The sequence below is a fragment of the Brucella sp. NBRC 113783 genome, assembly GCF_040372265.1.
GTDB classification, from domain to species: domain Bacteria; phylum Pseudomonadota; class Alphaproteobacteria; order Rhizobiales; family Rhizobiaceae; genus Brucella; species Brucella teleogrylli.
Genome location: NZ_BAABRX010000007.1, coordinates 115,343 through 230,685, shown reverse-complemented (window position 1 = coordinate 230,685; position 115,343 = coordinate 115,343). Strand labels below are relative to the sequence as shown.

The window sequence follows — 115,343 nt, the reverse complement described above, 5'->3', positions numbered from 1 at the left end:
GTACCAGCGGAAGCCCCCAACCGTGCTGCGAGAAATAGAAATTCACAACGCGGCGGATATTTCCTGGCAAGGGATCGGGTGCCGTGGCGGCAAACGAGGCCATGTAATCCACGCGAATGCCTTTTTTCTCAAGGACTTCGGCGATGGAAATAATGGCATTGGCACCCAATGAATGGCCGACGAGAATGACCGGCTGCGGGCCATATTTCTGCCGGTCGGCAATAATCCGGTTGGCGACGAGCCGCCAGGCGGCGTTGCCATCGACATGCGCATCTACACCTGCGGCCTGCAATTCTGCACCGATTTCATCGATGCCGGCGGAAAAGATATTGGCGAAACCGCGCAGGAGATAGACGTCGGGGCGTCCCGGCTGGGCGGCGTTTCCCGTCTTGTCATTCGTAGCGGGCACCTGTCCGGCAGGTTTCGCCGATTTGGCGTGTGCTGCGACCGGCATCGCGGCCAGCACAAGGCCAGAAAGCAGCAGAAAGCGGCGGCTGATGAAATTTTTCGCCGAATTGCCTGATTTGTTCGTCATGTAAAAATACCGGGGTTATGGCCAAGGTCTCGGAATAATACGTCCGGTGCGCCTGGCATATTCGTCATATGAAGCGCCGAATGCGTTGCGCATCATCGCTTCTTCATGGCCTACGCGGTAAAAATAGAGAATGCCGACACCAACAATGCCCGCCAGTCCGGCGAACCAGTTGGGGAGCAGGCAAAACTGCGCTATCGCCCAAAGCCAGAACGATAAATACATCGGATGGCGGACATATTTATAGAGCCCATCCGTCACGAGTTTGTGTTCCTTGCGGATTTCCAGCGACACCGACCAGTTCTTGCCGAGTTGGCGATGACTTGCATGAAACAGCCATAGAAAGGCGAGTTCCACGACAAGGCCGATCCAGCCGAGCCACGGCTGAAAGGTATAATCAGCAAATGCTGGAAAGCCCGTTGCAACATAGATAATCGGGATCAGCGACAGGCCGACGGTCGCGGCAGCCAGCGCCGCCCGGTCGGGCAGTGTCTTGGCATTGGTCGTAACTTTGATCTTGCGGGCGCGCCGCTGGTGCGGCACCCGGATGACCACCCACGCAACGAGGCCAATGGCCCAAACGATCATTGCCAAGGTGGGCGTCATTCGGAAATATCCTTTTCTGGCGACGAGCCGCCCACAATATGGTCACGCACACGGTCTGCGAGGAAAATCGGGCCGCAGCAGACCTGAAAGAAATCGTACCAATAGGGCTTCGTATTGCCGAATACATATTGATAATGCACGCGAAAGAGATTGCGCCTCACCCGCGTGTAAGTCTCGGCCAGCAGCATATCCTTGATGCGCACCTGACGCACGAACGGAAACCTTCTGCCCTCCGCACGCTTGAGCTTCATTTCCGCCACCGGGTCGGTTTTATAGAAGTTGATAGCGTCGGTGAGGCACTGGATTTCCACCCACTCAAGCTTACCATCATCGGTAAGTCTTTGCACGTCTTCACGAAATCTCTTGGCTGCCGGATGGTAGCCCGCCTTGAGCGCCGTGGAACCAAGCGTCAGAATGGTAACCTTCGGCGCGCGCGTTGAAAAGGCTTGGTCTATGGCCAGACAACGGGCGGCGACATCCAGCATCAGCATGCCGCCGGTGCTGTGGCCGATCAGGATGACCTCGTCATATCTGCCCGCTCTGACGCGCTGGACAATGCTTTCCGCAAAACGCTGCATCAGCGCTTCGGCATCCGGTCGCCTGCCGCGAAAGAAGCTCAACGAGAAGGACCAGAGATCCATCAGATGATTGGTGGACCAGCGTTTGCCCAGCACCATCAATGCGAACGAGAACACGGCAAGCCCGATGATCCAGCCAAGTGCGCCAAGCCAATGCGCCGTGAGACGAACGGCGGCATATCCCAACAGCGCGAACAGGACGATTGCGAGGAAAGGATAGAGGAAATAAAGCCCGAAGCGCCAAGCTTTGGCAAAGAATTGGAAAGCCGTGCCGGAAAAGACGAAGTCGGCAAAAGCGCGCAGATATTTGCCGAGCCGAACAGGCAGGGGCCGGGCGAAATCTGCCAATACGATGCTGTCGAGTGCGAGAAAATTGAAATCGGTCGTCGTTGACCAATCTTCGTGCGCAGCACGGGTTTCGATGGTTGCAAGCCCGATCTCGTGATCGGGTGCCTGATCCACGGAAGAGACCGCTGACTGGTAGCCCCACAGCGTGTCGAAACGAGCAATTTCCTTACGCAGCCGCTTGAAAAACGCGTCTGGCGTTTTCGGATCATACCCGCCAATAAAGAATACGGCACGCCGCTGGACCGACTGATTCATGCCGAAAGCGTAATTTGCATCTTATGCATTGTCGAGATTAAACCGCATCGCATAATATTGAAATTCTTTGGCCTTTCTTTCTCAAGCATGAGCTTTCAGCGAGAAAAAATTTCCGGTCCATTTCAGCAATTTTGCATGATGGCTTTATGACGGAAGCTTTGTCGAAACAAATGGATAGCAGGGCTTTTGCTGTTTGGCGCAACAGCCTGCGCGCCTTCTGGCTTGGTGCGACGGACGCTTTGCAACTGGCGAAAACGTGATATGGCGAGAGCGGCGCGATCCGGGGAGGACGCTGTCAGATTCTTGCAAGTTCTGGATCGCATATTATGAGCCGCACTATTCTCTGCCTGGGCGCCCTTACGCTCGACACAATCCTCCGCCTTGACGCATTGCCGGAAAAAGCCGGGAAATATCTGCCCAGAGAAGCGGTGCAGATCGCAGCCGGTATGGCATCGAGTGCCGCAGCCGCCATCGCCCGTCTTGGGGGCGATGTGGCGCTTTGGGCATCGACCGGCGACGACGCCACCGGCGAGCGGGTGATTGCTGAATTGCGGGCCGAAGGCATCGACTGCTCTCATATTCGCAGGCTTCCAGGCGCGCGCACCGCGTTTTCGTCGATTCTGGTTGATCCGTCCGGCGAGCGCGTGATCGTGCCGTTCTATGATCCGCAACTGGGTAGCCCGGCTTCAAGCGTGCCGCCTGTCGAAACAGGTGCATTTGCAGCGGTCATGGCCGATGTCCGTTGGGCTTGGGCCGCAGAAACCGGCCTCAAGGCCGCGCGTCGCGCCGGTATACCCGCCATTCTTGATGCAGACACGGCCCCGGTCGAACGCCTTGAACGACTGTTGCCGCTTGCAACGCATATTGTCGCGTCAGAACCCGCCGCTATCAGCCTGACGGGAACGGCGAATTTGAGCGAATGCGTCGCGATACTGGCCAGCCGCTATGATGTTTTCACAGCCGTTACCGCTGGCGCGCAGGGGTGCTACTGGACTGAACGGGCCGGGCATTCGGTGCAGCATGTCGCCGGGTTTCCCGTAAAGGCGGTCGACACGCTCGCTGCGGGCGATGTCTTCCATGGCGCCTTCGCGCTCGGTTTGGTCGAAGGCGGCGCGATGCATGACATCATCCGCTTTGCCAATGCCGCCGCCGCCATCAAATGCGCACGGTTCGGCGGACGTTCCGGTTCACCAAGCCGGGCAGAAGTGCAGGCATTTATGGAAAGCGGACTGTTTCCGGTTTAAATCTCCAATCCCCAAAATTTACATAAATGCACAGTGAACTCGAATTGACTATTTACTAACATGTTAGTATGTGCCAACTTACAGTTCAATCTTGGGAGGAGACGGCTTTGCCAACAGATTCTGGGCCCCAAAACAATTCTGGGCAGAAGCGCTTCGGGCTTTCTGCAGCGCTCACAACGCCATTCGATGCGGATGGCAAGATCGACGTCAAGCGTGCGCTGGCGCATGCCAAGGCGCGTCTGGATAGCGGCTGTTCCAGCGTCACGCTGTTCGGCACCACCGGCGAAGGATCTTCGGTTGGCGATGCGGAGCGCGCAGCGCTTCTCGACGCATTCATCGCGCAGGGATTTCCAGCAGCCAATATCGTTGTCGGCGTGATGGAGAACTCCATTGCCGATGCGGTGCTTCAGTCGGGCGATGCGCTGCGTCGCGGCTGCAAGGCCATTCTTCTGGCGCCGCCGTCCTATTTCAAGAACCTTTCCGACGATGGCCTTTTCAACTGGTTCTCCGCCGTGCTGAAGGGTCTCGGTTCGGATGCGCGCGATATCATCCTTTACAACATCCCTTCGGTGACGGCGGTTGAACTTTCGGTCGATCTGGTCGGTCGTCTGCGAGTTGCTTTCGGCGCGATTATCTCTGGCGTGAAGGATTCATCGGGCAACTGGGCTTATACCGAGAAGCTTCTGGCTGCGCATAAGGACATTGCAATCCTGATCGGCGACGAGCGCGATCTCGCCGCCGGTGTTCGTCTCGGCGGGCAGGGCGCGATTTCCGGCATGGCCAATCTGTTCCCGGACCGCCTGCTGCGCATGATCAATGACGGGCAGGACGATGCCGAACTGGTCGATGCTGTGCGCAAGCTTCTCAACTATCCGGTGACGCCTGCGGTGAAGGCGCTGGTGGCGCGGCATACCGGCGATCAGGAATGGCGCCGTGTCCGTGCACCGCTGGTTGCGCTGAACGATGCGGATTTCGATGCAATTGGCAGTGTATTTGCCGGATTGCATATGGCAAAGGCGGCCTGAGCCGGGCATAAGCGTTGCAGACATGCTGCGGAAATGTGGGAGACGTTTCCGCAGTATAACCAAAGCGGTTGGGGGAGGACAAAGCCTTGGCGGAAGATCAGAACGAGCCGGTGAAGTTGCGGGACAAAGCCTATCAGAGCTTTACCCAGCATTTGCTGGCGCGCGATTTCCATCCGGGCCAGTTCGTCTCGCAGCGCCAGCTCGTGACCATGACCGGCCTGCCGCTTGGCGCAATCCGCGAACTGATCCCCCGGCTTGAGGCGGAAGGTCTGATCAAGACCGTGCCGCAGCGCGGACTTCAGATCGCACATATTGATCTCAATCTCATTCGTGAGGCTTTCCAGTTTCGCTTGTTCATCGAGAAAGAGTCGGTTGCCATTTTCTGCCAGTCGGCATCGGATGAATTGCTGCGTTCGCTGCGGGCCGAGCATGAAGACACGCTGAACCGCGCCATGAGCGAAGGCGAAACGCTGGAGCTTGAGGAGCGGGCGCAGAATATCGACTGGAGCCTGCACGACACCATTGTCGCTTCGCTCGACAATGAAATCATCTGGCGCGCTTACCAGACGAATACGATCAAGATGCGCCTGATCAATCAGGAGCGTTTCCGGATCACCGGGCGCGTCATTCCGGTCATGCAGGAACATCTGGCGGTCCTGACGGCGATTGAAACCCGCCACCCGCAAATCGCCATGGATGCCATCGCCGTTCATATCAACAATGCGCGGAAGCTGGCTTTACACATCTAGATCAAACAAAGGCCCAGCAAGAGGAGTTGCCGGGTTTGAAACATAGGGGAGGAGCAGAATGAAACTATTTCATCCGACACGTCGCCAGTTTCTGGCGGGTTCAGCGGCCATCGCCGCATCCGGCGTGACAGGCATCAGCCCGTCTTTCGCCGCTTCCACGGTTGACTGGAAGAAATATGCGGGCACCACGCTTGAGGTGAATCTCATCAAGAGCCCGCGCGGCGAAATCCTTCAGAAGCATCAGAAGGAATTCGAAGAGCTGACGGGCATCAAGGTTCATTCCGAACAGATGCCGGAACAGCAGCAGCGTCAGAAGGCGGTCATCGAACTGACCTCCGGTCGCCCGAGCTTCGACGTCATTCACATCAGCTATCACGTGCAGAAGCGCCAGTTCGAAAAGGGCGGCTGGCTTGCCGATCTCAACCCGTTCCTGAAAGACCCGACGCTGACCGATGCGTCGCTGACGGAAAACGATTTCGCAAGCGCTGGTCTGACCTTCGCCAAGGACGCCAATGGCCGCTTCGGCGCATTGCCGTTCTCGGTCGATTACTGGATCATCTACTGGAACAAGGACCTGTTCGCAGCCAAGGGTATCGAATATCCGAAGACCTTCGAAGAACTGGTGAAGGCTGCGGAAGCGCTGACCGATCCGTCTTCGAACACCTACGGCTTCGTGGCCCGCGGCATGAAGAACGCCAATGTTCCGGTCTGGACGAGCCTGATGCTCGGCTATGGCCAGAGCTCGGTCGATGCCGACGGCAATCTGAAGACGGATTCGGCAGAAGCCATCGAAGCCGCCAAGCTCTATCAGCGCCTGATGACCAAAGCGGCACCTCCCGGTGTTGCCGGTTTCAACTGGGCCGAATGCCAGTCGAGCTTCCTGCAAGGCAAAGTCGGCATGTGGCTCGACGGTATCGGCTTTGCGCCGCCGCTCGAAGATCCGAACAAGTCGCGCGTTGTCGGCAAGGTCGGCTATGGCGTCATCCCGGCTGGACCGAAGGCCCAGGCTGCACCGACCACCGGCGACGGCATCGGCGTGACCGAAGCTTCTACCAAGAAGGAAGCCGCCTATCTCTACTGCCAGTGGGCCATTTCGAAAGAAATGGGCGCTCGTCTGCTGCAGACGGGTTCGGGCGTTCCGTTCCGCAAGTCGATCATCGACGATGCGGAAGTGCGCAAGGGCGTGACCATGCCGGAAGGCTGGGTCGAAGCCCTGTCGAAATCCGCACCAATCAGCCAGCTCTGCCTGCCGGTTATCGTCCCGGTCACGGAATTCCGCGACATCATGGGCGTTGGCCTCACCAATCTTCTGAATGGTGCCGAAGCAGAAGCTGAAATGAAGCGCGCGACGGAAGAATTCCGTCCGGTCCTCGCACGGAGCGAAGGAAAATGACATCTGCCGCCCCGACAGGAGCAACAAAGAGCATGAATGGGGAGGCCGCCACAAAGGCGGCTTCCACAACCAGAACCGGTAGCAAGTCTGGCAAAAGCCATCTGAAACCGAGTTACTGGCCGTTTGTGCTTCCCGCCTTGATCACCGTCGGGGCGGTGATCGTCTTCCCTTGGCTGTTCACCCTCTGGATGAGTGCCAATCAATGGCAGCTCGGCGGAGGCATCAGCTTCGTCGGCTTCGACAATTATATCCGTCTGGCAGCCGATGCGCGCTTCTGGGATTCCATGTGGCACACGGCGGTCTATACGGTGCTGTCCGTGGTGGCGCCCATGGTGCTGGGCACGATTGCCGCTCTGATCTTCGACAGCAAGCTGCCGATGCGGGGCCTGTTGCGCGGTATCTTCGTCATGCCGATGATGGCGACACCTGTTGCCGTCGCTCTGGTCTGGACGATGATGTATCACCCGCAGCTCGGTGTGCTGAATTATCTCCTGTCGCTGGTCGGGATCGGTCCGCAGGAATGGATTTTCAATCAGAACACGGTTATTCCGTCGCTGGTCGCGGTCGAGACCTGGCAATGGACACCGCTGGTCATGCTGATCGTGCTCGGTGGCCTTGCCTCCATGCCGCGCGATCCGTTTGAAAGCGCTGAAATCGACGGCGCGAATGGCTGGCAGAAATTCCGCTACATCACGCTTCCGATGATCCTGCCTTTCATCATGGTGGCCGTCATCATCCGCTCGATCGATGCGCTGAAAAGCTTCGACATCATCTATGCGATGACGCAGGGCGGCCCGGGCACGGCATCGGAAACCATCAACATCTATCTCTATAACGTGGCGTTTTCGTATTACGACATCGGATATGCTTCGGCGATTGCCGTGGTGTTCTTCATCGTGATCATCGCCATGTCCATGATCCTGCTGGCGCTTCGCCAGCGGACCAAATGGAACGCTTGAGGACCGGCTCATGGCACGCAAGTCAATTCTGTCGAAGCTCGGCACTGCGCTTCTTGTTTTCGTTATCGTTTCGCCGGCGCTTTTCTTTTTCATCTGGATGCTGTCGCTTTCGCTCAAATACGAAATCGACAACGGTGCCTATCCGCCGATCCTGATCCCGGAACGTTTCGCCTGGTCGAACTATACGCAGATTTTCGAAGCCAATGATTTTCTGCTCTATTTCTGGAACAGCCTTCTGGTGACCGGCATGGCGACACTGCTCGCCCTTCTGGTCGGGGTTCCAGCGGGCTACGGCATCGCGCGACTCAAGGCGCATAAATCGGCGATTGTCATCATGATCGCCCGCATGACGCCGGGTCTGTCCTATCTGATCCCGCTGTTCCTTCTGTTCCAGACACTGAGTCTGCTTGGCACGCTCTGGCCGCAGATCATCATCCATCTGGTCGTCACTGTTCCAATCGTGATCTGGATCATGATCGGTTATTTCGAAACGACGCCGATGGAACTGGAAGAGGCGGCGATAATCGACGGCGCGTCCTCGTTGCAGGTGTTTCTCAAAGTAGCGCTGCCCATTGCCAAGCCCGGCATCGTGGTGTCGCTTATTCTTGCAGTGATCTTCTCCTGGAACAATTTCGTGTTCGGGATCGTGCTCGCAAGCCGCGAAACGCGCACGCTGCCGGTCGCTGTCTATAACATGCTTTCCTTCGAACAGGTGAGCTGGGGGCCGCTCGCTGCCGCAGCACTTGTGGTCACTCTGCCTGTTCTGTTGCTTACCGTCTTCGCACAGCGCCAGATCGTTGCAGGTCTGACCGCAGGCGCCGTCAAATAAGAGTTGAGGTTCAAGATGGCATCTGTATCCATCCGTAATGCAGTCAAGAAATATGGCAATGTCGGTGTTCTGCACGGCGTGTCAGTCAGCATCGAGGACGGCGAGTTCGTCGTGCTCGTCGGCCCTTCGGGCTGTGGAAAGTCCACGCTTCTGCGTATGATCGCAGGGCTTGAGGAAATCAGCGACGGCGAAATCGCCATCGGTCCGCGCGTGGTAAACGACCTGCGCGCCAAGGAACGCGACATCGCCATGGTATTCCAGAACTATGCGCTTTATCCGCATATGACGGTTGCCGACAATATGGGCTTCGCGCTCATGCTCAAGAACGCGCCCAAGGAAGAGCGCGACAACCGCGTTGCGCGTGCAGCCGAAATTCTCGGCCTCAACAAGCTGCTCGACCGCTTTCCGCGCCAGCTTTCCGGAGGTCAGCGCCAGCGCGTGGCCATGGGCCGCGCCATTGTGCGCGATCCGCAGGTGTTCCTGTTCGACGAACCGCTCTCCAACCTTGATGCCAAGCTGCGCGTGCAGATGCGCGGCGAGATCAAGGGCCTGCATCAGCGCCTGAAGACCACCACCATCTATGTGACCCACGACCAGATCGAAGCCATGACCATGGCCGACAAGATTGTGGTGATGCGCGATGGTCTGGTCGAGCAGATCGGCGCGCCGCTCGACCTTTATGATCGCCCGGCCAATATGTTCGTTGCGGGCTTCATCGGCTCGCCGTCGATGAATTTCATCAATGGCAAGATCGAGGAAGGTTCGTTCGTGGCTGAGGGCGGTTTCCGCCTGTCGCTGCCGCAAGGTGACTATTCCAGCCTTTCGGCCAAGGCCGTCTATGGCGTACGCCCCGAGCATATGAAGATCGCAGAAGGCGGCGTTCCGGTTACGGCGGAAATCGTCGAGCCGACCGGTTCGGAAATCATGGTCATGGGCAAGCTCGGCACGCAGCCGATCACCTGCCTGTTCCGTGAGCGTTTGACCGTGCGTCCAGGCGATGTGCTGCCAATCGCCATTGATCCGGCAACGAGCCACGTCTTCGAGCCGGAAAAGGGGATGCGTGTCAGCGCCTGACCATTTCCATTGAACGGCGAACTCCTTTAATACTCAGACTCTCGGTAATGTGAGAGTCTGGAGAATTCTATGCAGCCAATCTGGGCCGTGGGTCTGATGACCGGCACCGTTCTCGATGGAAATATCGACGTCGCGCTTTTGAAAACGGATGGCGAGACGGTCGATATATTCGGCACCTATGCGCTGAAGCCTTATCCGGACGGTATTCTGGAACTGTTGCAGCAGGCGCAGGCCGAAGCCCGCGTTTGGAATTTTGAAGGCCCGGAACCGGCGATTTTTGCCGAGGCGGAAGATGCCCTGACCCGAGCGCAATCGGCTGCCGTGCGCGCGCTGGTTGAAGAAAGCGGGCTGATTATGGCCGATATCGGCGTTGTCGGTTTTCATGGCCAAACCGTGTTGCATCGTGCGCCACAGCCGGGACGGCTTGGCGATACGCGCCAGCTTGGCGACGGTGCGCTGATGAGCGAGTTGCTGGGCACAAAGGTTGTCTATGATTTCCGCACCGCCGACATTCGTGCAGGCGGACAGGGTGCGCCCCTGGCTGCAATCTATCACGCGGCTTTGCTGCGCAGTGCCGATGCCAGCGGCGATACGGCGATTCTCAATCTCGGCGGTGTCGGCAATATTACTTGGTGGGATGGCGGCGACACGCTGGTCGCCTTCGATACCGGCCCGGCCAATGCGCCGATCAATGATTTCATGAAAGCGCGTGGTTTGGGCGAGATGGACCGCGACGGCGCGCTGGCGGCGCAAGGCGAGGTTGACGAAGCGCGCCTCGCCAAACTGCTTGAACATCCTTATATGACCGCGCCTTTTCCGAAATCGCTGGACCGCTTTGACTTTACAGCTGCTATGGCTGATGGCCTCAGCGATGAAGACGGGGCTGCAACGCTCACCGCTTTCACCACATCGGCGGTGGCAAAGGCGCTCGATATTCTGCCACAGCGCCCGAACCGGCTGGCGGTCTCCGGTGGCGGGCGTCACAACCCGACGATGATGCGTATGCTGGTCGAGCGTGCTGGCGTCGAGCTTGTGCCGGTCGAGACCTTGGGCTGGCGGGGCGATGCGGTTGAGGCTGAGTGCTTCGCGTTTCTCGCCGTGCGCGCCTTGCGTGGCTTGCCGATCAGTTTTCCAAGCACAACAGGCGTACCTGCGCCCATGACAGGCGGAAAGATCGCGGGCTGAAAGGTCCGCATCAAGGATTTATCTTTTTAAGGGAAATCTGGATAGCAAAACGCCCGCAGCAATTTGGGAGGAGGAGAGTTGCTGCGGGCGGATTGGTAAAGCGCGATTGGGAGGAGGAGTATCGCGCTTCAGGTTCGGTTTTTGGGAGGAGGAGTAAAACCGAACAACTGCAAAATAGAGCCGTGAGCCGGGCCTTACAACAACCGATCCTGCAACCGAGATATGCGTATTTTGCAAGGCGTTAAAACGCGCCCCAAAACGAAACCGCCCCAGCCGCGAATAAACGCGCTAGGGCGGTGAATCTCCGCCAAAGCCCCCAATGGCGAGATGCAAGATTAATAGCACGAGTCGCGCCCTGGTAAACGTTGTCAAGGGCCTTCGATGACAAAAAGAAGCGCACTATGTCAAAACGGCAACAATTCCGGTGCGCAGTGCGCATCGGCCTATCTCCTTGGAAAGTGCGGGCTATTTAATGCAGCTTTTCGGCATCCAGTTTGGGCATCATGGCGAGAACCTCTGGCAGTTCGCGCACCTCACAGGCGGGGCTGAAATACCAGCCCTGCAAATGATCGCATTTCATGTCACTCAAAAGGTCGATCTGTTTGATGGTTTCGACGCCTTCGGCGGTCACCGTCTTGCCGAGACTATGGGCGATCTGAATGACGCCGCGCACGATGGCCCGATCTTCCGGTGAAGCCGCGATATTGGCCACAAAGCTGCGGTCGATCTTAAGGCGATCAATCGGCAGGCGGCGCAAATGCGTGAGCGAGGCGAAGCCGGTTCCAAAATCATCAAGGGCGACTTCCACGCCTGCCATGTGAAGCCGTTTGAGACCCTGTTCGACGCGCTTTTGCGCAAGGCCGAGCAACATGCCTTCCGTCATCTCCGCGCTGAAGCTCTCCGGTCCGATACCGGTTTCGGCGCATAATTCAAAGAAGCGGTCGAGAAAGATATCCGAGCGGAAATCGGAATTGGTCAGATTCATCGCAATGCGATGCAAGGGCGCTTCCGCCTGACGCAGCGATTGAGCATCCGCAAAAATCCGCTCCAGCATGAACATGCCGAGCGCCGCCCGTATGGCCGGGTCTTCAAAGCCTTCGCCGAAATAGGCAGGCGTGAGCAATCCCCGTTCGGGATGACGCCAGCGCATCAGCGCTTCCAACGAAATTGCCTGACCGGAAAGCAGCGGAATGATCGGCTGATAATGCAGTTCGAATTCGCCATGTTCCAGCCCGCCCTCGATCTCTTCATAGAGCGCGGATTTGCGCCGGGCGACTTCGCGCAGCTGCGGCTGGAACACTTCCACGCGGTCCCGTCCCAGAGCCTTGGCTTTGTAGAGCGCGAGATCTGCCGCCTTGAACAGATTGCCGACATCCTTGCCATCGCGCGGAAAGCGCGCAATGCCGAGGCTGGACGATATGCGCCGTGGAGTCGTGCCAATCACCATGGGCTGACGAATGGCTTCGAGAATTTCTTCGAAAAGCTCATCGGCTTCGCAGTCCGTCGCGCCGACGAGAATGAGGCTGAACTCGTCGCCGCCCATGCGCGACATGAACAACTGACTGTCCTCGAAGGACCGCAGACGCTTGCCGATATTCTGGAGCAGAACATCGCCTGCGTGATGCCCGAACGTGTCATTGACCTCCTTGAAGGAGTCCACATCGAGCAGCGCCAGATGGAATATGCCGTTGGACCTTTCGTGGTCCTGCACCTGCATTTCCAGATATTCCTGAAAACGACGGCGGTTCGGTAGTCCGGTCAGCGGGTCGAGATTGGCCAGCCGGTCGAGATGTTCCTTGCTGGTCCGCAAGGCGCTTTCAAGTTTCTTGCGGTCGGAAATATCAAAGCGGATGGCCGTGTAGCTATCCACCTTTCCAGCAGGTGACAAATGCGGGACGATGGTTGTATCGACCCAGTAATGCGAGCCGTCCTTGCGCCGATTGCAGATTTCGCCGTGCCAGATTTTGCCATGGGCGATCTCGCGATACATGTCGCGAAAGAAGTCCTTGCTGTGGACGCCCGAATGCAGGATGCGGTGGTTCGCGCCGATCAGTTCGCGCGCCGTATAGCCGCTGATCTCACAGAACTTGCGATTGACATAGGTGATGATGCCGCGCACATCCGTGTGAGCGACAATCGCAGCGCTGTCGAGCGCATAGCGAATGAAGTCGTCTTCAAGATCGGGCTGCAAGGGCTTTTGCAGCTTCCGCGCAATCTCTTCAACAGCGTCGGTAAAAGACGATGTCTGCTGGTCCAGAGCGTGCTTCTTTTCCGGCGCCGCTTTTTTCTCTGTCATGCGGTATGTCTCAGCATGGGGGATGTTGCTGCTTAATCATATCAAATTTTATCCGTACTTTCCAGAATATAGTATTATTGTTTAGAAATATACAATCTAGTGAATAATTTGAAAATTACATAAGTATCCTCGTTTTATTTAAACTCAGCTTCAACCTACGGTAATCAATTGTATTTCCGGGTTGCTTCTAGGTATGGTTGTTTATGTGCTGGCGTCCAGTCGAGCCTATTTCCGCAGACGTTCGGCAATACGGGCTCTGTTGATCGCCATTGCTTCGTCGGAAGGTTCCCAGTCGCAACACCATTCAGGCGGGATGCCGATCGGCAATTCATGGGTTGCGGTGAACTGGGGCGCGTAACCTCTGGCCTGCATTTCGGCCACAAGCGAGGCCTGACGTTTCGCCAGATAGCCGAGGCGCATATAGAAAAACCGGACATGGCCGGTTCCAAGCGTGTAGGCGGGCGGGTTTCTCCGATCCGTGGTGGTTTCGCCGCGCTGGATCGCTGCTTTCACAAGGGCGAAAACACGCGGCAATTCCCGGTATTCCGCAATAAGATGCGGCCCGGTCAGCTCCGCTGGGGGAATGCAGTTAATGCGTGTCAATTCTCAAAATCCCGCTCGCCCTGAGATTGAATTCGAGAACCGAATAGGCCAAGTCGCCCTGATGCTCAAGCTAATTTAGCTGGCTATTAAAAGATAAGGCCTTGAGATCAAATGGAAATGGCGGCAAATCTGCCGCCATCCAAGCCGTTTCGTTCGCTCTATCTGTGATCGCTCAATGCGCAATCATGACATGGCGCACGGCGGTATAGTCCTCAAGCGCATAGATCGACATGTCCTTGCCATAGCCGGATTGTTTCAACCCGCCATGCGGCATTTCATTGGTCAGCATGAAATGTGTATTGATCCAGGTGCAGCCATATTGCAGGCGGGCTGCGGTCTGCATGCCCTTGCTGACATCTTTGGTCCACACCGACGAGGCAAGACCGTAATCGCTGTCATTGGCCCATTGCACGGCTTCATCGACATCGCTGAAGCGCGTGACCGAAACAACCGGACCGAAGACTTCGCGGCGTACGATTTCATCATCCTGCGTTGCTCCGGCAATCACGGTCGGCTCGAAGAAGAAGCCGTTGGCGCCCGATGTCTTGCCGCCGGTCGTCACCTCGATATGCTTATGCTCGCGGGCGCGGGCGACAAAACTCTCGACACGATCCCGCTGACGGCGGGAAATGAGTGGTCCGATCTCGTTTTGGCTGTCGTCTTCCAGATTGTAGCGGATGCTGGAAACGGCGGATGACAAGTCAGCGACGAAACGATCATAGATGCGCGCATCGGCATAGATGCGGCAGGCGGCGGTGCAGTCCTGACCGGCATTGTAATAGCCGAAGGTGCGAATGCCGTTGACGACAGCTTCCACATCCGCATCGTCAAAGACGATGACCGGCGCCTTGCCGCCAAGTTCCAGATGGGTGCGCTTCACGCTCTTGGCTGCCGCCTGCAAGACCTTCTTGCCGGTTGCGACGTCCCCAGTGATCGACACCATATCGACACGCGGATGATTGATCAGCGCGTTGCCGACCGTTTCACCACGTCCCAACACGATATTGACGACACCCTCCGGCAGAATATCCGCCAGCAGTCTGGCCATTTTCAGCGCGGTCAGCGGCGTCTGTTCGGATGGTTTGAAAACCACCGTATTACCGCCCGCAATGGCTGGCGCCAGTTTCCACGCCATCATCATCAGCGGATAGTTCCACGGGGCGATGGAGCCGATGATGCCGACCGGATCGCGGCGGATCATCGACGTGTGGTTCGGCAAATATTCGGCGGCAATCGGTCCGTGGAGATTGCGCACCGCGCCAGCAAAGAAGCGGTAACAATCGACAATGGCCGGAATCTCGTCATTGATGACGGCGTTGATCGGTTTGCCGCAATTAAGCGCTTCCAGTGTGGCAAAGGCCTCCGCATCGCGCTCAATCGCATCGGCGATCTTGAGAAGGTAGTTGGAACGTTCGCCGGGCGTGGTGCGCGACCAGCTTTTGAACGCCTTGTCGGCGGCGCTGACTGCGGCATCGACCTGCGCCAGCGAGGCTTCCGGCAGTTTGAGAACGGTCTCGCCGGTCTTGGGATTGAGGACGTTTTCCTCGGTTTCCGTGCCAGCTTCAAAGCGCGAGCCAATCAGCATTTCGGTGTTCATATCGTTCTCCCTTGTGTCATTTCCCGTGACCGGCGACCTGATCGCCATCGCGGGTGAGATAGTAGGCGGCGAGGATGGGCAGGAAGGTCACCAGAACCACTACCATGGCCACCACATTGGTGACGGGGCGCTGGCGTGGCCGGATCAGTTCCTGAAGCATCCAGATTGGCAGGGTCATCTGCTGGCCGCCGGTAAATGTGGTGACGATCACTTCGTCGAAAGACAGTGCAAAGGCGAGCATGCCGCCTGCGAGCAAGGCCGTTCCGATATTCGGCAGGATCACATAGCGGAAGGTCTGGAACCCGTTTGCGCCAAGATCCATCGAGGCTTCGATCAGCGAACCGGAAGTGCGTCGAAAGCGGGCCACGGCATTGTTGTAGACGACCACCACGCAGAAGGTGGCGTGACCAAGCACAATGGTCCACATCGAAAACGGAATGTCGAACAGCGAGAAGGCCGAGCGCAAGGCAATGCCGGTGACAACGCCGGGCAGTGCGATGGGCAGGATGACCAGCAGCGAAATGCTTTCACGTCCGAAAAAATGGGTTCGGCTAACAGCAGCGGCACAGAGCGTACCAAGCACGAGCGCAATCAGGGTCGCAATCGTGGCCACCTGCACGGAGAGCGCAAGCGACGACCACACATCGGCACGGTTCCATGTCACGGCGAACCATTGCAGTGTGAAGCCCGGCGGCGGCCATTGATAGCTTTTCTCTTCCGTCGTGAAGGCATAGACGAAGATCAGCAGGATGGGCAGATGCAGGAAGGCGAGGCCCAGTCCGGCAGCAAGCTTCAATCCGAAGGAAGCGCGGTTGTTGCGATCAGAGCGCATCGAAAGCCCCCTGTTTCTTGGCGATCCAAAGATAGATGGCCATGATGACGATCGGCACGACGGAGAAGGCAGCAGCGAGCGGCACATTGCCTGCCGTTCCCTGCTGGGTATAGACGGCTTGTCCGATGAACAGGCGCGACGAGCCGATGATCTGCGGAATGATGTAATCGCCGAGTGTCAGCGAAAAGGTGAAGATCGACCCCGCGATGATGCCGGGCATGGCGAGCGGCATCAGCACGGTTCGGAAGGTTTGCGCAGGCGTTGCTCCGAGGTCGGACGAGGCTTCCACCAGATTGCCCGGCACACGCTCCAGCGCCGCCTGTGTCGGCAGGATCATATAGGGCAGCCAGATATAGACAAAGACGATGAACGTGCCGAGATAACTGACCGACAGTGAATTGCCGCCGATAATTGGCACAGACAGGATGCCGTCGAGCAGCCAGGACAGGTGCAATTTTGCGAATATCCAGGTCAGAATGCCTTCCTTGGCAAGGATCAGCTTCCACGCATAGACCTTAACCAGATAGCTAGACCAAAGCGGCAGCATGATGCCGAGATAAAACAACGCCTTCCAGCGGCCGCGCGCATAGCGGGCGGCATAATAGGCGATTGGAAAGGCGACGAAGGCAGACGCAACCGTCACCAGTGCGGCCATTGATACGGTGCGGATGATGATGTCGAGATTGGCGGAGTTTAAAAGCTGCGCGTAGGTCGCGAGCGTGAAACTATAGTCGATGAGCCCGGAAAAATCGTCGACCGAGAAGAAGCTCTGTAACAGAAGCGCGATCAGCGAGCCGATATAGATAATGCCCAGCCACAAAAGCGGCGGCGTGAGCATGAGAAACAGCAGCATCCCCGGACGACGCCAGAAAAGGTCGGAGAGACGACCAAGTATCCCGCCGTGCTGCGGCAGGATGGAGGTCGGATTGGCCCCAGAATTTGCTCCGGAGTTTCCGAGTGTGGAAGCCTGCGCGCCGCTCATGCTGCCTGATCCATGTAATGAACGTCAACCGGATTCCAGACGATGCGGATATCCGATCCCGTCTCGGGAACACTTGCACCTGCGGGCAGCATGACATGCAATCTGGCACCTTCGGCTTCAACCCCGAGACGTGTGGCGGAGCCGAGAAAGCTGGCGGTTTCGATCCGCGCTGCAACGCCGACCTTGTCGCCTTTATCTGCAAGGCGAATGGATTCCGGCCGGAGGCTGGCCCAGCGGCGCTCGCCGCCAAATGCGGCCATGATTTCCGGTGCGACGACATTGGAAGAGCCGACAAAATCCGCAACGAAACGGGTCTGGGGACGATTATAGATTTCCTGCGGTGTTCCGGCCTGAACGATGCGGCCATTGTTGAAGACTGCGATGCGGTCCGCCATGGACAGTGCTTCGCCCTGATCGTGGGTCACGAAGACGAAGGTGATGCCGAGCGCCTTTTGCAGGCTCTTGAGCTCTTCCTGCATCTGTTCGCGCAGTTTGAGGTCAAGCGCGCCGAGCGGCTCATCGAGAAGTAGCACTTTCGGCTTGTTGACGAGGGCGCGCGCCAGCGCGACGCGCTGCCGCTGCCCGCCGGAAAGCTGGCTTGGCTTGCGGGCGCCATAGCCGGGCAGCTTGACCAGTTCGAGCATTTCCTCGGCGGCGCGGTGGCGTTCAGCCTTTCCGGCACCCCGCACCATCAGCCCATAGGCCACATTGTCCAGAATGCTAAGATGCGGAAACAGCGCATAATCCTGAAAAACCGTGTTGACGTTGCGCCGATAGGGCGGCACGCCACCGGCGCTTTCGCCAAAAATCTCTATTGTTCCGTCGGTCGGCTGTTCGAAGCCCGCGATCAACCGTAGGCAGGTCGTCTTGCCGGAACCGGAAGGGCCCAGCATGGCAAAGAACTCGCCGGGCGCGATGGTCAGGTTGACGTGATCGACGGCCCGGACTTCGCCGAAGTGCCGGCTCACATTTTCAAAACGAACTGCTGCTGTCATGGCTCTACCCATCATCGAGAACGCCAGCCTCCGTTGGCGGGCGCGTCTGTCCGTTCCCTTCCTTCAGCTGAAGGAAGGGCAATGTTTGTAATTGTGATGGTCGATGTCAGCGACCGCCAATGACGCCGATATAATCCGACACCCAGCGATGATAGGGTACGCATTCGCCCTGGCTTTCGCATTTGGCCGTCGGTGTGCGCCAGAAGCTGATCTTGGCAAAATTATCGAAGCCGTTGATCGCGCAGCCTTCGTCGGTCAGAAGCGCATTGCCCTTACAGGCTGCTGGAACGGACGGTACGGCACCGAACCATGCGGCGGCGTCGCCCTGAACCTTCGGTTTTAACGAGTGCTCGAACCACTTATAGGCGCAATTGGGGTGCTCGCTATCCACGTGGAGCATGGTGGTGTCAGCCCAGCCGGTTGCGCCTTCTTCTGGGAAAGTCGAGCCGACCTTGGCATTTTCCGACTTCAGGAGATTGACCTGGAACGGCCATGAACCGGAAGCCACGACGCCCTCATTCTTGAAGTCATCGATCTGGATCATGGCGTCGTGCCAATAACGGCTGACGAGCTTACGCTGCCCGCGCAGGAGATCGAGCGCTGCCTTATACTGGTCTTCGTTGAGTTCGTACGGGTTCTTGATGCCGAGTTCCGGCTTGTGCTTCATGAGATAAAGCGCGGCGTCGGCGATATAGATCGGCCCGTCATAGGCCTGTACGCGGCCCTTGTTGGACTTGCCGTCCGGCAGGGTCTGTTCTTCGAACACCACGTTCCAGCTCTTCGGCGCTTCGCCCTTGAAGACCTCGGTGTTGTACATCAGCACATTCGGACCCCAGAGATAGGGCACGCCGTAATGCACGCCTTTGACGGTGAACCACGGCGCATTTTGCAGCCGTTCGTCCACCGTTTTCCAGCTTGGGATGAGGTCCGTATTGATCGGCTGCACGCGCTTACCCGCCACGAGGCGCAATGAGGCGTCACCAGAGGCGGTGACGAGATCGAAGCCGCCTTCATTCATCAGCGCCACCATTTCGTCGGAGGTGGCGGCAGTCTTCACACTGACCTTGCAGCCGGTTTCCCCTTCGAAATCGGTGACCCAGTCGTAGTTCTTATCGGTTTCGCCGCGTTCGATATAGCCCGCCCAGGCCACGATGCTCAGCGCGCCTTCACCTTCGCCAATTGCTTTCAGCGGTTCGGCGGCAATGGCCTGCGTGGCAAAGCTCGCGACGGCCATTAAAGCGGTACAGGATTGCAGAAATTTTCTCATCGACCACTCCCGTTTTATTCACATTCAGTGATTTTGTTCCCGGAGCAGATGGTGTGCTTAAACCCTGCCTTTCGCAAATTCATTTATCGGAAAGCTGGTATCGATTTTTCCGATATCGGAGCTGGTGTGCTAACGCAGTCGGCCAGAACGCGCAGCCTCGGCAATGCCGATGAAGTCGCGTGCGGATTGCGGCAGGCTCGATCCTTTTCGCCATGCCATACCAATCTGCACGACGGGCAGCGATCCCGAAACATCGCGGCTTTCGATCCGGTCGCCTTCCAGCGACCAGGGGCGATAGACGAGATCGGGGAGGAGGGCTATGCCCGCGCCCGTGGCCACCAAACTGCGCACGGCTTCCACCGATCGCGTGCGGAAAGCCACATGCGGACGGGCACCGAGGGCGGCCAGAAGTTTGCCGGTATTTTCCTCGATTTCATCAACCGTCAGCATGATCAGCGGTTCCTTCGCGATATCACTGACTGAAATGCTGTCGATGGAGACGAGCTCGTGCCCGAGCGGCAGCCACAACCGATAGGGCGAGGTTTCGAGAATTTCCGCATGTAGCGCCATGCGGTCACGCAGGTTTGAAATCACCATCACCGCCACGTCCAGTTCACCGCCAACAAGCAGATGTTCCAGATAGGAACCATTGTCTTCGATGGCGCTGATTTCGACGCCCGGAAAGGCGCGGCGATAGCGGGCGAGCAGGTCGGACAACACGTAGCCAGCGACCAGCGATGTTACACCAAGATTGAGCTTGCCTTTTTCCTGAATGCGCTGGTCGACGAAAGAGCGGCGGGCATCCGAAACGCCGGTCAGAATCTTGGTGGCGTGGCGCAGAAACTGATGGCCGTTATGTGTCACCGTCAGGCCGCGGGGATGGCGCTCGAAAAGCTCGACATTCAGGTCGGTTTCCAGCTCCTTGATCGCCTCCGTGACAGAAGACTGCGAAATTGACAATTTTTGCGCCGCACGGGTGATCGACCCTTGCTCCGCAACTGCAACGAAATACTGTAACTGCCTTAATGTAAACGCCATTTCGGCAGTTAACCGTGACCGGTGAAAGATTGCAAGAGTGGTGGATAGGAACTAAAAGCGGATGATCTGAACGGCGTTGTATGCTAGTTTTGCAACACTGAGAGACGAACATCTAAGATAAAAATAAATTCACTTTCTTATTTCAACCAGTTTGAGTAGTGGCCTGCGCCAATAGCGGTCTTCTTCACCCGCAGTGAACGGTTCGACGACAGATAATGCCTCATTGCAGGCAAAGCGTGCCGCCTAACGCGTATAATTGCCCGTTGATGCTCGACCTTTGGTCAGTGAGTGTTGAAAAATGAATTATGAAAATCGTGGCGCTGGACACGGCGAAGCCGCAGCGACGACAGGCGTAAATGGTCTGCCCATCGACGATGCGCAGGGAAAAAAGGCGCTGGGCAAGGCGGGTCTTGGGGCTGCTCGCGAGCAGATCCTGACAGGTGCTGATTTCGCTGACCCCGGAAAACCGGGCGAACGGCTGGACCTCTTCTTCGAAGAACTGGCCGACAGATTTTCGGATTCGGTTGCCGTTGTTTCGGACGGGCGCAACTGGACCTATCGGGAACTCGACAACCGCGCCAACCAGTTTGCGCGTCTGCTGATCGAACGCGGTGTTCGTCCTGGTGACCGCATCGGCCTGCTGCTCGACCGTTCTGCCGACACGTATATCGCGCTGCTCGCCGTCATGAAGGCGGGCGCGGCCTATGTGCCACTGGCGACCGCATTTCCGGAAGATCGCATGGCCCTCATCATCGAGGATGCCAATGTAAAGCTCGTCATTTCGCTTGAGGCCTATACGGCCCGCGTCGAACAGATGCCCGTGCCGCATGTGCTGATCGACGGGGCGGGCGCTGAAATTTCAAAGCAGTCCGTCGCGCCACTGGACAAGGCTGCAAGGGCCGCAAATCCGGATCAGATTTGCTATATTCTCTATACGTCTGGCACGACCGGCAGGCCAAAAGGCGTCGCCATCCTGCATCAGAGCTTCTGCAACTTCCTGCGTGTCGCGGCGATGTCCTATGGCTACAGGCCGGGCGACCGTGTTTATCACGGCATGACCATCGCCTTCGATTTTTCGGCTGAAGAATATTGGGTGCCGTTTACGGCAGGCGCGACCGTAGTGCCCGCCCCGGGGCCGATGACGCTGGTGGGCGAAGAACTCGCGGATTTCCTGCGGAAGAATGACATCAACTGCATGGCGTGCAGCCCAACGCTTTTGTCTTCCATCGAAACCGATGTGCCGAAGCTGCGCCTGCTGATGGTGGGCGGCGAAGCCTGTCCGCTCAATTTGGTGGCGCGCTGGACAAAGCCGGGACGCCTGCTTCTCAATACTTACGGGCCCACGGAAGCGACCGTCACGGCAACCATGGGCGTTCTGACGCCCGACAAGCCAGTGACCATCGGTGCGCCGTTGCCGACCTATTCGATAGTCATCATCGAACCGACCGAGCCGAAGCTGACCGACCCGGATCAACTGGGCGAAATCGGCATCGCCGGTATCGGCCTCGCGGTCGGTTATCTCAACCGGCAGGATTTGACCGACCAGAAATTCATTCCTGATTTCATCGGTCTGCCTAACAATCCGTCAGCACGCATCTATCGCACCGGCGATCTGGGGCGCATTAATGCTGCGGGCGAGATCGAGTATCATGGGCGTATCGACACGCAGGTGAAGATTCGCGGCTACCGCATCGAGCTTGGCGAGATCGAAGCCGTTCTGCTCGATCAGCCCGGCGTTGCGCAAGCTGCCGTCACCACCTGGGAAATCGAGCCAGGTCGTGTGGAGCTGGTCGCCTATTACGCGCTGAAGTCGGGCGTGCCACCGCTGCAGCGTGCCGATATTGCGCGTGAGCTGAAGCGTCGTCTGCCGTCCTACATGGTTCCCGCCTATCTTGAAGAACTTGACGCCATTCCAATGACGGTCTCCAACAAGGCCGATCTGAAGCGCCTGCCAAAGCCGACCAATGTGCGCCTTTCGGCGGAGCGCGAAATCGTCCCGCCGAGCAATGACGATCAGCGCTTCATGGCGGACGCGCTGGCCGCAGTGCTTAATCTCGATGAAGTTTCGGTCGAGGATCATTTCTTCGACGATCTGGGCGCCAATTCGCTGCTGATGGCGCGGTTCTGCGCCCGCGTGCGTACAGCGCAGGGTTGGGAAACGGCGTCGATGCGGGATATCTACCTGCATCCAACCATCGCAAGTCTGGCGACGCATCTGCACGCGCCGCAGCAGAAGACCGCGGCCACGGTTGAGCGTCAACTCACTCACAAGGCATCGAATTTTGCTTACTGGACCTGCGGCGCTGCACAGCTCGCCTTCTATGCAGTCTATGCCTATATCGGGCTGGTTTTCTTCGATGGCGGTCTCGACTGGGTCTATGACGCGCTCGACAACCCGCTTCAGCTCTATTTCCGATGTGTCGTTCTCGCTGGGGCAAGCTTCTTCGCGATGACGGGCTTTGCCATCGCAGCAAAATGGCTGCTGATCGGACGCTGGAAGACAGAAAGCTTTCCAATCTGGGGGCTGCGCTATTACCGCTTCTGGGTGGTGAAGACCTTGATCCGCACCGCGCCGGTGGTGCTGTTCCGCGGCAATCCGCTCTATAGCCTCTATCTGCGGCTGCTCGGTGCAAAGCTTGGCCGCAACACGGCCATCGAATGCCGGGCAATTCCGGTTTGCACCGATCTGATTTCCATTGGCGAGAATTCCATTTTGCGCCGCGAATCCAACATTCTCGGCTTTACGGCTGAAAGCGGCTATATCCATACGGGCACGATCACCATTGGTGACGGCGCTTTTGTGGGCGTTGGTTCGACCATCGATATCGACACCAAAATCGGCAATGGCGCGCAGCTTGGCCATGCGTCGTCGTTGCAGCGTGGCCAGAGCATCCCCGATGGTGAACATTGGCATGGGTCGCCCGCAGCGCCCACTACTGCGGATTATTGCAAGGTGCGCAGCATTACGCTGTCGAAAACCCGCCGTATCATGTTCGAGATCGTGCAGCTTGTCGGGCTGTTCATGCTGGTCACGCCGTTCCCTTTACTGTTCCATAGCTACTGGCAAAATGTCAGCGACGATTATCAGGAAACCATCGGCATCGTGGCCATCGGCACGACCGTTACGCTATTCGGCGTGCTGGCAACCTCGTTTATTGCTGCGGTTGCCGTGCCGCGACTGGCCAGCCTGTTCCTGAAGCCAAACCGCACCTATACGCTTTACGGCTTCCATTACTGGCTGCAGTCGATGGTGGAACTGGCCAGCAATTCGCGTCTTCTCAATCTGCTGTTCGGCGATAGTTCTGCCGTCGTGCACTATATCCGGGCCATCGGCTGGAAGCTCAACAAGGTGGTCCAGACCGGGTCCAATTTCGGCACCAACCAGCAGCATGAAAACCCGCTTCTGTGCGAAATCGGCAGTCAGACAATGGTGTCGGATGGTCTGTTTATGATCAACACGCACAAGTCGGCGGCGACATTCCGGCTGGAGCATACCAAGGTCGGCGAGCGGAACTATTTCGGCAATAATATCTTCTATCCGTCCGACGGACGGACCGGGGATAACTGTCTGCTCGGCACCAAGGTTATGGTGCCGATCGAGGGGCCTATGCGCGAGAATGTCGGGCTTCTGGGTTCGCCCTGCTTTGAAATTCCGCGCATGGTCAATCGCGACAAGGAACTGATCGCCAATATTGAGGAAGAGGACCGCCTGCGCCGCTTGCGCCGCAAGAACTTCCACAATTTCCGCACCGGACTGATGTTCCTGGCGGAGCAATGGCTGATGCTGTTTGCAACGCTGGCGATCTGGGACCGTGCGCTGAACTATTATGACGACTGGAAGTACAACGCGCTGTTTGTGGCCGTGGTTCTGACGGCGGGCATTGCAATACCGTTCTATATCTTCATCGAAAGGCTCTCGCTCGGCTTCGGCAGACTGAAACCGCGTATGACGACGATCTATGATGAAGCTTTCTGGCGGCATGAGCGCCATTGGAAACTGTCGGATTCGCCGATTACGCAGCTTTTCGCCGGAACGCCGTTCCGTCCGATGATTCTGCGCTGCCTTGGCGTGAAGGTCGGTCGCCGCGTCTATGACGGCGGCGCCAATCTGACCGAACGTTCGCTGGTGGAAATCGGCGACGATGCAACCTTGAATGAAGGTTGTGTGATCCAGCCGCATTCGCTGGAGGAGGGTGCTTTCAAGTCCGACTTCATCCGCATCGGCAATGGCTGCACGCTCGGACCATCGGCATTCGTCCATTATGGCGTCGTCATGGGCGACGGCTCTATCGTTGATGTGGATTCCTTTGTCATGAAGGGTGAGGTGCTTGAGCCTTATTCCGTCTGGCGTGGTAATCCGGCCAAGCTCAACCGTTTCGTCGTCCCGGTGACGAAGGATGGGACGGTGCTGGCCAATGTCAAACAGGCGGGCGCTTCGATAGCGCATCGCCCGACGGAGGCTGCCGCTTGAGCAAAGCCGTCTCCGACACGAGCGAAATCCGGCTCGCAGCCGTGACGGCAGAATTGCGGTCACGGATCGCGGCGCTGGAGCTGGCACCGGGTCAGGAAGAGCTGGTCGCGGACAATGCCAGTTCACTGGAGGAAGCGGACGAGGACGAGGATGCGCGGCCACGCGCTGTGTTTGCAGGCGACGATCTGGTCGGCTTCCTCATGTATGATGCGACAAGCGACGGGGACAATGCGTTGATCTATCGCTTCATGATCGACCGCGCTTTTCAGGGGCGGGGTTACGGAAAGGCCGCGTTGCAGCTGGTCCTGGCTGAGATCAGGGCGCTCGATCATATTCGTCGCATCTCGATCTGCTACGAACCCGAAAACGAAGGCGCGCGCCAACTTTATGCTAAAGCGGGCTTTGTCGAAGATGGTCTCGATGAAGATGGCGAGATGATCGCCCACCTCAATCTTCGGGACTGATGAAACGGATATGGCGCGCTTCGATCCATTGGAAATTGCGCTGAACCAAGCCATGCAGGCTGTCGCCACGGCGGGCATTTCAACCGCTTGCCGGGTCATTCGGGACGGGGATGAAACCCGATTGCTGGCCGACGAAAATGCTACGCTTCCGACGCGAAATCCGGTTCGCCGTCGCGCCAGCGGGGCCGCCCGCCTTGCGGCGCGGGAATTGCTCATAAAGCATGGCAGAGGCGGTTTTGCGATTTTGCGGGGTAGCTCGGGCGAACCAATCTGGCCATCGGGCATTGTCGGGTCGCTCGCCCATGATGACGATATGGCTGTTGCTGCTGTTGCAAGCAGCGCCGATTTTCTTTCGGTCGGGATCGATGTGGAGCCGGCTATTGCGCTGCCGGAGGACATTGCCGCGCTGGTGAAACAGCCGGGCGACCGTTTGCCTGAAGGCGCAGCCGATGCAGATCGTATTCTTTTTTGCGCCAAAGAGGCGGTTTATAAGGCCGTCTATCCGCTGGACCGCGTGGTGCTGAACTATGACGACATCATTGTCGATCTTCAGCAGGGATATGCGCATACGACGACAGGCAGAACGGTTCGGGTCGTCTTTTGCCGTGCGCCGAAAATTATAATGCTGGCCTATCTCTAAAACGCATCGAAGGCCGGAATCTGGCGGGTTCCCGGCCTTCGACATGTGTGGAGACGTATCAGGAATGAGCTGATACGAACTCCGACATTCTGACGATCAGGAAGGTGCCGACGGTCGCACCGGCATCCTGAAGACCGATGGTCTTTTCCTGGAAGGCTGCTGCCTTGCCATGCTGGGCCACCAGAGACTTGGTTGCTTCCAGCGCGTCTTCAGCGGCCTTGGCTGTCGCAGCCAGTGCGTCGGGCAGGGAAGCACCGACGGCAGCCTGTGCTTCAAGCGTAACGGCAATCGGATCGAGCACGTCGAGCAGGGTCTTGTCGCCGACCTTGGCCTTGCCACGTTCGGCAATACCGTCACGATAAGCGCGCCAGAAGGCGGCAACTTCCGCAGTGCCCAGTTCTTCGACGCCTTCGGTCGCCTTGCTTGCGCGCAGGAAACCGGTTGCCGTCAGCGTGCCCATAGTGGACGGGGCGACGCGGGCCATGGTGGCACCCGCCAGACGCAGCAGCTTGGAGATACCAGCCGCTTCGCCTTCTGCGGCGGTAGCTTCGGCAGCGGCTGCGAAAGCCTTGCTCATGGTGATGCCGAGATCGCTGTCGCCGACCTTGCCGTCAAGCGCGATCAGGAATTCGCGCTGTTCTGCGAAAAGCTGCTTCCAGCTGTCGAAGAGGTTGATGAGATCGGAAGCCTTGATGGAGTTCATGGCGTTACCTCAACCGGCAATGTGCTTGAAGAACGGCGTGTTCGCCGAAGCGGCGATAAGCGGCTCCAGTTCGTCGTCCAGATGCAGCACGGAGATCGAAGCGCCAGCCATTTCCATGGCGGTGGCGAATTCGCCGATCCAGATGTGCTTTACCTTGACGCCGCGCTCGTCGAAAAGCTGGGCTACGCGACGGAACATGATGTAAAGTTCTTCCAGCGGGGTGCCGCCGAGACCGTTCAGCAGAACGGCAACTTCATCGCCCTTGGCATAATCCTGTTCGGCAAAGATGCGGCCCAGAAGCTGGTCGACAACGGAGTCGGCCGGTGCAAGCTTGGTGCGGCTGATGCCCGGTTCGCCATGGATGCCCATGCCGATTTCCATTTCATCGTCGCCGATGGAGAAAGTGGCATGGCCGATTTCAGGCACAACGCAGCTCGATAGCGCAACACCCATCGTGCGGGTGCGCAGGCGCGCCTTGTCGGCGAGACGCGTCACTTCATCGAGCGACAGGCCGTTGGCGGCTGCCGCACCGGCTGCCTTGTAGATGAAGAAAATGCCTGCAACGCCACGGCGCTTGTGTTCTTCACCGACGACCGACGAAGCTACGTCATCGTTGCCGACAACCTGCTTGACGGTGATGCCGTCGAGGTCGGCCAATTCCGCAGCCATGTCGAAATTGATGATGTCGCCCGTGTAGTTGCCATAGATGTAGAGCACGCCCGCGCCCTGATCGATAGCCTTGGTGACCTGATACATCTGTTCAGCGCTTGGCGACTGGAACACGCCACCGACAGCTGCGCCGTCGATCATGTTTTCGCCGATATAGCCGAGGAAGGTCGGCAGATGGCCCGAGCCGCCGCCGGTTGCGATGCCAACCTTGCCAGCCTTCGGCGTGGCGGTGACCATGCAGCGCTTGTCGTCATTGACGAAGGTGAGTTCGGGATGCGCCCGATAGATGCCTTCCAGCATCTCATCAACGAAATTGACTGGATCGTTCAGGAATTTCTTCATGATTTCCTCTTGAGATTATCGGGTTATTTCTTGCGCTGCTGGGTGACGAAGAAGGCGGCGGCCAGAAGAATGAAGCAGCCGACGACGAGACGCTGCCATGTGCTGGGAATGCCGACGAGCACCAGAACGCTGTTGATGACGGTGATGAGCAAAACGCCCAGAATGGTGCCGAAAACGCTGCCCGTGCCGCCGGTAATCCGTGCGCCGCCCAGAACCACAGCGGCGATGACGCTGATTTCGGTTCCGACAAAGTCGAACGGGCTGGACTGACGGTTGGCGCAAACATGGATGATGCCTGCAAGACCCGCGAGACCACCGGCATATCCGAACAGGAATAGGTGGATGGTACGCAGATTATAGCCGAGGCGGCTGGCGATCTGGCTGTTGCCGCCCATGGCGAAAATGGCACGGCCCATCAAGGTGCGGTTTAAGATCCACCAGGTCAGGATCGCCGCGGCTGGCAGGATCAGGAAGTAGAACGGCATGGTGATGGTGGCGCCATTGGCGGATTCGAACTGGAACAAAGGCAGGCGGCCAAACGCGCCCATCGTCGGCGGCAGCGACATGATCCAGACCGTGCCGACGAACGCGAGCAAAAAGCCACGGAACAGATATTGCGTGCCAATGGTGACGATCAGCGACGGAACTTTCAGACTGTGTACCAAAACGCCGTTGATAAGGCCGAGAATGACGCCACCCGCAATCGCCATCAGGATGACGAAGACGATGGGCAGCGTCGGCATATAGGCCTGCACCAGAAGCGTCAGTGAATAGACTGTACAGGCGGCAATGGCCGTAAACGAGACATCGATGCCGCCAGCGGCGAGAATGATGAAGACGCCAAGCGCGAACAGGCCCATCACGACACTGGCGCGACCAATATCGATCAGGGTCGAAGCCTGCAGGAATGCAGGATTGACGATCGACACGATCACGCAGATCGCGACCAGAAGGAAGAAGGTGATGGATTCAGGGCGCCTGCGAATGAAGTCACCCAGCTTGAAGGACCGGGTCTGGCCCAGTTCCTGCTGATATTGCGACGCGCTCATTGCGGTAGCTCCTTTTGCGACGACATCATGGCTTGGTAGAGCTGGTCTTCCGTCGCCTCGGCGGCGTCAAATTCCTTGACGATGCTTCCCGCGTTCATGACGAGAATGCGGTCGGCGTTTTGCAGCAGTTCGGGCAGGTCATCGCTGACGATGATGAGACCCATGCCTGCTTCGGCCAGTGTCTGGATTGCGCGGTAGATTGTATCCTTCGATCCGACATCGACGCCGACAGTCGGGCCGTGCAGCACAAGCAGCTTCGGACCGATGCTGAGCCAGCGACCGATGAGAACGCGCTGCTGATTGCCGCCCGAAAGAGCGCCGACCGGCAGGTCCATATTTTTGGTATTGAGGCGCATCTGCTCCATCAGCGAGGCTGCGATTTCGCGGCCTTTCTTCTGGTCCACGATGCCGATCTTGTTGCTGAGGCGGGTCAGGATCAGCGCGATTTCGTTTTCGAAAATCGACTTGTCGAGGAAAAGCCCCTCGGCCAGACGATCCTCCGGCACATAGCCGATACCGAGTTCTATGGCTTCGGCAGGGTTCTTGACGTTGATCTTGCGGCCTTCGAGCGTAATCGCGCCGTTGGATGCCGGATCAACGCCGGTGATTGCCATTGCCAGCTCGTTGCGGCCAGAATCGGCAAGACCCGTAATGCCGAGAACCTCGCCCTTTCGGAGCGCCAGGTTGACATTCTTGAAATCCGGCGACGATAGACCGTCCAGTTTCAGCAGTTCTGCCTCGCCCGGCGTGCCGGTGCGGTAACGTTCGGCGTCAATTTCACGGCCGATCATCAGTTCGGACAACTGCTTCTTGGTGTAATTTTCAATCGGGCCTTGCGCCACGCACTGGCCGTCGCGAAACACGACGGCGTTACCGCCAATGCGATAGCATTCGTCGAGCTTGTGGGTCACGAAGAGGACGGCGACATTGTCTGCGCGCAGGCGATTGACGACTTCGATGAGGTTGTCGACTTCGCGGCGCGTCAGCGACGTGGTCGGCTCGTCCATGATGACCAGCTTGGCGCTCGTGGCGATCGCACGGGAAATGGCGACCAGCTGGCGCATGGCAAGCGGCAGTTCGGAAACGATGGTGTTCAGGAAGGCGCGGTCCGTCGGCAGCCCGACAGTGGCGAGCGCACGTTCCGCCGTCTGGCGCAGCTTGGTGCGGTCGAAACGGCGCAACAACTTGCCATTGCCTTCAACGAGCTGCTGATTAAGCGCTACGTTTTCGGCAACCGTGAGGTTAGGGATCAGTGAAAGGTCCTGATAGACGGTCTCGATGCCTGCAGCCAGTGACTGAATCGGATCGAGTTCTTTATAGGTCTTGCCGTTGAGAACAATTTCACCCTCGCTCGGACCATGCGCGCCGGACATGATCTTGATAACGGTGCTCTTGCCGCATCCATTCTCGCCGAGAAGGTGATAAGCCTCTCCTAGATCGAGCGTGAGGTCGATGCCGCGCAATGCATGCACGCCGCCGAACCGCTTGTGGATGTTGCGCAATTCGAGAAAACGTTCCGGTGTCCGGCCATTTTCCGTCTCATTGTTCATCGTAGTTGACACGTTAATTCCTCTGCCACAGTGCATCATTGCGCTTGCGCGCAGCGGTTCCGCTGTCGGCTGGTTGGCGGCAAAATCAACCGGGGTTAGTTGCCCGGATGCTTTCCATTCGCGGAAAGCACCCGAGGCCTTGACGCTAAGTGGCGATGGTGAACGGAACGGTCGCCACCCGCAGTCGGATCTTCTGAGACTTCTTAGAACAGGTGTTCCTTGTAGGAATCCTTGTCGGCGATAACCATGCCGTTACCGATGACGAGGAGGCCTTCGCCTGCACCCTTCTTCACCGAAACCTTGTTGTAGCCTTCAACGCCGAGGTCGATGCCGTCCTTGACTTCCTTCTTTTCCAGCAGAAGCTTGGCGACAGCATTCATCGCCATGCCAGCCTTCTGCGGGTCCCAGAAGCCGATAGCCGTGATGGCGCCGGATTCCAGAAGGTCAGCCGAAGGGTTCGGAAGGCCGGTGCCGACGAGGCAGACCTTGCCGCTTAAGCCCGCTTCATCGATCGCGCGGCCAATGCCGAGAACGTCGTTGCCAGCCGAACTCTGGAAGCCTTTCAGGTCAGGATGCTTGCGCAGGATTTCCTTGGCCTTCTCGTAGGTGCCGTTGGCATCGTCGAAGGATTCATTGTTCGGATCGACCAGCTGCATATCCGGGTACTGCTTGGCGTTTTCTTCAGCCGAGCCAACCCACTGCATATGCGTGCGGCTGCCGAGCGAACCAACGAAGGTCGTCCACTTGCCGCTCTTGCCCATGCACTGTGCAAGACGTTCGTTCAGGGCTTTGCCATAGTCGGCATTGTCGAATGCTTCGACGTCGGCCATGGTGTTGACCTGGTTGTCGGCTTCGTGGGTCACGACAACAATGCCGCGTTCGATGGCGCGCTTGAAGGTGCCTTCGAGAACAGCCGGATCCATCGGCACGACGGCCAGAGCGTTAACGCCCTTGGCAACCAGATCCTGAACGATCTGAAGCTGCTGTGCCGCGTCGGCAGTTGCCGGGCCGCTCTGGGTTGCAACCACATCCGGGTTGGCCTTCTGATAGGCTTCAACGCCGGTGTTCATGCGGTCGAACCACGGAATACCGCTGATCTTGACGACGGTTGCGATGACCGGCTTTTCCTGCGCGACCAGCGTGCCTGCGCCGCCTGCGAGTGCAGTGGCAGCAATGAGCGCACCAGTGAGCAGCTTCTTTGTCTTTGCTTTCATGACTTCCTCCTCGTTAAGAGTCCCTCAGTATTACGGTTTGGTGCTTGAGGGTTGAGCACCAATGGGTGCCTTGGAGCGATTGCCCAAGGTAAAGAAACTGGCGACGTCGTAGCGTCCGACAGCGAGGAATGCGAGCAGTAGCAGCCCCCAGGCAAAGTCGCGGACGAAGTTGGACAGTCCACCGAAGTTGAGCAGGCTCGACATGAGCTGCAAGGCGATGGCGCTCAGCACCACGCAGATGATACGACCGTAACCACCTTCTGGCTTCACGCCTGCCATCACGACGATGAGAATGGCGACCAGCAGATAAGAGCTGCCGTAATCATATTTCACATTGACGTTGCGTGCGGCGATGATGATGCCTGCAATGCCTGCCAGAAGGCCGCTTGTTGCATAGGTCGCAATCAGAACGCGGGCGCGGGGAAAACCGGCGAAGACGGCTGCCTTCGGGTTGGTGCCCATCAGCATCAGCCATGCGCCGAAAGGCGTGAAGCGAACCACGGCGCCGATCAGAATGGCGACCGCAAGGAAAATCAGAAAGCTGATCGGGACGGCGAGGAACATGTCATTGCCGATGCGCGACAACAGGTCAGGGCTGCCGACCATCACGGCGCGGCCTTCCGAGACCACGACGGCCAGACCCATGAAAGCCATCTGCGTGCCGAGCGTGCAGAGAATGGGCGTGATGTTGAAACGCGCAATCAGGATGCCATTGATAATGCCGCCTGCAAGGCCGACGATCAGCGCAAGCACGATGAATGCAATGCTGAAACCGAGCGGATTGACAGAGGCCGACACGAAAGACGATGCAATAACCGCTGCAACCACGCCTGCGAGATTGGCAAGCGCGATACCCGAAAGGTCGATGCCGCCATTGCCGGCGCACATGGCCAGCATCACGCCGATGGCGAGAAGGCCGATTTCAGGCACCTGACCAGCCATGGACTGCAAGTTGAACAGCGAGAGAAAAGACCCGCCGGAGATGTACGCGCCAAGCGCGAGCAATCCCACATTAATGACAACAAGCATGGCAAGCGGGTTGCTTGTCCTCTGCATGGTCTCCTCCTACAGCGTTTACTAAACAAAAACTTATTTCACTAAACCTATTGCCTAGCTGACGGCGATGTCAAGCGGATGCTGCTGAAAATTCCGTTGATTTGCGCAGGTTTTCAGCTTAATCGTTTTAAAAACACGGCTGTTGTGTTTACTAAACAAATTGTGTTTTATCGTGGTGCTTTCTCAGTAGCATGATGCGGATTTCCGAATAAGATGCGCATTGAAGAGGATTCCAGCCCATCCTTTCTGGCTTTGCCTGAGCGGGCGGTGGGGCCGAATGGGTCCAAGAGGGGAATGACGTGCTGATGACGGCAGCCGTGCGGAGCGTATGAAAAAGAAGAAATCTTTTACGATCAGAGATATTGCCGAGAATGCGGGTGTTTCCCCCGCCACGGTTTCGCTTGTGCTCAACGGCAAGGGAGAAATCTCTGGCGAGACCCGCACGCGTGTTCTTGAAGCCGTGTCGCGGCTGAATTACGTGCCGCGTGTGGCCAAGACCAGCAACGGCACCACAGGGCCGGGCGAGACGATTCGCTTCCTTAAAATTTCCAAGCACGGCGGCACGGTCAATCGCGATCACAGCGTATTCGTTTCGGACTATATCGACGGCATGTCGTCGGAAGCGTCCCGCCGCAATTACACGCTGGAGGTGGCGAGCTTCGAGGGGCAGCCGGTCAGCGCCGTGGCCGAGTCGCTGGCGGGTGCGCCGGTTCGCGGTGTCATCGCGCTCGGCACCGAATTGTCGGCGGTTGATATCCACATGATACAGGGCATGGGCCTGCCCACGGTCTTCATCGATACGTTTTACGATGTCGTTGAGGCCAATTTTGTCGACATGAACAATGAAGACGCCGTCTTCAAGGTGCTGTCGCATTTCAAGCAGTCCGGCTTCTCCCGCATAGGCTTTGTTGCGAGCCCCACCGAGACGATGAACTTCCGGTTGCGTCGTGAAGCCTATGTAAAGAACATGCAGCGGTTGAACCTCAAGGTTCAGCCCGAGGATATCCTGTCGGTCGAATCGACCTATGAAGGCGCTTATCGCGACACGCGCGAATTGCTGCAATCGGGGCATGAGCTTGCCGAATGCTATTTCTGCACCAATGACATTATTGCCTATGGCTTCATCCGGGCCCTGAAGGAAAGCGGCGTGCGCATACCGGAAGATGTTTCGGTGATCGGCTTCGACAATCTGCCGCAGAGCGCCACCATGGAGCCGATGCTGACGACGGTGGATGTCTCCAAGCGCAAGATCGGCAATCTGGCCGTGTCGATACTGGACGATCTGATCAATGCGGCTGACAAACAGCCTGCGGTCAAGGTGCTTGTGGGCGCTGACCTTGTGATCCGGCAGAGCGATTCGGTTCTGTCATCGCGGAAGAAGAAGCGTCCGCAGATGGAAGAAGCTGGCGAGTGACTGCATTATTCCTCGGCGGTCCAGATTTTCTCGAAAACGGTTTTCGTTCTCGTTGCGCCAAAGATTATTTGTTTATAGCTTCGATCCTAACGACAAGTGGTTTTCCGCATCTCGGGCGCTGGCAGGATAATATTGCCGTTGAAGCGGCTATAGATGAGTGACGTGAAAGCTGCTCTGATCGGATTTAAAAGGGGAATTCGAATGACCAGACAGCCCAATTCCGTTGAAGCTCGCGATATCGCTTATCATTTCCATTCAAACACCAATGCGCGCCGTCATGAAGAAATCGGCCCGGTGGTGATTGAAAAGGGCGATGGCATCTACGTCGAAGACAATAACGGCAAGCGCTACATTGAGGCGATGGCTGGGCTTTGGAGCGTCGGCGTCGGCTTTTCGGAAAAGCGTCTGGCCGATGCAGCGCATAAGCAGATGCTGAAGTTGCCTTATTCGCATACTTTCACGCATCGCTCGCATCCGCCGGTTATCGAACTGGCTGAAAAGCTGATCAGCATTGCGCCGGTGCCGATGAGCAAGGTTTATTTCACCAATTCCGGCTCCGAAGCCAACGACACGATTATCAAGATGTTGTGGTTCCGCGCTAATGCCATGGGCCAGCCGCAGCGCACCAAGATTATCGGTCGCAAGCGCGGTTATCATGGTGTGACGATTGTTTCGGCCAGCGCCACCGGCCTGCCGGTCAATCACAACTCGTTCAATCTGCCCCTGCCAGGCTTCCTGCACACGACGTGTCCGCATTATTACCGCGATGCGCTGCCGGGCGAGACGGTGGATGAATTCACCACGCGTCTTGCCAAGGAATTGGAGGACATGATCCTCGCGGAAGGACCGGAAACGGTTGCAGCTTTCATCGGCGAGCCGGTGATGGGCGCAGGGGGCGTTGTCGTGCCACCGGAAGGTTATTGGGAAAAGATTCAGGCCGTGCTGCAGAAATACGATATTCTGCTGATCGCCGACGAAGTGATCTGCGGTTTTGGTCGTACCGGCAACATGTTCGGTTCGCAGACCTTCAACATGAAGCCGGATATCATGACGCTGTCGAAGCAGATTTCGTCGTCTTATCTGCCGATCTCGGCTTTCATGTTCAACGACCGCGTCTATCAGCCGGTGGCCGATGAAAGCGCGCGTCTTGGCGTGTTCGGTCACGGCTATACGGGATCGGGCCATCCGGTCGCAGCCGCCGTTGCGGTTGAGAATCTCAAGATTATCGAAGAGCGTGATCTGGTGACCAATGCGCGTGAAACGGGTGCCTATATGCAAAAGCGCCTGCGCGAACTGGCCGATCATCCGCTGGTCGGCGAAGTGCGAGGCGTTGGTCTCATTGCGGCACTTGAGCTGGTTGGCGACAAGGCCACCAAGGCACCGCATGAGAAGGTTGGCGCGCTGGGCGGTCTTGCCAATGCTGCGATGTTCGGCAATGGGGTCATCACCCGCAATATGGGCGACGCAATTGCCTTCTGTCCGCCGATGATCATCACGCCTGCGCAGGTCGATGATGTTGTTGCGGCAACGAAGAAGTCGCTGGATGAGGTCGCGGCCTCGCTCGGTCGCAGTTGATCTGAAAACGCCTTCAAGGGACAAACAAAACCCGCATCAGCGATGATGCGGGTTTTCATTTTATGATGGAGAAAAACGCCTGTTCAATTGCCTGTTTGCAAGCGTTGAAAGATCAGATTTCCGATCGGTATGGCCGATGTTGCAGCTGGGGACGGTGCATTGCACACATGCAGCACACGTTTGGTCTGGTGGAATTTGAAGTCGTGAATGAGCTTGCCGTCTCGCGAAACGGCTTGCGCCCTTATCCCCGCACGATAAGGACGCAGGTCGCTTTCCTGCAGGGAAGGGCAATATTTCCGGCATTTTTCCAGATAGCTCGTCTTGAGGAGGCTATCCTTCATTTCTTCGAACCCGGACGAAAGATGGGCAGTAATCACCTTCCAGAAGCCCGGAAATGCGGCATAAGTCGCCATGTCACGCAGACTCGCCGAGAATTTGGGATAACCCTCGCGGGAAAGACCCAAAACGGCATTGGGACCGACGGTCAGGCTGCCATCGATCATTGGCGTCAGATGTATGCCGAGAAACGGCATTGAAGGATCGGGCACCGGATAGATCATGCGTTCAACGAGTTTGTTCAATTCGGGCCGTAAGGCATAGTATTCGCCGCGAAACGGCACGATCTGGAAATCGATATCGACGCCCGACCGGCGGGCAAGGCGGTCGGCCTGCAGACCGGCGCAGGCGATAACCTGCCTGCTTTCCCAAACCTTGTCGCCCGCATGAACGCGCGCGTTATCCGCCCGTTCTTCAATGCGATCGACACTGATATTGAATACGATATCGCCGCCCGCGGCGCGAATGAGATCGGCCATGGCGCGGCAGACCGCGCGATAATCAACAATACCGCTTTGCTCGACCAACAAAGCGGCAAGTCCGGTCACAGCGGGTTCGAATTCGCGTAATTCACCGCCATTGAGACGGCGGCAGGTGATGCCGTTTGCGGCGGCATTGGTTTCAAGGGCAGCAAGGCGCTGCACTTCCACATCGTTGGTCGCCACGACAAGCTTGCCCGGAACGCGATAGGCTATGTTGTTCTCGTCACAAAACTGCTTCGTCATGCGTTCGCCAGCGCGGCAAAGCTCTGCCTTGAAGCTGCCGGGCTGATAATAGATGCCCGCATGGATCACACCGCTATTATGGCCGGTCTGATGCATCGCAACGGCGTTTTCCTTTTCCAGCACCAGAATGCGGGCTGAAGGCTCTCTCCTGACAATGGTAAGCGCCGTGGCAAGGCCGACAATACCGCCACCAACGAGACAATAATCATACATGATGGCGCCCGATATTCGCTGCATGCTGCATCAAAATTACCTTCCACAAAGTAGCACAAGCGTCAATGTCCTATAACAGCAATGTAGCTTCTGCCGCGCGGACGGATAGTCCTCTTTTGGGTGCATATCCCGACGTTGCCGGTGGTGCGAATATTTTTCCTTTGCACGTAAAATTGGTATCCCGTTCCTCTACAACCGCCGCGCGTTGCTCGATCATTGTTGGTATTGGAAGCGCTTGAGGCCGGGGCACAGGCTGGCGCTTTCGGGGTAATCGACAGCTTGAACGAGGGCGTAGGATGACAATACTTACAAGACGTATTTTTCTGGCCGCTTCCACGGCTGTTATTGGGGTGGTGGCTGCAAGCGCAAGCTCCGCCGCTGATGTAAAAATCAATATCGGTTATCAAACGGTGGTTGAGCCGTCGAAGGTTGCGCAGGCCGATGGCGAATATGAAAAGGCGGCCAATGCCGACATCAATTGGCGCAAGTTCGATTCAGGCGCGGATGTGATTGCGGCTGTGGCTTCCGGCGATATCGACATCGGCTATGTCGGCTCCAGCCCGCTGGCTGCTGCCGCCAGCCGCGAACTGCCGATTGAGACGTTTTTCGTCGTGGGGCTGATCGGTGAATCCGAGGCGCTGGTCGCGCGGGATGCCGCCTCCGTCAAGGACCTCGCAGGCAAGAAGGTTGCCGTGCCGTTTGTCTCGACCACGCATTACAGCCTGCTGGCCGCGCTCAAGCATGAGGGCATGGACAGCAAGTCGGTGGAAATCCTCAATCTGCGTCCGCCGGAAATTGCCGCCGCTTTCGAACGCGGCGACATTGACGCCGCTTATGTCTGGGACCCGGCATTGGGCCAGATCAAGACCAAGGGCAAAGTCATTCTGGATTCGGCCAAGGTTGCCGAATGGGGTGCGCCAACCTTTGACGCATGGATCGTCCGCAAGGATTTCGCCAGCGAGCATCCGGCAGCGGTACGGGATTTCGTGAAGGTAACCGGCAAGGCCTATGATGCCTATAATTCCAAGCCGGAAGCCTGGGATGCCAAATCACCGCAGGCGGAAAAGATTGCCCGCCTGACCGGCGCCAAGCAGGAAGAAATTCCAGCGCTCCTGAAAGGCTATGTCTATCCGTCGCTGAAGGATCAGGCCTCTGCCGACTATCTGGGCGGCGCAACCGTGAAGGCGATTGCGGACACTTCCGCCTTCCTGAAGGAGCAGGGCAAGATCGACAACGCGCTGCCGGATTATGCGCCTTACGTCACCACGAAATTCGTGACGGACGCGCTCGCCAGCAACTGATCCTGAGCGTTTCAGATCGAACAAACCCCTGTCCGCCGACCATTCCGGCGGGCAGGGGCATTTGCGGTAACAGGTAGGGCATATGAGCCAGCTCAAACTCAGTCAGATCAGCGTGCACTATGGCGGCACTGCGACACCGGCGCTCAACAATGTATCGCTTGACCTCTCGGCGGGCGAATTCGTTGTACTCACCGGGCGTTCAGGTTGCGGAAAAACGTCGTTGCTCAATGTCGCTGCCGGATTGTTGCAGCCGCAAAGCGGCGCGGTGACGCGAAACGGTGTTCGTCTGCAAGGTGCAGGACAAGGGCGGGCGGTGGTGTTCCAACACGATGCGCTGTTTCCATGGTTCAACACGCGCGACAATGTCGCCTTTGCCTTGCGACTGAAAGCCATTCCCCAGAGCGAGCGACGCCGCATCGCCGATGAATTGCTGGCGCAGGTCCGGTTGGAAGGCGCGGGCGACAAGGCGATCTGGGAATTGTCGGGCGGCATGCGCCAGCGTGTCGGACTGGCGCGGGCGCTGGCCTCAAAGCCGGATTTTCTATTGATGGACGAGCCGCTGGGCGCACTCGACGCGCTGACGCGTGAACGCATGCAGACGCTGTTGCTCGACATATGGGGCAAAAGCGCGGCGGGCGTCCTGATGGTCACGCATGGCATTGAGGAAGCATTGCTGCTCGCAACCAGAATTGTCGTGATGCTGCCGCATCCGGGGCGGATCGAGCGGGTGTTCGATGTGAATTTCGGCAGGCGTTATCTGGCGGGCGAGCCAGTGCGGTCCATCAAGACGGACCCGGCGTTCCTGCAAGCGCGGGGCGAACTGGCGGATGCCATATTCGAAGGAGAAGCCGCATGAGTGTTTCGACAGAAACGCGCAGCTATGACGATATTGCGCAAAGCAAATCGGAGAGTTCCACTGATCTGCCCCGGCTGGGTTCACGGCCATGGCTGTCGTTATTTTCCGGCACGCGTGCGATCAGCGCGGCGACGATTGTTGCTCTCATCCTTGTCTGGTGGTTGGCGGCAAGCCTGAAACTGGTCTCGCCGGTCTTTTTGCCGTCGCCCGCACAGGTTCTGGCCAAGTTTTTCAGCGTGGCGCAAAACGGTTTCGTCGATGCGACGCTGGCGCAGCATCTGATCGCGAGTCTTGCCCGCGTTTTTGCGGCGCTGGTCGTTTCGATCGTCATTGCCGTGCCGGTCGGCCTTGCCATTGGCCTTAGTCCCGTCGGGCGGGGTATTCTCGACCCCATTCTGGAATTTCTGCGCCCGATCCCGCCGCTTGCTTATCTGCCGCTGATGGTGATCTGGTTCGGCATCGGCGAAACGTCGAAAGTGCTGGTCATCTTTTTGGCGATGCTGGCGCCGATTGCGCTTTCCACGGCATCCGGCGTGCGCAGCGTTTCGCAGGAGCGTTTGAATGCTGCGCGCGCCTTCGATGCAAGTCGTCGGCAACTGGTGCGTTTCGTTGTGCTGCCGCATACGCTGCCCTCGATCTTTACCGGGGTGCGCATTGCGCTGGGCGCAGGCTGGACCACGCTGGTAGCCGCGGAACTGGTTGCAGCGACCAGAGGCCTTGGTTTCATGATCCAGTCGGCCGCGCAGTTCCTTGTGACCGATGTGGTGATCATGGGCATTATCGTCATTGCGCTGATCGCTTTTGCGTTTGAACTGTCGTTGCGCAAGCTTGAATCCGTGCTGGTGCCCTGGGCGGGGCGCGATTGAGGCAGCAGGCTTTACAATATGTCGTGCACTGTCTTGCGCGGCGATAGCGTTCGAGAAGTAAAGAATTTCCCCTGAACCCCGTGAGGTTAGACGTTCGTTTCTGTGGCTGCGCTTATTTGTCTCTAACATAAGAACAAGAAGAAGCCGGTGTTTCAGGAGCAGTATTGATGCGCATTACAAGACGTAAATTTGCAGGACTTCTCGCCGGTTCGGCTGCATTACCATTGATCGGCAGTGTGCCTGCTTTCGCGCAGGAAAACGTGCTGCGCATCGGTTACCAGAAATACGGCACGCTGGTTCTGCTCAAGGCGCGCGGCATTCTCGAAGAGAAGTTGCAGAAGATCGGCTTTGACGTGCGCTGGACCGAGTTTCCGGCAGGGCCACAGCTTCTCGAAGCGCTGAATGTCGGCGCGGTTGATTTTGGCACCACCGGCGAAACGCCGCCGATCTTCGCGCAGGCAGCCGGTGCGCCGCTTGTCTATATTGCGCATGAGCCTCCGGCGCCGACCGGCGAGGCCATTCTGGTGCCGAAGGACAGCCCCATCAAGACGGTTGCAGAGCTGAAGGGCAAGAACGTCGCGCTCAACAAAGGTTCGAATGTTCACTACCTTCTGGTCAAGGCGCTTGAAGATGCAGGCCTTGCCTATACCGACATCAAAACCACCTTCCTGCCACCTGCCGATGCGCGCGCCGCTTTTGAGCGTGGCGCAGTCGATGCCTGGGTGATCTGGGATCCTTTTCAGGCCGCAGCGGAAATCGCCATTGAAGCGCGCGAGTTGCGCAACGGCGAAGGGCTTGTGCCCAACCATCAGTTCTATCTTGGCGCAAAGCCCTTTGTGGATGCGAACCCGCAAGCCATCGATATCGTTATCGATGCGATTGCCGAGATCGATACATGGATCAAGGACAATACGGCGACGGTCGCGGCAGAACTTGCGCCTTCGGTCGGCATTCCGGAAAATGTTCTTGTCCGTGCCGTTGAGCGTCAGTCCTATGGCGTCAAGCCGCTCGATGCAGCGGTCATCGCCCAGCAGCAGGAAATTGCAGACACCTTCTTCAAACTCGGCCTCATTCCCAAGGAAATTTCCATTGCCGAGGTGACGCGCAAGGGAGCGGTTTGATGGCGGATTCAAGCATTTCGGGCATTTCCGGCTTTGCCGGTAAGAGCAGCACAGGCAATGTCCCGCGTTTCAAATCGCTCGGCAAACTGCTTGCACCATGGGCGCTGCCGATTGTTCTTTTGATCGTCTGGGAGATCGCCGCGCGTACCGGCCTGATCACGGCGCGATTGATGCCGGTTCCCAGCACGGTGGCGGCGGCATTCTGGAAGTCGCTGCTGGACGGAACGCTGATCTATCATACCTATATTTCCACACAGCGCGCCTTGATCGGTCTCGTCATCGGTGGTGGCTTGGGTTTTGTCGCCGGGATCGTCAACGGTCTCTGGAAACCAGCCGAAACGCTGCTCGACAGCACCTTGCAAATGCTGCGCAACATCCCGCATCTGGCGCTTATTCCGCTCGTCATCCTGTGGTTCGGGATTGATGAAACCGCCAAGATTTTTCTCGTTTCCATCGGCGTTTTCTTTCCGATCTATATCAACACGTTTTACGGCGTGCGCACCATCGATCCCCAATTGATCGAGATGGCGCATGTCTATGGGTTGGATCGGAAGGCGCTGATCCAGCGCATTATCTTGCCGGGTGCTCTGCCGTCGATCCTTGTCGGCCTGCGCTATGCTCTGGGCTTCATGTGGCTGACGCTGATCGTTGCCGAGACCATTTCGGCCACCAGCGGCATTGGCTATATGACCATGAATGCGCGTGAGTTTCTGATGACCGATGTGGTGTTGCTCGGCATCATCATCTATGCGCTTCTCGGCAAAGTGGCCGACACGGCAACCCGTCTCATCGAAAAGCGTGTGCTTGTCTGGCATCCGGCCTATCAGCCGGAGAAAGGCAAAAACTGATGGCTGCGGTTCAGGACACATATGATGTCGCAACGACCGCTCGCGGTGCGGAAGTGGATGGTGGATTGCCCATTTCGCTTTCCCGTGTCGACCGTACCTTCGGTAGCCTCAAGGTTCTGCGGCACTTCAACCTGGAGGTGCCGTCCGGGCAGTTTCTGGCCGTTGTCGGGCGCTCTGGCGGTGGCAAGTCCACGCTTCTGCGCCTGATTTCGGGGCTCGACCTGCCCGATGGCGGGCGCGTTACGGTGGGTGGAGAAGCGCTGACTGGCATCAGCCCATCGGTGCGTCTGCTGTTTCAGGAAGCACGGCTGGTGCCGTGGCAGCGCGTGACCGACAATGTCGGCATAGCGCGTGGCGAAAACTGGCGCGAGGCCGCACTCTCCGTCCTGTCGGATGTGGGGCTTGAAGGGCGCGGCAATGACTGGCCTTCCGTCCTGTCCGGCGGCCAGCGGCAGCGTGTGGCGTTGGCGAGGGCGCTGGTCAGCGATCCGAAAATCCTGCTTTTGGACGAGCCCTTTGGCGCGCTCGATGCGTTGACGCGTATCGAGATGCACCGTCTTCTGGAACGCATCTGGACGAAGCGTGGCTTTACGACGGTCCTGATCACCCACGATGTGGCCGAAGCTGTCGCACTCGCTGATCGGGTCATCGTTTTACGCGAGGGGTCGATTGCGCTCGATATCGACATTGATCTGGAGCGCCCGCGCCGCAAACTTGCCGATGCCCGCGCGATTGACCTGCAAAAGCGGATTCTGGACGCGGTGTAAGAGCCTGTTCCAAAAGTCGCCCTGTGCGGCTGCAAATGGCAATTTTCTACGTTCCGGTGCTCACGTACCTTAAGTACGCTCCGCTCCGGTACGCGAAAATCACCATTTTCACGCACACATGCTGCTTTTTGGTTCAGGCTCTAAGCGATCTCCCAAAAACACGATATGAAAAACGCTGCGATCTGAATTGATCGCGGCGCGAACCCGTGCCCGCCCTTGACAGCCATTGCGATATCGATAAATTCCAACTGGACTAGTGGAAAGACCAGTGGGTCAGTGGGAGCAGCGTTGATCGTCGCACATAATCTTCTGCTCGATAAGAACACGGGCCTGGGGCGAAACCTGGAGCGGCGTACCATCAAGGATGTGATCGCCGACAAGATCGCAGCGCTTATTGCGTCCGGTTTGCTGGCGGTGGGCGATGAGCTGCCGGGCGAACGCGAATTGTCCGCAGCGCTTTCGGTCAGTCGCCAGACGGTGCGCAGCGCCATCCAGACGCTTGCGGCGCGCGGTGTGCTGGAAGTTTCGCACGGATCGCGCACGCGCGTCGCCAAAGCCGATCTTACCGGCATGGCGGTCGGCATAACATCAAGGCTCAATGTCGATCTTTACGATGTCCATGCCGTGCATGCGGCGAGACTGCTGGTCGAGCAGCAGATCGTCGGCGATGCCGCCGAGCGCATTTCCGACGAAGCGCTGGATATATTGCGTCGCTCGCTCAAGGCGCAGATTGATTGCCTGAATGATCCGGTTCGTTTCCTGATCTGCGACCGCGAGTTTCACGTCACGATCTATCGTGAATGCGGAAACCCGCTGCTCGCCGACATCGTTACCGATCTTTACACCTATATGCTGGAGCATCGCCGCCGCGCCGTTGCGCAGCCGGGCGCAATTGATGGCAGTTTTTCCGACCATCAGGCGATCTTGCAAGCGCTTGAAAAGCGCGACCGCGAGGCGGCGATGGCGGCCTTCGCCGCGCATGAAGAACGCATTTATGTTTCAACCAAGAACTTGCTTGCCAAGGTGCGCGACAAGCGCGGCTGAGGGAGTTGGATGCGGTCAGCATCCGTGAATGGGAAAGGCGAAATCGCATGCATGTTTTGATTATCGGCGCAGCAGGAATGGTTGGCCGCAAGCTTTCCGAAGCAATCGCCCGTGATGGCGGCATTGACGGAAAGCCCGTCGAGCAGTTGACGCTGGTGGATGTGGTTGCGCCGACCCCGCCGGAGGGCTTTACTGGTACGGTCCATGCGAGCGCCGGGGATATTTCCGATCCAGCCGTCACACGCGCGCTGATTGCCAAGCGACCGGACCTTATCTTTCACCTGGCGGCCATCGTTTCCGGTGAAGCGGAACTCGATTTCGACAAAGGCTATGCGATCAATCTCGACGGTACGCGCTATCTGCTCGAGGCGATCCGCAAGGAAGGCGAAAAGGCGCCCTACAAACCGCGTGTTGTTTTCACCTCGTCCATTGCCGTGTTCGGCGCGCCATTCCCGGAAAAGATCGACGACGAGTTTTTCCTGACGCCGCGCACCAGCTATGGCGCGCAAAAGGCAATCGGCGAACTGCTGCTGGCAGACTATGCCCGCAAAGGCTTTCTGGATGGGATCGGCATTCGCCTGCCCACCGTCTGCATTCGTCCCGGCAAGCCAAACAAGGCGGCATCGGGCTTCTTCTCCAATATTCTGCGCGAACCGCTGGTCGGACAGGAAGCGATCCTGCCGGTCGATGAATCGGTACGCCATTGGCATGTGAGCCCGCGCCGGGCGGTTGGCTTCCTGCTTCATGCCGCGACTATCGATCTGGCTAAAGTCGGGCATCGTTGCATCCTCAATATGCCGGGTTTGTCTGCCACCGTTGGAGAACAAATTGAAGCATTGCGCCGTGTCGCTGGCGACAAGGCCGTGGCGCTTATCCGCCGGGAGTCCGACCCGCTGATTGAAGGCATCGTCGCCGGTTGGGCGCAGGACTTCGATGCGAGCCGCGCCATCGCGCTCGGTTTTGTCGGCGACAAATCCTTCGATGAAATCATCCGTATCCATATCGAGGATGAACTTGAGAAGGCCTGATCGGCAAGGCAACTGAAATAAAGGGAGGTTCGCATGGCGCCGGGCAAAACGGCAACCGTGATTGGTCTTGGCTCGATGGGGTGGGGCGCAGCCCTGTCCCTGCTGCGCGCGGGCTTTCAAGTCAAGGGCGTGGATATTCGTGACGAAGTGCTGAAGCGGTTCGCGGCGGAAGGCGGCGAGGCTTTTTCCGCACCTGCCGATGCGGGCAAAAGCGATGTCGTCTTTGTCTTCGTGGTCAATTCCGATCAGGCCAAGGAAGTGCTGTTCGGCCCGAAAGGCGCGGTGCAGACTGCGGCGCCCGGCACGGTATTTCTTCTATGCGTGACAATGGCGCCAAGCGTGACGGTCGAGATCGCTGCCAAGCTTGAAGCTGCGGGAATGGCGGTTATCGATGCACCGGTTTCTGGCGGTTTTCAAAAGGCGCTGACCGGCGAAATAACGGTCATGGGTTCCGGCGCGGATGCGGCTTTTGGCAAAGCTGCCCCGGCTCTGGACGCCGTTGCGGCCAAAGTGTTCCGGCTTGGGGAAGAGTTGGGCCTTGGCTCAAAAGTCAAGATGATCAATCAGTTGCTGGCAGGTGTTCACATCGCCGCTGCCGCTGAAGCGCTGACGCTGGCCGCCAAAGTGGGTCTCGACTTGCAAACTGTGTTCGATGTTATCCGCGTTTCTGCTGGTTCGTCCTGGATGTTCGAAAATCGCGGACCGCATATCGTCGATGGTGATTATACGCCGCGTTCTGCGGTCAATATTTTCGTCAAGGATATGGGGATTGTGGCTGGCGAAGCGTCTGATGCAGGCGGCTCCACGCCGCTTAGCGAAGCCGCGCTGGCCTTGTTCAAGCAAGCATCCGAGGCCGGTTTCGGCCTCGAAGACGATGCCGCCGTTGCCAAGATTTTGGCCGCGCGCAGCGGCATTGCCCTGCCGGGCATGGAGAAATAATCGATGGCTATCGTATTGGGCGCCATTGCTGATGACTTCACCGGAGCCACGGACCTTGCCGGACTATTGGCCCGCAGCGGCTATCCGGTTTCGCTGCGCTTCGGATTGCCCAGTGAAACTGACGCGGCGGAAACGACAGCGCCGTTCGAAATCATCGCGCTGAAATGCCGGACAGTTCCCGTTGATGAGGCCGTCGCTCAGGTGCGCGCGGCATATGCGTGGCTGAAAGCTGCCAGTGCGCAGCGGTTCTACTGGAAATATTGCTCGACTTTTGACAGCACTGCCGAGGGCAATATTGGGCCGGTCGCCGAAGCTTTGATGGCTGATATTGGCACGTCGCAGACGATCTATTGTCCGGCTTTTCCTGAAAACGGCCGCAGCATTTTCATGGGGCATCTTTTTGTCGGTGAACAGCCGCTGGACGAAAGCCCGATGAAGGATCATCCGCTGACGCCGATGCGGGATTCCAGCTTGGTGCGTTTGCTGCAACCGCAGGTCAAAGGCAAGGTCCGATTGGCCAATCGCCTCGTTGTGGCACGCGGTGCCGATGCCTTGAAAGCGCGTCTTGTGGAATTGGCCGGGCAGGGCGTGGCACATGTCATCGTTGATGCGGTCGCCGATGAGGACCTTGGAACCATTGCCGAGGCTACGCTTAATCTGCCCTTGCTCACCGGGGGTAGCGCGCTTGCCATGCCATTGCCGCGTCTGTTGGCTGAGGCAGGGCAGTTGCAGCAAGACAGGCAAGAGGCGCAGGAGCCTGCCGTTGGTGAAGGCCAAATCGTGCTTTCCGGCAGTTGTTCGGCGATGACACTCAAACAGGTTGCGCATTATGCGCAAAGAGCCGCGAGCTACCGGCTCGACCCGCTGGAACTGGCGGAACATGGCGCTGGCGAGGCTTTCGCGTGGCTCCGGCAGCGCTCATTGAATGAACCGAAGCTGATCTATGCCAGCGCAGAACCCGCATCGGTTCGTGCGGCGCAGGAAAAGCTTGGCGTGGAGCGGGCAGGCCAGATTGTCGAAGAGGCTCTTGCCGCTCTGGCGCGCGAGGCTTTCAGTCTTGACATTCGCCGTTTCGTGGTGGCGGGTGGTGAAACATCCGGCGCAGTGGCGCAGGCGCTTGGCGTCTCGCGCGTGATGGTCGGCAGGGAAATCGCCCCCGGCGTTCCGTGGACCTTTGCCACGATCAAGGGCGAGACAGCGGCGCTGGCGCTCAAATCAGGTAATTTCGGTTCCGAGAGCTTTTTTGAAACGGCGCTGCGCAAGCTGGGGGCAGTATGAGCGAAGAAGCGCGGCTACGCGAAAGCATATGCCTGATGGCGAAATCCATGTTCGACCGAGGGCTCACCGGCGGTTCGTCGGGCAATATTTCAGCCCGCTTGTCAGACGGGCGGTTGCTCGTCACCCCGACCGGCAGTTCTTTCGGCAATCTCGATCCGGCAAGGCTGGCCTTGTTTGACAGCGAAGGCAAATTTGTCGGCGGCGACAAGCCGACCAAGGAAATGCCGCTGCACGCTGCATTTTACGAAACGCGGGCAGCCAAAACGGGCGCTGTGGTGCATCTGCATTCCTGCCATTCCGTCGCGCTGTCCATGCTGCCGGATGTGGACCCGGACAATATGCTCCCGCCGCTGACCGCCTATTCGATTATGAAACTCGGTAAGGTAAAGCTGCTGCCCTATTTCATCCCCGGCGATCCCGCGATGGGCGATGCGATTCGTGGTCTGGCAGGCAAGCGAAGCGCCGTAATGCTGGCTAATCACGGTCCGGTCGTTGCCGCCAAGGATCTGGAAGCGGCGGTCTATGCCGTTGAAGAGCTTGAGGAAACCGCGAAGCTCGCCATGCTCACGCGCGGTTTGAAACCGAACATGCTGACGGAGGCGCAAATCCGCCAGATCGTCGATAAATTTGATGTGGAGTGGGATTGATATGGCGCGTTTTTCAGCCAATCTCGGCTTTCTCTGGCAAGAATTGCCGCTGCCTGACGCCATCCGCGCTGCAAAGGCCGCCGGTTTCGATGCTGTGGAATGCCATTGGCCCTATAAATTCGAACCTGGCGATGTCGCTGCCGCCTTGCGCGATACCGAATTGACGATGCTTGGCCTCAATACAATTCGCGGCAATGTCGAGGCTGGCGAGAACGGTCTGGCGGCGCTTGCCGGAAGGGAAGATGAGGCGCAGGCAGCGATTCGTCAGGCTGTGGATTATGCCGTCGCCATCGGTGCCCTGAATATCCATGTGATGGCCGGAAAAGCAGAAGGCGAAGCGGCGCATCGCATATTCATTGCAAATCTTACTTATGCCTGCGAACTGGCCGCCACCCACGGTATAACGATCTTGATCGAACCGCTCAATCATCGTGATGCGCCGGGATATTTTCTGAAGACATCAGAACAAGCTATTGCAATCATTCAAGAAGTGGCGGCAAGCAATCTGAAGCTGATGTTCGATTGCTACCATCTTCAAATCATGGAAGGCGATATCAGCAAACGGCTGGAAGCGTTGCAGCCGCATATCGGGCATGTCCAGATTGCGGCTGTGCCGGATAGAGCCGAGCCCGACCACGGCGAACTGGATTACCGGCATATTGTACAGTTGCTTGATGCTCTCGGCTATGAAAGGCCGCTCGGTGCCGAATATCGCCCGAAAACCACGACCGATGCCGGGCTGTCATGGCTGGTGGGGATGAAGGCTTCGCGATGAGGGCAACGGGTCGCACAATCTCTTTAGCTAATGTTTCGGGATTGCGGCAAAACGAGATTGACTCGCGGCCTTCGACCGGCCAACAATGGACAAGTGGTCCGTTCACCTTACCAGTTAAGGGTGAAACGGTTCCGGCAGGAAATTGACGGCATACGCAATAAGCGCGCCTGACTATCGGTTGCGCAGCATCGACCCACTATTGAAATTCGATAATGCATGCAGGCCGAAGCATATCCGCCCTCCGGGTTTCGAGGATCGTCAGGATCTTGCTTCAATAGAAAATTCAAATTGAAAACGCGCTCTGAGGCCGGGGCCGCAACACGGAGGAATGCTGCGATGAGTGAGGCAACGGGTGCGAAAAGTGGGGCCATTGCGCTTGTCACCGGCGGCGGTACAGGTGTGGGCCGCGCTATCGCCAAAGCCCTCGGAGCACAAGGTTATCACGTCGTGATTTCCGGTCGTCGCATCGATGTGCTGGAAAAGACAGCATCCGATCTTGCCTCGCAAACCGGTGGAAGCTTTCATCCAATCGCTGCCGATGTGGGCGACCCGGTCGCCGTGCGCAAACTGTTTGATGCGATTGTTGAAAAGTTCGGACGGCTCGACCTTCTGGTCAACAATGCGGGCGTTCTCGTTCCGGGCGTGCCGCTTGAAGAGGTTACGTTCGAAGACTGGAGCGCGATTGTCGGTGCCAATCTCACGGGCGCTTTTCTGTGCACGCAGCAGGCTTTCCGCGTGATGAAGGCGCAAAGCCCGCGCGGCGGGCGGATCATCAATAATGGGTCCATTTCCGCCACCACGCCGCGCCCCAATTCAGCGCCTTATACGGCGACGAAACATGCCATTGCCGGGCTGACCAAATCAACCGCTCTCGACGGGCGTAATTTCGATATTGCCTGCGGCCAGATCGATATTGGCAATGCCGCCAGCGATATGACGCAGAAGATTTCCACCGGCGTCATTCAGGCCAATGGAACCATGGCGGCAGAGCCGACCATTGATCCTGCACATGTCGCAAACGCGGTTGTCTATATGGCAAGCCTGCCGCTCGACGCCAATGTGCTGACCATGACCGTCATGGCAACCAAGATGCCCTTTGTGGGTCGGGGTTAAATAAAAGCAGGAATGCGCACCGAAAGAGGAATTCGGCGCGGAGAGCATGCAAAGCAAGGAGAATATTCGCGAAAGATCTGAGCGTCGGAAGTGAGGAGCCGACATTCACATCTTCTGAAAATACAGAATGCAGTCTGGGAGGAGATGCATGGCCACTGTTCAGTTCGCCGAAGTGAAAAAGTCTTTCGGCAATTTCCCCGTCATCAAAGGCGTTAATATCGATATTGAAGACGGCGAGTTCGTCATTCTCGTCGGCCCCTCGGGTTGCGGAAAATCGACCCTGCTGCGCATGCTGGCCGGTCTGGAGAATATCTCCGGCGGCGAAATTCGCATCGGTGGCAGGCCGGTCAACAACCTGCCGCCCAAGGAACGCGATATCGCCATGGTGTTCCAGAATTATGCGCTCTATCCGCATATGACGGTCGCCAAGAACATGGCGTTCTCGCTGATGCTGAATTCAGCGCCGCAGGCGGAAATCGACAAGCGTGTGAATTATGCCGCTGGCATTCTGGGCCTAACCAATCTGCTCGACCGCTATCCGCGCCAGCTTTCCGGTGGTCAGCGCCAGCGCGTGGCTATGGGACGCGCCATTGTTCGCGATCCGCAGGTTTTCCTATTCGATGAGCCTTTGTCCAATCTCGACGCCAAGCTGCGCGTTGCGATGCGCGCCGAGATCAAGGAACTGCATCACCGCCTGAAAACGACGACCGTTTATGTGACGCACGACCAGATCGAAGCCATGACCATGGCCGACAAGATCGTCGTCATGCATGACGGCATTGTTGAGCAGGTGGGTTCGCCGCTGGAACTCTATGACAATCCCAACAATCTGTTTGTGGCGGGCTTTATCGGTTCTCCGGCTATGAACATGATCAAGGGCAAGCTTGATCCGCAAAACCCGCAGGTGTTCGTGGCTACCGATGGCACGAGGCTGCCCCTGTCGCGCAGCTATCCGCAGGCTGTGGGGCGAGACCTCGTTTACGGTCTGCGCCCGGAATATATCCGGCTTGACGGTGCGGGTCTGGCCGCGCCCGTGGTGGTGATCGAACCGACCGGCTATGAAACGCAGATGGTCGTGAATTTCGGCGGCACGGAAGTCACCTGTGTTTTCCGCGAACGCGTCGATGTGCGCCCCGGCGAGGCGATCAATATTTCTATCGACCCCGGCAATGTTCACCTCTTCGACGAAGAGAGCGGCATGCGCCTTATTGGATGAATTTATACAAGGCACGCTGAAGGAGGGGAGAGCCGGAGGCCGTGTCTTTTCTGGGAAAGTGCATTTCACCAGATAGCCGTTTTCGCCTGCAGGGACAGTGAACACGGCGTAACCAAGTCCCATTTTTGGAGGAGGAGCATAATGACTATCAGAAGAAGAACATTCCTGACAGGAACGGCAAGTCTTGTTGGCGCGGCGGGTTTGTCGGGCCTCGGCATCCGTCCGTCTTTTGCAGCCGAACCGGATTATAAGCCGGAAGCGGGCGCCAGCCTGCGCGTGTTGCGCTGGACGCCTTTTGTGAAGGGCGATGAGGAAAGCTGGCTCGCCAACACCAAGAAGTTTACCGAAGCCACCGGCGTGGAAGTGCGCATCGACAAGGAAAGCTGGGAAGATATTCGTCCAAAGGCTGCGGTTGCCGCCAATGTGGGCTCTGGCCCCGATATCGTGATGTGCTGGTTCGACGATGCCCACCAGTATCCTGACAAGTTGGTCGATCTGACGGAGCTTGGCACTTATCTCGACGGGAAATATGGCGGTTTCTATGACGGCCTCAAGGGTTATGCGACCCGCGAAGGCAAGTTCATCGCCATGCCGCTGACAGCAATCGGCAACGCGATTGTCTATCGCGACAGCCATATGAAAGCGGCTGGCTTCAGCGAATTCCCGCAGGACACCAAGGGCTTCCTTGAGCTTTGCAAGGCCATGAAAGCCAAGGGAACACCTGCTGGCTTCCCGCATGGCAAGGCTGTCGGTGACGGCAACAACTATGCGCATTGGCTGCTCTGGAGCCATGGTGCGCAGATGGTTGATGAAAGCGGCAAGGTGACGATCAACTCGCCGGAAACCATTGCCGCCATCAACTATGCCAAGGAGCTTTATGCGACCTTCATTCCGGGCACGGAAAGCTGGCTCGACATCAACAACAACCGTGCGTTCCTCGCCGGTCAGGTGTCGCTGACGGCCAATGGCGTTTCCATCTACTATGCGGCGAAGAATGATCCGAAACTTAGCGAATTCGCCGCTGACATGCGCAGCACGAACTTCCCCATTGGCCCGGTCGGCAAGAGCGTAGAACTGCACCAGACCAGCTCGCTTCTGCTGTTCAAGCATTCGAAATATCCGGAAGCAGCCAAGGCCTACATCAAATTCATGATGGAAGCCGATCAGATGAACGCCTGGCTTGAAGGTTCCAGCGCCTATTGCTGCCAGCCGCTCAAGGCTTTCGCGGATAATCCGGTGTGGAAGGCAAATCCGATCCATACGCCTTATGCCCGCGCTTCGGAAACGCTGCGTCCGAACGGCTATGCCGGTCCGCTCGGCTATGCTTCGGCAGCCGTCATGGCCGACTATGTTCTGGTCGACATGTTCGCCTCCGCCGTTACCGGTGCTTCCACGCCGGAAGAAGCTGTGGCGAGCGCCGAAAAACGCGCCAACCGCTATTATCGCGTCTAGTCGCTGGAGCGGAGGCGCGAAGCCTAACTTCGCGCCTCGTTTCTTTTTGGGTTCTGGAGATTTGTATCCATGACGATGACCAATTCACCCGGAGCCGGAGTATCCGGCGATCCCGGTGCGATAAAACGGCCTTTCATGTCTCGCCTTGCGAATAATCACAACATGCTGGGCTTTCTGTTCATGCTGCCCGCAGCGGTTTTTCTGGTCTGCTTCCTGACCTATCCGCTTGGTCTCGGCGTCTGGCTCGGCTTTACCGACACGAAGATTGGCCGCGATGGCATTTTCATCGGCTTGGAAAATTACGAGTTTCTGTGGGATGACAGTGTCTTCTGGCTGTCGGTGTTCAACACCGTACTCTACACAACCGTGGCGTCGGTGTTGAAATTCGGTCTCGGCCTCTGGCTCGCGCTGCTGTTGAACGAAAACCTGCCGTGCAAATCGTTCTTCCGCGCCATCGTGCTGTTGCCATGGGTGGTGCCGACCGTGCTTTCAGCACTGGCATTCTGGTGGATCTACGATTCCCAGTTCTCGATCATTTCGTGGTCGCTGATCAAAATGGGCCTCATCGATCAACCCATCAATTTCCTTGGCGATCCAACCAATGCGCGTCTTTCGGTGATTGCAGCCAATGTCTGGCGCGGCATTCCTTTCGTGGCGATTTCGCTTCTCGCTGGCTTGCAGACCATTCCCGCCTCATTGCAGGAAGCAGCATCGCTGGATGGTGCCTCAAGCTGGCAGCGGTTCCGGCATGTGACATTGCCGATGCTGACGCCGATCATCGCGGTGGTGATGACGTTCTCCGTGTTGTTCACCTTCACGGATTTCCAGTTGATCTACGTTCTGACCAAGGGCGGCCCGGTCAACGCAACCCACCTGATGGCGACCCTGTCTTTCCAGCGCGCCATTCCCGGCGGCCAATTGGGTGAGGGTGCTGCGATTGCGGTCGCGATGATCCCGTTCCTCCTTGCCGCCATCATGTTTTCTTTCTTCGGCTTGCAGCGTCGCAAATGGCAGCAGGGCGGAAGCGACTGACAATGGAGATGACCATGAATTCCAAGGCACCTTCCAATGAAGCCGCTTTGAAGGACGACAGCCAGGGCATGTCCTATCTCAATCGCCTGCCGCGGCGGGTGGTGACGATCTACATACCCATAGCGCTGTTCGTCTTCGTGCTGCTGTTTCCGTTTTACTGGATGGCGATCACCGCCGTAAAACCGAACTCGCAGCTGACGGATTATGACAATTTCAGCCCCTTCTGGGTGGTGGGGCCGACGCTTGACCATATCAAATATCTGCTGTTCGAGACCTCCTATCCGGGCTGGTTGTGGAACACGATGCTGGTGGCGACGGCTTCGACTTTCCTGTCGCTGATTGCTTCCGTGTTGGGCGCTTATGCGATTGAACGCATCCGCTTCACCGGCTCGCGCTCGGTTGGCCTGTTCATCTTTCTGGCCTATCTGGTGCCACCGTCGATCCTGTTCATTCCGCTGGCGTTCATCGTCTTCAAGCTCGGCATCTATGATTCACGTCTGGCGCTGATCTTCACCTATCCCACCTTCCTCATTCCTTTCTGTACATGGCTGCTGATGGGTTATTTTCGCTCAATACCCTTCGAGCTTGAGGAAAGTGCTCTGGTGGATGGCGCCAACCGGTGGCAGATTCTGCTCAAGATCATCCTGCCGCTGGCCGTGCCGGGGTTGATTTCGGCAGGCATCTTCGCCTTCACGCTTTCCTGGAACGAATTCATCTATGCGCTGACATTCATTCAGTCTTCCGAGAACAAGACTGTTCCCGTGGGCGTGCTGACCGAACTGGTGCGTGGCGATATTTTCGAATGGGGCGCGCTGATGGCGGGGGCGCTGTTCGGTTCGCTGCCGGTGGTGATCCTCTATTCGTTCTTCGTTGACTACTACGTGTCGTCGATGACCGGAGCGGTGAAGGAATAGGCGGATTTTCTGAATGCGCTGAACGCATTGTCAGATCCAGGAGTTTCTATGGGCCCGCTGCACAATTGGGTTTGTGCAGCGGGTCTTATTTTTTTCAGTGAGGGAATTTTAGCACTTGCCGATGCAATCAGGCAACGTTTCACAATCTATGATTGACCTATGCGTCAAATCTGCTGCGAGCGCCCTTGACAGGCGAATGGTTCGAAATAATTCTCTTAATTAGAAAGAACTGATTTGCGCGTTGAGGGGCGTGTTTCTTTTCAACGGCGGATATCGTTACACCAGAATGACTTGCTGTATTCTGTAGCAATTCATTTTGGGTGATATTTGTTCTCGGGCTTTTCCGCTCTTTCGTACATGCACAGTCCTAGAGATGTTCGTTCTCGTTGGAGTTTCCGGATGGCCAGTTGGAAATATGACCGTACTCTCGCTAACCATATGAAATCCGTGACTGTGCAAGGCGTATTGAGCCGGGCTTTTCCATCGCTGGCGCTTGCGGGATTGATGGCACTCGCCGGAACAGCCTTTCCGGATATTGCCGAAGCAGCGTGCTTCAATGTCACGCGCGCAATAGCGATCACCGGTTCCAGCACGGCGGAAGGCCAGCCGGATGAGGGCGAAACCATTACCTGCGATGCGACTGCGCCCAACCCTTTCACTTATGGCGTTATCGCGACCACGGGACAAGACTACATCACTGTGACGATCGGTGCGGGCACGATCATCGATGCGCTGGGTTCCGGCGTTTTGCTCGACGATTACGCCAATGCCGTCAACAACGGAACCATCACGACGACCTCGCTGAACGGCTTCGGCATGTCGAAGCAGTATATGGGGGAACTGGCCAATAACGGTACGATTGAGACGTCCGGCCAGACGGCGCATGGTATGCGCTCGTTGGGCGGCTTCGGGTTTCTGACCAATACGGGCACAGTCAGCGTCAGCGGCCTGAATGCCTATGGCGTCCTGGCGGGCGTCAATGAAACCGTCGTCAACTCCGGCACGATTTCGGCCACCGGCGATGGCGGTAATGGCGTCTATATGCTAGGCGGCACAGTCCTAACGAACACCGAAACGGGCGTGATCACCAGCACTTTGGCCACCGGTGTTCTCGGCGCCGGCAGCCGCTATACCGTGAGCAACGCCGGTATCATTACCGGCGGCAATGGCACGGCGATCAGTCTGGCGGGTGGTGTCAACACCATCAACGTGACGGGCGGTACCATAACGGGCGACGTGCTGACGGGAGCCGGGGTCGACACGCTGAACTGGACCGGCGCCGGGACGATTGCCGGTGAAATTCATCTCAATGACGGCGATGACGTTGCCAATCTAACGAATCTGACCAAAACGACTGTGCAGCCGACCACGCTCCTTGATGGCGGTCTCGGCACGGACGCGCTCACGCTGACCAATGTGCAGACTGCACAGCCGGAGCGTTTCATCAATTGGGAAAGCATCTCCCTGCTGTCCGGCTCGCAGCTCACCATGGGCGGCGACCTGACATTGGGTGACTCGGCGACGGAAACCGGCACATTGACCATCGACAGCACCAGCTCGGTTGTCGCCAGCGGGGGAAGCTATGCCATCTCGCCGAGTGTGGCGGGGACGGCCGTCGGCGTGACCAATGCAGGCCTGATCGATCTGGACGCCGGTGGCACTTCAGTCGGCGACAGGCTCACCATCAACGGAAACTATATCGGTTCGGATGGCGAACTGCGCCTCAACACGACCTTGGGTAATGACAGTTCCGCAACCGATATGCTGGTTGTGACCGGCGACACCGCAGGCAGCACGCTGGTCGATGTCGTCAATGTCAACGGGACTGGCGCCGTGACGACCGAAGGCATCAGGATCATCAGCGTCGATGGCGCTTCGGATGGTTCGTTTACGCTTCTGGGCGATTACGAGTTCGAGGGCGACCCTGCGGTCGTCGGCGGGGCCTATGCTTATCGGCTTTACAAGGGCGGTGTTTCGACGCCGAACGATGGCGACTGGTATCTCCGCTCGACAGTGAGTGCGGTGGAACCAGAACCCGAACCGGGCAACCCGGAGCCGGAGCCAGAAGAGCCGGGCGAGGAATTGCCACTCTACCAGCCGGGCGTTCCTGTCTATGAAGCCTATCCGCAATTGCTGCTCGGCCTGAACGGTCTTCCAACCTTGCAGCAGCGCGTGGGCAACCGCTACTGGAGCCATGCCGGCAATATCATGGTTGCCGAGGGGGCAGACCCGGTCGGCTCGCCTTATGCGTCGCCGCAGGAGGCAGGTGTCCTGATCGAAAACAACGGGATCTGGGGGCGTGTCGAAGGCGTGCATACCAGCATGGCGCCGCGCTTCTCCACCTCCCGCACGGATTACGATTTCAATACGTTCCGCATGCAGGCAGGGCTTGATGGTCTTTTCGTCGAGAATGAAAACGGCAAGCTGATCGGCGGGCTGACCGTGCATTACGTGCACGGCAAGGCCAGGACGCGCTCGATCTATGGCGACGGTGAAATATCGACCGATGGTTACGGTTTCGGGGGCACGCTGACCTGGTATGGTGAGAACGGCTTCTATCTCGACGGTCAGGCGCAGGCAACGTGGTATGATAGCGATCTGGAGTCCACGCTCGCGGGTTTCGACCTGATCAGCGGTAATAACGGCTTCGGTTATGCCCTGTCGCTCGAAAGCGGCAAGCGCATCATGCTGAACGAGCAATGGTCGGTGACGCCGCAGGCGCAACTGGTTTATTCGAATGTCGATTTCGACAGCTTCAATGATGTCTTCGATGCTGAAGTCAGTCTCAACCGGGGTGACAGCCTGCAAGGCCGTCTCGGCTTGAGCCTCGACCGCCAGAATTCGTGGTACAATGACAGGGGTTGATCGACCGGACCTATGTGTACGGTATTGCCAATCTTTACTACGAGTTTCTGGATGGGACGAAAGTTGACGTTTCGGGCGCCAGCTTTACCAGTCGCAATGATCGCTTCTGGGGCGGTATCGGTCTCGGTGGCAGCTATAACTGGAACAACGATAAATATTCGCTCTATGGCGAAGGTTCGATCAACACCAGTCTGGCCAATTTCGGCGACAGCTACGCCTATAAGGGAACGGTCGGCTTCCGCGTGAAATGGTAGGTCACGATATTGAAGGACTGCCGGTGATGTAATCGCCGGCAGTCCTGTTTTATGAGGTAATTGGTTTAGATTATTGATTTTAAATAATTATCGCGGCTCTGTGGCCTGCGCCGCAGTATTCCCTCAGTCGTATTTTCCATGATTTGCAAGCGCCGAATCCAACCAGGCCCGTGATGAAATTCGGCATTTTTGCAATTTCTTATTGCAAATAATTTGCAATTGCAGAATATAAGCAGTCAACAGGGCTATACCCAAAATTGCAGGCCGGTTCGAACTGCGGTGGACAGTCCAATTATCAGTTGCAAATAAGTCTTAATAGCAGAAGGATGCGAAATGCTGAACAAGGTGAGACGAACTTTCCTGAAGGCAGCGACCGGAGCAGCATTGGCGGCAATATTGACCGCGATGTTTGCAATAGCTCCGGCTGGCGCACAGGAGAAATTCAAGGCGGTCACGACCTTCACCGTCATTGCCGACATTGCGCGCAACGTGGCGGGCGATGCGGCAATCGTTGAATCGATCACCAAGCCGGGCGCGGAAATCCATAATTATCAGCCGACACCCGGTGACATAAAGCGGGCGCAAGGTGCGCAGCTTGTTCTATGGAACGGGCTTAACCTCGAACTCTGGTTCGAAAAGTTCTTTCGCCACCTGAAGGACGTGCCGAGCGTTGTGGTGTCTGACGGCGTCGCTCCGATGGGCATTACGGAGGGACCGTATAGCGGCAAGCCTAACCCTCATGCCTGGATGTCGCCAACCGCCGCGCTGATCTATGTCGATAATATCCGCGATGCTTTCGTCAAATATGATCCGGCGAATGCCGCCACCTACACGGCAAATGCAGACGCCTATAAGCAGAAGATCCGCGCTGCAATCGAGCCGATCAAGGCGAAACTCGCCGCTGTTCCCGAGGACAAGCGTTGGCTCGTTTCGAGCGAAGGGGCGTTTTCCTATCTCGCGCGCGATTTCGGTCTGAAAGAGCTTTATCTGTGGCCGATCAATGCGGACCAGCAAGGCACGCCGCAGCAGGTGCGCAAGGTCATCGATGCCGTGCGCAAGAACGGCATTACCGTTGTCTTTTCCGAAAGCACGATTTCGCCAGCGCCAGCCGAGCAGGTGGCCCGCGAAACCGGGGCCCGCTATGGCGGCGTGCTTTACGTGGATTCCCTGACCGACAAGGACGGCCCGGTGCCGACCTATATCGACCTCTTGCGCGTCACCTCCGACACAATCGTCAAGGGACTGGCTGATCCGTCCTGATCCCTACAAATCTGGTGCCCGCCATCGTGGCGGGCACGCATTCGATCCTGATGAAAGAGATATCCGATGAATGCTCAACCCGACTGGCAGAGCCATTTCGGTTCCGGTTCTGAAGATGGCGGCATTTCCGTCGATGGCGCTACCGTCACTTATCGCAACGGTCTGACTGCCTTGCGCGACGCGAGTTTTCGCATCCCGACCGGCACAATTGCCGCTCTTGTCGGCGTCAATGGGTCAGGCAAATCCACCTTGTTCAAGGCGATCATGGGGTTTGTGCGTCTTGCGCGCGGCTCGATCCGGGTGCTGGGCATGACGGTTGACGAAGCCTTGCGCAAGAACCTCGTCGCCTATGTGCCGCAATCGGAAGAGGTGGACTGGAATTTTCCGGTTCTGGTTGAGGACGTGGTGATGATGGGCCGCTATGGCCATATGGGCATGATGCGGAGACCAAAGGCTGCTGATCATGAAGCGGTGGCCAATGCGCTTGCCCGCGTCAATATGAGCGAGTTTCGCAAGCGGCAGATCGGCGAGCTTTCGGGCGGGCAGAAGAAGCGCGTTTTCCTTGCCCGTGCGCTGGCGCAGGACGGTCGCGTGATCCTGCTGGACGAGCCGTTTACGGGGGTCGACGTCAAGACGGAAGAGCAGATCATCTCGCTGTTGCGCGAGTTGCGCGATGAAGGCCGCGTGATGCTGGTCTCAACGCATAATTTGGGTTCCGTGCCGGAGTTCTGCGACCGCACCATCCTGATAAAAGGCACGGTGCTGGCCTATGGGATGACGGCTGAGACATTCACCCAAAAAAATCTGGAAAAGACCTTTGGTGGCGTTCTGCGGCATTTCGTATTGAACGGACCGCAAGGCGAGGCTTCCGCCTCGATAGGCGTTATCAGCGACGATGAACGCCCGCTGATCTTGCAGGGCGGCAAGACTGCCATTCGCAACAGTGGCGATGGAGAAGGAGGGCAGGAATGATGGAAACACTCCTGCAGCCATTCACCTATAGCTATATGCTGGATGCGATGTGGGTGTCGGCGCTGGTCGGCGGCGTCTGCGCTTTCCTGTCCTGTTATCTGATGCTGAAGGGCTGGTCGCTGATCGGCGATGCCCTGTCCCATTCCATCGTTCCCGGCGTCGCTGGAGCCTATATGCTGGGGCTGCCGTTTTCCATTGGCGCCTTCTTTTCCGGCGGGCTGGCGGCAGGCGCCATGCTGTTTTTGAACCAGCGAACCAAGTTGAAGGAAGACGCCATTATCGGCCTTATCTTCTCAGGCTTTTTCGGTCTCGGCTTGTTCATGGTGTCGATCTCGCCGACCTCGGTAAACATCCAGACCATCGTGCTCGGCAATATTCTGGCGATTACGCCTGGCGACAAGCTGCAGCTCGGGATTATCGGCTTCGTGTCGCTCGCCCTTCTGCTCGTCAAATGGAAAGACCTCATGGTCACATTCTTCGACGAGACCCACGCACGTTCAATTGGCCTTAATCCGACCGCGCTGAAGATCATGTTCTTCACGCTTCTCTCGGCATCGACGGTGGCGGCGCTCCAGACGGTAGGCGCGTTCCTCGTCATCTGCATGGTGGTGACACCGGGAGCCACGGCCTATCTGCTGACGGATCGGTTTCCGCGACTGCTGGTCATCGCCGTGATAATCGGCGCTGCCACCAGTTTCGTCGGCGCCTATGCGAGTTATTTTCTCGATGGCGCGACGGGTGGCATCATTGTCGTGTTGCAGACGGCGATTTTCCTGAGCGCATTTTTCTTCGCACCCAAGCATGGCATGATTGCCAGCCGACGCCGCGCCGCCAGAACACAGGCCATGGAGGCGTCGCAGTGAACATTATCGACACGCTTCTTTCGCCATTCGAATTTCCATTCATGGTCAATGCGCTGGTGATTTCCGCCACTGTCGCTGTTCCCATGGCGCTGTTATCCTGCTTTCTCGTTCTAAAAGGTTGGTCGCTGATGGGCGATGCAATCAGCCACGCAGTGTTTCCCGGCGTGGTGATCGCCTATGTCGTGGGCTTTCCCTATGCGGTCGGCGCTTTCGTTGCGGGCATGTTTTGCGCCATCGCGACCGGCTTTTTGAAGGATAACAGCCGCATAAAGCAGGATACAGTCATGGGCGTGGTGTTTTCCGGCATGTTCGGGCTGGGACTGGTGCTCTATGTCAAGGTCAGGCCGGATGTGCATCTCGACCATATTTTGTTCGGCGATATGCTGGGCGTTTCGTGGTTCGATATTGGACAGGCAGGGCTGATTGCGCTGTTCACCTCCGCGATCATCGGCGTAAAATGGAAAGACTTCCTTTTGCATGCCTTCGATCCCGCGCAGGCGAGGGCGGTGGGCCTTCGGGTCAATCTCCTGCATTACGGCCTGCTGAGCCTCATCTCGCTGACGATTGTGGGTGCGTTGCAGGCTGTCGGTATCATCCTTGCCATCGCGATGCTGATCGCGCCGGGGGCCATTGCATTTCTCCTGACGCGTAAGTTCAGCACCATGCTGGTTCTGGCTGCGGTCATCGCGGCGGCGGGTTCGTTCATCGGCGTTTATCTGTCGTTCTTCATCGACAGCGCTCCGGCACCCACAATTGTGCTTTTGCTTTCAATGACTTTCGCCGCAGCTTTCATCTATGCGACCCGCAAGGCGGCACGAAACGAGGCATCGGAGATCGCTTGATAACAAGGCTTCTTCGAATCTCCCAATTTCCTGCATAGTGGCGAGATGAAGAAAGAAGCAACGGCATTGGCGATCTATCTGAAGCGCGGATTATCCACTGTGGCCATGATGCTCGTGGCGGCGATGTCCTGTCCTGCTCAGGCACAGGAACCGGGCAAGCCCGGCATTTGCGAGGCGGATAGTTTCGAGAATACGAAATATATCATCTGCAAGCCGGAAAACGGTGTCGCCGGGCTGCGGCTGTTCTGGAAAGGGGCCGACGACAAGCCCTATCGGACATTCTCCAGCGCTGCCAAGGCCGTCAGCGACGATGGCCGCAGACTGGTTTTCGCGTTGAATGCCGGAATGTACGGGCAGGATTTTGCGCCGATAGGCCTTTATATTGAGAACGGACAGCAACTGCGCCCCGCCAACAGGCAGAAAGGCGAAAGTGCAGGTGGTCCTGTGCCAAATTTCTACAAGAGGCCGAATGGTGTTTTCTTCTGGGACGACAAGGCGGCGGGAATTCTTCCGACCGACACGTTTTTGAAACGCCGGCCAAAGGTCAGTTTTGCCACCCAGTCAGGCCCCATGCTGGTCATCCGCAACAAATTGCACCGGGCCTTTATTGCCGGCTCGACGGACCGCACACGCCGCAGCGGCGTCGGTGTTTGCGAAAATGGCGCTGTGCGCTTAGCCATCAGCGAAGACCCGGTGAATTTTCATGATTTCGCGCGCATGTTTCGCGACCATTTGAAATGCCCGAATGCGCTGTTTCTCGATGGTGGAAACGGGACAGGCATTTATGATCCCGCTATGGGCCGCAACGACATATCCTGGCATGGCGGTTTTGGCCCGATTGTCGGCTTGGTGGAATAGCGCTTGCCGCCGCATCAGCCGTTGTCGGGTGTCTCGATCAGTTCCATGGCAAGCGCCCGCGCCGTGTCGGAAATATCGGGATTGAAAACCAGCCAATAGCCGTTTTCGCTCGTTAGCGATCGGTCGCAGGCGTGGACGAGTTGCCCGCGTTGCACTGCGCCATCAATCAGCCCGGCCCAGCCAAGCGCGACGCCCTGATCGGCAATCGCCGCCTCAATCACCAGATTATAGGTATTGAAGACGAGGCCGTAATTGCCGTCATCGATCTCCTCGCCGATGGCATTCAGCCACGATTGCCAGGTGAACCAGCGATCGCCCTGCAAGGTGTCGAGATGCAGAAGCGAGGCAGCACCAAGCCCCTTACCGGAGGGAAAGCCGCCGGATTTTTCGAGAAAAGCGGGCGAGCAGACCGGCACCACCTTTTCGCCGATGAAGGGGACGGAGCCTTCGGGAAAATCATTGCGCGCGCCAAAAAGGATTGCGATGTCTGCCTCGCGATAGTCGAGCGGCTGCAGCATGGAGGATGCCGTGATCCGCACATCCACCTCGGGATGTTTCGGCCTGAATTGCGCCACCCGCGGCATCAGCCAGAAAGTGGCAAAGCCGTAATCGGTTGCGATCCGCAAACCGGGCGAGCGCTGCCTGCGCCTGATCTGCTGCACGGCGTCTTCTATCCCATCCAGACCGGCGCGCACCGCTTCATAAAGGATTCGCCCATCGGGCAAAATTTCAACGCCACGCGCCCGCCTTGCAAACAGCGCAACACCCAAACGGTCTTCCATGCGTTTTATTTGATAGCTGACGGCAGGTTGCGTCATGCCGAGTTCACGCGCCGCAAGGGTCAGATTTTCCAAACGTCCGACCGCTTCGAAAACGCCAAGGCTGCCAAGATCCCAGGATGGAGAAACCATAAAGAACCTTTATATCTCCAATAAAAAATGAATGGGTTTTTCCTTAGCGTAAATGGTGTTTTCCTGAAAGTCGAAATGCAAGCCATAACGGTTTTTGATTGTACGAGATGCGGAATGCATCCATCAAGGAGGGGTCACCGATGCGCTATTTGAAGACGACTGCGCTGGCGTTTGCGGCGTTCACCGGGCTGGCGGGAACGGCTTATGCTGCCGATCCGGCTGCATGCGAAACCATCCGCCTGTCCGATCCGGGCTGGACAGATATCACCTCGACCAATTCCATCGCGAGCGTGCTGCTGACGGGGCTTGGCTATAAGCCCGATGTGAAGACGATGTCTGTGCCGATTGGCTATGAGGCCCTGAAGACTGGCAATCTCGACGTCTTCCTCGGCAACTGGATGCCCGCTCAGCAGAAATTCCGCGACGATCTCGACAAGGCCAAAGCAGCCGAAGTGATCGTCAAGAATCTTGAAGGTGCGAAGTTCACGCTCGCAGTGCCGGATTATGTCGCAAGCGAAGGCATCAAGGATTTTGCCGATCTTGCCGCGCAGGGCGATAAATTCGGCAAGGAGATTTACGGTATTGAGCCCGGCGCTCCCGCCAACCAGAATATCCAGAAGATCATTGAAGACCCGAAATTCAAGCTCGACGGCTGGAAGATCGTGGAATCCAGCGAGCAGGCCATGCTGGCGCAGGTGGACCGCAAGAACAAGGACAAGGGCTGGGTGGTGTTTCTCGCCTGGGCGCCGCATCCGATGAACACCAAACTGAAGATTGTATATTTGTCGGGCGGCGATGATTATTTCGGTCCGAACTATGGTGGCGCCGAAGTCTACACGCTGGCCCGCACCGGCTGGTCGGCGAACTGCCCGAACGCTGCAACCTTTTTCAAGAACCTCACCTTCACCGTCGATATTGAAAACGAACTGATGGGCAAGATTCTGGACGATGGTGCGGAAGGCCCTGCGGCTGCGAAGGAATGGCTGAAAGCTAATCCTGAGCAGATCGACAAGTGGCTGGCAGGCGTAACGACGCTGAAGGGCGAACCCGGTGCTGCTGCCGTCAAGGCAAGCATCGGCCTCTGATCGTCAGACGCAAAAGACTATAAGGCGGGCATTTCGATGCCCGCCATTTCGCGTTTCACTTCTGCCAAATGGTTCTGCACAAATGAAAAAGCCGAATATTCTCATTCTCATGGTCGACCAGTTGAACGGAACGTTCTTTCCGGATGGCCCCGCCGATTTTCTGCATGTTCCGCATTTGCGCAAGCTTGCCAAACGCTCGACCCGTTTTGCCAATTGCTACACGGCGAGCCCGCTTTGCGCTCCGGCTCGTGCCTCGTTGATGTCGGGCCAATTGCCGTTCCGCACCGGCGTTTATGATAATGCAGCCGAATTCTCGTCCGAAATTCCAACCTATGCGCATCATTTGCGCAATGCCGGTTATCAGACAGCGCTTTCCGGCAAGATGCATTTTGTCGGCCCGGATCAGCTGCACGGCTTCGAACAGCGCCTGACGACGGATATTTACCCCGCCGATTTTGGCTGGACGCCCGATTATCGCAAGCCCGGAGAGCGCATCGACTGGTGGTATCACAATCTGGGTTCCATCACCGGGGCCGGTTCTGCGGAAATCACCAACCAGCTCGAATATGATGACGAAGTTGCCTATCAGGCCGAAGCAAAGCTTTACGATCTGGCACGCGGTCATGATAAGCGTCCGTGGTGCCTGACGGTCAGCTTCACTCACCCGCACGATCCCTATGTTGCGCGCAAGCGCTTCTTCGACCTCTATGCGGATATACCGGAACTCGATCCGAAGATCGGACCTCTGCCGGAGGGCGAAATCGATCCCCATAGCGAGCGGCTGCTTCGTGCCTGCAAGGCTGAGGATTATGAGCTGACGCGCGAGCAGATCAGGGCGGCGCGACAGGCTTATTTCGCCAATATTTGCTACGTCGATGAGAAGATCGGCGGCCTCCTGGACGTGATCGAGCGCTGTAACATGGCGGATGATACGATCGTCATCTTCACCTCGGATCATGGCGATATGCTTGGTGAACGCGGCATGTGGTTCAAGATGAGCTTCTTCGAAGGTTCAGCACGGGTGCCGTTGATGATCGCCGCTCCGCAGATGCCTGCGGGCCTTATCAATACGCCTGCGTCAACGCTTGATGTGCTACCCACGCTTGCGGATCTTGCCGGCATCGACCTCAATGGCATCATGCCGTGGACGGATGGCGTTTCACTGCTGGAAGTCGCTTCGGGTGCAAAGGAACGCGGCGCGGTGCCGTGTGAATATGCGGCTGAAGGTACGATCGCGCCGATGGTTTCACTGCGTGACGGGCCATGGAAGCTCAATCTCTGTCATGTCGATCCACCGCAATTGTACAATCTCGCTGACGACCCGGATGAACTGCAAAATTTGGCAAAGTGCCCGGAGCATCGCGCGATGCTCGAACAACTGATGGACAAGGCACAGGGGCGCTGGAACCTCGAACTCTACGATGCGAATGTTCGCGCAAGCCAGGCCCGCCGCAATGTGGTCTATCCGGCCCTGCGCAACGGCGCTTATTACCCGTGGGATTACCAGCCGCTGCAAAAGGCATCCGAACGCTATATGCGAAACCACATGGACCTGAACGTGCTGGAGGATAACCAGCGTTTTCCACGCGGCTAGCATCAGGTCGAAGCCGGGCATCTCGTCCGGCTTCTCCTGTTATCGCGTTTACAGATCGACCGGGCGGCCTGAGGCTTCTTCCTCAAGCGTGACAGCGACATCGGCATTTGCCGAAAGCCTGACTTTGTCGCTTTCGATATCGGCGACGAAGCCCAACTCAATATAGTGATGATGGTCGGCGTGCTGTCCGGAATTATCGGACTTCTTCAGCTTGATCCGGTTTCCTTCCAGCCGATCCACTGTTCCGACATGCACACCGTCTGCGCCGATCACTTCCATATTCTCGTGAATTCTGTGCTGCATAGCGATTTCCTCTGCTTTAGCTTCATATGAATTCAGCAAATTGCCAATGCGATTGCCGTTCCTAAACTAGTGCACCTTTGCCGTTTGGCCATGGCAGAGAGTAATGGATAACCGGTCGGTCATCGAAATGAGCATTAATCGTTCGGTAAACCTAGCTGTCTTTGTGCTCTGGCTGATCTTTGAGTATCTGCGCAGCTCTTGCTCTGTAGTTGTCTTTCACTTCGTCGGAGACCCCGCCGCTCACACTGGCACCGCTGACGATTTTGCCAACGGTTGAATCCCAGTCCAGATCAGGATCCGGGTTTTCGCGATCAAATAATTGCTTCGCGAGTTCTTCAATCTCGAGCTGCTTTTCAAGTTCGCCACTCATGTCTCTCTCCTGCTACAAAATGACGTTCAGGGCAGTCGCCCGCTGCCATCTTCGTGATGGCGAACCATATATTTGCGAATGAGCAGATCGAGCGCATCTCTGGCCTCCGTCTCAGTCAACCGCGCCTGAACGTGCCCCTCAATTGAAACAACTTCACCGCTGAACTTATCAAAAACGGACCAAGTGCCGTCGTGCTCCCGCCGAACATCAAATCCGTTTTCAATCATAGGGGCCTCCATTCGTTACATCTGCCGCCCGTCCTGTGCCTGTAGCTCTCTTTCTTGTTGAACACGCTCAAGGATCGTAAAGGCAGCTTGGGCGGCATCCTCTGTCAACGCGATTTGCAGCCGACCTTTGAATGTGATGGGGCGCTGGGTTGCCCCATCCACCACTGACCAGGTGCCGTTTCCGCATCTCAATGTTTTATAGGTGGTCGCCATTCTTCCCTCCGGATCCCTGCTGTTTTGAGCCACTGTCCGCTCCCGCATGTTCCACCACGCTTATACGCGGTTGGTGTTACAACACCGCTGGCGCCAAATTGTTTCTCTCGAACGGACATTATATGAACGCCCTCATGGAACCCTGCGCGGTGAAAATCTGAGGTAAAATGACGGGAAGACGGCCTTGTTGTTATTGCTCATCCCCGGTGTCGCCCTGTGGGGCGGTCGATTTTCCATTCGAGAAAAGAACGAGCGTAAGCAGCGCAAAGGCCATCACAATAACTGCAACGTCAAAGGCATTTACAGCGCACGCAATGCCAATGGCACCTGTCGCCCAAAGGCTGGCGGCGGTGGCGGTACCTTTCACCGACGAGCTTAAACGAAGGATGGCGCCTCCGCCGATAAAGCCCATTCCTGTGATGACGCCCTCAATAATGCGGGCGAGCGCTTCGGGATTGTCGGTCGTAATCCCTTCTGTTGCCTGGATAAAGCCGCAGCTGGCCACTGCCACGAGCGGAAATGTTCGAAGGCCAGCGCTTCGTTCTTCTCGTTCTCGATGCCAGCCTATCGGCAGCGCCAGAATGTATGCGGCTGCCAAGGCGATGACGTGTGGCCAAACGTTGAAATTGTCGGACTTTAGCGCCTCTTGAAGCGCGGTTTGAAGCTGATCCATGTTTCTCGTCGCTTTGAGGTGAAGGCCTCAGTAAACGAACGTGTTTCGATTACGTTCCGAAGCCATTCAAATGGCGCGGCGGCTGAAAGAGGCGACAAGAGCGCTTTCAGCTATGGAGTGAGCGTTTTTTGTAGAGAAGGCGACGCCGTTCTGGAAGAGCAGAATATTTGTTGATAATATTAGTGGAAGCTAATTTATTGAATAGCTGGTGCCGCTTAGGTGACTCGAACACCTGACCCCATCATTACGAATGATGTGCTCTACCGACTGAGCTAAAGCGGCCCGGGAACCTTCGTTCCAACTCCGTTAAGAGATTCCATTCGTTTCCGTCTGGACGGTGCGCTGATAACCAAAAGCAGAACGGAAAGCAAGGCCGAAATCGAAAAACGGTCAGATTGTTTCAAACCTTGTGAAAACAGGGCCTTCCATCGGAGAGGCCCTGTTCGAAACGCGCTGGCAATGTGCCTTATGCGCCAGCGCAGAGTTGACTGCGCGCTTCCTTATATTCCCGCTCCAGACGGTCGATCAGCGTGGCCGCCGGTGCAACCTCATGAATGGCGCCGATGCCCTGTCCGCAGCCCCAGATATCCTTCCACGCTTTCGCGCCTTCTTTGTGCGCCTGATCAAAATCCATCTTCGATGCATCGGCTTCCGGCAGATTGTCTGGGTCAAGGCCGGACTGGGTGATGGAGGGCTTCAGATAATTGCCTGCGATGCCGGTAAAATAGTTCGAATAGACGATATCGGCCGCCGTCGAATCGACAATCATCTGCTTGTAGGCATCAACCGCGCGGGCTTCCGTCGTCGCGATGAAGGGTGAGCCGATATAGGCGAGGTCTGCGCCCATGGCCTGCGCAGCCAGAATCGAACGGCCATTGGCGATGGCACCGGAAAGAAGCAGTGGGCCATCAAACCAGGCGCGGATTTCCTGCACCAATGCGAAAGGAGATAGGGGGCCAGCATGGCCGCCCGCACCGGCTGCGACAGCGATCAGGCCATCTGCACCCTTGCGGATGGCCGAATTGGCGTGGCGATTATTGATGACGTCGTGCAGCACAATGCCGCCGTAGGAATGGATCGCTGCGTTCACCTCGGGCACTGCGCCGAGTGAAGAAATGACAATCGGCACTTTGTATTTCACACAGAGGCCGAGATCATGTTCCAGCCGCTTGTTGGAACGGTGAACGATCTGGTTGACCGCGAATGGTGCTGCCGGACGGTCCGGATTGGCCTTGTCGTGAGCGGCGAGGCCTTCGGTGATCTCAGCCAGCCACTCATCCAACTGCGCTTCAGGGCGCGCGTTAAGGGCAGGGAACGAACCAACGACGCCAGCCTTGCATTGCGCCATCACAAGCGCCGGATGCGAAATGATGAATAGGGGCGCGCCGACAACAGGAATGCGCAATCTGTTCTTCAAACTATCCGGCAAGGCCATATTATTCTCCTCAAAAATTGACGTTTGCGTAAACGTAATATCTCTACCACGCCTGTACAGAACGGCAATACGAAAGATTAAATTAGATTCGGTTTTGGAACCAAGCGTAAGCATCTCTGGTGCCAGCACAAAACGCGCGGGCGAAGAATGGTCAGGCCTTCGGTTTAGCTTCGGCTTCTATGCTCGGATGATGATTCTGTCGCAACAGCCATGGTTTTGCGGTTCGATTTAGGCCGGTGGGTTACAAAGCTGAGATAAAACATGAAGATGGCTAGGCTAGGAATTTGCCGCGAAGTTTAGGAAACTGACCGATAAATCATGCTCTTGAACGGTCGCTGAATCACATGTCGGATGAGGTTTCTGCATCAGATTCAATCTGCTAGGGTGAGGCGACGGCACCAAAGGTTCGGGGAAAAGCACGGTGAAAGTCGATATTTGGCAACGAGGCGGGTCTTATCAGGTAGCCAAATCAGTTATTGAACGGCTAAATGCCTTGATTCAGACGTTAAATTCGCTGAGGCTTGGAAAAAGCCGCTTTCTGAAAGTCGGTTTGGAACTTTAGGAATAAGCACAGGCGGGAAACGCGAACACGGGGACGAGTGGCCTTTGGATAGTATAGAACGCGCTATCAGAAACGCATTTGCCAAAGCGGATGCTTATAACCCTGCGACCCGTCAGCGTATATACGAATCCGCATGGGGTGCCCATGAGCGCGCGCTCGCGGCCAACACTGCTTTGAGCGACGCCCAAAAAGAACAGCGCCGCCAGAAGCTGAAGGATGCCATTTCCAGCATCGAGCAGGAATTCTCCGCCCCGCGCCAGAATGAAGACAAGGCAGAGCCATCGCTGGATGCGCCGCATCGCGATGATCCTGTCCTGGGTGCTGCTGTGGGCAGTGCTCCGGCGCTCGATACCGGCGATATACGTTCCCGATCCACGAAGAAAAAGGGCGGAAGCGCCGATCTCGGCTATGAAGGCGGTGTCTCGCGCAAGGAAAAGCGCGGCAAGAAGAAGCGGCATTCGCCCTTCTACAGCTATGGCATTCCGGCGCTGGTGCTGTTTGTCGCCGTCATGATCGGCTATTCGCTTTATAGCAGCTTCATCGATTTGAGCCGTGGTCCATCCAGCAGTCCGCTGCACAGCGATGGAAGCGGCGCGCCGCTGAAGGATGGTGAAGAGCCGGGCGGGGCGAAGTGGATTACCATTTTCCAGCCGTCTGAAGCGACACGCATGTCGGTGCAAGGGCGCGCCACCGCAGAAATCCTGCGTGATGGCCCGAGCAGCTTTGCACGCGTGAAATCTTCCGGTGAAGGCGATACGGTTACCTTCGATGTTGGCGAAGGCATTCTGGACCAGCTCGCTGGCAAGACAGCCACATTCGATATCATCGCCAAGGCCGATGGCGGCAAGATAACCCAAATGTCTGTCAGTTGCGATTTCGCAGGCTTTGGCGATTGCGGGCGCAGACGGTATGACGTGGGTGAATCGCGCAACGATTTTCTGTTCGATCTGGATTTCGCAGGTGACAAGAAGGCAGGCCGCGCCGGTGTCATCACGATCAATTCCGATCTGACCGGAACCGGAAAGCCGGTCGATATCTACGAAATTCGCGTTTCGGCGAATGCACAGTAGTCATTGAAAAACAGAGAGTTGCTGGCTTTTCTTCTCCGGGTTTGGAGGAGATTTAGCTGAGCAGCTTTTCCAGCGTTTCAAGCCGATCCGCTTCGCGGGGCGGTTTATCCCAGCGCAGGCGCGAGAAGCGCGGAAAACGCATGGCGACACCGGATTTATGTCGTGTTGAGCGGTTCAATCCCTCAAAGGCCACTTCCACGACCAGACCGTGATCGGGTTCTGCGCGGACCGAACGCACCGGGCCGAAACGCTCGATGGTGTTTTCGCGAACAAATTTGTCCAGCAGTTTCAGTTCCTCATCGGTGAAGCCGAAATAGGCCTTGCCGACCGGCACCAGAACCGGCTCGTCTTCCGGTCCTGTCCAGACCGCGAAGGTGAAGTCGGAATAGTAGCTGGAGCGTTTGCCGTGGCCGCGCTGCGCGTAGACAACCACCGCATCGACAGTGAACGGATCGCGCTTCCATTTGAACCACGGTCCCTTGGGGCGACCGGGAAGATAGGCACTATCATGCCGTTTCAACATCACGCCCTCGATGACCGGGTGCGGAGGGTTGACGCGCAAGGCGGCCAGTTCGCCGAAATCGGCGAAGGACAGCACGGGCGACAGATCGAACCGGCGCGGGTCGAGTGTGCTGACGAAGGTTTGAAGGCGTTTGCGGCGCTCGGCAAAGGGCAGGGCGCGCAAATCCTCACCGGATTGCTGGTTGCCGTCTTGCAATAGATCATAAGCGCGGATGAAAGCCGGATAGTCGCGCAATTGTTTGGCGCTGACGGTCTTGCGGTTCAATCGCTGCTGCAGGTCGGAGAAAGTGGCGGTTTCAATGCCGGTTTCACCGTGATGCCCGACGAGAAGTTCGCCATCAATGGCGCCTTCAAAGTCCATTGCCTCCAGCACATCCGGAAATGCGCCGGAAATATCATCGCCGGTGCGTGAATAAAGCTTGCGCACCCCGTTTTCCGAGACGGCTTGCACACGAATCCCGTCCCATTTCCATTCCGCGCTGAATGCGGCTGGATCGAGCGAGGAAATCTCTGCTTCATCCAGTGCGGTGGCCAGCATGACAGGGCGAAAGGGCGCATCGGCAGTTGCGGCTGGTTTGGGAGCAAGGCCTTCCAGCCAGGCAAACAGCGCCGTATAGGGCGGTGACTGGCCATGCCAGAGTTCTTCGATCTCCGTCACGTCCACGCCGCCGAAATCGGCGAGCGCCTGTTTGGCAAGACGCGCTGAAACGCCGATGCGCAAGCCGCCGGTTACAAGTTTCAGCAGGGCATAACGCTCCGATATGCCGAGAAGATCAAGCCAGCCTGCAACCAGTATCGGGCCTTCACGGCGCGAGGCATGTTGCAGTTCGTGCACCACAACGCCGAGCGAAAGATTGGTGCCCGGCGAGGTCTCGCTGGGGCCGGGCCAGATCAGCGAAATGGTTTCGGCCAGATCGCCGACATAATCATAGGAATAAGCGAAAAGCGTCAGGTCCGTCCGTTCCGCGATCAGGGCGCGCAGCATGGCGGGTTTCACGCTTTGCAATTCCAGATCGCGCGTGATGGCGGCCAGCGCCAGCCCACGGTCGGGATCGGGTGTGGTGCGGAAATAATCGGCAAGCAGGCGTAGCTTGCCATTACGCTGCGGGGTGAGAACCAGACGGTCGAGAAGTTCGGCGAAAGCGCGCATCAATCGCCCTCATCTTCGTAGCCGATAAGATGCAGCGGCTTCGCCGGAATGTTCTGCAATTCGCACCACCGAACCAGAGCTTCCTCCCGCCCATGCGTGACCCAGACTTCGGCGGGCGCAATTTCCGATATCGTTTCCGTCAGCTCATCCCAGTCGCAATGGTCGGAGATGATCAGCGGCAGTTCGATGCCCTGTTGCTTGGCGCGCTGGCGGATGCGCATCCAGCCGGAGGCGAAGGCCGGAACGGGATCGGGAAAACGTCGCGCCCAGCGGTCGGAAAAGGCGGTCGGCGGGCCGACGATGATCTTACCCGCAAAATCAGGCAGCTTCTCGCCACGCTCCAGCGTTGCGGGTTCAAGGGGGCCGAGGTCGATACCGCGCATCTGGTAATAGTCGCACAATGTTTCCAAAGCGCCGTGAATATAGATCGGATCACTATAGCCCGCATTGCGAATGAGCTTGATCACGCGCTGCGCCTTGCCGAGCGAATAAGCGCCGACCAGATACGCGCGCTCGGGAAAGAGCGTGAGTGATTTCAAAAGCTTTGCGATTTCATGCGATGCATCCGGGTGACGGAAGACCGGCAGCGCGAATGTCGCTTCGGTGATGAAGACATCGCATTTGATCGGCTCGAATGGCGCGCAGGTCGGGTCGGCGGCGCGCTTATAGTCGCCCGATGCAACGATGCGGGTCCCATCTTTCTCGACGGCGATTTGCGCCGAACCGAGCACATGGCCAGCGCCGTGAAAACTGACGCGAACGCCGTTGATCGTCAGCGTTTCACCTAAAGCCACTGGCTGCACGGTTTCGGCAAAACCCTCGCCATAGCGAAGCCGCATGATGTCGAGTGTTTCCTGCGTGGCCAGAACATGGGTGTGTCCTGCGCGGGCATGATCGGAATGACCATGGGTGATCAGTGCGCGCTCCACCGGGCGTACCGGATCGATGTAAAAATCGCCGGGCGGGCAATAAAGACCTTTCGGAGAGGAACATAAGAGCTGATTGAAGCGCATAAGCCAAAGATAGGTCAGCACCTTTCCGCTGAAAAGAGAAGGGTGGCGTCATTGCTGACAAAATGAGAACAAAAGTGAACAAACATCTTGGCGTGATGCGGCGTGGCTATTAGATTGGGCGTGTGACACTGAATTTGAAACCCGCTGCCGCATCAGCCGCTTTTGCCCTGCCGGACCGTTTTGTTGAATGGTTCGGTTCCAAGGGCTGGTCTCCGCGCGCCCATCAGCTTGAATTGCTGGCGCGGGCAGAAGACGGGCAATCGACCTTGTTGATTGCGCCGACTGGCGCTGGCAAGACGCTGGCCGGGTTTTTACCCGCGCTGGTGGATCTTGAGCGGAAAGGCCGTAAAAAGCCGGGTATGGCGAAGCGCGGCGTTCATACGTTGTATATTTCGCCGCTGAAGGCGCTGGCGGTCGATATCCATCGCAACCTCACAGTGCCGGTCGAGGAAATGGGGCTTGATATCACCATCGAGACCCGCACCGGCGATACGCCTGCGCATAAGCGCCAGCGGCAGAAACTGGCACCGCCGGATATTCTGCTAACCACACCGGAACAGCTGGCCTTGCTGATCGCGTCCAAGGGGGCGGACCAGTTCTTCAAGGGATTGCGCTATGTGGTGCTGGACGAGTTGCATTCGCTGGTGATTTCCAAGCGCGGCCACTTGCTGGCGCTGGGGCTGGCGCGGCTGCGCCGTCTGCAACCGCAATTGCAGACCATCGGGCTGTCAGCGACCGTGGCCGAGCCGGACCAATTGCGCCAGTGGCTTGTGGAGCAGGACGGCACCGATCCCAAAGCCGGACTGGTGACGGTGGATGGTGGCGCGAAACCGGAAATATCCATCCTCGATTCCGAGGAACGGGTGCCGTGGGCCGGGCATTCCGCACGCTATGCCACTGCCGATGTCTATGAGGCGATCCGGGCGCATCGCACCACGCTGCTTTTCGTCAATACGCGCAGTCAGGCGGAAATGCTGTTTCAGGAGCTGTGGCGCATCAATGAAGATACGCTGCCGATTGCCTTGCATCACGGTTCGCTCGATGCCAGCCAGCGCCGCAAGGTCGAACAGGCCATGGCCGCCAATACGTTGCGGGCGGTTGTCGCCACTTCCACGCTTGATCTCGGTATTGATTGGGGCGATGTCGATCTGGTCATCCATGTCGGCGCGCCAAAGGGGGCGAGCCGTCTGGCACAGCGTATCGGTCGCGCCAATCACCGCATGGACGAGCCGAGCCGCGCCATTCTCGTGCCTGCCAATCGTTTTGAGGTGATGGAATGTCGCGCCGCACTCGACGCCAATTATCTCGGCGCGCAGGATACGCCGCCGCTGATCGACGGCGCGCTCGATGTGCTGGCGCAGCATGTGCTCGGCATGGCCTGCGCCGAACCGTTTAATGCCGATCAGCTTTTTGCCGAAGTGCGCAGTGCTGCACCCTACATGAACCTTTCCCGCCAAAGCTTTGATCGCATTCTGGATTTTGTCGCAACGGGCGGTTATGCGCTCAAAACCTATGAGCGCTTTGCCAAAATCCGCAAGACGGTGGATGGCAGGTGGCGGGTGTCCAATCCGCGGATCGCGCAGCAATATCGCCTGAACATCGGCACGATTGTCGAAGCGCCGGAGCTGAACGTGCGGCTCACACGTGGCGGCAAGAAAGCCAGCGCCTATGGCGGGCGTGTTCTGGGCCGGATCGAAGAATATTTTCTGGAAACGCTGACATCCGGCGACACTTTCCTGTTTGCGGGCAAGGTGTTACGCTTCGAAGGTATTCGCGAAAACGAATGCATCGCCACGAGTGCTGCCGGTCAGGATGCGAAAATACCGGTCTATGCGGGCGGGAAGTTCCCGCTTTCGACTTATCTTGCCTCTCAGGTGCGCGCCATGCTGGCTGATCGCACACGCTGGCAGTTTCTGCCCGAACAGGTGCGCGAGTGGCTGGAGGTGCAGGAATTCAAATCCGTGCTGCCGCGCACCGATGAATTGCTGATCGAAACTTTTCCGCGGGGTGGTCGGTTCTACATGGTGGCCTATCCGTTTGAGGGCAGGCTGGCCCATCAGACGCTCGGCATGTTGCTGACGCGCCGGCTGGAACGGATGGGCGCCCATCCGTTGGGCTTCGTCGCCACCGATTATTCACTGGGCCTGTGGGGGCTGAAGGACATGGGCGCGATGATCCGCTCCGGTTCGCTAAACCTCACCCGCCTGTTCGATGAGGACATGCTGGGCGACGATCTCGAAGCATGGCTTGACGAAAGCTATCTTTTGAAGCGGACTTTCCGCAATTGTGCCGTGATTTCCGGTTTGATCGAGCGCCGTCATCCGGGGTTGGAAAAGACCGGGCGGCAGGTGACTGTTTCTACCGATCTGATCTATGACGTGCTACGCGGCCATGAACCCGACCATATCCTCTTGCGGGCAACGCGGGCGGATGCCGCGACAGGGCTTCTCGATATCAAGCGCCTCGGCGACATGCTGGCGCGCGTGAAAGGTCATATCTTGCACAAGCCGCTTGAGCATATTTCGCCGCTGGCCCTGCCGGTGATGCTGGAAATCGGGCGCGAGCGTGTGGCAGGCGAGGGCGATGAAATGCTGCTTGAGGAAACAGCTGACGATCTCATCCGCGAGGCGATGGAATAAGAAATGAGAATGAGGGTTTCGGAATGAGAGCGGCTGTCTGGAGCAATGGCGAGGCCTATAGTCTCGCGCACACGCAAGTGCGCGGCATTGCCGCCGTTTGCGATCCTTCCGGCGCACTGTTTCTGCCCGATCTCGCCATGCTGGTCGTGTCTGATCTGCATCTGGAAAAAGGCTCATCCTTCGCCCGGCGTGGGCAACTGATCCCACCTTATGATACGGCGGCAACGCTCGATATGCTTGCTGTGGCAGTCGCCCGTTACCAGCCGAAGGTGATCATCAGCCTTGGCGACAGTTTTCATGATCCGAAAGCCAGCGAACGCCTGCCGTCGCTTTACGCCATCCGACTGAAATCGCTGATGGAAAATCGCGACTGGTTCTGGATCACCGGCAATCACGATCCCGAACGCCCGGTCGATCTACCGGGCGATTGTGTGGAGGAACTGGCGGTGGGACCGCTTGTGTTCCGGCACGAACCCTCGCGCATGCTTGGGCAGGGCGAGATTGCGGGCCATCTGCATCCGGCGGCGCGCATCGTGCGGCGTGGGCGCTCCGTGCGTCGTCCCTGTTTCGTCAGCGATGGCGAAAGGCTGATCATGCCCGCTTTCGGTGCATATACCGGCGCGCTCAACGTGCTGGACCGCGCCTTTCGCGGCCTTTTTGTCGATGAAACGTTACGCGCCTATATGCTGGGGCAAGGCAAGGTCTATCCGATTGCCCGCGGCGCGCTGCATGGCGGTTGAACCTTTGCATTTACGCATTATCCGACGCATCGAAGCGGGATTAGAAATCAGTCCAGTGAACTGATTTCCCCGCGTAGGCGCTTCGCACTTTTGCTGGAAATGCTCTAGTCTTTCCTGAACAGAATACGTCCGAACCAGCCGGTGAAGACCGCCAGAAAAACCGCGAACAGACCATAGAGCAGGCTATATTGGTGGGCGGCGTTATAAACGCTTTGCTCCAGACCGGCCTTGACGATTTCCAGACCGGCATTGGCTTCGCGCAGAAAGACGCCGTTGCGAAACAAAAGTGCACGCGCCTTGTGTCGTCCAACCGGCACATTGGCTGGCAGGTTGAGCGTCGCGCGAAACAAGGTGCGTGACACGAATTCCACGCCACCAATGCGCTGATTGTAGAGGCCCTGCCGGATTTTCATCTCGCGAAGCTCGGTTCCGAATTTCGGAATGTTGCCCGACAGGCTCGAAGGGTCTTCCGGGTTCAGATAGAAATTGCGCACGCCGACCGAAAGCTGACGGTAGACTTTTTCATCCGCAATATCCTGAAGATTGCGCGTCGAGGCGAGCGAATAGGATAGCGGAACGCCGAGAAAAGTCTCTGAATCGGCGTTGATCCAGACGCCCAGATAACGCTCCTTCTTGCGCACCACCAGGTTGCGTTCCGGCCCCTGCAAAACCACGATAATATCGTAACGCCCCTGCCGTTGGATCATCGGATCGGCATTGTCCAGCGCGCCGAAAATCGTCAGATCCGTGCCCCCGAAGTTGGAGGTGATGGCGATGGTTTCGGTCGAAAGGCCGATATCGATCGTTTCTTCCGCAGGCGTCTGCAACTGTGGGACTGTATTGCCGTCGCCACTGGCATTAATTTGCGCGAATGCGGCGCTCGCGAGAAGCGAAAGAGTGAGTGCTGAGACGAGGGCAGCGCTCCGCATCTCAAAAATCCGCTATCGTGATCGAGAACAGATTATCAGGCCGCACGAAGAGGCCAAAGGCAAGACGCAATGCAACGGCCAGCACAAGCAGGGCCAGCAAAAGGCGCAATTGTTCGCCGCGCAGTTTTTGGCCAGCGCGCGCACCATATTGCGCGCCGATCACGCCGCCAATCATCAGCAGGAAAGCCAGTACGATATCGATAGACTGGTTGGTGGTCGCCTGCATGACCGTGGTGAAAGCGGTCACGAATGTAATCTGGAAGAGCGAAGTGCCCACAACCACATTGGTCGGCACATGCAAAAGATAGATCAGCGCGGGCACCATGATGAAGCCGCCGCCGACGCCCATGATCGACGACAACAGACCGATAAAGAAGCCGATGCCGAGAACCGGGATGATGCTGACATAGATGGTCGAGGCGCGAAACCGCATTTTGAACGGCAGCCTGTGGATCCAAGTGTGCTGGCCGGGGCGGCGTATGGCGCCGCCTTTCTTGACCCGCCGCAAAGCGCGCAGGCTTTCCACCAGCATTAGCCCGCCAACACTGCCGAGGAAAAATACGTAGAGGATCGATACGATCAGATCGAGCTGGCCCAGTTCGCGCAGCCATGAGAAGACAAAAATACCGAGCAGCGAGCCGACGATACCGCCAGCAACGAGAAACAGGCCGAGCTTGATATCCAGCGTTCGCCGTTTGAAATGAACGAGCGCACCGGAAACAGACGAAGCGATAACCTGATTGGCGCCGGTCGCAACCGCAATGGCAGGCGGAATATTGTAGAAGATCAGCAGTGGCGTGATCAGAAATCCACCGCCCACACCGAACAGGCCGGAAAGAAAGCCGACCGCAGCGCCCATGCTGAGCAGAACCAGCATGTTGACCGATAATTCTGCAATGGGAAGATAAATACCCAATTCCGAACCCGGCTCTCACGGACGCATACGCTTCTCGGGCCCGCTGCGGTCGCGCAATCCCGCGAGGCCTGTTCACCTAACCGTCTTGCGCTGCCCGATCCGCGAAGTCAAACGCCGATTGGTATTACGGTTACCTTGCGCGGGACGTGTTACTTTCCTGCAATGGTTAGCCGCTTTTTCTATGTATTTTTCTGCAGCAGCAGCTGAACCAGCTTCTGATCGACATTGCCGGTTGGCTGCAGCCCGTTGGCCTTCTGGAACGAGGCAATGGCCGTGCGGGTCTTGCCGCCCATCACGCCGTCTGCCGTGCCGACATCATAGCCGTTCTTCTTGAGAATAAGCTGGATGTTGCGAACTGCCTTCTTCATATCCACCGAGCCGGTGGTGGTCGGCTTGGCTTCCGTCCAGGCATCCGGCACGTCAATGGAATTGGTGGCCTCGTTAAGCGGCTTTGCCTTCCATGACTGGACGGTGGCCTTCGCCTGTTCCAGCTGTTCCGGCTTCAGCGCTTCGGCGATCTGGTCGCGCTTCTGGGCGGCGTCCTTGTCACCGGAATTGGCGGCAAGCGCGAACCATTTGTAGCTTTCTTCCAGATTAACCGGGACACCGAGGCCCTTGGCGGCAAGAATGCCGAGATTGAACTGGCTGTCCTTCACGCCGAGGTCGGCAGCTTCGGTAAACCAGCGGGCGGCCGACGCATTGTCCGGAGCGCCGTTTGCGCCGGTTGCGAACAGAACGGCGAGGTTGTGCATCGCGCTTGCATTGCCCTGTTGCGCCGAAAGCTGATACCAGGTCTTGGCCTTGTCCAGATCGCGGGGCATGCCGAGGCCTTTTTCATTGAAATTGCCAAGGCGATACTGTGCCGGTGCAAAACCCTGACCGGCGGAAATGTCATACCATTGTGCGGCTTTGGTAAAGTCGGCGGTGACGCCGCGACCTTCCATGTAGCGATTGCCGATTTCGAACAAGGCGCGGGCATCGCCCTTGGCGGCGGCTTCGCGCAAGGCAGCCGGACCCGCTTCTTCCGGGATGGCCGGAAGAGCGACTTGAGCGGGTGCGGAAGGTGACGTGGTCTCTGCAGGCGCAGAGGCTTCGACCGGAGTGGTCGGCGCGCTGGCGATGACCGTTTCAATGGTGGACGATGGTTCCGATGCAGCGGGCGCTTCGGCCTTTTCCTGACGCGGCTCGATAATTTGTGGTGCCTCAGCTTGAACCGGAGCCTGCGGTGCTGCTGCTGGTGTCTCAGCGACGGGCGCTTCCGGCTGCGGAGCAACATCGACAGTCGCGTCGGTCGGTTCATCGCGGGTGAGGAAGGCGCTGCCGACTTGCAGACCCGCCATGGCGATCATGACGGCACCGATTGCCATCAGGATCGGCTTGCGCTGACGCTGCATGACATCGCCAACGGACTTTTTCTTCTTGCCTGCGCCCTTGACCGAACCCTTCTGGAGTTGTTCGGATTCGGCGGCTGCAAGCTGTGCGGCGCGGCGGGCGGCAGTGATAAAATCAACCTTGCCATTGGCTGCCAGAGCGGCGTCGGCTGCATCTTCGCGCTGGCGGCGTTCTTCGCGCACGCGCTTCATGATGGAGTTGAGGTCGGGCATATGATCGCCGCCGAACCGGGCATCCGGTTCGCTCTCGACGATGAGTTCGACAGTGGCCATTTCACTTTCGAAAGCCGGGGCGTCGTTTTTGTCGAAGCTTTCGGCCTTGAGATCGCCATCGGTATTCGCGCCGTTCTTGTCAGCGCGACGTCCGCGCATTGCCTTGGCAAGCCCCCCGAACAGCGACGACTTGCCGGAAGCTTCGCCAACGGGCGCAGCAACGACAGCGGTTTCGCCCTGAATGGTGGCAAAGGCAGCTTCGGCGGCAGCGGCTGCAGGCGAACGAGGCGTGTTCAGGCGCGGGGCACCGGTTTCCGGAGCGGAAAAGCGCGGTGCCGGGTCGCCCGCCAAAGCCATGGCCGGGCGCGCATCGTCTTCACGCTTGTCCGGATTGCGATTGGCAAGGCTTTCACTGCCCTGACCGCCCATATCCTGTTCAAGCCGGGACAGGCGATCCACGATCTTGACCAGCGTGTCGTGCACGGCTTCAAAGGTCTTGCTGTTGCGCTCGTCCGTATTGCGGGCCAGCATTTCCAGCGACTTCATATCGTCCGCGAGCTGACGGGCAATGGCTGTGTCGCCCTGGCTACCGTGCTGGAGAACACGCGCAACGGCGCTTTCCGCCGCTTCACGCGCCGCGTCGAGAACGGTCTCTCGGTTCGTTTCGAGCGAACGTTCGATGGAATCGAGGCGCGGCTTGATCTGGGCGAGTTCGGCAACCGGCTGGGCCAGATGGTGGGCGATATTGGCAATCTGATCTTCCAGATTGCGGATGGCTTCGCTGTCGGCCAGATTTGGCATTTCATAATGCGGCGCTTGCAGCAAGCCGAGCGAGATCTGCTGCGAAATGTCGTCAAGACGACCTTCGAGCGTATGGATCGCGTCGCTGTCGATGGAGCGGCCGCCATATTGCGCATCCAGCCGTTCGGTCAGTTCCGCGAAACGGCGGTCGATGGTGTCGAGAACCGCAGGGTCCGGCTCATGGCTGCGCCGTTCGGCGTTTTCCAGCTTCTGGCCAATGGCTTCGAGGCGGGCTTCAACGCTGCGATAATCGGACTGGCTCAGATTTTCCGTGACCTTGGCGACCTGATTGGCCAGAAGGCTGATCTGGTGTGCGAGCTGTTCGGCGATGCGATCGGGCAGAGCCTGTCCGCTGGACAGCACATCGATGCGCTGCGATAGCTCGCTCAGCTTCTGGAACAAGACATCTGAGTTCTGTCGGGAAGCCGAACCGTCGATCTGGTCTGCAAGCTCGGCAAGGCGCTTCTCGATGCGCTCCAGACGACGCGCATCTTCCTGATCGGGACGTTGCGCGCGGCTGGTCGCGATGATCGCACGGCTGATTTCGTCAAGCCGGGTGTCGATCTGGTTCAGCATATCCTGTTCGAAAGGCGCTGCGTTCTGCGGGTTCAGCGCGTCTTCGATGGAGTGGGTCAGCCTACCGATCCGCTCTTCAATGGCGCTGAAAGCATGGGACTGCGGCAGGGTGCCGATGGCTTCGCGCATCTGCTCAAGGCGCGAGCCAATGGCGTTGAGCGCCGGATTAACGGCGTCATGACGCTTTTCGAAAGCCTGCATCTGCGCGTCGAAGCGGTCCCAGCGATTGTCGATACGGCGCAGGGTTTCCTCGCGGGCAAGCGTATGGACGGTGCGGTTCAATTCATCGAACTGGCGGCGCAGCGCCTGCGCATTGGCCTCGCTGCTGCGCTCGGCAAGCAGGTGCACGCTTTCGCTGAGGCGATCGAAATCGTCACTCATGCGCTGCGAAAAACCTTCTTCGCTGGCAGCGCGCTGCATGCGCGACATTTCACGGCTGGCATCGCTGATCTCAGTGCTCGATGCAAAGCGCGCCTTCGCCTGTTCCTGGCTGTCCCGACGGCGGCGCAGATTGTCGGCGATTTCTGCGAGACCGGCTGCGGTCTCATCCGCATAGCGCGGGGCGGTAGGCTGGTGAGCGGCAAAGGAGGGGGCGTTCGGATGCGGTGCTGCGGGAGCGTCCTGTTCCAGCTCCATCAGGCGGCGCTCAAGACCGGCAAGCGTGCGGTCGAGCTCCTGCATGGCTGCGGATGCGGGGCGACGCTCGCGATGCGCGTTCAAATCATCAATCCTGGAACGCGAACCGGAAGCTAGCTCTGGATTTGCCATGAGAAATTCACTTTTCCAAATGATAAGGGTCGCCGGACGCAAATTCGGGAACGCAGAACCTTAGAAACTTGCTGCACCTACATTTGTACAAACGTAGTAAACAAGTCGTTAATATGCGGGTTTTCAGCTTGTTTTTGAACGAAAATTGTCCGGTCTGACGGCTCGCGCAGGTGTGGTAGGCACCAAATTGCGGGTTCGGAACTGGCCGGGTTCATCATGGCAGTACGAACAACCAGAATCGACGGGCAGGCCGGTCATTGTGTGGCCGAAGCTTTTACCTTGAGTCGTTTTCTCAATGAGGTTCCATCGCGCCTTGGTGCGGTGGACGGGCGTTTCCGGGGGCGGAAACAGGGATTAATATGAGTGAAAAGGCCATAGAGCCTGTAACGATAGCGGAGCTCCTGACCGGGAGCAGCTTGAAGGTCAGAGAAGATTACCAGCAACGCAGCCAATTGTTCCGGATTGGCGACCTGGCGCATGAGTTTGGTCTGTCGCTGCGCGCATTGCGTTTCTACGAGGATAAAGGATTGTTAAACCCGCGGCGGGCCGGGGTCACGCGGCTTTATGACCGTGAGGACCATACCCGTCTGCGTCTCATTCTGTTTGGTCGCCAGATCGGCTTTACGCTGGCGGAGACGAAACAGCTCATCGATCTCTGGAAAGAGGGCGCAAGCGATCTCGGTCAGGTCGATGATTTGCGCGCAACGCTTTCCGGAAAGCTTGCTGAACTTGAGAAGAAGAAGGGCGAAATCGACCGCTCGATTGAAGAGCTGAAAGCGCTTCTGAAAAGACTGGTGACGCCATCGGCGTGAGCGCTGAAGGACAGACCGCCTTTTCGCGGGGGCGAAAAGGCGGTCTTTGTCGTTTATGCGATGTCTTCGACCTGATCGAGATAGTCGCCATAGCCTTCGGCTTCCATCTCGGCCTTCGGCACAAAGCGCAGGGAGGCGGAGTTAATGCAATAACGCAGGCCGCCGCGATCAACCGGGCCGTCCGGGAAGACATGGCCAAGATGGCTGTCGCCATGGGCGGACCGTACTTCGGTGCGAACCATACCATGTGAGATGTCATTCAACTCGCTGACATTGGCCGGTTCAATCGGCTTGGTGAAGCTTGGCCAGCCGCAATGGGAATCGTATTTGTCGCTGGATGCAAAGAGCGGCTCGCCGGAAACGATATCGACGTAAATACCGGCTTCCTTATTATAGAGATATTCGCCGGTTCCCGGGCGCTCGGTGCCGCTTTCCTGCGTAACGCGATATTGCTCCGGGGACAGTTTGGCGATGGCCTCTGGATTCTTGCTGTAGCTCATGGGTAAAACTCCCTGTCATTCCACTTGAATCTAGGCCGTCTGTCGCAACAATTCCAGAGGACGGCACGGGAATTTGATGGGTTTCAACTGTCTTGCGTGACCAGTGCGGTTTCAGCTGTGCGCGTCACTTCCTGCAGTACGAAAAGCGCATTTTCCAGCGATTGACGGTCGATCTTTTCGAGAAGCTCGGCGCGGATATGATGCGTCACTTCCTGAAGTTCGCGAACCTGTTCCTGTCCTTCAGGCGTCAGCTCGATGCGCTTGGCGCGACGGTCGCCTTCCACCGGAACACGGCGGATAAGCTCCTGTTTTTCCAGCCCATCCAGCAGGCGGACAACCGATGGATGCTCGATTTCCAATGCATCGGCCAGTTCGCGCTGGTTCCAGTCGCGATCCTGCGCAAGCAACAGCATCACGCGGGCGCGTGATAGCGTCAGGCCAAGCGCCCGAACGCGAGAGTCAAATAGGTTGCGCATTTTTCGGGCCGCAGTGGATAGGCCCATCGTGAACGCGGCGTGCAGTTCCTGTTTCGGGTCATACATTACTTAGCAATCTAAAATATGGGTGTGCTATACATATAGCGATCTCCGATTTGATCGCAAGGGTTGCGGCTGGTTCATTGCAGCTTTCGGTAACCCTGAAATGACAACGTTTGCACAATTTTGCTTTACGTACCTCAAAACGAAAGTTAAGCTCGCAATTGTGAGGCTTTGGGAGGAGTTCACGTGCGATTTGATTATCAGGATCAATGGCGGGGAAGTTACGGCTGCAAGCGTAGCGCATCGAACGGTGCACGCTTATGACTTCGGCTGCAAATCCCGACAAAACTGCGCTTCTTGAAGCCCGATCCCTGTCGAAATCTTTCGGCCCTGTGCAGGTGCTGAAAAATATCAATCTGCAAATTTACGGTGGTGAGGTTCACGCGATCATCGGCGAGAACGGCGCCGGTAAATCGACGCTGATGAAGCTTCTTGCAGGCAATGAACGCCCGACAGCCGGTGAAATCCTTATTGACGGCAAGCCAATCGCCTTTGCAAATCCGGTTGAGGCCGAAGCACAGGGCATCGTCCTTGTGCATCAGGAAATATTGCTCGCACCCGATCTGACAGTTGCGCAAAATATTTATCTCGGTCGGGAGCTGTTAAACGGCATTACGGTCAACGACCGCTCCATGCGCGAGGGCGCACGCAAGGCGATACGGGACCTCGGTGCCGATATTAATCCCGATGCGGTGGTCGGCAGCCTGTCGATAGCGCAACGCCAGCTGGTGCAGATTGCGCGGGTTCTGCTGGTGCCGCACCGCGTGGTGATTTTCGACGAACCGACAGCTTCGCTGACGCCGGTTGAGACCGAAGCTCTGTTGAAGGTCATTCGCGATATCCGTGCCAAGGGCGTGGCGGTCCTCTACATTTCGCATCGCCTGCCGGAAGTGAAGGAAATCTCCGACCGGGTAACCGTGCTGCGGGACGGAACGCTTGTTGCTGCGCATATGGCGTCGCAGCTTCAGCCAGCCGACATGGCGCGTCTGATGGTCGGGCGCGATGTGGCGAAGCTTTATCCAGACCGCGCAACGCAGCATGGCGGTGAAGCTGTTCTGGAGGTCAGCGGCTTTTCCGTGCCCGGCTATGTGAAGGAAGCGAGTTTCCGCCTGAACAGAGGCGAGATACTGGGTTTCGCGGGACTGGTCGGCGCTGGCCGCACGGAACTGATGGAAGGCGTCGTGGGCCTGCGGCCCGGTAAGGGCGATGTGCGCCACAACGGCAAGCCCGCGCATTTCCGCGATGCCCATGACAGTCTGACGGCGGGCATCGCTTATCTGAGCGAAGATCGCAAAGGCAAGGGACTGTTGCTGACCAAGGATCTTGGCATCAATCTGACGCTCGCTTCACTCAAGAAATTCGTCAGCCGCTTCCAGATCGACCGCAACAAGGAGCGCGTGGCGCTGGATGATGCAATCCGCGATTTCGACATTCGCACGGGGAACAAGGACATTCTGGCCGGGCAATTGTCCGGGGGTAACCAGCAGAAACTGCTTCTGGCCAAGATGATGATGCTCGATCCATCTATTGTCATCATCGACGAGCCGACCCGCGGCATCGATGTCGGGACCAAGGAGCAGATTTATCAGTTTATCGCCAGTCTGGCCGACGAGGGGCGTTCGATCATTGTCGTGTCATCGGAAATGCCGGAGCTGATCGGTATTTGCGACCGTATCATCGTGATGCGCGAAGGACGCATCGCGGGCGAGGTTACGGGCGAGCGAATGACGGAACATGACATCGTCGTTCTGGCGACCGGTGTTAATGCAGAAGCGGCCTGAACGGCAATAAACAGAAAAAGACAATGAGTGGGAATTCAATGACACAGGTTGCGACTGATAAAAGCCGGGTACCGAAGACGTCCAACGACTGGGACCTGAGAGCCATCGCGCCATTCATCGCGCTTGCTCTTCTGCTGGTTCTTGGGGCAATCGCCAATCCCAACTTCATCAGCATTGACAATCTGCTGAATGTCGCAACGCGCAGCGCCTTCATTGCCATCATCGCGCTCGGCGCGACCTATGTGATCTCGTCGGGCGGTCTCGATCTTTCCGTCGGGGCAATGGTGGCCTTTGTCGCCAGTATCATGATCCTGTTCATGAACAGCGGCATCATCGCCGATCCGGTGATGATGCTGATTGCCGCCGTCATGCTGGCGGTCGTGGTGGGTGCGGCCTGCGGCCTCCTGAACGGACTGATCACGACGGTTGGAGGGATCGAGCCTTTCATCGCGACGCTCGGCACGATGGGCATCTATCGCGGTCTTACGACATGGCTGTCGCAGGGCGGCGCGATTACGCTCCGCAATCCAGACATACAGTCGCTTTATCGCCCGGCCTATTTTGGCACGGTTTTCGGCGTGCCTGTGCCGGTGATCGCCATCTTCGTCACGGCGGCAATTGCTGCCTTCGTCCTCTATCGAACGCGCTATGGGCGGCATGTGATTGCGGTTGGCTCCAGCGAGGATGTGGCGCGCTATTCCGGCATTTCTGTCAAGCGCGTGCGGACCATTGCCTATGTGGTGCAGGGGCTTTGTGTGGCCGTTGCCGTGCTGCTTTACGTGCCGCGCCTTGGCTCCACCTCGGCCACGACCGGTATTCTTTGGGAATTGCAGGCCATCACGGCGGTTGTGGTTGGCGGAACTGCGTTGCGCGGCGGTGTTGCCCGCGTCTGGGGCACCATCTGCGGCGCATTCATTTTGGAGATCGTCGGCAACATCATGCTGCTGTCGAACTTCATCAGCGAATATCTGATCGGGGCCATTCAGGGCGCGATCATCATCATCGCCATGCTGGTGCAGCGGTCACTGTCGCGACGATGACATGCAGGAATTGGCGGGATTGCAGGGGCGATCCCGGCAAAAAGGGGTATGTCTCCCGAAACCGGATACGGTGCTGGGAATAGGCATGCGTCCACTGAAAGAGACAAGCCCCGTTTTTTTGGGAGGAAAACATGCGAAGGAAATTTTTGGGCGTTGCTTTCGCCGCTTTGGCTGCAAGTGCCATGGCATTTACCGGTGTCGCCAGTGCACAGGACAAGAAAGTCACCATCGGCGTTTCAATTCCGGCTGCCGACCATGGCTGGACGGCAGGTGTCGTCTATCACGCCGAGCGCGTGGCCAAGCTTTTGATGCAGGAGCATCCGGGCCTGAACGTCATCGTTAAGACCTCGCCGGATGCGGCCAATCAGGCCAATGCGTTGCAGGATCTGGCGGTGCAGGGGCTTGACGCGCTGGTCGTGCTGCCATCCGATCCTGACCCGCTGGTCAACGCAATCAAGGAAATCAAGGACAAGGGCACATTCGTCGCGCTGGTCGACCGTGCGCCGAGCAACAATGACAATTCGATCCGCGATCTCTATGTCGCCGGTAACAATCCGGCGCTCGGTCAGGTTGCAGGCGAATATATCAAAAAGACCACGCCGGATGCGCAGGTCGTGGTTATTCGCGGCATGCCGATCCCGATCGACCAGCAGCGTCAGGACGGCTTTGACAAGGGCATTGAAGGCTCCAACGTCAAGGTTCTCGACCGCCAGTACGGCAACTGGAACCGCGACGATGCTTTCCGCGTCATGCAGGACTTCCTGACCAAATATCCGAAGATCGACGTGGTCTGGTGTCAGGATGACGACATGGCCGTTGGCGTTCTCGAAGCCATCAAGCAGGCCAACCGCAGTGATATCCAGTATATCGTTGCCGGTGCCGGTTCCAAGGACATGATCAAGAAGGTCATGGACGGCGACAAGCTTGTGCCGGTCGATGTGCTCTATCCGCCAGCGATGGTGGGCACGGCCATGCAGCTCACGGCTGGTCATTTCTATGACCAGACCCCGGTCAGCGGCAACTACATCCTCGATGCAACGCTCGTCACGAAAGACAATGCCGAGCAGTTCTACTTCCCGGATTCGCCATTCTGATCCGTTTGTATGCGCCCGCCGGTTTGGCGGGCGCATTTTCATTTTATTCTGGAGGAGTTTCGATGAAGACGATCAAGGGGCCGGGGATTTTCCTCGGGCAGTTTGCGGGCGATGCAGCGCCGTTCAACACATGGGACGGCATCACCAAATGGGCCGCCGAAAAAGGTTATGTCGGCGTTCAGGTGCCCACCTGGGCAAGCCAGCTGATCGATCTTAAAAAAGCCTCCGAATCCAAGGATTATTGCGACGAGTTCGCCGGGGTGGCGAAGGAAAACGGGGTGGTTGTCACCGAGCTTTCCACCCATCTGCAAGGCCAGCTTGTCGCTGTTCATCCGGCCTATGATGAAGCCTTTGACGGCTTTGCCGTGCCGGAAGTGCGTGGCAATCCCAAAGCCCGGCAGGCCTGGGCCGTCGAACAGGTGAAGATGGCGATCAAGGCGTCGCGCAATCTCGGTATTGGCGCGCATGCGACCTTTTCCGGCGCGCTCGCCTGGCCGTTTATCTATCCATGGCCGCAGCGGCCAGCCGGTCTGGTCGAAACGGCATTTGATGAACTCGCGCGCCGCTGGACGCCGATCCTCGACCATGCCGAGGAGCATGGCGTCGATATCTGCTACGAAATTCACCCTGGCGAAGACCTGCATGACGGTGTGACCTTCGAGATGTTTCTGGAGCGTGTGAAGAACCACCCGCGCGCCAACATGCTCTACGACCCGTCGCATTATGTGCTCCAATGTCTCGATTATCTCGACAATATCGACATCTACAAAGACCGGATCAGGATGTTCCACGTCAAGGATGCGGAGTTCAACCCGACCGGACGTCAGGGCGTTTATGGCGGCTATCAGGGCTGGGTCAATCGCGCCGGTCGTTTCCGCTCGCTCGGCGACGGGCAGGTTGATTTTGGTGCTGTCTTCTCCAAAATGGCCGCGAATAATTTTGACGGCTGGGCCGTGGTCGAATGGGAATGCGCCTTGAAGCACCCGGAAGACGGGGCGCGCGAAGGTGCGGAATTCGTAAAGGCGCATATTATTCGCGTCACCGACAAGGCGTTCGACGATTTTGCATCCGGCGGCACCGATGACGCTGCCAATCGCCGTATGCTGGGTCTTTGAGACGAAATGAGGAACTCATGACGATTGAAGCCAAAACCAAGGAAACAGCAACGCCGCGCATCCGGCTTGGGATGGTTGGCGGTGGAGCAGGGGCCTTCATTGGCGGCGTGCACCGCATGGCATCACGGCTCGACAACCGCTTCGAACTGGTTGCGGGCGCACTGTCGTCCTCGCCGGAAAAGGCGCAAGCGTCAGGACGTGAACTGGGACTGGCGTCGGACCGCATCTATTCGGATTTCCGCGAAATGGCGATCCGCGAAGCGCGGTTGAAAAACGGCATTGAAGCCGTTTCCATTGTGACGCCAAACCACGTTCACTATGAAGCCGCGAAAGAATTCCTGAAGCGCGGCATCCATGTCATTTGCGACAAGCCGCTGACCTCCACGCTGGCCGATGCCAAAAAGCTGAAGAAAGCGGCTGATGAGAGCGGCGCGCTGTTCGTGCTGACCCACAACTATACCGGTTACCCGATGGTGCGGCAGGCCCGCGCCATGGTGACGAGCGGTGAGTTGGGCGATCTGCGTGTTGTGCAGGTGGAATATGCGCAGGACTGGCTGACCGAAGCCGTCGAAGCCACGGGCGCGAAGGGCGCTGTCTGGCGCACCGATCCGGCGCAGTCCGGCCTTGGTGGTGCCACGGGTGATATCGGCACCCATGCCTTCAATCTTGCATCCTTCGTCACCGGGCTGACATTGGACAGTCTGGCTGCCGATCTCGACAGTTTTGTCGAGGGGCGTCGTCTTGATGACAATGCGCATGTGATGCTGCGCTTTGCGGGCGGCGCCAAGGGCATGCTCTGGTGCAGCCAGGTTGCGCCCGGCAACGAAAATGCGCTTCGCCTGCGTGTCTACGGCACCAAAGGCGGCATTGAATGGGCGCAGGAAGACCCGAACCGGCTGTGGTTTACCCCGTTCGGGGGCGAAAAACGGCTTATCACGCGCGGCGGTGCGGGTGCCGGACCTGAAGCTGCACGGGTAACGCGTGTGCCTGCTGGTCATCCAGAAGGCTATCTCGAAGCTTTTGCGACGATCTATACCGAAGCAGCCAATGCTATCGAGGCGCATCGTGAAGGCAAAAAGCCGGACGGTGCGGTGATTTATCCAACCGTTGACGATGGGTTGCTAGGTGTGAGCTTTATCGACGCTTGCGTCCGCTCGTCGAAGAGAAACGGCGCCTGGGTCAATCTCTGATCGGAAGCGAATAATTAAGTTGAGCGGCCACCTTGTGGCCGCTCTGCCGTTAAAAAACCATTTTAATTGCATGTTTCTAAGCAAACGCTTGCGAAGGCGTGTTGGTCATTCTGATCTGCCCGCTTTTAGGGCAGGTCTCGCACAGAGCCGCTTGAGACATACGCCATGCAGAAATTCCGTCCCACAATCGCCAGCGGCCCATTGTGCCTTCTGACGGTGCTCTACGTTTTCATCTTCACCAACGCTTCTTTCTGGCATGCACTCGGCGCTTATTACGCTGATGCGCCGTGGAAACTGGCGGGCATTGCGGCGGCACTCGTGCTACTCCATACCGCGCTGCTTCTGGTGTTTTCGGCGAAATACGTCATCAAGCCGATCCTGATCCTGTTTGTCCTGATCGCGGCTGGCGGCTCCTATTTTACCGATACATTCGGGACGATCATCGACAAATTCGTGGTTGAGGCCGCGCTGACGACCACGCAGGCTGAATCCGGCGCGTTGCTGACGCCAAGCTTCGTTTGGCACATGATGTTGTTCGGTGTTGTGCCGTCCTTGTTGATCGTATGGGTGCGGGTCAAGCATCGGCCCTTGCTCGGCAAGGTGGCCGTCAATACGGGGATAATCTTCGCCTGTCTCGCGGCGTCGATTGCCATATTGGGTGTGAATTACGCGGCCTATTCTTCAATGTTCCGCGAGCACAATGCTGACATTATGCAAAAGCTGATGCCGGGAACGCCGATCACCAGCACGGTGCAATATGTAGCGCATACGATCAAGAATCGCGACATTCCGATGGAGCCGCTCGGGCTTGATGCCAAACAGGCGATGACGAAGCTGCCGGCAGATAAGAAGCTGCTGACGGTTGTTGTCGTGGGTGAGACTGCACGCGCACAGAATTTCAGCCTCAACGGCTATTCGCGGGAAACCAATCCGGAATTGAAGCAGCGCAATGTTGTCGCCTTCACCGACACGACGAGTTGCGGGACGGAAACCTCGGTTTCGGTGCCCTGCATGTTCTCGCCTTTTACACGCGAGGAGTTTTCCAATACCAAGTTTCGTGGATCGGAAAATCTGATGGACGTGCTGCAACACGCAGGTGTCCAAGTGGCCTGGTATGAAAACAATACCGGCAGCAAGGGCGTTGCCGACCGGATCAAGACGATCGAACTGCAAGCCGTCAAGGACGCGCGTTACTGCGAGGGCGGCGAATGTATCGACCAGATTCTGGTCGATAGTCTGGGCAAGGAACTGAACGCGCTTTCGGGCAATGCCACCATCGTGCTGCATATGACGGGCAGCCATGGCCCAGCCTATTTTCGCCGTTACCCGGAAGAGTTTGCGAAGTTCAAGCCTGATTGCCGCTCCAACGATTTCGCCAAATGCTCGCATGACGAGATCGTCAATGCATACGACAATTCAATCCTTTATACGGATCACATCCTGTCTGAAGTCATTGATATGCTGAAAGCGCATGAAGATAAATTCGCTTCGTCGATGATCTACATGTCCGACCACGGCGAGTCTCTCGGCGAAGATGGTCTCTATCTTCATGCCGCGCCGTATTTCATTGCGCCATCGCAGCAGACCCATGTGCCGTTCATCACATGGTTTGCGCCGGACTATGCGGCTGATACGGGACTTGACGTCGATTGCCTGAAGAAGACAGTTGCCGAACCGTCCTCGCATGACAATCTGTTTCATACGGTGCTTGGCATGATGCAAATCAAAACAACGGTTTACGATCAAAAGCTCGACCGTTTTGCCGTGTGCCGCAAGCCGCACACGGTGGCGTTGAACTAAGTTGAAACCCCGCCGAATGGCGGGATTTGATAGCATCTAGAGCGGTTCCGGTTAAAACAGAATCGGGGAACCGCTCTATCTACTTGTTCTTAAGCATTATCCTACGTATCGAAGCGGGAACAGAAATCAGTCCAGTGGACTGATTTCCCTGCGTAGGCGCTTCGCACTTTTGCTGGAAATGCGCTAGGTCAGACGTAGCGATTGACCACGTTCTCCAGATATTCCTGACGGCCTGATTTCGGATGCGGATTGATATCCTGCGTTTCAACGGCAGTGGTGATCTGTTCAAGGGACATATCCCCCAGAAGCTTCTTGCCGAAGTCGCCGCCCCAGCCCGCATAGCGTTCCTCCAGCGGCTTTGAAAGCGCGCCATCCTCCAGCATGCGCGCCGCAGCCTTGAGGCCGCGCGCACAGCAGTCCATGCCGCCGATATGTCCGATCAGCAGATCCTGCGGGTCGAGCGACTGGCGGCGTAGCTTGGCGTCGAAATTCGTGCCGCCCGTTTTGAAACCGCCACCAAGAAGCACCTGATAATAAGCGAGCGCCATTTCCGGCACATTGTTGGGAAACTGGTCCGTGTCCCAGCCGGACTGGTAATCATTGCGGTTCATATCGATGGAACCGAGGATGCCGAGCGTGCGCGCCAGCGCCAGTTCATGCTCGAACGAGTGCCCGGCAAGAATGGCGTGGCCCTGTTCGATGTTCAGCTTCACTTCGTTTTCGAGGCCATAGCGTTTCAGGAAGCCATAAACCGTGGCCACATCGTAATCATATTGGTGCTTGGTCGGTTCCTGGGGCTTCGGTTCGATCAGGATCGTGCCTTTGAAGCCGATCTTGTGCTTGTACTCGACAACCAGATTGAGGAAACGTCCCATATGGTCGAGTTCGCGTGATAGATCGGTGTTGAGTAGCGTTTCATAGCCTTCACGACCGCCCCAAAGCACGTAATTCTGGCCGCCAAGCCGCATCGTGGCGTCAAGACAGGTTTTGACCGTGGCCGCCGCGAAGGCAAAAGCTTCCGGGTCGGGATTGGTTGCCGCGCCCGCCATATAGCGGCGATGAGAGAAGAGATTGGCGGTCCCCCAGAGCAGGTTTATGCCGGTTTCAGCCTGCTTTTTCTCAAAAATATCAACAATTTCGTTAAGGTTTTTGGTGTTTTCCGCGAAGTTCGCGCCTTCCGGACGCACATCGGCATCGTGAAAGCAGTAGTACGGTGCGCCGAGCAGCGAAAAGAACTCGAAGGCGACATCGGCCTTCAGCTTTGCCGCTTCCATATCGTTGGAATACCAAGGCCGCTCAAATGTACGCCCGCCAAACGGGTCGCCACCTTCCCAGGCGAATGTGTGCCAATAGGCAACCGCGAAACGCAGGTGATCTTCCATGCGTTTGCCAAGCACGATCTCGTCAGGATTGTAGTGTCGAAATGCCAGCGGATTATCGCTGTCTGCGCCTTCAAAACGAACTTTCTCGATGTCCCCGAAAAATCCGGTCGCCATTGTTATCCTCCCATTTGTTTTGATCTTCAGCCAGCCAACGAGTGCAGGGCCGGGTAGAGCGCGCGATAGCGCTGATAGGCTTCGTCATAAGCGGAGAGCAGCGCCTGTTCCGGCACGACAGTACGGGCGGTGCGCGGCGGCGTGCAGATCGAAAACGGATCGGCGCCGCTGGCTGCAATCAGCCCCAGACGTGCTGCGCCAAAAGCCGCGCCAAAGTCGCCTTCTTCCGGCAGCGAGATGGGCGTGTTCAGCGCCGTTGCGATCGATTTTAGCCAATAGGCCGAGCGGGAACCGCCGCCAACTGCGATGAGCGAATGAATTTCGGTGCCCGCCGATTGGAGCGCGACGAGACTGTCGCGAATGGCGAAGGCGACGCCTTCCAGAACGGCCTGTGTCATGGCGTTGCGGTCGGTCTCATGTTCGAGACCATTGAAGCTGCCGCGAATTTTGGCGTCATTATAAGGGGTGCGTTCGCCGGAGAGATAAGGCAGGAAAGTTACACTGCCGGGCGTCTGGACGGTGTCACCCAGTTCCTGATCAAGCGTGTGCGGGGTCGTGCCGACGACACGCGCGAACCAGTCAAGCGCGCTTGCCGCCGAAAGGATGACACCCATCTGGTGCCACGTGCCCGGCAGCGCGTGGCAAAAGGCATGGACAGCGCTTTCCGGCTTTGGCTGATAAGCGCCATTGGCGGCAAACAGGACGCCGGATGTGCCAAGCGACACGAACGCATGGCCGGGCTTTACAGTCCCCATGCCGCAGGCCGAAGCGGCGTTGTCTCCCGCACCGCCAGCGACCACAGGGCGACCGTCTATACCCCAGCGCGCGGCGAGTTCGGCACGCAGTTGGCCCGTGGCGTCGCTGCCTTCCGCAAGGCGCGGCATGTGGCTTTCGGTCAGTCCCGTCTTTGCAAGCAATTCGGACGACCAGTGACGCCCGCCCGTGTCGAGCCAGCTTGTCCCGGCGGAATCCGACATGTCTGATACGTGTTCGCCGGTTAGCCAGAGGCGCAGATAATCCTTGGGCAACAGTATCTTATGCGTCTTGGCGAAGGTTTCGGATTCATTGCGGGCGACCCAGACCAGTTTCGGTGCCGTAAAGCCCGGAAAGACGATATTGCCGGTAATAGTGCGGAAGGCCGGATCGGCATCAAGCTCTGCGGCTTCGCGATAGCTCCGCGTGTCGTTCCAGAGAATGCAGGGGCGCAGCACCTGATCCGTATCGTCCAGCAATGTCGCACCATGCATCTGGCCAGAAAGGCCGATGCCCTTGATGGCTGCGAATTCTTTCGGATGAGCTTGCCGCAGGGCGTCGATGGCAGTTTCAGTCGCGCTGATCCATTGGGCGGGGTTCTGCTCGCTCCAGCCTGCATGCGGGCGCGAAACGTCCAACTCGCCATGGGCGGAACCAACAAGTCGCTGATTGTCGTCGATCAGAAGCGCTTTGACGCCGGATGTTCCAAGATCGAGGCCGAGATACATGGTGGCTCCTGTCGGAATTTCACGATGGCCGATGGTTCAGCAGAACTGCGGCAAGTTATCTTTGAGAAAGATTTCGATGCGGATATGTTCCTGCCCCGCAATGATCGGCAGACGATCTGCGGACGCTTTCAGGATGCGAATGGCGCTGCGGATTTCATGCCCGGCATCCTGTGACAGAACGCCATGCACCAGCCCCTGTTCCAGCGCCTGCGAGGTGGCTTCGTCGCGTTCATGGGCAATCACCAGAGGGCGTTTTCCCTCATGGGTGGCGAGCGCGCGAAGCAGGCCGCCATTGCCAGCGCCGAGGCTGTAGATGCCTGCAATATCGCTGCGCTCGCGAAGGAGGGTGCGCACCAGATTTTCCACGCGCACATCTTCGTCGAGGCCTTCAAGGGCGGGGAGGATGGAGCGTTCCGGAAAATCGCTTCGCATGGCGGAGGTGAAGCCGTCGAAACGTTCGCGATGATCGCGCACTTTCAACGAGCCGGTGAGAATGGCGATGACACCGTCTGTCCCATTCGCGAACAGGCCGAGAAGACGGGCTGCCGTGCGTCCCGCTGCAACATTGTCCACGCCGACATAATGTTCACGGGCGGAATGGCCGAGGTCAGAAACCAGCGTCACGGCATGCACGCCGCTTGCGCGCAGCCGGTCACAGGCCGCGCGAACCGGATCGGTATCGAGCGCGACAAAAGCCACCCCATCCGGCTTGCCAAGGGCGCTGGCGTCAAGTGCTGCGACCAGCGCAAGCTCGTCAAACGCCGGAACCAGAACGAGATTGATCGAGACACGCTCGGTCAGCGCGTGTTCGCTCGCAACAGCGATCTCTTCGCGAAGGCTGAGCATGAAGGTGTTGTCATTGTCGGGCACAATGAAATCGAAATGATAGAGCCGGCTGCGGGCCAGATTGGCGGCCCCCACATCGCGGACATAGCCAAGCGTATTCATCGCCTCCGTCACCCGTTCACGGGTTTTGGACCGGACGCCGGGACGGTCGTTCAAAACGCGATCAACCGTGGCAAGGCTGACGCCTGCAGTGCGCGCTATATCATGAACGGTAGGTTTCATTCCTGCTCCTCCGCACAAACCATAGGAGCAAAAATGAGGTACGTAAATCAAAAAATTTTAATTTCGATTTTTGTTGAGATATCAACAGGGTCTGGCGGTAAATTCGCGTTGGGCGAAGCAGATATGACGTAACGTGATGACGCAGATGCCAAAGGAAAGGGCGGCTTCAGCCGCCCGATCCTGTTTCTTGGAATCAATCCCAATAGGGGCGTGGTCTGTGGCGTGGTGGCCCGTCGCGATATTCGTCGCGCCAATGATGACGGCGCCAGTCTCTTGGCGGCGGACCCCAGCCCCAGCGTGGTGGCGGCGGGCCCCATCCCCAACCGGGAGGCGGGGGTGGCGGACGGCGATATCGGGGAACACATACGCCGCGACGTGACATGCGCCAGCCGGGGCCGCACCAGTAATCCGCTTTCTGCACCAGTCCCGATTGCGCGGGCGCTTGCAGATTGCCGACCGGGTTGGCTTCGGCATTAAAGGCGAACACCGCCAGTGCCGCAGCTAAAGAAAGTACCGACACTCTCATGTCGTTTCTCCATCTCGTTTAACGGCACCAGTCTGGTCTCCCAATTGGGACTATTCGTGGCAGCTGAAATCAATTTGCCTGTACGGCGGATATAATCACGCTACCAGTGAGGCACGCCATTATTGCCCGCCCAACCGTTTCATCGTTTTCTTCAAGGTCGAAATGCTTTGATATCCCGCTTCGACACTGGCAATGGCAAGCGGTATGCCCTCCGCACGTTTACGCATGACATGCGATACCCGCAGGCGCTGCCGCCATTCGACAAAACTCATGCCGGTCTGGAGACGGAACTTGCGCGTCATGGTGCGGCGGCTCATGCCGACTTCATCCGCCCAGTCGTCAATCGTGAGATCGAGACCGGGATTATCCAGAAGGCTGCGACAAAGCTTGCGCAACGGTTTATCGGTCGGCAGCGAAACGACATAGGGCTGTTCTTTCGCCGAGCGAACTTCGTCCAGAATAAGCGCTGTCAGATGCTGGCCGCGCCCGCGCTCATCATAGAGCACCGGTTCTTCGGCCAGAGCCTGCACGCTGGCGTCCAACAGGGGGGAAACTTTCAAAACGCGCGTCGGCTCCCAATGATCGCGCAGGACCGATTCTTCAATAAAGACCGCATGCATTTCGACCGAGCCATAAATATCGACGCTGTGCGGCACATCGGGCGGGAGAAGCACGGCATAACCGCTCGGCAGCATGAAAGCGCCATCTTCGGTTTGCGCCGTCATATAGCCACTATTGCTATAGAGAAGCTCGCCGCGCCGGTGACTATGCCAGCCGGACGAGGCACTTTTCTCATAGTCGCGCCGCATCACCGCCAGAGGGCGTGCGATGTCCTGATAGTCGATGGCGTGTTTCGGTCGCGTGCGAATTTCCATTTTGGCCCAATTTGACTGAAATTGTCATATTTAAATGGAATTGCAAAATTTTGACCCGAATGCAACCAAGATTGGCCTGACTCACCAAACTGTCCCGAATATATTCGCTCGCGCAACGCATTGATATGTGTGAGTAAATTAGAATTATTCTGAATTCTGAACTTGCGCAACAATAAAAAATAATCGCTATAGCCGCTGCTTTGATGGGCTGCGGACAGTAGCCGTTTTGCAGGAACGGCAGGAGAACAGAGTTGAAGACCAGCAGGGACACCGTGCGCAATACAGATCGCATTCACAACAGCAGACGCGCCGGATCGCTACTCAAAACCGTGCTTCTCGCTAGCGTGGCGCTTGGCGCTGTGGCCGTTCCGGCATTGGCCCAGGACACGGGCGTCATTCAGCTCAACACCATCGAGGTGCAGACCTCCGGTGACAAAGGGCCACGCGTTCCCGTCGAGGGCTATATTGCTGAATATAGCCGCGCCGCCACCAAGAGCGACACGCCGATCCGCGAAACGCCGCAGTCGATTTCCGTTGTCACGCGCGACAATATGAATGATCGCGCCGTCTCGTCGGTTAGTGAAGCACTGCTTTACAGCGCCAATGTGAACGGTCAGCGTTATGGCGCGGATGTGCGCTCGGATTATTACACCATTCGTGGTTTCCCGGCTGATCTCTATCTTGATGGCATCCGTATTCCGCAGATAGCCAACCAGACCGGCGGTTATTCGGGCTTCGTGGTCGAACCCTATTCGCTCGAAAGCGTGGAAGTTCTGCGCGGTCCAAGTTCCGCGCTGTTTGGCCAGAGCAATGTCGGCGGTATCGTCAACATGGTCAGCAAGCAGCCGCAGGCCGAGGCATCCAATGAGGTCTATCTGCGTGGCGGCAGTTTCCAGCGCAAGGAATTCGGCTTCGATCTGACGGGGCCGATCAACAACGACCCTCGTTTCACCTATCGCCTGAACGGCATGATCCGCGATGCCGACACGTCCTACGATCTGGGCAAGAACAACCGTATTGCCATCAATCCGAGCTTCGCCTGGCGTCCGGATGCGGATACCAGCCTGATTGTTTCGGGCGGTTATCTCAAGGATGATCTGGGACAGGCGGGCGTGATCGTTCCGGCCTATGGCAGCGTGCTGCCGAACCCGACCGGCCAGAGTATTCCGCGTGATTTCACCGATGGCGATCCGCGCATCGCGACTTATAAGAAGGAAATCAGTTACGTTGGCTATCAGTTCGAGCATCGCTTCAACGACACGTTCACGCTGCGCCAGAACTTTCGCTATTCGCATCTGAAGACCGATTATCGCAACCTGTTTGCGGGCGTGCTGCCGACCAGTGGCTGGAATGGCAGAACGCTGCCGCGCACCAATTATCTGGCACAGCCCGAACTCGATTCAATTGCCTTCGACACGCAGCTTGAATCGCGCTTCGATACCGGCTCTCTGGAGCACACTTTGCTGGTCGGCGTTGATCAGCAATGGCAGCGCCTCGACAATTATACTGGCTCGGCGGCTGGTCCGTCGCAGGACCTGTTCAACCCGACCTTCAATCAGCCGCTGACGCCGGTGAAGGCGACGACGCGTCTTCTGCAAAACCAGTATCAGACCGGCATTTATGTGCAGGATCAGATCGAAGCAGGCAATCTGCGCGTGACGCTCGGCGGTCGCAAGGACTTCGTCCGGGTTGATTCCGAACAGACGACGCTCTCAACAGGCCGTAGCGTCGACTATGAGCAGGACCCTGAAAAGTTCACGGGCCGTGCGGGCGTAGCCTATGTCTTCGACAGTGGCTTTGTGCCTTATGCGCTCTATTCGACGTCCTTCCTGCCGACGCTGACGCTGGCGGATACGCCGCTCAAGCCGACCACGGGCACGTTGAAGGAAGTGGGCATTAAATACGCCCCGGAAGGCGCGAATTACAGCGTTACGCTTTCGGCCTTCGAAGCTGAACAGCAGAATGTCGTCAATCGTATTTCCGGCGTCTACTATCAGACGGACGAAGTGCGCGTACGCGGCGTCGAGTTGGAAGGCACGGCCCAATTGTGGGATCGCCTGAACCTGACGGCTGCCATGAGCTTCCAGGACCCGGAAGTCAGCGAAAGCCAGACGCCTGCCCAGATTGGCAAGCTGCCTTATACCGTGCCGAAGGATCAGCAGTCGTTGTTCGTCAGCTATAATGTGCCGCTGCCGGATAACCTCAAGGGCGATCTCGTTCTTGGCGGCGGTGTACGACGCATCGGCAAGACCGCTGGCGATACGCTGAACACCTTCTTCGTGCCATCCTATACGCTGGTGGATGCTTTCCTGCGCTATGATCTTGGCAACTATCGCCTTCAGGTGAATGCCTATAATCTCGGCGACAAGAAATATGTGGCGGGCTGCAATTCGACCAGCCAGTGCTATTACGGTCAGGGCCGCTCCATCGTGGCGACAACGAGTGTGAAATGGTAGTGAGTTTCTCACGACGTGAATTTTTTGTGGGGGCGGCTTTGGCCGCCCTTACGTCTTCTGTTCGGGCCGAGACGCCGCGTAAGGTTGTCACGCTCGAATGGGCGGAAACGGAAATTGCTTTGTCGCTCGGCATTCGCCCTCTGGGCGTTGCCGATCTGGCGGGCTATCGCCAGTGGGTCAATATCGAGAATGACGGGCTCACCGATGCGGCCGATGTGGGCGGACGGCAGCAGCCGAGCCTTGAAGCGCTGACACGGCTGAAACCGGACCTGATCCTTACATCGGCGTTGCGCCATAAGGCGATTGCCGAGCGCCTCAAGGCGATTGCACCGACGGTGCTGCTCGACGGCGCATCCGATAGCGCCGATCTCTTTCAGGATATGAAATCAAATCTCGCCGTTGCCGCAAGTGCGCTGCAACGCGAGGCGGAACGCAGGGCCGCGTGGCAATCTTTCGAAGATGGCCTGTCGGCAGCGCGGGCGAAACTATCCGGCCCATTGCCTGTCGTGATTGCGCAGCCTTTGCCCGGTGTGGCGCGATTGAGAATATTCACGACCAATTCTGCCGTGATGAAAACGATGGTGCAAGCTGGCTTCTCGGAAGCAGTCGACCGCGGCGTGCAGCCCTTTGGTTTTACGACATTCGGGTTGGAAGAGCTTGCCACGCTAGCGCCGGAGACACGGCTTTGCCTGTTGGATGACGCGACGCCGAAGGAACTGACGGAAAGCGCGATCTGGCCGGTCCTGCCTGCGGTCAGCGCCGGTCATATTTATCATCTCGGCGGCGATATTTGGCCTTTTGGCTCGACACGCTCCATGACGCGGCTGGTTGAGCGGACGTTAGCGGCGTTAACTGCCTGATATATGAGAAAAGCCCCGGTTCAACCGGGGCTTTGTTGTTTCAGGCAACGGCGCGGGCGCATTCGCCAAGAATACGCAGTACTTCGGCGCGTTCCTCGATTTGCGGCATATGTCCGCAACGCTGGAAGATATGCACGCCGACTTTTCCGGGCAGCCCATGGGCGTGGCTGACGGGAATGACCCGATCTTCCGCACCGAAGATCAGCCGCACAGGGATCGGCAATCCGGCTATGGTTGACCGCAGATCGAAGGTCTGCGTGCCATCGGTGAAGAACCGTTCCGCAATCGCGCTTTGCGCGGCGCGCAATTCGGTATCAGCGGCCTGAGCGACTGTGGCATTGATGAAAGGCCGCGTGAGCAGGCTTTCGTCGCTGACCAACAGTTTCAGCCAAGGGATGATGCTCGCTTCGCTTTTGGCGGCGATCAGGCCCTTGGTGAAGGCGCCGTTGATTTCAGGGCCGAGACCGGCGGACGAAATCAGCACCAGCGAGCGCACATCCACGATGCCGCGTGCGGCAACGGTCGCCGCAACGCCACCACCAAGGGAATGACCGCCAAGCAGGCAGGCGTTCACGCCAAAGGCGGCAAGTGTGGCTTCAACGGCCTCCGCGATCGCATCGATGCTGTCCGGCACTGTGCGCGTGGAAGCACCGTGTCCGGGAAGGTCAAGCGCCAGAACCGGATGGCCGAGTGTTGCCCCTGCGAACAGGCCGCGCCATGAATTGAGGTCGGCGGCGAAACCGTGGATTAGGACAACAGGCAGTTTTCCGGCTTCACCCTCACGCAGCCAGACTGCATTGAGCGGTGCAGCGGAACCGGCGGTAGGTCTTCGTGCGGGGGGTGCAACCGGTTGGCTTACAGCGCCAGCCGCAACCGCAGCTTGGGCAGAGCCAATCTTCGCCTCGACATCCTTTTTCTGGACGCGTCCCTTGGGGCCGGAACCTGCAATCGCCTCAAGATCGATGCCAGCCTCCCGGGCCAGCCGGCGTGCAAGCGGCGTTGCACGCACGGCTGTGTCCTGAGCGGTAGCAGCTTGGGAGGTAGAAACGACCGGTTCGACAGGTGGGGGGCCATCCTCCCGAACCGGTACTGGCGCGCTCTGCGAGGGAGCAGGCTGCGCATCGGCGGGGCGCTCAACGGATGGTGGTGCTTTGCGCTCTTCGCCTTCTTCGTAAATCCACGCGACAGCCTGTCCGACCGGCACAACAGTGCCTTCGGCAACACTCACATCTGCAAGAATGCCGCTGGCCGGTGCGTCCACTTCCATGGCCGCCTTGTCAGTTTCGATTTCGAACAGGAGCTGACCCTTCGTGACGGTATCGCCATCCTTGGCATACCAGCGCGAAATCTGGCCGGTCTCCATATCCATGTCGACTTTCGGCAGGATGACTTCCACTGCCATGGTCAGCGCACTCCCCTGGCAAGATCGCGGGCGCTTTTGAGAATGTCCGGCACCTGCGGCACGGTCGCGCGTTCAAGATCGGGATTGTAAGGGATCGGCGTCTCGGCGCCGCCAAGGCGGACAATCGGGGCGTCGAGATAATCGAAAGCATCGCTTTCGGCGACGATTGCAGAGATTTCCGCGCCGATGCCGAGTGTTTTCACAGCTTCATAGACGCAAAGCAGCTTCGAAGTTTTCTTGACGCTTCTGATGATCGTGTCGCGATCAATTGGGCGCACGGTGCGCAGATCGATGACTTCGACGTCGATGCCTTCCTTGGCCAGTTCTACCGCCGCATCCAGCGCCTTGTGCACCATGATTGCGGTCGCGACGATGGTGAGATCACGGCCTTCGCGCACCACATCGGCCTTGCCGATGGGAACGGTATAATAGCCTTCCGGCACCGGCCCCTTCATCTTGTAGAGCAGCTTGTGCTCAAAAATCATCACCGGGTCGGGGTCTTCGACAGCTGCAAGCAACATGCCCTTGGCGTCATGCGGGGTGGAAGGCTGCAGAACCTTCAGGCCGGGCACGTGGCCGAGCCAGGCTTCGAGGCTCTGGCTGTGCTGTGCGGCGGCGCCCGTGCCTGAACCGGCGGGAAAACGCATGACCAGCGGCACCGAAACCGCGCCACCCAGCATATAGCGGATTTTTGCGGCCTGATTGACGATCTGCTCCATGGCGAGCGCAGCAAAATCGGAAAACTGGAATTCGAAAATCGGGCGCATGCCGGTCAGCGCTGCACCTACGGCGACGCCCGCACCGCCCAGTTCAGAAATCGGCGTGTCCATGACGCGGTCTTCGCCGAAGCGATGCACGAGATCGCCGGTTACCTGAAACGCGCCGCCATAGACGCCGATGTCCTCGCCCATCAGGAAAACACGGTCGTCGCGCTCCATGGCAATCGCCATGGCTTCCTGAATGGCTTGCGAATAGCTCAACTCGCGGATGGTGGTGTCCATGATCAGATTTCGTCCGTATATACGTCGCGGGTCAGGTTGGTGAGGTCGGGAGAAGGGCTGTTGCGGGCATATTCAATCGCGTCAGCGATTTCCTTCTCGACATTGGCCCGAATGGCTTCGATCTCCTTGTCGTCGATCACGCCATAAGCCTTCAGATCGGCTTCGAAATGCGCGATTGGATCGCGATTATTGGCCCAATCCTCGATCTCTTCCTTGGTGCGATAGCGGTTGCGGTCGCTCTTCGAATGACCACGCAGACGGTACGTCTTGTTCTCGATCAGCGACGGGCCTTCCCCGCGCCGCGCACGCTCCACGGCCTCGTTGATGGCTTCGGCAACGTCGGAAAGGTTGTTGCCGTCCACGACCTTGCCCGGCATGGCATAGGCCGATGCGCGGTCCGCGACATTCACCACCGCCGTTGAACGCTTGGTTGAAGTAGACATGCCATAGCCATTGTTTTCGCAAACGAAAACGACCGGCAACTTCCAGACGGAAGCCATGTTGAGCGCTTCATGGAAAGCGCCTTCATTGTTGGCGCCATCGCCGAAGAACGACACGACCACCTTGTTGTTCTTCTGCTTTTTTGCGGAAAGGGCAGCGCCGACAGCAATCGGAATACCGCCACCGACAATGCCATTTGCGCCGAGATTGCCTTTGGATACATCAGCAATGTGCATGGAGCCGCCGCGGCCCTTGCAATAGCCGGTTTCCTTGCCGAAAAATTCCGCGAACATGCGTTTCACATCCGCGCCCTTGGCGATGCAATGACCGTGGCCGCGATGGGTCGAGGTGATCATGTCATCTTCGGTCAAAGGCAGGCATGAACCCATGGCGCTTGCTTCCTGTCCGATGGACAGGTGCATCGTGCCGTGAATAAAACCCCGCGTGTAACTTTCTTCCGCGCCTTCTTCGAAGCGGCGGATGAGATACATCTTGTGCAGCGCTTCCTTCAGCTGTTCGGGAGAATAGGTGCGGAAAGCGAAGGGCAGGTTGTGGCGATCTGCGACCTGCGCATCAATCTTTCTGGCCTGAACCATGGTGCGGCTCCTTATGCTCCGTAAACGAGCTTGTCCTGGCGAGCGCGCAGTTCGGCGATCTTCGATCCCGGCGCGACGGCAGCATTGTCATAGGTGATGAGTTCGCCCTTCCTGATCGGCTTTGTCACACTGCCACCCTGAAGAAGACCGCAGGGAATGGCGCGCGCGGTACGCGCTTCGCCAGACGTCATGATCCAGGCGCGGTAGCAATATTCGCCAATGGCATCGAGCTTTTCGCCCGGCTGCATATCCTTCTTGGCCACAGCGCAGACTTCGGCCACCGGCTTTGCCAGGGGCACCATGTCCGGCTTGCCGTAAAGCACGACACGGGCGCAGGTGAGGGGAACTTCGAGCGAGGTCAGGTGATAAGGGCGGTGGAAGGTGAAGTAAGGGCCTTTGCCCATTTTCAAATCTTCCATGCGTTCCGAAACACGCGGATGCGACATGTCGGCGACGACGAAGACACCCGGAGCCACGCCCTTGCCGATGGAGTAATCCACGACCCCGACCTTCGAAAGCACACCGCCATCCTTTTCAGGAATCAGCGTCTTGTTGAGCTGGTCGAGCGTTGCGGCAGGGCCGTGCATGCCCGGCTTGTCCGGCACCAGACCCGTGGCATTGGCGATGGCTGCCATTTCCACCATGGTCTTGGAGCCATCGACGAACTCCACCAGCATACGCACATTCATGTTGCGGCGTTTGGCTTCTTCCAGATAATCGTCGGGAATGGCGTCGATATTGAGCGGGTTGTTCTTGCCCTTGCCAGCGGCAACGATGGGATGCCCCATGGCTGAAACGAACTCGATCAACTCCATGCAGGACGATGGTTCGTCGCCGGCACCCAGCGAATAGGTGACGCCCAGACGGTCGGCTTCTGCCTTGAGGTAAGCGCCGATGGTGACATCGGCTTCGACATTCATCATGACGAGATGCTTGCCATGTTCCATGGCGCGCAGGCCGATTTCCGCGCCGACAGCAGGAACGCCGGTGGCGTCGATGACCACATCGATCAAATCATTTTCGAGGATCAGACTGGCATTGTCCGTAACGGCGACCTTGCCGCCTTCCATGGCCGAGGTCAGGTCGGAAGCGTTTGAAACTTGCCTGCCGTGGCCTTCTTCCTGATAGGCGATATCAACCGCTTTCAAAGCGTTCGGAACACGCAGTTCGGAAATGGCGCCGATTTCGATGCCGGGCATATGCGCCACGCGGGTCACGATGTCGGTGCCCATTTCGCCGGAGCCGATCAGCCCGATACGGATCGGCCGTCCGCTGTCCGCACGCGCTTGCATATCACGTGCCAAGCCCGTCAACGCCACATTCGTCGCCATCTTTTCCTCCTGATGTTCCCCAGACGCCTTCGCGCCTCTCTTCCTTTACCCGATAATGAACATTTGTTTCCAAGTCAATACGAGTGTACATTTATCACGCGCCACAGACCTGTTATTCCTTACCGTGCTTTATCGCTTGTGAACAAACATTGGTCTGCTATAAAAAACAAATGTTCTGCCCGGTGTTTCAAAATGCAACACAACAAAATCTTGTGGGGGCATGCGGCGCGGAACTTGATACAAGCGTTCGAACGGCCTGGCATTCGTTGGAGGATGGCCGGGGGGAGGAGAAAACTATGGACGCATTTCTAAGCGGCCTGAAATCGGCCATCGATACGTTGGGGGCGACGGTCCTGCTCCCTATCGTCATTTTCATTATAGCCGTGGTTCTTGGCGCAAAGGTGGGCAAAGCCTTCCGTGCTGCCGTGACCATCGGCGTCGCCTTCATCGGTATCAACCTCGTATTGGGGCTGATGTTCACCTCCATTGGCGAGGTGGCTCAGGCGATTGTTACCAATACGGGCATCAAGCGCGATATCGTCGATGTGGGCTGGCCTTCGGCTGCGGCCATCGCTTTCGGTTCGTCCGTGGGGCTTTGGGTCATTCCGGTCGGCATTCTGGTCAACATCGCGCTGCTTTTGATGCGCTGGACCCGCACGCTCAATGTCGATGTTTGGAACTTCTGGCACTTTGCCTTTGTCGGCTCGCTTGTCGTCGCCGCAACGGACAATCTCGCCTATGGTATTATCGTTGCAGCTCTTGTTGCGGCTCTGTCGCTGCTGTTCGCTGACTGGTCGGCACGCGCCGTACAGCAGTTCTATGGCGTTCCGGGCGTTTCGGTACCGCACCTGGCATCGGCGCAAATTCTGCCGATTGCCATCGTGCTCAACTGGATCATGGATCGCATTCCTGGCATCAACAAGATCCACATCAGCACCGAAACCATCGAACGCCGTTTCGGCGTTTTCGGCGAACCGGTGGTTCTGGGCCTGATTATCGGTCTCGTGCTTGGTCTCATCGCTTTCTACAATTCAGGCGATTTCGGCCATGTGCTGGCCAAGGTGCTGGGCACCGGCATGACGCTTGCCGCCGTGATGCTGCTTCTGCCGCGCATGGTCAAAATCCTGATGGAAGGCCTGCTGCCGGTTTCTGATGCCGCACAGGAATTCGTGCGCAAGCGCACCGGCGACCGCGAATTGCTGGTCGGTCTCGATTCGGCAATCCTGATCGGCCATCCGGCTGCGATCTCGTCGTCGCTGATCCTCGTGCCGATTGCGATCATCCTGTCGGTGATTCTGCCGGGCAACCGCGTCATCCTGTTCGCCGATCTTGCGGTTATTCCGTTCATCGTCGCCATGACTGCGCCGCTGTTGAAGGGCAACGTGTTCCGCATGGTTGTCGTCGGCACGGTGACGCTCGCCATCGGCTTCTATGTGGCCAATGCGCTGGCTCCGCTCTTCACGAGCGCTGCCGTGTCGTCTGGCTTCAAGTTGCCGGAAAACGCGTTGCAGATCACTTCGGTGGTCGACGGCTTCCTGTGGGTGCCTTATGTCATCATCGCCGCAATCCAGTGGTTAGGCGTTGTTGGAATCGCGGTTCTTGCAGTCGTCATCGCCGCAGCGTTCATTCTCTATCGTCGCAACACCGACGGTTGGGAACGCGCTGCCGGTGCGGAAGACGAACCAGCCGAGCAGAACAACTGGTAAGGCGCAAAAGCAATACTGGCCGCATACCGGAGAGGTATGCGGCTATCCGCAATGGAGGATGGAATGGCGAACGACCTGATGGCTTTTCTGGATCCTGAAGCGATAGAGCTGCAGAGCGAGGCCAAAACCAATGAGGAAATTATCCGTATTCTGGCGGCGAAGCTGGAACGGCTCGGCTATGTAAAGCCAAGCTATGCGGATGCGGTCGTGAAGCGGGAACAGACCATGCCGACCGGTCTGCCGCTGGAGCGCGAAGAAAACGTCGCCGTCCCGCATACCGATCCCGAGCATGTCCTGAAAGCAGGCATCGCTTTCGCGACGCTGAAATCTCCTGTCATCTTCTCCAATATGGAAGATCCGGAAGAGGACGTTCCGGTCGGGTTTGTTTTCCTGCTTGCCATCAATGACAAGGACAAACAGATTGAGACCTTGCAACAGGTGATGGCGACCATTCAAAATGAGGACGCGCTCGAGCATCTCAAGAAATCGCGCACATTGAGTGACGTGGAAGCCGCGCTCGGTTAATCGGAGGAACCAAAATGGCCAAAATGAAAACGATTCTCTTTGCCTGCGGCACCGGCGTCGCAACATCCACTGCCGTGAATGCTGCCGTCACCGAAGAGATGAAAAAGCGCGGGCTGACCTTCAACGCCCAGCAGGCCAAGGCGACCGAAGTGCCGTCTCTGGCTGACAATGTGGATTTCATCGTTTCCACGACGCCTATTTCCGCCGCGGTCGAGAAGCGGGTCATCAAGGGCCTCGCATTCCTGACCGGCATCGGCAAGGACAAGGTTCTGGACGAAATCGAAGCCGAATTGCGCAAGTAATTTCGGCCCCATTTCAAAGGGCGCTTTCGTGCAGGATCACGAAAGCGCCCTAACTATTTGTATTCTCACTACTGAGCGGTTCAGTTCGGAACGGAATGTCCGATGCGCCGGAGCATTTCGGCGGCACTTTCCTCGTCGGTGATGAACACCGTTGGCCGCAGAAGTTTCATCGCGCCCAGAAGCGCTTCGATCTTTTCCTTGCCGCCGGATGTCAGGATGCGTTGCGGCGTGTTCTGCAAGCTTTCGATGCTGGCCGACATGACGCGCTCATGCACCGGATCATCGACGATACGGCCATCGGCATTGTAGAAATGGAACAGAACGTCGCCGACCGCACCATTGGCGCGCAGCGATTGTTTCTGCTCTTCATCGACGAGCCCCACGCGGTAGGACGTGCTACTGGCGGTCTCGATGCCGCCAATGCTGAGCAACACCATGTCGAGATCTTCCGCCATGTTCAGCACCGTGTTCAGGCCACAGCGCTCAATCAGGGCTGTGCGAGTCTCCTTGCTGTCCACAAGGGCGGGCGCGGGGATAAGGTAGCCTTCGCCTTGCAGCATCTGCGCGAACTGCCAGGCAAATTCGGGCGGGTTGGAGCGTCGTGGCTGCACAATGCCGCCGAGAAGCGAAATGACCTTGAGATCGTTCACCGGACGCGAGCCGATATGCTGCAAGGTGCTGGACAAAGTGCGGCCCCAGCCGACGCCAATGCGCATGCCGTGCTGGATTTTTTCCGACAGATAAGCGCCGGTCGCAGCACTTATCGGAGGAATCGGATCGGTCTCGGCAGAGGAGAGGGGCGCGACAATGGCCTGCTCCAGCCCGAAAGCCTTTTCAAGCGCCGCTTCCAGCGCGGTCAAAGCCGAAAGCTTGCCTTCGATAGTGATCTTCACCTCATTGCGGGCGCGGGCATCGGCAAGAAGACGCACAATGGTCACACGGCCAACACCCAGCGCATCGGCAATATCGCTCTGGGTCATCTGCTCGACATAATACATCCACGCCGCACGGGTTCTGAGGCGGCTGGTGCGGTTTTCCGCTGCAACGCCTTCGGATCCCACCAGAAGGTCGTTGGTTTCAGCTGCGTTCCGTTTCCCCTTGGCGGTCTTTCTCAAATCGATTCCCCAAAATTCTTACAGTTTGCGTCTTTGTGATATGGACCCTATTGCTTTTCCGGGACGAGGAAAACAATACTTCTTTTGTATCGGTTAAGATACGATTGTTGGCCTCGCAGGGAGGGACGACCGGCATGCTGCGCACACTTTCCGATGAAATCGCCGTCAATCTGAAAGACCGTCTGCGTGACGTGCGCTATGTGATCAGGCGCGCCCGGCAAAGTTCGCGTGCGCCCGAAACCAGCCTGCCTGCGCCGGAAGCGCTTCTGGGCCATGCCGCAGGCGTGATGGATACGGCGCTGACCGCCGCCGAAGCGATCTCAATCTCGATTATTTCGTCTGAACCGGCCAAACATCATGGCGCGCCACAGATGCGCAGCCTATCCTTTTATTTCGGCACCGGCGCGGAAGGTGCGCGCGGTTTCCGCAGCGATATGTATTATTTCCTCAAGGGAACGATGCGGCGCTACGGACTTGAAAACGCACTTATCCACGAAGCGGCTTTTTCGGTCATCCACGGGCGTCTGTTGCGCAAGCATGCGGAACTTCTGCGCGATCCTCTAAAGGTTGCACAGGCGCTGGCCGCGCTTTATCTGGAAGCGCTGGCTGAAAAGCCCGTCCGCCTGATGCCGTCAGAAGCCTCGTGCGACCCGGAAAATCTGCGCAAGGCGGAAGTGGTCGGGCTTGCGGCAGCTTGCCTCGCTTGCGGGCTGGCGACCGTAAAACCTGCTGATCTCGCCGATATCGATCCGCTGGAAAGTGTATTCATGGTGCTGGAGGCACGCTATGAGCGGCTGGTGGATGCGGCAGAAACCCACGACGCGAAGAAGCTCGAAACCCTCTTCGCGACGCTGATTGCCCACCTACCTTAAGTCGCCGAACAGATCGGCGATGATTTTCTTGGCGCGGGGAATGGAAGCCGGGCTCATGCTGAGCTCGGTCAGTCCCATGCGGATAAATTCCGGTATCAAATCCGGCTTGCCTGCCGCTTCCCCGCACATGCCAACCATGATGCCCGCTGTCGTGGCTGCTTTCGCGGTCATTTCAATGGCCGCTATTACAGCTGGATGATGCACGTCGTTGAGCCTCGCGACCGTCGGGTTGAGACGGTCTGCCGCCATGACATATTGCGTTAGATCATTGGTGCCGATGGAGAAGAAGGCGGATTCCTTGGCCAGCTGATCGGCTGCGAAAACCGCTGCCGGTGTTTCGATCATAACACCCAGTTCAAACGTGCCGTAAGGCTTGCCTTCTGCTGCCAGCTCGCGCTCGCATTCGGCAATCAGGCTTTTTGTCGCCCGAATCTCCTCGATATCGGAAACCATCGGTAGCATGACCTTCAGATTGCCGTGCACGGCGGCGCGAAGTAGGGCGCGCAATTGCGGCTTAAACACCTCCGGGCGGTCAAGGCACATGCGGATGCCGCGCCAGCCGAGGAACGGGTTTTCCTCCTCGGGAAACTCGATGCCGGCGACGGGCTTGTCACCGCCGATATCGAGTGTGCGGACAATGACAGACTGGGGTGCGAAAGCGCGCAGAAGTGATGCATAGGTTTCCATTTGCATGTCTTCGGACGGCAAATGGATATGCTTCATGAACAGAAGCTCGGTGCGGAACAGGCCGACGCCCATCGCGCCTGCGGTCTGGGCCGCTTCGATTTCCTCCAAAGCGCCGAGATTGGCCGCAACCTCAATCACCACGCCATCGGCGCGATGCGGCGTGTAGTCACGATACTTGTCCAGCGCACGCTGTTCTTCCGTGGCCTTGGCAATGCGGCTTTCGATTTCGGCCAGAACGGAGGCATCCGGGTCATGATGGACAATGCCCGCACTGCCATCGACGGCAACCTGTCGCGCTGTCTTCAGTCTATGAACAGCGTCGCCAAGTCCAAGCACTGCCGGGATTCCGTGCGTGCGCGCGATGATCGCGACATGCGAGGTCGCGCCGCCATGGCCGCAAACCACGCCGCGAATGCGCTTCAGCGGTGCGCGGGCCAAGTCCCAAGCGCCGATGTCTTCGGCGATCAGAATGGCACCGTCCGGTAGTCCGTCGAGATTGAGGTCTTCCTGACCGAGCAAGGCGAGACAAATCTGGCGGCTGATTGCATGCACATCGTCGGCGCGGGCATTGAGATAGGGATCGTCGAGGTTGGCGAATTGCTGCGCGACCGTCGAGGCAGCGCCGAGCGTTGCGGAGACCGCATCCATGCCGCCGCGAATAAGGGCGAGCGCTTCATCCCGCAGGCTGTCGTCGGAGGCAATGTCCTTCAATGCAGCAACGATGCCGCGATCACTTTCGGCGAGATCGCCGCGCGCGAGCGAATGTTCCATCCGCTCTTGAACAGTTGCAACAGCGGCCTCATAACGGCTGATTTCCGGTGCGATTTCGTGAGGTGCCAGCTTGCCGGTGCCGGGCGTGATTTCGGCAGGGAAAAACGGAAACGCCTCGCCAAGCGAAAGACCTTCACTGGCGGCAACGCCCTTGATCTGGCCTTCCGGCAACGCTGCAATCGCAACACTCGCGACCGGGACGGCGACGGGAGCAGTCTCCACCACCGCGGCAACGGCTGCGCCGTCATTTTCCTCAAGCCCCGCGCGCGGGTTTTCGAGATAGCCGATCAGCGCTTCCAGTGCTTCAATCGCGTCAGCCCCTTCGGCGCTGACGGTGACTTCGTCATTTTCCTTCACGCCAAGCAGCATGAGCTTAACGGAGCTTTTCGCGCTGACGCTTTTGCCGCTCTTTGCGATCTCGATATTACACTCGAACCCCTTGGCGAGCTTGACGAAACGGGTGGCGGGGCGCGCATGCAACCCTTCATGCACCCGGACGATGGTGGAGCGTTCCATTTGAGAGCCTTGGATCATGAATGCTTCTTGAGATCAGTCGCTGATGACGATCATATGTCCTTCGCGCAGCACGGCAACCAGAGCGGCGCCGTCAACTTCGCTGGCACAGATTTCGCCCGGACGGTCGGTCGAGTCGGCCCCGGTAAACGATATCACCACATGACCGATGTCACGCACTTTTTGCCAGGCGCTTGTTCCAACCGCCGTAATGTTTGCCGTAATGTCGCCAATGGTGATCAGCGCGCCAACCGGCGGCGCAGCTTCCTGCGGACCATCTTCGACTGCGTGCATCACCGAGACTTCCGCCAGTTCGGGCGGGGAGCCCTCTGCAAACAGGATCAGAACGCCGCCTTCGGCGAGATCAGCCACTTCGGGACCAATTGCGGTGATCCGTGTCTTGAGATGTATCGGCATGGCGGCAGTCCTTTTCAATTTCACTCAATCGGCATCCTCCAAAAATTGGGGAGATGAGGATGCCGAAAATTAAAGGCAGAGATTGGGAGGAGTGGCCCGCCGCTTTGATGCGACGAGCCAGTTTGCGTCAAAGCACGGCGAGGCTGACGAGCCAGGCGATGAGCACCGAGACAGGGCCCATGATCTGGCGGCTGATCAGGATCGCAGGCACGCCGATTTCAATCGTCTTCGGTTTGGCTTCACCGAGCGCCAGACCCACTGGCACGAAGTCGCAACCGACCTGCGTGTTGTAGGCGAAGAGCGCGGGCAGGGCCATTGCCGGAGCGATGGTGCCATTGGCAATCTGCGGGCCGATAATGGCCACACCCACTACCTGCGCGATGACTGCGCCCGGTCCAAGGATCGGAGAAAGAAACGGCAAGCCGCAGATAGCCGACAGCACAAGCAGGCCAATGATATTGTTGGCGAGTGGTCCCATCGGCTGGGCAAGAATATCGCCGATGCCGGTGTAAAGAATGAGACCGATCAGCATCGTCACGAAAGCCATGAATGGCAGAACGTTGCGGATGACCTGATCGATGGTGCGGCGACCGGCGTTGAAGAAAATGCCGACGACACGGCCCATGACGCGGCCGATCCGGCTGATCAGCCCGACGAGGCCGCCATCATTCGACGTATCGATCGGCACTGCAGGCTTTTCATCGGCCTTGGCGGCGGCAGCTCCTAAGGAAGCTGCGGCTGCAGGAGCCTCGGAACCATCAGCAGGAACGACATTTTCTGGCTTTACGCCGGAGACATAAATGTCTTCGGTGATGAACTGCGCCAGGGGGCCTGACTGGCCGACTGGCGTCAGGTTGACGGTCGGGATGCGCTTGCGCGGATAGACGCCGCAACGGGCGGTGCCGCCGCAATCGACCACGACGACGGCCATTTCGCTTTCAATGGGGGGAGCGCGGAAACCGTCTACGGCTTCGCCCCCGGTCATTTCCGCGATCTGTCTGGCGAGCGGATGAATGCCGCCGCCGGTCACGGATACGATTTTGCTGCGCTGTTCGGTCGGCTGGATGACGAGCGGTCCGCCCCAGCCACCGGAGCCATGGGAAATTCTAACGGATTTGTAGGTTTTGGCCATGATGTCCTCCCGCGCGCCTTAAAGCTCGATGCCCTGACGGCGCGCCATGATGGCGGTGATGCGTTCGGTGAGCATGCCTTTGAGCAGGATCACGACGAGGCCGACGATGGCGTACCAGATGGCCACATTGATGTGATAGCCATTGGCGACAGCGCCTTTCTTTTCCAGTTCAAGCAGCGCCACGAGTACGCCACCCCAGACGAAATATTCGCCGGGATTGATATGCGGGAAGAGGCCAAGTGGCGGATGCACATAGGACACTGCCGCGTCGTAAAAGGCAGGTTTGTGCTTTTCCTCAAGGAACGAACCGAAGGTATAGGCCATCGGATTGGTCAGGAAGAACACCGACAGCACCGGCAGAACCGTATAACGGGTTAGCGCGATGCGGCCCGCACCCTGTGCCAAACCGTGCACGCGCTTTTCGCCGACGAGTTCGGTGATTGCGTAGAAGGCGGTCATCAGAACCACCAGGGTCGGAATGATGCCGGTCACAAAACCGGAAAACACTTCGCCACCCTTTTGGAAGATGCCGATGAAGTGCTTGCCGATCGAGGCCAGCCAGCCCAGCTGTTCTTCTTGAGTGACGTTTTGCAGTCGTTCCTTGAACTGATCGACAGTCAGATTGTCCGTGCCGGTTGCCTGTGCAAGCTGCACAAGGTTATCGCTACCGTGTTCGACGGCTAGCTTGCCGTGAAACACCGCGTCCGTTGCTATGTTGGCGGCCATCTGGCTCGCCACATGCAAGGACTGTAAGGTCGTATCGGCGCCTTGCGCCAGCATTGCAGCTATAGACATTTCTCCTCCTCCACGCCCGTCCTCGTCGGGCGATACCCCTTGAACATTGCCACCCAGTTCACGGTTGGACACACGCTCAGGCGTGCGCCAGCTTCAGTCCTTCGAGAGACGTGCCGTCGGATTGTTCGCGGATGCGGTCGATCTGGTCCATCGCCTGCTTTGCGGCAGCATTGACAGGCGACTTTTCGAGCGCTTCCTGTTCACGCCGCAAGGCATTGAACGGCATGCCCTCATAGGCTTCCTGCCGCTTGAACTTTGCGAACACGGTTCGTCCGCTCATTTCGAGAAAGCGCCGGACCTTCAGGTCGCGGTCAACCACGATCATGACAATGACGCCTTTGCCGAAGCGCCCGCGCACATGGCCTGCACCCACGAATCCGTCAGAGTAGCGGGATGTGACGCCTTTCAGCACGTCGGAGTAATGGCGCATCTGAAACCAGACGCCCAGCGACTGCACTCCCCATAAAAGAGCCAAAGCCAGTAAAGCCCATTGCCAGATAGCCATTTTCTCCTCCTCCACCGGAGGCTTCGTGCGTCTTTGAGCGCCGCCAGTCTCCGCCTCTTCACAGAACATTTGTTTTCTTAAATGTCAATATGTATAATTATGAGGTGAAGATTGCGGGAAGGACAAGCTGACAACGGTAGCGGTTTCGCATATGGTCTGTCGGCATTGGAGGCGTGGAATATGGATTTGCTTTTGAAGAACCAGATGGCATCGATGCCGGACTTGCGGCGTCGCTTGCGGCAGTTGCGCTGGTTCAGGGCGACGTTTCGCAAACACGCCAGTCTTCTCCATGATGTCTATGGTGTCGATTATGAGATCGACGAGCAGAAACTGACGGAAGCTTTTCTGAACTGGGTAGAACTGGTCGAGCAGAACAAGCGTTATGCCAAGGTGGACCGCAAGGATTTCATCACCTTTGCCGCCGGGCTGGTTCTGCGTGAACTGATCCGCCTGTCGCCTGCCCGGGCGTTATCGATCCCGAAGGCGAACGAGGGCGAGAATACGCCGCAACACGACATTATCGCCTTCTGGCCGGAGGGGTTCCTCTATACCAATTACTGCATTTGCGCGATTGCCGCC

The 115,343-nt window shown here is 57.7% G+C and carries 102 protein-coding genes, 1 tRNA gene and 2 pseudogenes (2 of these 105 running past the window's edge); 57 read left to right on the top strand and 48 right to left on the bottom strand.

All coding sequences use genetic code 11. The features are described 5' to 3' along the window. The 3 genes in view from ABWW11_RS19905 to ABWW11_RS19895 are tightly spaced (at most 51 nt apart) and all read right to left on the bottom strand, a layout consistent with a single transcriptional unit that may run on beyond the window. A protein-coding gene (locus ABWW11_RS19905) for a lipase (protein ID WP_121538805.1) crosses the window boundary here: on the bottom strand, positions 1-499 show its 5' portion. It extends 134 nt beyond the left edge of the window; only the first 499 of its 633 coding nucleotides appear in the window; the start codon lies at positions 497-499; its stop codon lies beyond the left edge, outside the window. Between the two features lie 51 nt (positions 500-550). Continuing rightward, a complete protein-coding gene (locus tag ABWW11_RS19900) occupies positions 551-1,138 on the bottom strand; it encodes a protein-S-isoprenylcysteine O-methyltransferase (protein ID WP_109367671.1) in 588 nt (195 codons plus the stop codon). Then, complete coding sequence (locus ABWW11_RS19895; protein ID WP_109367670.1) at positions 1,135-2,319, bottom strand: alpha/beta fold hydrolase; 1,185 nt, start codon at positions 2,317-2,319, stop codon at positions 1,135-1,137. The genes ABWW11_RS19900 and ABWW11_RS19895 overlap by 4 nt, the downstream gene beginning before the upstream one ends. Positions 2,320-2,645: 326 nt before the next feature. On the opposite strand from ABWW11_RS19895, the gene ABWW11_RS19890 reads away from it, so the two are divergent. From ABWW11_RS19890 to ABWW11_RS19855, 8 genes are all read left to right on the top strand, one after another. Next, positions 2,646-3,563: a PfkB family carbohydrate kinase gene (locus ABWW11_RS19890; protein ID WP_109367669.1), complete on the top strand. Its 918-nt coding sequence runs from the start codon at positions 2,646-2,648 to the stop codon at positions 3,561-3,563. Between the two features lie 68 nt (positions 3,564-3,631). After that, entirely contained in the window at positions 3,632-4,588 is a 957-nt protein-coding gene (locus tag ABWW11_RS19885) for a dihydrodipicolinate synthase family protein (protein WP_121538750.1), read from the top strand. 86 nt (positions 4,589-4,674) lie between these two features. Further along, on the top strand, positions 4,675-5,337 hold the full coding sequence (locus ABWW11_RS19880; RefSeq protein WP_319080889.1) for a GntR family transcriptional regulator: 663 nt from the start codon (positions 4,675-4,677) through the stop codon (positions 5,335-5,337). A 58-nt stretch (positions 5,338-5,395) separates the two neighbouring features. Further along, positions 5,396-6,730: an ABC transporter substrate-binding protein gene (locus tag ABWW11_RS19875; protein WP_109367666.1), complete on the top strand. Its 1,335-nt coding sequence runs from the start codon at positions 5,396-5,398 to the stop codon at positions 6,728-6,730. After that, positions 6,727-7,689 carry a carbohydrate ABC transporter permease gene (locus tag ABWW11_RS19870; protein ID WP_109367665.1) on the top strand — a complete coding sequence of 321 codons (963 nt, stop codon included), beginning with the start codon at positions 6,727-6,729 and terminating at the stop codon, positions 7,687-7,689. Before ABWW11_RS19875 ends, ABWW11_RS19870 begins: the two co-directional genes overlap by 4 nt. A gap of 10 nt (positions 7,690-7,699) precedes the next feature. Continuing rightward, positions 7,700-8,518 carry a carbohydrate ABC transporter permease gene (locus tag ABWW11_RS19865; protein ID WP_109367664.1) on the top strand — a complete coding sequence of 273 codons (819 nt, stop codon included), beginning with the start codon at positions 7,700-7,702 and terminating at the stop codon, positions 8,516-8,518. 15 nt (positions 8,519-8,533) lie between these two features. Beyond that, positions 8,534-9,592, top strand: coding sequence for an ABC transporter ATP-binding protein (locus tag ABWW11_RS19860; RefSeq protein ID WP_121538752.1), 1,059 nt, complete (start codon positions 8,534-8,536; stop codon positions 9,590-9,592). 69 nt (positions 9,593-9,661) lie between these two features. Further along, positions 9,662-10,777, top strand: coding sequence for an anhydro-N-acetylmuramic acid kinase (locus ABWW11_RS19855; RefSeq protein ID WP_109367662.1), 1,116 nt, complete (start codon positions 9,662-9,664; stop codon positions 10,775-10,777). Between the two features lie 469 nt (positions 10,778-11,246). Here ABWW11_RS19855 and ABWW11_RS19850 read toward each other — a convergent pair whose 3' ends face one another. The 8 genes from ABWW11_RS19850 to ABWW11_RS19815 all read right to left on the bottom strand — a co-directional run bounded on the left by ABWW11_RS19850 (position 11,247) and on the right by ABWW11_RS19815 (position 20,387). After that, positions 11,247-13,073: a putative bifunctional diguanylate cyclase/phosphodiesterase gene (locus ABWW11_RS19850; protein ID WP_319080887.1), complete on the bottom strand. Its 1,827-nt coding sequence runs from the start codon at positions 13,071-13,073 to the stop codon at positions 11,247-11,249. A gap of 225 nt (positions 13,074-13,298) precedes the next feature. Further along, positions 13,299-13,676, bottom strand: a complete 378-nt coding sequence (locus tag ABWW11_RS19845) for a pyrimidine dimer DNA glycosylase/endonuclease V (protein ID WP_109367660.1) — start codon at positions 13,674-13,676, stop codon at positions 13,299-13,301. 172 nt (positions 13,677-13,848) lie between these two features. After that, a complete protein-coding gene (locus tag ABWW11_RS19840; protein ID WP_109367659.1) occupies positions 13,849-15,273 on the bottom strand; it encodes a gamma-aminobutyraldehyde dehydrogenase in 1,425 nt (474 codons plus the stop codon). A 16-nt stretch (positions 15,274-15,289) separates the two neighbouring features. After that, a complete protein-coding gene (locus ABWW11_RS19835) occupies positions 15,290-16,105 on the bottom strand; it encodes an ABC transporter permease (RefSeq protein ID WP_109367658.1) in 816 nt (271 codons plus the stop codon). Beyond that, entirely contained in the window at positions 16,095-17,087 is a 993-nt protein-coding gene (locus ABWW11_RS19830; protein WP_109367657.1) for an ABC transporter permease, read from the bottom strand. Before ABWW11_RS19830 ends, ABWW11_RS19835 begins: the two co-directional genes overlap by 11 nt. Continuing rightward, a complete protein-coding gene (locus ABWW11_RS19825) occupies positions 17,084-18,082 on the bottom strand; it encodes an ABC transporter ATP-binding protein (RefSeq protein WP_109367656.1) in 999 nt (332 codons plus the stop codon). Before ABWW11_RS19825 ends, ABWW11_RS19830 begins: the two co-directional genes overlap by 4 nt. 106 nt (positions 18,083-18,188) lie before the next feature. Next, a complete protein-coding gene (locus ABWW11_RS19820) occupies positions 18,189-19,349 on the bottom strand; it encodes an ABC transporter substrate-binding protein (protein ID WP_121538754.1) in 1,161 nt (386 codons plus the stop codon). A gap of 129 nt (positions 19,350-19,478) precedes the next feature. Continuing rightward, positions 19,479-20,387 carry a LysR family transcriptional regulator gene (locus tag ABWW11_RS19815; RefSeq protein ID WP_109367654.1) on the bottom strand — a complete coding sequence of 303 codons (909 nt, stop codon included), beginning with the start codon at positions 20,385-20,387 and terminating at the stop codon, positions 19,479-19,481. A 298-nt stretch (positions 20,388-20,685) separates the two neighbouring features. On the opposite strand from ABWW11_RS19815, the gene ABWW11_RS19810 reads away from it, so the two are divergent. From ABWW11_RS19810 to ABWW11_RS19800, 3 genes are read left to right on the top strand one after another with little or no spacing between them, the layout of a single operon-like run. After that, positions 20,686-24,858: a Pls/PosA family non-ribosomal peptide synthetase gene (locus ABWW11_RS19810; protein ID WP_109367653.1), complete on the top strand. Its 4,173-nt coding sequence runs from the start codon at positions 20,686-20,688 to the stop codon at positions 24,856-24,858. Further along, entirely contained in the window at positions 24,855-25,322 is a 468-nt protein-coding gene (locus tag ABWW11_RS19805) for a GNAT family N-acetyltransferase (RefSeq protein WP_235858979.1), read from the top strand. The genes ABWW11_RS19810 and ABWW11_RS19805 overlap by 4 nt, the downstream gene beginning before the upstream one ends. Before the next feature lie 10 nt (positions 25,323-25,332). Beyond that, positions 25,333-25,962 (top strand): 4'-phosphopantetheinyl transferase family protein, encoded by a 630-nt coding sequence (locus tag ABWW11_RS19800; RefSeq protein WP_109367652.1) that lies wholly within the window; start codon positions 25,333-25,335, stop codon positions 25,960-25,962. 58 nt (positions 25,963-26,020) lie between these two features. On the opposite strand, the gene ABWW11_RS19795 is transcribed toward ABWW11_RS19800, so the two are convergent. From ABWW11_RS19795 to ABWW11_RS19770, 6 genes are all read right to left on the bottom strand, one after another. Continuing rightward, positions 26,021-26,665, bottom strand: coding sequence for a dihydroxyacetone kinase family protein (locus ABWW11_RS19795; RefSeq protein ID WP_109367651.1), 645 nt, complete (start codon positions 26,663-26,665; stop codon positions 26,021-26,023). 9 nt (positions 26,666-26,674) lie between these two features. Next, positions 26,675-27,676, bottom strand: coding sequence for a dihydroxyacetone kinase subunit DhaK (locus tag ABWW11_RS19790; protein WP_109367650.1), 1,002 nt, complete (start codon positions 27,674-27,676; stop codon positions 26,675-26,677). A gap of 23 nt (positions 27,677-27,699) precedes the next feature. Continuing rightward, complete coding sequence (locus ABWW11_RS19785; protein WP_109367649.1) at positions 27,700-28,725, bottom strand: ABC transporter permease; 1,026 nt, start codon at positions 28,723-28,725, stop codon at positions 27,700-27,702. Next, on the bottom strand, positions 28,722-30,275 hold the full coding sequence (locus tag ABWW11_RS19780) for a sugar ABC transporter ATP-binding protein (protein WP_109367648.1): 1,554 nt from the start codon (positions 30,273-30,275) through the stop codon (positions 28,722-28,724). Before ABWW11_RS19780 ends, ABWW11_RS19785 begins: the two co-directional genes overlap by 4 nt. Before the next feature lie 203 nt (positions 30,276-30,478). Continuing rightward, positions 30,479-31,489 carry a substrate-binding domain-containing protein gene (locus ABWW11_RS19775; protein WP_109367647.1) on the bottom strand — a complete coding sequence of 337 codons (1,011 nt, stop codon included), beginning with the start codon at positions 31,487-31,489 and terminating at the stop codon, positions 30,479-30,481. Between the two features lie 30 nt (positions 31,490-31,519). Next, positions 31,520-32,545, bottom strand: a complete 1,026-nt coding sequence (locus tag ABWW11_RS19770) for an ABC transporter permease (protein WP_109367646.1) — start codon at positions 32,543-32,545, stop codon at positions 31,520-31,522. Between the two features lie 328 nt (positions 32,546-32,873). Between ABWW11_RS19770 and ABWW11_RS19765 the strand changes: the two genes are divergently transcribed. From ABWW11_RS19765 to ABWW11_RS19755, 3 genes are read left to right on the top strand one after another with little or no spacing between them, the layout of a single operon-like run. Continuing rightward, on the top strand, positions 32,874-33,959 hold the full coding sequence (locus ABWW11_RS19765) for a LacI family DNA-binding transcriptional regulator (protein ID WP_109367645.1): 1,086 nt from the start codon (positions 32,874-32,876) through the stop codon (positions 33,957-33,959). Further along, positions 33,956-34,120 (top strand): hypothetical protein, encoded by a 165-nt coding sequence (locus ABWW11_RS19760; RefSeq protein WP_167836100.1) that lies wholly within the window; start codon positions 33,956-33,958, stop codon positions 34,118-34,120. Before ABWW11_RS19765 ends, ABWW11_RS19760 begins: the two co-directional genes overlap by 4 nt. A 40-nt stretch (positions 34,121-34,160) precedes the next feature. After that, positions 34,161-35,534 carry an aspartate aminotransferase family protein gene (locus ABWW11_RS19755; RefSeq protein ID WP_319080884.1) on the top strand — a complete coding sequence of 458 codons (1,374 nt, stop codon included), beginning with the start codon at positions 34,161-34,163 and terminating at the stop codon, positions 35,532-35,534. Positions 35,535-35,617: 83 nt separating this feature from the next. On the opposite strand, the gene lhgD is transcribed toward ABWW11_RS19755, so the two are convergent. After that, positions 35,618-36,808 carry an L-2-hydroxyglutarate dehydrogenase gene (lhgD, locus tag ABWW11_RS19750; RefSeq protein WP_209445991.1) on the bottom strand — a complete coding sequence of 397 codons (1,191 nt, stop codon included), beginning with the start codon at positions 36,806-36,808 and terminating at the stop codon, positions 35,618-35,620. Between the two features lie 296 nt (positions 36,809-37,104). Here lhgD and tauA point away from each other — a divergent pair, with 296 nt between their 5' ends. The 24 genes and pseudogenes from tauA to ABWW11_RS19630 all read left to right on the top strand — a co-directional run bounded on the left by tauA (position 37,105) and on the right by ABWW11_RS19630 (position 61,919). Continuing rightward, positions 37,105-38,109, top strand: a complete 1,005-nt coding sequence (gene tauA, locus ABWW11_RS19745; protein ID WP_109367643.1) for a taurine ABC transporter substrate-binding protein — start codon at positions 37,105-37,107, stop codon at positions 38,107-38,109. Positions 38,110-38,191: 82 nt separating this feature from the next. Next, positions 38,192-38,965 (top strand): taurine ABC transporter ATP-binding protein, encoded by a 774-nt coding sequence (locus ABWW11_RS19740; protein ID WP_109367642.1) that lies wholly within the window; start codon positions 38,192-38,194, stop codon positions 38,963-38,965. Continuing rightward, a complete protein-coding gene (tauC, locus tag ABWW11_RS19735; RefSeq protein WP_109367641.1) occupies positions 38,962-39,831 on the top strand; it encodes a taurine ABC transporter permease TauC in 870 nt (289 codons plus the stop codon). The genes ABWW11_RS19740 and tauC overlap by 4 nt, the downstream gene beginning before the upstream one ends. Positions 39,832-39,998: 167 nt before the next feature. After that, a complete protein-coding gene (locus ABWW11_RS19730) occupies positions 39,999-40,952 on the top strand; it encodes a sulfonate ABC transporter substrate-binding protein (protein ID WP_109367640.1) in 954 nt (317 codons plus the stop codon). Continuing rightward, the gene (locus ABWW11_RS19725) at positions 40,952-41,800 is read left to right on the top strand and encodes an ABC transporter permease subunit (protein ID WP_109367639.1); all 849 of its coding nucleotides are present in this window, start codon (positions 40,952-40,954) and stop codon (positions 41,798-41,800) included. The genes ABWW11_RS19730 and ABWW11_RS19725 overlap by 1 nt, the downstream gene beginning before the upstream one ends. Next, the gene (locus ABWW11_RS19720; RefSeq protein WP_109367638.1) at positions 41,800-42,567 is read left to right on the top strand and encodes an ABC transporter ATP-binding protein; all 768 of its coding nucleotides are present in this window, start codon (positions 41,800-41,802) and stop codon (positions 42,565-42,567) included. Before ABWW11_RS19725 ends, ABWW11_RS19720 begins: the two co-directional genes overlap by 1 nt. A gap of 288 nt (positions 42,568-42,855) precedes the next feature. Then, positions 42,856-43,611, top strand: a complete 756-nt coding sequence (locus ABWW11_RS19715) for a FadR/GntR family transcriptional regulator (protein ID WP_121538761.1) — start codon at positions 42,856-42,858, stop codon at positions 43,609-43,611. Between the two features lie 47 nt (positions 43,612-43,658). Continuing rightward, positions 43,659-44,639, top strand: coding sequence for a D-erythronate dehydrogenase (gene denD, locus ABWW11_RS19710; RefSeq protein WP_109367636.1), 981 nt, complete (start codon positions 43,659-43,661; stop codon positions 44,637-44,639). 33 nt (positions 44,640-44,672) lie between these two features. Beyond that, positions 44,673-45,578: an L-threonate dehydrogenase gene (gene ltnD, locus ABWW11_RS19705; protein ID WP_109367635.1), complete on the top strand. Its 906-nt coding sequence runs from the start codon at positions 44,673-44,675 to the stop codon at positions 45,576-45,578. 3 nt (positions 45,579-45,581) lie between these two features. Beyond that, positions 45,582-46,856 carry a 3-oxo-tetronate kinase gene (otnK, locus tag ABWW11_RS19700; protein ID WP_109367634.1) on the top strand — a complete coding sequence of 425 codons (1,275 nt, stop codon included), beginning with the start codon at positions 45,582-45,584 and terminating at the stop codon, positions 46,854-46,856. Next, positions 46,853-47,503 carry a 3-oxo-tetronate 4-phosphate decarboxylase gene (otnC, locus tag ABWW11_RS19695; RefSeq protein ID WP_109367633.1) on the top strand — a complete coding sequence of 217 codons (651 nt, stop codon included), beginning with the start codon at positions 46,853-46,855 and terminating at the stop codon, positions 47,501-47,503. The genes otnK and otnC overlap by 4 nt, the downstream gene beginning before the upstream one ends. A 1-nt stretch (position 47,504) precedes the next feature. Continuing rightward, positions 47,505-48,278, top strand: a complete 774-nt coding sequence (locus tag ABWW11_RS19690) for a hydroxypyruvate isomerase family protein (protein WP_109367632.1) — start codon at positions 47,505-47,507, stop codon at positions 48,276-48,278. 336 nt (positions 48,279-48,614) lie between these two features. Further along, positions 48,615-49,391 (top strand): SDR family oxidoreductase, encoded by a 777-nt coding sequence (locus ABWW11_RS19685; RefSeq protein ID WP_109367631.1) that lies wholly within the window; start codon positions 48,615-48,617, stop codon positions 49,389-49,391. Between the two features lie 148 nt (positions 49,392-49,539). Beyond that, positions 49,540-50,607: an ABC transporter ATP-binding protein gene (locus ABWW11_RS19680; protein WP_121538773.1), complete on the top strand. Its 1,068-nt coding sequence runs from the start codon at positions 49,540-49,542 to the stop codon at positions 50,605-50,607. Positions 50,608-50,748: 141 nt separating this feature from the next. Next, complete coding sequence (locus ABWW11_RS19675; RefSeq protein WP_109367629.1) at positions 50,749-52,059, top strand: ABC transporter substrate-binding protein; 1,311 nt, start codon at positions 50,749-50,751, stop codon at positions 52,057-52,059. A 69-nt stretch (positions 52,060-52,128) separates the two neighbouring features. Beyond that, the gene (locus tag ABWW11_RS19670) at positions 52,129-53,091 is read left to right on the top strand and encodes a carbohydrate ABC transporter permease (RefSeq protein WP_371830832.1); all 963 of its coding nucleotides are present in this window, start codon (positions 52,129-52,131) and stop codon (positions 53,089-53,091) included. An 8-nt stretch (positions 53,092-53,099) separates the two neighbouring features. Then, on the top strand, positions 53,100-54,005 hold the full coding sequence (locus ABWW11_RS19665; protein WP_171319087.1) for a carbohydrate ABC transporter permease: 906 nt from the start codon (positions 53,100-53,102) through the stop codon (positions 54,003-54,005). A 357-nt stretch (positions 54,006-54,362) separates the two neighbouring features. Beyond that, positions 54,363-55,073: pseudogene (locus ABWW11_RS25285) on the top strand (pectate lyase-fold domain-containing protein); the annotation flags it as partial. Positions 55,074-55,514: 441 nt separating this feature from the next. Further along, positions 55,515-57,124: pseudogene (locus ABWW11_RS25280) on the top strand (autotransporter family protein); the annotation flags it as partial. Between the two features lie 333 nt (positions 57,125-57,457). Then, positions 57,458-58,384 carry a metal ABC transporter substrate-binding protein gene (locus ABWW11_RS19650; protein WP_109367628.1) on the top strand — a complete coding sequence of 309 codons (927 nt, stop codon included), beginning with the start codon at positions 57,458-57,460 and terminating at the stop codon, positions 58,382-58,384. A gap of 66 nt (positions 58,385-58,450) precedes the next feature. Then, positions 58,451-59,356 carry a manganese/iron ABC transporter ATP-binding protein gene (locus tag ABWW11_RS19645; RefSeq protein ID WP_109367627.1) on the top strand — a complete coding sequence of 302 codons (906 nt, stop codon included), beginning with the start codon at positions 58,451-58,453 and terminating at the stop codon, positions 59,354-59,356. Beyond that, complete coding sequence (locus ABWW11_RS19640) at positions 59,353-60,219, top strand: metal ABC transporter permease (RefSeq protein ID WP_109367626.1); 867 nt, start codon at positions 59,353-59,355, stop codon at positions 60,217-60,219. The genes ABWW11_RS19645 and ABWW11_RS19640 overlap by 4 nt, the downstream gene beginning before the upstream one ends. Then, positions 60,216-61,061, top strand: a complete 846-nt coding sequence (locus tag ABWW11_RS19635) for a metal ABC transporter permease (RefSeq protein WP_109367625.1) — start codon at positions 60,216-60,218, stop codon at positions 61,059-61,061. Before ABWW11_RS19640 ends, ABWW11_RS19635 begins: the two co-directional genes overlap by 4 nt. A gap of 45 nt (positions 61,062-61,106) precedes the next feature. Next, positions 61,107-61,919 (top strand): phosphodiester glycosidase family protein, encoded by an 813-nt coding sequence (locus ABWW11_RS19630; protein ID WP_181376048.1) that lies wholly within the window; start codon positions 61,107-61,109, stop codon positions 61,917-61,919. Between the two features lie 14 nt (positions 61,920-61,933). Here the strand turns inward: ABWW11_RS19630 and ABWW11_RS19625 are convergent, their stop codons facing one another. Beyond that, positions 61,934-62,830 (bottom strand): LysR substrate-binding domain-containing protein, encoded by an 897-nt coding sequence (locus ABWW11_RS19625; RefSeq protein WP_109367624.1) that lies wholly within the window; start codon positions 62,828-62,830, stop codon positions 61,934-61,936. A 140-nt stretch (positions 62,831-62,970) separates the two neighbouring features. Between ABWW11_RS19625 and choX the strand changes: the two genes are divergently transcribed. Together choX and betC are read left to right on the top strand one after the other, a co-directional pair. After that, positions 62,971-63,915: a choline ABC transporter substrate-binding protein gene (gene choX, locus ABWW11_RS19620; protein ID WP_109367623.1), complete on the top strand. Its 945-nt coding sequence runs from the start codon at positions 62,971-62,973 to the stop codon at positions 63,913-63,915. An 82-nt stretch (positions 63,916-63,997) separates the two neighbouring features. Continuing rightward, positions 63,998-65,509, top strand: coding sequence for a choline-sulfatase (gene betC / locus ABWW11_RS19615; protein WP_109367622.1), 1,512 nt, complete (start codon positions 63,998-64,000; stop codon positions 65,507-65,509). Between the two features lie 48 nt (positions 65,510-65,557). Here betC and ABWW11_RS19610 read toward each other — a convergent pair whose 3' ends face one another. From ABWW11_RS19610 to ABWW11_RS19580, 7 genes are all read right to left on the bottom strand, one after another. Beyond that, positions 65,558-65,812: a DUF2171 domain-containing protein gene (locus ABWW11_RS19610; protein WP_109367621.1), complete on the bottom strand. Its 255-nt coding sequence runs from the start codon at positions 65,810-65,812 to the stop codon at positions 65,558-65,560. A gap of 151 nt (positions 65,813-65,963) precedes the next feature. Beyond that, positions 65,964-66,182 carry a hypothetical protein gene (locus tag ABWW11_RS19605; protein ID WP_124915973.1) on the bottom strand — a complete coding sequence of 73 codons (219 nt, stop codon included), beginning with the start codon at positions 66,180-66,182 and terminating at the stop codon, positions 65,964-65,966. A 26-nt stretch (positions 66,183-66,208) separates the two neighbouring features. Continuing rightward, on the bottom strand, positions 66,209-66,409 hold the full coding sequence (locus ABWW11_RS19600; RefSeq protein WP_235858981.1) for a hypothetical protein: 201 nt from the start codon (positions 66,407-66,409) through the stop codon (positions 66,209-66,211). Positions 66,410-66,424: 15 nt separating this feature from the next. Continuing rightward, positions 66,425-66,622 (bottom strand): hypothetical protein, encoded by a 198-nt coding sequence (locus ABWW11_RS19595; protein ID WP_109367618.1) that lies wholly within the window; start codon positions 66,620-66,622, stop codon positions 66,425-66,427. A 190-nt stretch (positions 66,623-66,812) separates the two neighbouring features. Beyond that, complete coding sequence (locus ABWW11_RS19590; protein WP_109367617.1) at positions 66,813-67,295, bottom strand: MgtC/SapB family protein; 483 nt, start codon at positions 67,293-67,295, stop codon at positions 66,813-66,815. Positions 67,296-67,501: 206 nt separating this feature from the next. Beyond that, positions 67,502-67,577, bottom strand: a tRNA-Thr gene (locus ABWW11_RS19585). Positions 67,578-67,761: 184 nt separating this feature from the next. After that, positions 67,762-68,730 carry an NAD(P)H-dependent flavin oxidoreductase gene (locus ABWW11_RS19580; protein WP_109367575.1) on the bottom strand — a complete coding sequence of 323 codons (969 nt, stop codon included), beginning with the start codon at positions 68,728-68,730 and terminating at the stop codon, positions 67,762-67,764. Between the two features lie 606 nt (positions 68,731-69,336). Here ABWW11_RS19580 and ABWW11_RS19575 point away from each other — a divergent pair. Beyond that, positions 69,337-70,362: a hypothetical protein gene (locus tag ABWW11_RS19575; RefSeq protein WP_109367574.1), complete on the top strand. Its 1,026-nt coding sequence runs from the start codon at positions 69,337-69,339 to the stop codon at positions 70,360-70,362. A 52-nt stretch (positions 70,363-70,414) separates the two neighbouring features. On the opposite strand, the gene ABWW11_RS19570 is transcribed toward ABWW11_RS19575, so the two are convergent. After that, the gene (locus ABWW11_RS19570; protein ID WP_109367573.1) at positions 70,415-72,034 is read right to left on the bottom strand and encodes a cisplatin damage response ATP-dependent DNA ligase; all 1,620 of its coding nucleotides are present in this window, start codon (positions 72,032-72,034) and stop codon (positions 70,415-70,417) included. Further along, positions 72,034-73,047: a ligase-associated DNA damage response exonuclease gene (locus tag ABWW11_RS19565; protein WP_109368006.1), complete on the bottom strand. Its 1,014-nt coding sequence runs from the start codon at positions 73,045-73,047 to the stop codon at positions 72,034-72,036. The genes ABWW11_RS19570 and ABWW11_RS19565 overlap by 1 nt, the downstream gene beginning before the upstream one ends. Positions 73,048-73,169: 122 nt before the next feature. Between ABWW11_RS19565 and ABWW11_RS19560 the strand changes: the two genes are divergently transcribed. Then, positions 73,170-75,686: a ligase-associated DNA damage response DEXH box helicase gene (locus ABWW11_RS19560; RefSeq protein WP_109367572.1), complete on the top strand. Its 2,517-nt coding sequence runs from the start codon at positions 73,170-73,172 to the stop codon at positions 75,684-75,686. Positions 75,687-75,709: 23 nt separating this feature from the next. Beyond that, positions 75,710-76,426, top strand: coding sequence for a ligase-associated DNA damage response endonuclease PdeM (gene pdeM / locus ABWW11_RS19555; protein WP_109367571.1), 717 nt, complete (start codon positions 75,710-75,712; stop codon positions 76,424-76,426). Positions 76,427-76,530: 104 nt separating this feature from the next. On the opposite strand, the gene ABWW11_RS19550 is transcribed toward pdeM, so the two are convergent. The 3 genes from ABWW11_RS19550 to ABWW11_RS19540 form a co-directional block, all read right to left on the bottom strand. Further along, positions 76,531-77,355 carry a TIGR02186 family protein gene (locus ABWW11_RS19550; RefSeq protein ID WP_109367570.1) on the bottom strand — a complete coding sequence of 275 codons (825 nt, stop codon included), beginning with the start codon at positions 77,353-77,355 and terminating at the stop codon, positions 76,531-76,533. Position 77,356: 1 nt separating this feature from the next. Next, a complete protein-coding gene (locus ABWW11_RS19545; protein WP_235858985.1) occupies positions 77,357-78,232 on the bottom strand; it encodes a sulfite exporter TauE/SafE family protein in 876 nt (291 codons plus the stop codon). Between the two features lie 218 nt (positions 78,233-78,450). Then, a complete protein-coding gene (locus ABWW11_RS19540) occupies positions 78,451-81,672 on the bottom strand; it encodes a peptidoglycan-binding protein (RefSeq protein ID WP_371831106.1) in 3,222 nt (1,073 codons plus the stop codon). Positions 81,673-82,379: 707 nt separating this feature from the next. On the opposite strand from ABWW11_RS19540, the gene ABWW11_RS19535 reads away from it, so the two are divergent. Continuing rightward, positions 82,380-82,832: a MerR family transcriptional regulator gene (locus tag ABWW11_RS19535; RefSeq protein WP_109367567.1), complete on the top strand. Its 453-nt coding sequence runs from the start codon at positions 82,380-82,382 to the stop codon at positions 82,830-82,832. 53 nt (positions 82,833-82,885) lie between these two features. Here ABWW11_RS19535 and msrB read toward each other — a convergent pair whose 3' ends face one another. Together msrB and ABWW11_RS19525 are read right to left on the bottom strand one after the other, a co-directional pair. Next, complete coding sequence (gene msrB, locus ABWW11_RS19530) at positions 82,886-83,332, bottom strand: peptide-methionine (R)-S-oxide reductase MsrB (RefSeq protein ID WP_109367566.1); 447 nt, start codon at positions 83,330-83,332, stop codon at positions 82,886-82,888. 83 nt (positions 83,333-83,415) lie between these two features. Continuing rightward, on the bottom strand, positions 83,416-83,874 hold the full coding sequence (locus ABWW11_RS19525; RefSeq protein WP_109367565.1) for a MarR family winged helix-turn-helix transcriptional regulator: 459 nt from the start codon (positions 83,872-83,874) through the stop codon (positions 83,416-83,418). A 257-nt stretch (positions 83,875-84,131) separates the two neighbouring features. Between ABWW11_RS19525 and ABWW11_RS19520 the strand changes: the two genes are divergently transcribed. The 6 genes from ABWW11_RS19520 (at position 84,132) to ABWW11_RS19495 (ending at position 91,891) form a co-directional block, all read left to right on the top strand. Next, a complete protein-coding gene (locus ABWW11_RS19520; protein WP_109367564.1) occupies positions 84,132-85,652 on the top strand; it encodes a sugar ABC transporter ATP-binding protein in 1,521 nt (506 codons plus the stop codon). Between the two features lie 38 nt (positions 85,653-85,690). After that, positions 85,691-86,692, top strand: a complete 1,002-nt coding sequence (locus tag ABWW11_RS19515) for an ABC transporter permease (protein WP_109367563.1) — start codon at positions 85,691-85,693, stop codon at positions 86,690-86,692. A gap of 131 nt (positions 86,693-86,823) precedes the next feature. Beyond that, positions 86,824-87,786, top strand: coding sequence for a substrate-binding domain-containing protein (locus tag ABWW11_RS19510; RefSeq protein WP_109367562.1), 963 nt, complete (start codon positions 86,824-86,826; stop codon positions 87,784-87,786). A gap of 62 nt (positions 87,787-87,848) precedes the next feature. Then, complete coding sequence (locus ABWW11_RS19505; RefSeq protein ID WP_109367561.1) at positions 87,849-88,901, top strand: sugar phosphate isomerase/epimerase family protein; 1,053 nt, start codon at positions 87,849-87,851, stop codon at positions 88,899-88,901. 17 nt (positions 88,902-88,918) lie between these two features. After that, positions 88,919-90,091: a Gfo/Idh/MocA family protein gene (locus tag ABWW11_RS19500; RefSeq protein WP_109367560.1), complete on the top strand. Its 1,173-nt coding sequence runs from the start codon at positions 88,919-88,921 to the stop codon at positions 90,089-90,091. A gap of 165 nt (positions 90,092-90,256) precedes the next feature. Then, positions 90,257-91,891: a phosphoethanolamine transferase gene (locus ABWW11_RS19495; RefSeq protein WP_109367559.1), complete on the top strand. Its 1,635-nt coding sequence runs from the start codon at positions 90,257-90,259 to the stop codon at positions 91,889-91,891. A 188-nt stretch (positions 91,892-92,079) separates the two neighbouring features. Here ABWW11_RS19495 and xylA read toward each other — a convergent pair whose 3' ends face one another. The 5 genes from xylA to ABWW11_RS19470 form a co-directional block, all read right to left on the bottom strand. After that, on the bottom strand, positions 92,080-93,387 hold the full coding sequence (gene xylA / locus ABWW11_RS19490) for a xylose isomerase (protein ID WP_109367558.1): 1,308 nt from the start codon (positions 93,385-93,387) through the stop codon (positions 92,080-92,082). 26 nt (positions 93,388-93,413) lie between these two features. Further along, complete coding sequence (gene xylB, locus ABWW11_RS19485) at positions 93,414-94,868, bottom strand: xylulokinase (RefSeq protein WP_124915972.1); 1,455 nt, start codon at positions 94,866-94,868, stop codon at positions 93,414-93,416. A gap of 36 nt (positions 94,869-94,904) precedes the next feature. Then, positions 94,905-95,936, bottom strand: a complete 1,032-nt coding sequence (locus tag ABWW11_RS19480) for a LacI family DNA-binding transcriptional regulator (RefSeq protein WP_109367556.1) — start codon at positions 95,934-95,936, stop codon at positions 94,905-94,907. A 193-nt stretch (positions 95,937-96,129) separates the two neighbouring features. Beyond that, complete coding sequence (locus ABWW11_RS19475) at positions 96,130-96,462, bottom strand: hypothetical protein (RefSeq protein WP_124915971.1); 333 nt, start codon at positions 96,460-96,462, stop codon at positions 96,130-96,132. A gap of 119 nt (positions 96,463-96,581) precedes the next feature. After that, positions 96,582-97,337, bottom strand: coding sequence for an AraC family transcriptional regulator (locus tag ABWW11_RS19470; protein ID WP_109367554.1), 756 nt, complete (start codon positions 97,335-97,337; stop codon positions 96,582-96,584). A gap of 251 nt (positions 97,338-97,588) precedes the next feature. Here ABWW11_RS19470 and ABWW11_RS19465 point away from each other — a divergent pair, with 251 nt between their 5' ends. Both ABWW11_RS19465 and ABWW11_RS19460 read left to right on the top strand, forming a co-directional pair. Then, positions 97,589-99,793 (top strand): TonB-dependent siderophore receptor, encoded by a 2,205-nt coding sequence (locus ABWW11_RS19465; protein WP_109367553.1) that lies wholly within the window; start codon positions 97,589-97,591, stop codon positions 99,791-99,793. After that, on the top strand, positions 99,787-100,653 hold the full coding sequence (locus ABWW11_RS19460) for an iron-siderophore ABC transporter substrate-binding protein (protein WP_121538787.1): 867 nt from the start codon (positions 99,787-99,789) through the stop codon (positions 100,651-100,653). Before ABWW11_RS19465 ends, ABWW11_RS19460 begins: the two co-directional genes overlap by 7 nt. A 40-nt stretch (positions 100,654-100,693) precedes the next feature. Here the strand turns inward: ABWW11_RS19460 and ABWW11_RS19455 are convergent, their stop codons facing one another. The 4 genes from ABWW11_RS19455 to ABWW11_RS19440 are packed head-to-tail and all read right to left on the bottom strand — an operon-like array spanning position 100,694 to position 105,424. Then, the gene (locus ABWW11_RS19455; RefSeq protein ID WP_109367551.1) at positions 100,694-102,055 is read right to left on the bottom strand and encodes an acetoin dehydrogenase dihydrolipoyllysine-residue acetyltransferase subunit; all 1,362 of its coding nucleotides are present in this window, start codon (positions 102,053-102,055) and stop codon (positions 100,694-100,696) included. A gap of 2 nt (positions 102,056-102,057) precedes the next feature. Then, positions 102,058-103,056, bottom strand: a complete 999-nt coding sequence (locus ABWW11_RS19450; protein ID WP_109367550.1) for an alpha-ketoacid dehydrogenase subunit beta — start codon at positions 103,054-103,056, stop codon at positions 102,058-102,060. A gap of 2 nt (positions 103,057-103,058) precedes the next feature. Further along, positions 103,059-104,093, bottom strand: a complete 1,035-nt coding sequence (locus tag ABWW11_RS19445; protein ID WP_109367549.1) for a thiamine pyrophosphate-dependent dehydrogenase E1 component subunit alpha — start codon at positions 104,091-104,093, stop codon at positions 103,059-103,061. Positions 104,094-104,104: 11 nt separating this feature from the next. Further along, a complete protein-coding gene (locus ABWW11_RS19440) occupies positions 104,105-105,424 on the bottom strand; it encodes an NAD(P)H-dependent oxidoreductase (RefSeq protein WP_124915970.1) in 1,320 nt (439 codons plus the stop codon). Between the two features lie 296 nt (positions 105,425-105,720). Here ABWW11_RS19440 and ABWW11_RS19435 point away from each other — a divergent pair, with 296 nt between their 5' ends. The 3 genes from ABWW11_RS19435 (at position 105,721) to ABWW11_RS19425 (ending at position 107,957) form a co-directional block, all read left to right on the top strand. Continuing rightward, positions 105,721-107,130, top strand: coding sequence for a PTS galactitol transporter subunit IIC (locus ABWW11_RS19435; protein WP_109367547.1), 1,410 nt, complete (start codon positions 105,721-105,723; stop codon positions 107,128-107,130). Positions 107,131-107,193: 63 nt separating this feature from the next. After that, the gene (locus ABWW11_RS19430) at positions 107,194-107,655 is read left to right on the top strand and encodes a PTS sugar transporter subunit IIA (RefSeq protein WP_319080418.1); all 462 of its coding nucleotides are present in this window, start codon (positions 107,194-107,196) and stop codon (positions 107,653-107,655) included. Positions 107,656-107,669: 14 nt separating this feature from the next. Then, on the top strand, positions 107,670-107,957 hold the full coding sequence (locus tag ABWW11_RS19425; RefSeq protein ID WP_078340332.1) for a PTS sugar transporter subunit IIB: 288 nt from the start codon (positions 107,670-107,672) through the stop codon (positions 107,955-107,957). Between the two features lie 80 nt (positions 107,958-108,037). Here the strand turns inward: ABWW11_RS19425 and ABWW11_RS19420 are convergent, their stop codons facing one another. Continuing rightward, positions 108,038-109,072 carry a sugar-binding transcriptional regulator gene (locus ABWW11_RS19420; RefSeq protein WP_109367545.1) on the bottom strand — a complete coding sequence of 345 codons (1,035 nt, stop codon included), beginning with the start codon at positions 109,070-109,072 and terminating at the stop codon, positions 108,038-108,040. 134 nt (positions 109,073-109,206) lie between these two features. Here ABWW11_RS19420 and ABWW11_RS19415 point away from each other — a divergent pair, with 134 nt between their 5' ends. Beyond that, complete coding sequence (locus ABWW11_RS19415) at positions 109,207-109,944, top strand: hypothetical protein (protein ID WP_121538795.1); 738 nt, start codon at positions 109,207-109,209, stop codon at positions 109,942-109,944. Here the strand turns inward: ABWW11_RS19415 and ptsP are convergent. The 5 genes from ptsP to ABWW11_RS19390 all read right to left on the bottom strand — a co-directional run bounded on the left by ptsP (position 109,936) and on the right by ABWW11_RS19390 (position 114,764). Beyond that, positions 109,936-111,918, bottom strand: a complete 1,983-nt coding sequence (gene ptsP / locus ABWW11_RS19410) for a phosphoenolpyruvate--protein phosphotransferase (protein WP_109367543.1) — start codon at positions 111,916-111,918, stop codon at positions 109,936-109,938. The two genes, ABWW11_RS19415 and ptsP, sit on opposite strands and share 9 nt — an antisense overlap. Positions 111,919-111,951: 33 nt before the next feature. After that, positions 111,952-112,332: a PTS glucitol/sorbitol transporter subunit IIA gene (locus ABWW11_RS19405; RefSeq protein ID WP_109367542.1), complete on the bottom strand. Its 381-nt coding sequence runs from the start codon at positions 112,330-112,332 to the stop codon at positions 111,952-111,954. A gap of 127 nt (positions 112,333-112,459) precedes the next feature. Further along, positions 112,460-113,464 carry a PTS glucitol/sorbitol transporter subunit IIB gene (gene srlE / locus ABWW11_RS19400; RefSeq protein ID WP_109367541.1) on the bottom strand — a complete coding sequence of 335 codons (1,005 nt, stop codon included), beginning with the start codon at positions 113,462-113,464 and terminating at the stop codon, positions 112,460-112,462. A gap of 18 nt (positions 113,465-113,482) precedes the next feature. Beyond that, entirely contained in the window at positions 113,483-114,259 is a 777-nt protein-coding gene (gene srlA, locus ABWW11_RS19395; protein WP_109367540.1) for a PTS glucitol/sorbitol transporter subunit IIC, read from the bottom strand. A 76-nt stretch (positions 114,260-114,335) separates the two neighbouring features. Next, a complete protein-coding gene (locus ABWW11_RS19390) occupies positions 114,336-114,764 on the bottom strand; it encodes a transcriptional regulator GutM (RefSeq protein ID WP_109367539.1) in 429 nt (142 codons plus the stop codon). 180 nt (positions 114,765-114,944) lie between these two features. Here ABWW11_RS19390 and ABWW11_RS19385 point away from each other — a divergent pair, with 180 nt between their 5' ends. After that, on the top strand, positions 114,945-115,343 hold the 5' portion of the coding sequence (locus ABWW11_RS19385) for a hypothetical protein (RefSeq protein WP_109367538.1). 234 nt of this gene lie beyond the right edge of the window; 399 of the gene's 633 nt are visible here — the first part of the coding sequence; its start codon is at positions 114,945-114,947; its stop codon lies beyond the right edge, outside the window.

Coding starts and splice junctions, on each gene's coding strand:
- choX (WP_109367623.1), top strand. CDS start 62,971: ATGCGCTATTTGAAGACGACTGCGCTGGCGTTTGCGGCGTTCACCGGG.
- ABWW11_RS19895 (WP_109367670.1), bottom strand. CDS start 2,319: ATGAATCAGTCGGTCCAGCGGCGTGCCGTATTCTTTATTGGCGGGTAT.
- ABWW11_RS19525 (WP_109367565.1), bottom strand. CDS start 83,874: ATGTATGACCCGAAACAGGAACTGCACGCCGCGTTCACGATGGGCCTA.
- ABWW11_RS19725 (WP_109367639.1), top strand. CDS start 40,952: ATGGCGGATTCAAGCATTTCGGGCATTTCCGGCTTTGCCGGTAAGAGC.
- ABWW11_RS19475 (WP_124915971.1), bottom strand. CDS start 96,462: ATGAGAGTGTCGGTACTTTCTTTAGCTGCGGCACTGGCGGTGTTCGCC.
- ABWW11_RS19480 (WP_109367556.1), bottom strand. CDS start 95,936: ATGAAACCTACCGTTCATGATATAGCGCGCACTGCAGGCGTCAGCCTT.
- ABWW11_RS19870 (WP_109367665.1), top strand. CDS start 6,727: ATGACATCTGCCGCCCCGACAGGAGCAACAAAGAGCATGAATGGGGAG.
- ABWW11_RS19885 (WP_121538750.1), top strand. CDS start 3,632: ATGTGCCAACTTACAGTTCAATCTTGGGAGGAGACGGCTTTGCCAACA.
- ABWW11_RS19510 (WP_109367562.1), top strand. CDS start 86,824: ATGCGAAGGAAATTTTTGGGCGTTGCTTTCGCCGCTTTGGCTGCAAGT.
- ltnD (WP_109367635.1), top strand. CDS start 44,673: ATGGCGCCGGGCAAAACGGCAACCGTGATTGGTCTTGGCTCGATGGGG.
- ABWW11_RS19800 (WP_109367652.1), top strand. CDS start 25,333: ATGGCGCGCTTCGATCCATTGGAAATTGCGCTGAACCAAGCCATGCAG.
- ABWW11_RS19650 (WP_109367628.1), top strand. CDS start 57,458: ATGCTGAACAAGGTGAGACGAACTTTCCTGAAGGCAGCGACCGGAGCA.
- ABWW11_RS19550 (WP_109367570.1), bottom strand. CDS start 77,355: ATGCGGAGCGCTGCCCTCGTCTCAGCACTCACTCTTTCGCTTCTCGCG.
- ABWW11_RS19390 (WP_109367539.1), bottom strand. CDS start 114,764: ATGGCTATCTGGCAATGGGCTTTACTGGCTTTGGCTCTTTTATGGGGA.
- ABWW11_RS19810 (WP_109367653.1), top strand. CDS start 20,686: ATGAATTATGAAAATCGTGGCGCTGGACACGGCGAAGCCGCAGCGACG.
- ABWW11_RS19600 (WP_235858981.1), bottom strand. CDS start 66,409: ATGATTGAAAACGGATTTGATGTTCGGCGGGAGCACGACGGCACTTGG.
- ABWW11_RS19425 (WP_078340332.1), top strand. CDS start 107,670: ATGGCCAAAATGAAAACGATTCTCTTTGCCTGCGGCACCGGCGTCGCA.
- ABWW11_RS19685 (WP_109367631.1), top strand. CDS start 48,615: ATGAGTGAGGCAACGGGTGCGAAAAGTGGGGCCATTGCGCTTGTCACC.
- srlA (WP_109367540.1), bottom strand. CDS start 114,259: ATGTCTATAGCTGCAATGCTGGCGCAAGGCGCCGATACGACCTTACAG.
- ABWW11_RS19515 (WP_109367563.1), top strand. CDS start 85,691: ATGACACAGGTTGCGACTGATAAAAGCCGGGTACCGAAGACGTCCAAC.
- ABWW11_RS19865 (WP_109367664.1), top strand. CDS start 7,700: ATGGCACGCAAGTCAATTCTGTCGAAGCTCGGCACTGCGCTTCTTGTT.
- srlE (WP_109367541.1), bottom strand. CDS start 113,464: ATGGCCAAAACCTACAAATCCGTTAGAATTTCCCATGGCTCCGGTGGC.
- ptsP (WP_109367543.1), bottom strand. CDS start 111,918: ATGGAACGCTCCACCATCGTCCGGGTGCATGAAGGGTTGCATGCGCGC.
- xylB (WP_124915972.1), bottom strand. CDS start 94,868: ATGTATCTCGGCCTCGATCTTGGAACATCCGGCGTCAAAGCGCTTCTG.
- ABWW11_RS19730 (WP_109367640.1), top strand. CDS start 39,999: ATGCGCATTACAAGACGTAAATTTGCAGGACTTCTCGCCGGTTCGGCT.
- ABWW11_RS19670 (WP_371830832.1), top strand. CDS start 52,129: ATGACGATGACCAATTCACCCGGAGCCGGAGTATCCGGCGATCCCGGT.
- ABWW11_RS19565 (WP_109368006.1), bottom strand. CDS start 73,047: ATGCGCTTCAATCAGCTCTTATGTTCCTCTCCGAAAGGTCTTTATTGC.
- ABWW11_RS19850 (WP_319080887.1), bottom strand. CDS start 13,073: ATGACAGAGAAAAAAGCGGCGCCGGAAAAGAAGCACGCTCTGGACCAG.
- tauC (WP_109367641.1), top strand. CDS start 38,962: ATGAGTGTTTCGACAGAAACGCGCAGCTATGACGATATTGCGCAAAGC.
- ABWW11_RS19500 (WP_109367560.1), top strand. CDS start 88,919: ATGACGATTGAAGCCAAAACCAAGGAAACAGCAACGCCGCGCATCCGG.
- ABWW11_RS19780 (WP_109367648.1), bottom strand. CDS start 30,275: ATGAACAATGAGACGGAAAATGGCCGGACACCGGAACGTTTTCTCGAA.
- ABWW11_RS19435 (WP_109367547.1), top strand. CDS start 105,721: ATGGACGCATTTCTAAGCGGCCTGAAATCGGCCATCGATACGTTGGGG.
- ABWW11_RS19460 (WP_121538787.1), top strand. CDS start 99,787: ATGGTAGTGAGTTTCTCACGACGTGAATTTTTTGTGGGGGCGGCTTTG.
- denD (WP_109367636.1), top strand. CDS start 43,659: ATGCATGTTTTGATTATCGGCGCAGCAGGAATGGTTGGCCGCAAGCTT.
- ABWW11_RS19665 (WP_171319087.1), top strand. CDS start 53,100: ATGACCATGAATTCCAAGGCACCTTCCAATGAAGCCGCTTTGAAGGAC.
- ABWW11_RS19405 (WP_109367542.1), bottom strand. CDS start 112,332: ATGCCGATACATCTCAAGACACGGATCACCGCAATTGGTCCCGAAGTG.
- ABWW11_RS19720 (WP_109367638.1), top strand. CDS start 41,800: ATGGCTGCGGTTCAGGACACATATGATGTCGCAACGACCGCTCGCGGT.
- ABWW11_RS19645 (WP_109367627.1), top strand. CDS start 58,451: ATGAATGCTCAACCCGACTGGCAGAGCCATTTCGGTTCCGGTTCTGAA.
- ABWW11_RS19860 (WP_121538752.1), top strand. CDS start 8,534: ATGGCATCTGTATCCATCCGTAATGCAGTCAAGAAATATGGCAATGTC.
- ABWW11_RS19605 (WP_124915973.1), bottom strand. CDS start 66,182: ATGAGTGGCGAACTTGAAAAGCAGCTCGAGATTGAAGAACTCGCGAAG.
- ABWW11_RS19825 (WP_109367656.1), bottom strand. CDS start 18,082: ATGACAGCAGCAGTTCGTTTTGAAAATGTGAGCCGGCACTTCGGCGAA.
- ABWW11_RS19595 (WP_109367618.1), bottom strand. CDS start 66,622: ATGGCGACCACCTATAAAACATTGAGATGCGGAAACGGCACCTGGTCA.
- ABWW11_RS19610 (WP_109367621.1), bottom strand. CDS start 65,812: ATGCAGCACAGAATTCACGAGAATATGGAAGTGATCGGCGCAGACGGT.
- ABWW11_RS19430 (WP_319080418.1), top strand. CDS start 107,194: ATGGCGAACGACCTGATGGCTTTTCTGGATCCTGAAGCGATAGAGCTG.
- ABWW11_RS19630 (WP_181376048.1), top strand. CDS start 61,107: ATGAAGAAAGAAGCAACGGCATTGGCGATCTATCTGAAGCGCGGATTA.
- ABWW11_RS19590 (WP_109367617.1), bottom strand. CDS start 67,295: ATGGATCAGCTTCAAACCGCGCTTCAAGAGGCGCTAAAGTCCGACAAT.
- ABWW11_RS19625 (WP_109367624.1), bottom strand. CDS start 62,830: ATGGTTTCTCCATCCTGGGATCTTGGCAGCCTTGGCGTTTTCGAAGCG.
- ABWW11_RS19440 (WP_124915970.1), bottom strand. CDS start 105,424: ATGGCGACGAATGTGGCGTTGACGGGCTTGGCACGTGATATGCAAGCG.
- ABWW11_RS19450 (WP_109367550.1), bottom strand. CDS start 103,056: ATGGACACCACCATCCGCGAGTTGAGCTATTCGCAAGCCATTCAGGAA.
- xylA (WP_109367558.1), bottom strand. CDS start 93,387: ATGGCGACCGGATTTTTCGGGGACATCGAGAAAGTTCGTTTTGAAGGC.
- ABWW11_RS19795 (WP_109367651.1), bottom strand. CDS start 26,665: ATGAACTCCATCAAGGCTTCCGATCTCATCAACCTCTTCGACAGCTGG.
- ABWW11_RS19680 (WP_121538773.1), top strand. CDS start 49,540: ATGGCCACTGTTCAGTTCGCCGAAGTGAAAAAGTCTTTCGGCAATTTC.
- ABWW11_RS19455 (WP_109367551.1), bottom strand. CDS start 102,055: ATGGCAGTGGAAGTCATCCTGCCGAAAGTCGACATGGATATGGAGACC.
- ABWW11_RS19520 (WP_109367564.1), top strand. CDS start 84,132: ATGACTTCGGCTGCAAATCCCGACAAAACTGCGCTTCTTGAAGCCCGA.
- ABWW11_RS19740 (WP_109367642.1), top strand. CDS start 38,192: ATGAGCCAGCTCAAACTCAGTCAGATCAGCGTGCACTATGGCGGCACT.
- ABWW11_RS19755 (WP_319080884.1), top strand. CDS start 34,161: ATGACCAGACAGCCCAATTCCGTTGAAGCTCGCGATATCGCTTATCAT.
- ABWW11_RS19770 (WP_109367646.1), bottom strand. CDS start 32,545: ATGCAGAGGACAAGCAACCCGCTTGCCATGCTTGTTGTCATTAATGTG.
- ABWW11_RS19820 (WP_121538754.1), bottom strand. CDS start 19,349: ATGAGAAAATTTCTGCAATCCTGTACCGCTTTAATGGCCGTCGCGAGC.
- pdeM (WP_109367571.1), top strand. CDS start 75,710: ATGAGAGCGGCTGTCTGGAGCAATGGCGAGGCCTATAGTCTCGCGCAC.
- ABWW11_RS19790 (WP_109367650.1), bottom strand. CDS start 27,676: ATGAAGAAATTCCTGAACGATCCAGTCAATTTCGTTGATGAGATGCTG.
- ABWW11_RS19540 (WP_371831106.1), bottom strand. CDS start 81,672: ATGCAGCGCGCTGCCAGCGAAGAAGGTTTTTCGCAGCGCATGAGTGAC.
- ABWW11_RS19415 (WP_121538795.1), top strand. CDS start 109,207: ATGCTGCGCACACTTTCCGATGAAATCGCCGTCAATCTGAAAGACCGT.
- ABWW11_RS19580 (WP_109367575.1), bottom strand. CDS start 68,730: ATGGCCTTGCCGGATAGTTTGAAGAACAGATTGCGCATTCCTGTTGTC.
- lhgD (WP_209445991.1), bottom strand. CDS start 36,808: ATGTATGATTATTGTCTCGTTGGTGGCGGTATTGTCGGCCTTGCCACG.
- ABWW11_RS19900 (WP_109367671.1), bottom strand. CDS start 1,138: ATGACGCCCACCTTGGCAATGATCGTTTGGGCCATTGGCCTCGTTGCG.
- ABWW11_RS19640 (WP_109367626.1), top strand. CDS start 59,353: ATGATGGAAACACTCCTGCAGCCATTCACCTATAGCTATATGCTGGAT.
- ABWW11_RS19840 (WP_109367659.1), bottom strand. CDS start 15,273: ATGAACACCGAAATGCTGATTGGCTCGCGCTTTGAAGCTGGCACGGAA.
- ABWW11_RS19505 (WP_109367561.1), top strand. CDS start 87,849: ATGAAGACGATCAAGGGGCCGGGGATTTTCCTCGGGCAGTTTGCGGGC.
- ABWW11_RS19675 (WP_109367629.1), top strand. CDS start 50,749: ATGACTATCAGAAGAAGAACATTCCTGACAGGAACGGCAAGTCTTGTT.
- ABWW11_RS19875 (WP_109367666.1), top strand. CDS start 5,396: ATGAAACTATTTCATCCGACACGTCGCCAGTTTCTGGCGGGTTCAGCG.
- ABWW11_RS19785 (WP_109367649.1), bottom strand. CDS start 28,725: ATGAGCGCGTCGCAATATCAGCAGGAACTGGGCCAGACCCGGTCCTTC.
- ABWW11_RS19855 (WP_109367662.1), top strand. CDS start 9,662: ATGCAGCCAATCTGGGCCGTGGGTCTGATGACCGGCACCGTTCTCGAT.
- tauA (WP_109367643.1), top strand. CDS start 37,105: ATGACAATACTTACAAGACGTATTTTTCTGGCCGCTTCCACGGCTGTT.
- msrB (WP_109367566.1), bottom strand. CDS start 83,332: ATGAGCTACAGCAAGAATCCAGAGGCCATCGCCAAACTGTCCCCGGAG.
- ABWW11_RS19765 (WP_109367645.1), top strand. CDS start 32,874: ATGAAAAAGAAGAAATCTTTTACGATCAGAGATATTGCCGAGAATGCG.
- ABWW11_RS19445 (WP_109367549.1), bottom strand. CDS start 104,093: ATGGTTCAGGCCAGAAAGATTGATGCGCAGGTCGCAGATCGCCACAAC.
- ABWW11_RS19835 (WP_109367658.1), bottom strand. CDS start 16,105: ATGCGCTCTGATCGCAACAACCGCGCTTCCTTCGGATTGAAGCTTGCT.
- ABWW11_RS19545 (WP_235858985.1), bottom strand. CDS start 78,232: ATGCTGGTTCTGCTCAGCATGGGCGCTGCGGTCGGCTTTCTTTCCGGC.
- otnK (WP_109367634.1), top strand. CDS start 45,582: ATGGCTATCGTATTGGGCGCCATTGCTGATGACTTCACCGGAGCCACG.
- ABWW11_RS19495 (WP_109367559.1), top strand. CDS start 90,257: ATGCAGAAATTCCGTCCCACAATCGCCAGCGGCCCATTGTGCCTTCTG.
- ABWW11_RS19815 (WP_109367654.1), bottom strand. CDS start 20,387: ATGGCGTTTACATTAAGGCAGTTACAGTATTTCGTTGCAGTTGCGGAG.
- ABWW11_RS19570 (WP_109367573.1), bottom strand. CDS start 72,034: ATGCGCGCTTTCGCCGAACTTCTCGACCGTCTGGTTCTCACCCCGCAG.
- ABWW11_RS19830 (WP_109367657.1), bottom strand. CDS start 17,087: ATGAGCGGCGCGCAGGCTTCCACACTCGGAAACTCCGGAGCAAATTCT.
- ABWW11_RS19470 (WP_109367554.1), bottom strand. CDS start 97,337: ATGGAAATTCGCACGCGACCGAAACACGCCATCGACTATCAGGACATC.
- ABWW11_RS19690 (WP_109367632.1), top strand. CDS start 47,505: ATGGCGCGTTTTTCAGCCAATCTCGGCTTTCTCTGGCAAGAATTGCCG.
- ABWW11_RS19890 (WP_109367669.1), top strand. CDS start 2,646: ATGAGCCGCACTATTCTCTGCCTGGGCGCCCTTACGCTCGACACAATC.
- ABWW11_RS19775 (WP_109367647.1), bottom strand. CDS start 31,489: ATGAAAGCAAAGACAAAGAAGCTGCTCACTGGTGCGCTCATTGCTGCC.
- ABWW11_RS19535 (WP_109367567.1), top strand. CDS start 82,380: ATGAGTGAAAAGGCCATAGAGCCTGTAACGATAGCGGAGCTCCTGACC.
- otnC (WP_109367633.1), top strand. CDS start 46,853: ATGAGCGAAGAAGCGCGGCTACGCGAAAGCATATGCCTGATGGCGAAA.
- betC (WP_109367622.1), top strand. CDS start 63,998: ATGAAAAAGCCGAATATTCTCATTCTCATGGTCGACCAGTTGAACGGA.